Annotated in this window: 71 protein-coding genes and 1 riboswitch (1 of these 72 only partly in view); of the genes, 33 read left to right on the top strand and 38 right to left on the bottom strand. The window is 48.9% G+C overall.

The genetic code is table 11. From position 1 onward, the window contains the following. A protein-coding gene (locus HPS53_RS04245) for an SLC13 family permease (RefSeq protein ID WP_104370385.1) crosses the window boundary here: on the top strand, positions 1-1,273 show its 3' portion. Its footprint begins 560 nt before the window's first position; the window shows 1,273 of its 1,833 coding nt (coding positions 561-1,833); its start codon lies off the left edge, out of view; the stop codon is at positions 1,271-1,273. Between the two features lie 105 nt (positions 1,274-1,378). Here HPS53_RS04245 and HPS53_RS04240 read toward each other — a convergent pair whose 3' ends face one another. Then, positions 1,379-2,266 carry a radical SAM protein gene (locus tag HPS53_RS04240; protein ID WP_104370384.1) on the bottom strand — a complete coding sequence of 296 codons (888 nt, stop codon included), beginning with the start codon at positions 2,264-2,266 and terminating at the stop codon, positions 1,379-1,381. A gap of 842 nt (positions 2,267-3,108) precedes the next feature. Here HPS53_RS04240 and HPS53_RS04235 point away from each other — a divergent pair. Together HPS53_RS04235 and HPS53_RS04230 are read left to right on the top strand one after the other, a co-directional pair. Continuing rightward, positions 3,109-3,486, top strand: a complete 378-nt coding sequence (locus HPS53_RS04235; RefSeq protein ID WP_104370383.1) for a helix-turn-helix domain-containing protein — start codon at positions 3,109-3,111, stop codon at positions 3,484-3,486. Between the two features lie 99 nt (positions 3,487-3,585). Further along, positions 3,586-4,821, top strand: a complete 1,236-nt coding sequence (locus HPS53_RS04230; RefSeq protein WP_172204594.1) for an aminoacetone oxidase family FAD-binding enzyme — start codon at positions 3,586-3,588, stop codon at positions 4,819-4,821. Positions 4,822-4,990: 169 nt separating this feature from the next. Here HPS53_RS04230 and HPS53_RS04225 read toward each other — a convergent pair whose 3' ends face one another. The 6 genes from HPS53_RS04225 to hflX all read right to left on the bottom strand — a co-directional run bounded on the left by HPS53_RS04225 (position 4,991) and on the right by hflX (position 14,600). Continuing rightward, positions 4,991-5,575, bottom strand: a complete 585-nt coding sequence (locus HPS53_RS04225) for an HD domain-containing protein (protein ID WP_172204592.1) — start codon at positions 5,573-5,575, stop codon at positions 4,991-4,993. Positions 5,576-5,690: 115 nt separating this feature from the next. Continuing rightward, on the bottom strand, positions 5,691-6,485 hold the full coding sequence (gene nagB, locus HPS53_RS04220) for a glucosamine-6-phosphate deaminase (RefSeq protein ID WP_172204590.1): 795 nt from the start codon (positions 6,483-6,485) through the stop codon (positions 5,691-5,693). A gap of 222 nt (positions 6,486-6,707) precedes the next feature. Then, positions 6,708-8,351, bottom strand: a complete 1,644-nt coding sequence (locus tag HPS53_RS04215) for a fumarate hydratase (protein ID WP_104370379.1) — start codon at positions 8,349-8,351, stop codon at positions 6,708-6,710. Positions 8,352-8,487: 136 nt separating this feature from the next. After that, positions 8,488-11,394, bottom strand: a complete 2,907-nt coding sequence (locus tag HPS53_RS04210) for a pitrilysin family protein (protein ID WP_172204588.1) — start codon at positions 11,392-11,394, stop codon at positions 8,488-8,490. A 142-nt stretch (positions 11,395-11,536) separates the two neighbouring features. After that, complete coding sequence (locus HPS53_RS04205; RefSeq protein WP_172204586.1) at positions 11,537-13,360, bottom strand: DUF4954 family protein; 1,824 nt, start codon at positions 13,358-13,360, stop codon at positions 11,537-11,539. Further along, positions 13,353-14,600, bottom strand: coding sequence for a GTPase HflX (hflX, locus tag HPS53_RS04200; protein ID WP_104370376.1), 1,248 nt, complete (start codon positions 14,598-14,600; stop codon positions 13,353-13,355). Before hflX ends, HPS53_RS04205 begins: the two co-directional genes overlap by 8 nt. A 1,294-nt stretch (positions 14,601-15,894) precedes the next feature. Between hflX and HPS53_RS04195 the strand changes: the two genes are divergently transcribed. The 3 genes from HPS53_RS04195 to HPS53_RS04185 all read left to right on the top strand — a co-directional run bounded on the left by HPS53_RS04195 (position 15,895) and on the right by HPS53_RS04185 (position 23,863). Continuing rightward, positions 15,895-18,000, top strand: coding sequence for a rhamnogalacturonan lyase (locus tag HPS53_RS04195; protein WP_172204584.1), 2,106 nt, complete (start codon positions 15,895-15,897; stop codon positions 17,998-18,000). Positions 18,001-18,134: 134 nt separating this feature from the next. Beyond that, the gene (locus HPS53_RS04190; protein WP_172204582.1) at positions 18,135-22,724 is read left to right on the top strand and encodes a cellulosome protein; all 4,590 of its coding nucleotides are present in this window, start codon (positions 18,135-18,137) and stop codon (positions 22,722-22,724) included. A 248-nt stretch (positions 22,725-22,972) separates the two neighbouring features. Further along, positions 22,973-23,863 (top strand): sialate O-acetylesterase, encoded by an 891-nt coding sequence (locus HPS53_RS04185; RefSeq protein WP_172204580.1) that lies wholly within the window; start codon positions 22,973-22,975, stop codon positions 23,861-23,863. Here HPS53_RS04185 and HPS53_RS04180 read toward each other — a convergent pair. Further along, a complete protein-coding gene (locus HPS53_RS04180) occupies positions 23,844-28,121 on the bottom strand; it encodes a hybrid sensor histidine kinase/response regulator transcription factor (protein ID WP_216651883.1) in 4,278 nt (1,425 codons plus the stop codon). The two genes, HPS53_RS04185 and HPS53_RS04180, sit on opposite strands and share 20 nt — an antisense overlap. A 149-nt stretch (positions 28,122-28,270) precedes the next feature. Here HPS53_RS04180 and HPS53_RS04175 point away from each other — a divergent pair, with 149 nt between their 5' ends. Continuing rightward, positions 28,271-29,740 carry a glycoside hydrolase family 28 protein gene (locus HPS53_RS04175; RefSeq protein ID WP_172204576.1) on the top strand — a complete coding sequence of 490 codons (1,470 nt, stop codon included), beginning with the start codon at positions 28,271-28,273 and terminating at the stop codon, positions 29,738-29,740. A 529-nt stretch (positions 29,741-30,269) separates the two neighbouring features. Here HPS53_RS04175 and axeA1 read toward each other — a convergent pair. After that, a complete protein-coding gene (gene axeA1, locus HPS53_RS04170; RefSeq protein ID WP_104370370.1) occupies positions 30,270-31,688 on the bottom strand; it encodes an acetylxylan esterase AxeA1 in 1,419 nt (472 codons plus the stop codon). A gap of 351 nt (positions 31,689-32,039) precedes the next feature. Between axeA1 and HPS53_RS04165 the strand changes: the two genes are divergently transcribed. Next, positions 32,040-33,593 (top strand): right-handed parallel beta-helix repeat-containing protein, encoded by a 1,554-nt coding sequence (locus HPS53_RS04165; RefSeq protein WP_172204575.1) that lies wholly within the window; start codon positions 32,040-32,042, stop codon positions 33,591-33,593. A 58-nt stretch (positions 33,594-33,651) separates the two neighbouring features. On the opposite strand, the gene HPS53_RS12695 is transcribed toward HPS53_RS04165, so the two are convergent. The 3 genes from HPS53_RS12695 to HPS53_RS04155 all read right to left on the bottom strand — a co-directional run bounded on the left by HPS53_RS12695 (position 33,652) and on the right by HPS53_RS04155 (position 37,109). After that, a complete protein-coding gene (locus tag HPS53_RS12695; RefSeq protein WP_256372907.1) occupies positions 33,652-33,777 on the bottom strand; it encodes a hypothetical protein in 126 nt (41 codons plus the stop codon). After that, positions 33,774-36,287, bottom strand: a complete 2,514-nt coding sequence (locus HPS53_RS04160; RefSeq protein WP_172204573.1) for a glycosyl hydrolase 115 family protein — start codon at positions 36,285-36,287, stop codon at positions 33,774-33,776. Before HPS53_RS04160 ends, HPS53_RS12695 begins: the two co-directional genes overlap by 4 nt. Before the next feature lie 132 nt (positions 36,288-36,419). Continuing rightward, a complete protein-coding gene (locus HPS53_RS04155) occupies positions 36,420-37,109 on the bottom strand; it encodes a SprT-like domain-containing protein (RefSeq protein WP_216651882.1) in 690 nt (229 codons plus the stop codon). 630 nt (positions 37,110-37,739) lie between these two features. Between HPS53_RS04155 and HPS53_RS04150 the strand changes: the two genes are divergently transcribed. Further along, the gene (locus HPS53_RS04150) at positions 37,740-38,285 is read left to right on the top strand and encodes a methylated-DNA--[protein]-cysteine S-methyltransferase (RefSeq protein ID WP_371410534.1); all 546 of its coding nucleotides are present in this window, start codon (positions 37,740-37,742) and stop codon (positions 38,283-38,285) included. A 1-nt stretch (position 38,286) separates the two neighbouring features. On the opposite strand, the gene HPS53_RS04145 is transcribed toward HPS53_RS04150, so the two are convergent. Next, positions 38,287-38,775, bottom strand: a complete 489-nt coding sequence (locus HPS53_RS04145) for a DUF2269 family protein (RefSeq protein WP_172204569.1) — start codon at positions 38,773-38,775, stop codon at positions 38,287-38,289. Positions 38,776-39,062: 287 nt separating this feature from the next. On the opposite strand from HPS53_RS04145, the gene HPS53_RS04140 reads away from it, so the two are divergent. Together HPS53_RS04140 and HPS53_RS04135 are read left to right on the top strand one after the other, a co-directional pair. Further along, complete coding sequence (locus tag HPS53_RS04140; protein WP_172204567.1) at positions 39,063-40,817, top strand: 1-deoxy-D-xylulose-5-phosphate synthase; 1,755 nt, start codon at positions 39,063-39,065, stop codon at positions 40,815-40,817. Positions 40,818-40,850: 33 nt separating this feature from the next. Continuing rightward, complete coding sequence (locus HPS53_RS04135) at positions 40,851-41,654, top strand: RNA methyltransferase (protein ID WP_172204565.1); 804 nt, start codon at positions 40,851-40,853, stop codon at positions 41,652-41,654. An 85-nt stretch (positions 41,655-41,739) separates the two neighbouring features. Here the strand turns inward: HPS53_RS04135 and HPS53_RS04130 are convergent, their stop codons facing one another. Beyond that, positions 41,740-42,114: a RidA family protein gene (locus HPS53_RS04130; protein WP_172204563.1), complete on the bottom strand. Its 375-nt coding sequence runs from the start codon at positions 42,112-42,114 to the stop codon at positions 41,740-41,742. Between the two features lie 370 nt (positions 42,115-42,484). Then, a complete protein-coding gene (locus HPS53_RS04125) occupies positions 42,485-43,270 on the bottom strand; it encodes an inositol monophosphatase family protein (RefSeq protein WP_172204561.1) in 786 nt (261 codons plus the stop codon). A gap of 351 nt (positions 43,271-43,621) precedes the next feature. Here HPS53_RS04125 and HPS53_RS04120 point away from each other — a divergent pair, with 351 nt between their 5' ends. Beyond that, the gene (locus HPS53_RS04120) at positions 43,622-44,581 is read left to right on the top strand and encodes a hypothetical protein (RefSeq protein ID WP_172204559.1); all 960 of its coding nucleotides are present in this window, start codon (positions 43,622-43,624) and stop codon (positions 44,579-44,581) included. Positions 44,582-45,005: 424 nt separating this feature from the next. On the opposite strand, the gene HPS53_RS04115 is transcribed toward HPS53_RS04120, so the two are convergent. The 3 genes from HPS53_RS04115 to mutA form a co-directional block, all read right to left on the bottom strand. Then, positions 45,006-48,275 (bottom strand): glycosyl hydrolase, encoded by a 3,270-nt coding sequence (locus tag HPS53_RS04115; RefSeq protein ID WP_216651881.1) that lies wholly within the window; start codon positions 48,273-48,275, stop codon positions 45,006-45,008. Positions 48,276-48,449: 174 nt separating this feature from the next. Further along, complete coding sequence (gene scpA / locus HPS53_RS04110; RefSeq protein ID WP_104370359.1) at positions 48,450-50,597, bottom strand: methylmalonyl-CoA mutase; 2,148 nt, start codon at positions 50,595-50,597, stop codon at positions 48,450-48,452. A gap of 162 nt (positions 50,598-50,759) precedes the next feature. Continuing rightward, a complete protein-coding gene (mutA, locus tag HPS53_RS04105; protein WP_172204555.1) occupies positions 50,760-52,613 on the bottom strand; it encodes a methylmalonyl-CoA mutase small subunit in 1,854 nt (617 codons plus the stop codon). Between the two features lie 701 nt (positions 52,614-53,314). Here mutA and HPS53_RS04100 point away from each other — a divergent pair. The 5 genes from HPS53_RS04100 (at position 53,315) to HPS53_RS04080 (ending at position 58,535) form a co-directional block, all read left to right on the top strand. Further along, positions 53,315-55,003 (top strand): putative transporter, encoded by a 1,689-nt coding sequence (locus tag HPS53_RS04100; RefSeq protein WP_104370357.1) that lies wholly within the window; start codon positions 53,315-53,317, stop codon positions 55,001-55,003. Positions 55,004-55,106: 103 nt separating this feature from the next. Beyond that, the gene (locus tag HPS53_RS04095; RefSeq protein WP_104370356.1) at positions 55,107-56,081 is read left to right on the top strand and encodes an OadG family protein; all 975 of its coding nucleotides are present in this window, start codon (positions 55,107-55,109) and stop codon (positions 56,079-56,081) included. Between the two features lie 26 nt (positions 56,082-56,107). Next, positions 56,108-56,572 (top strand): biotin/lipoyl-containing protein, encoded by a 465-nt coding sequence (locus HPS53_RS04090; RefSeq protein ID WP_104370355.1) that lies wholly within the window; start codon positions 56,108-56,110, stop codon positions 56,570-56,572. Between the two features lie 7 nt (positions 56,573-56,579). Then, entirely contained in the window at positions 56,580-57,737 is a 1,158-nt protein-coding gene (locus tag HPS53_RS04085; protein WP_104370354.1) for a sodium ion-translocating decarboxylase subunit beta, read from the top strand. 201 nt (positions 57,738-57,938) lie between these two features. Next, positions 57,939-58,535 (top strand): response regulator transcription factor, encoded by a 597-nt coding sequence (locus HPS53_RS04080; protein ID WP_104370353.1) that lies wholly within the window; start codon positions 57,939-57,941, stop codon positions 58,533-58,535. Positions 58,536-59,343: 808 nt separating this feature from the next. Here the strand turns inward: HPS53_RS04080 and nrdG are convergent. The 9 genes from nrdG to HPS53_RS04035 form a co-directional block, all read right to left on the bottom strand. Continuing rightward, a complete protein-coding gene (gene nrdG, locus HPS53_RS04075; RefSeq protein ID WP_104370352.1) occupies positions 59,344-59,808 on the bottom strand; it encodes an anaerobic ribonucleoside-triphosphate reductase activating protein in 465 nt (154 codons plus the stop codon). Between the two features lie 107 nt (positions 59,809-59,915). Then, positions 59,916-62,012 carry an anaerobic ribonucleoside-triphosphate reductase gene (gene nrdD / locus HPS53_RS04070; RefSeq protein WP_172204553.1) on the bottom strand — a complete coding sequence of 699 codons (2,097 nt, stop codon included), beginning with the start codon at positions 62,010-62,012 and terminating at the stop codon, positions 59,916-59,918. Between the two features lie 195 nt (positions 62,013-62,207). Next, the gene (locus HPS53_RS04065; RefSeq protein ID WP_172204551.1) at positions 62,208-63,167 is read right to left on the bottom strand and encodes a LuxR C-terminal-related transcriptional regulator; all 960 of its coding nucleotides are present in this window, start codon (positions 63,165-63,167) and stop codon (positions 62,208-62,210) included. Between the two features lie 259 nt (positions 63,168-63,426). Next, positions 63,427-64,095 (bottom strand): B3/4 domain-containing protein, encoded by a 669-nt coding sequence (locus HPS53_RS04060; RefSeq protein ID WP_172204549.1) that lies wholly within the window; start codon positions 64,093-64,095, stop codon positions 63,427-63,429. A 100-nt stretch (positions 64,096-64,195) separates the two neighbouring features. Then, positions 64,196-66,217, bottom strand: coding sequence for an NAD-dependent DNA ligase LigA (ligA, locus tag HPS53_RS04055; protein ID WP_172204667.1), 2,022 nt, complete (start codon positions 66,215-66,217; stop codon positions 64,196-64,198). A 1,014-nt stretch (positions 66,218-67,231) separates the two neighbouring features. After that, positions 67,232-68,767: a ribonuclease Y gene (gene rny / locus HPS53_RS04050; protein ID WP_104370350.1), complete on the bottom strand. Its 1,536-nt coding sequence runs from the start codon at positions 68,765-68,767 to the stop codon at positions 67,232-67,234. 29 nt (positions 68,768-68,796) lie between these two features. Continuing rightward, positions 68,797-69,108 carry a cell division protein ZapA gene (locus tag HPS53_RS04045; protein WP_104370349.1) on the bottom strand — a complete coding sequence of 104 codons (312 nt, stop codon included), beginning with the start codon at positions 69,106-69,108 and terminating at the stop codon, positions 68,797-68,799. A gap of 8 nt (positions 69,109-69,116) precedes the next feature. After that, positions 69,117-69,413 carry a hypothetical protein gene (locus HPS53_RS04040; protein ID WP_104370348.1) on the bottom strand — a complete coding sequence of 99 codons (297 nt, stop codon included), beginning with the start codon at positions 69,411-69,413 and terminating at the stop codon, positions 69,117-69,119. Between the two features lie 110 nt (positions 69,414-69,523). Continuing rightward, positions 69,524-70,156 (bottom strand): hypothetical protein, encoded by a 633-nt coding sequence (locus tag HPS53_RS04035; protein ID WP_104370347.1) that lies wholly within the window; start codon positions 70,154-70,156, stop codon positions 69,524-69,526. 201 nt (positions 70,157-70,357) lie between these two features. On the opposite strand from HPS53_RS04035, the gene rfbA reads away from it, so the two are divergent. The 3 genes from rfbA to HPS53_RS04020 are packed head-to-tail and all read left to right on the top strand — an operon-like array spanning position 70,358 to position 74,226. Further along, on the top strand, positions 70,358-71,224 hold the full coding sequence (gene rfbA, locus HPS53_RS04030) for a glucose-1-phosphate thymidylyltransferase RfbA (RefSeq protein WP_104370401.1): 867 nt from the start codon (positions 70,358-70,360) through the stop codon (positions 71,222-71,224). 15 nt (positions 71,225-71,239) lie between these two features. After that, positions 71,240-73,786, top strand: a complete 2,547-nt coding sequence (locus tag HPS53_RS04025; RefSeq protein WP_104370346.1) for a tyrosine-protein kinase family protein — start codon at positions 71,240-71,242, stop codon at positions 73,784-73,786. Next, positions 73,783-74,226, top strand: coding sequence for a BT0820 family HAD-type phosphatase (locus tag HPS53_RS04020; protein ID WP_104370345.1), 444 nt, complete (start codon positions 73,783-73,785; stop codon positions 74,224-74,226). The genes HPS53_RS04025 and HPS53_RS04020 overlap by 4 nt, the downstream gene beginning before the upstream one ends. A gap of 241 nt (positions 74,227-74,467) precedes the next feature. Here the strand turns inward: HPS53_RS04020 and HPS53_RS04015 are convergent, their stop codons facing one another. Continuing rightward, a complete protein-coding gene (locus HPS53_RS04015; protein WP_104370344.1) occupies positions 74,468-76,402 on the bottom strand; it encodes a sugar phosphate nucleotidyltransferase in 1,935 nt (644 codons plus the stop codon). Between the two features lie 259 nt (positions 76,403-76,661). Here HPS53_RS04015 and HPS53_RS04010 point away from each other — a divergent pair, with 259 nt between their 5' ends. The 4 genes from HPS53_RS04010 (at position 76,662) to HPS53_RS03995 (ending at position 83,071) form a co-directional block, all read left to right on the top strand. Continuing rightward, positions 76,662-77,261, top strand: a complete 600-nt coding sequence (locus HPS53_RS04010) for an RNA polymerase sigma factor (RefSeq protein WP_104370343.1) — start codon at positions 76,662-76,664, stop codon at positions 77,259-77,261. A gap of 690 nt (positions 77,262-77,951) precedes the next feature. Then, a complete protein-coding gene (locus tag HPS53_RS04005) occupies positions 77,952-80,414 on the top strand; it encodes a TonB-dependent receptor (protein WP_104370341.1) in 2,463 nt (820 codons plus the stop codon). Between the two features lie 29 nt (positions 80,415-80,443). Continuing rightward, entirely contained in the window at positions 80,444-81,835 is a 1,392-nt protein-coding gene (locus HPS53_RS04000; protein ID WP_172204547.1) for a DUF4374 domain-containing protein, read from the top strand. A gap of 72 nt (positions 81,836-81,907) precedes the next feature. After that, a complete protein-coding gene (locus HPS53_RS03995) occupies positions 81,908-83,071 on the top strand; it encodes a PepSY domain-containing protein (protein WP_172204545.1) in 1,164 nt (387 codons plus the stop codon). A gap of 535 nt (positions 83,072-83,606) precedes the next feature. Here HPS53_RS03995 and rpe read toward each other — a convergent pair. The 9 genes from rpe to HPS53_RS03955 form a co-directional block, all read right to left on the bottom strand. Beyond that, positions 83,607-84,254 (bottom strand): ribulose-phosphate 3-epimerase, encoded by a 648-nt coding sequence (rpe, locus tag HPS53_RS03990; protein ID WP_104370338.1) that lies wholly within the window; start codon positions 84,252-84,254, stop codon positions 83,607-83,609. Between the two features lie 10 nt (positions 84,255-84,264). Beyond that, positions 84,265-84,393: a hypothetical protein gene (locus HPS53_RS12690; protein WP_255401984.1), complete on the bottom strand. Its 129-nt coding sequence runs from the start codon at positions 84,391-84,393 to the stop codon at positions 84,265-84,267. A 100-nt stretch (positions 84,394-84,493) separates the two neighbouring features. Further along, positions 84,494-85,471 (bottom strand): methionyl-tRNA formyltransferase, encoded by a 978-nt coding sequence (gene fmt / locus HPS53_RS03985; RefSeq protein WP_104370337.1) that lies wholly within the window; start codon positions 85,469-85,471, stop codon positions 84,494-84,496. A 42-nt stretch (positions 85,472-85,513) separates the two neighbouring features. Beyond that, the gene (locus tag HPS53_RS03980) at positions 85,514-87,322 is read right to left on the bottom strand and encodes a chloride channel protein (RefSeq protein ID WP_172204543.1); all 1,809 of its coding nucleotides are present in this window, start codon (positions 87,320-87,322) and stop codon (positions 85,514-85,516) included. A 197-nt stretch (positions 87,323-87,519) separates the two neighbouring features. Beyond that, the gene (locus tag HPS53_RS03975; protein WP_172204541.1) at positions 87,520-88,089 is read right to left on the bottom strand and encodes an L-threonylcarbamoyladenylate synthase; all 570 of its coding nucleotides are present in this window, start codon (positions 88,087-88,089) and stop codon (positions 87,520-87,522) included. 96 nt (positions 88,090-88,185) lie between these two features. Continuing rightward, the gene (locus HPS53_RS03970) at positions 88,186-89,754 is read right to left on the bottom strand and encodes a peptide chain release factor 3 (RefSeq protein WP_104370334.1); all 1,569 of its coding nucleotides are present in this window, start codon (positions 89,752-89,754) and stop codon (positions 88,186-88,188) included. Then, positions 89,751-90,614, bottom strand: a complete 864-nt coding sequence (rfbD, locus tag HPS53_RS03965; RefSeq protein ID WP_172204539.1) for a dTDP-4-dehydrorhamnose reductase — start codon at positions 90,612-90,614, stop codon at positions 89,751-89,753. The genes HPS53_RS03970 and rfbD overlap by 4 nt, the downstream gene beginning before the upstream one ends. A gap of 54 nt (positions 90,615-90,668) precedes the next feature. Next, positions 90,669-91,229, bottom strand: a complete 561-nt coding sequence (locus HPS53_RS03960; RefSeq protein ID WP_104370332.1) for a DUF4924 family protein — start codon at positions 91,227-91,229, stop codon at positions 90,669-90,671. A gap of 7 nt (positions 91,230-91,236) precedes the next feature. Beyond that, entirely contained in the window at positions 91,237-91,902 is a 666-nt protein-coding gene (locus HPS53_RS03955) for a LysE family translocator (RefSeq protein ID WP_172204537.1), read from the bottom strand. Between the two features lie 137 nt (positions 91,903-92,039). On the opposite strand from HPS53_RS03955, the gene HPS53_RS03950 reads away from it, so the two are divergent. Continuing rightward, a complete protein-coding gene (locus tag HPS53_RS03950; protein ID WP_172204535.1) occupies positions 92,040-93,023 on the top strand; it encodes an ROK family protein in 984 nt (327 codons plus the stop codon). A 203-nt stretch (positions 93,024-93,226) separates the two neighbouring features. Further along, positions 93,227-93,416: riboswitch (cobalamin riboswitch) on the top strand. Between the two features lie 249 nt (positions 93,417-93,665). Here HPS53_RS03950 and HPS53_RS03945 read toward each other — a convergent pair. Continuing rightward, the gene (locus HPS53_RS03945; protein WP_104370330.1) at positions 93,666-94,076 is read right to left on the bottom strand and encodes an energy transducer TonB; all 411 of its coding nucleotides are present in this window, start codon (positions 94,074-94,076) and stop codon (positions 93,666-93,668) included. A gap of 1,101 nt (positions 94,077-95,177) precedes the next feature. Between HPS53_RS03945 and HPS53_RS03940 the strand changes: the two genes are divergently transcribed. The 8 genes from HPS53_RS03940 to HPS53_RS03905 all read left to right on the top strand — a co-directional run bounded on the left by HPS53_RS03940 (position 95,178) and on the right by HPS53_RS03905 (position 114,752). Further along, positions 95,178-95,684: a DUF6359 domain-containing protein gene (locus HPS53_RS03940; RefSeq protein ID WP_172204533.1), complete on the top strand. Its 507-nt coding sequence runs from the start codon at positions 95,178-95,180 to the stop codon at positions 95,682-95,684. Between the two features lie 114 nt (positions 95,685-95,798). Then, positions 95,799-96,917, top strand: coding sequence for a pectate lyase (gene pelA / locus HPS53_RS03935; RefSeq protein WP_172204531.1), 1,119 nt, complete (start codon positions 95,799-95,801; stop codon positions 96,915-96,917). A 174-nt stretch (positions 96,918-97,091) separates the two neighbouring features. After that, the gene (locus HPS53_RS12755; RefSeq protein WP_172204529.1) at positions 97,092-101,849 is read left to right on the top strand and encodes a glycoside hydrolase family 88 protein; all 4,758 of its coding nucleotides are present in this window, start codon (positions 97,092-97,094) and stop codon (positions 101,847-101,849) included. Positions 101,850-101,998: 149 nt separating this feature from the next. Further along, positions 101,999-103,786: a pectate lyase gene (locus HPS53_RS03925; RefSeq protein WP_172204527.1), complete on the top strand. Its 1,788-nt coding sequence runs from the start codon at positions 101,999-102,001 to the stop codon at positions 103,784-103,786. A gap of 540 nt (positions 103,787-104,326) precedes the next feature. After that, the gene (locus HPS53_RS03920) at positions 104,327-107,488 is read left to right on the top strand and encodes a pectinesterase family protein (RefSeq protein WP_253942812.1); all 3,162 of its coding nucleotides are present in this window, start codon (positions 104,327-104,329) and stop codon (positions 107,486-107,488) included. A gap of 366 nt (positions 107,489-107,854) precedes the next feature. Then, positions 107,855-111,118, top strand: coding sequence for a TonB-dependent receptor (locus HPS53_RS03915; protein WP_172204525.1), 3,264 nt, complete (start codon positions 107,855-107,857; stop codon positions 111,116-111,118). 16 nt (positions 111,119-111,134) lie between these two features. Then, a complete protein-coding gene (locus HPS53_RS03910; protein ID WP_172204523.1) occupies positions 111,135-113,081 on the top strand; it encodes a RagB/SusD family nutrient uptake outer membrane protein in 1,947 nt (648 codons plus the stop codon). Between the two features lie 27 nt (positions 113,082-113,108). Further along, positions 113,109-114,752, top strand: a complete 1,644-nt coding sequence (locus tag HPS53_RS03905; protein WP_104370325.1) for a DUF5123 domain-containing protein — start codon at positions 113,109-113,111, stop codon at positions 114,750-114,752. Positions 114,753-115,343 lie beyond the last annotated feature (591 nt).

The following is a 115,343-nucleotide window of genomic DNA, read 5'->3' as shown; positions in this document are numbered from 1 at the left end:
GGTAATGCTGCCGCTCAGCAAACTGTTCCTATACAAAAAGAAAGGAGAGGCAGACAAGGCCGCAAACAACCACAAATCGCTTGAAGAACTCGTTAAGGAATACAGGCTGGAAAGCACTCTTCGCAGATACAAGATTAAATCCTCATCGGCCGTAAAGGGTAAAACGGTAGCCGAACTGAACCTCAGAAGAGTGTACGGACTGTCCATTCTTGAAATACGCAGCGAGAGCACGGACCGAAGCGGACTCATACGCAACGTGAGGCAGAGCCTTGCCGGCCCTGACAGCATACTCAACGAGGGAGATATCATATACCTCACGGGCGACACGGCTGTTATGGACAGGTTCGCGAAAGACAACAACCTGAAACGCCTCGACCGCAACAACATGGACTTCTACGACATCGGAATAGCCGAGATTGTGCTCATGCCGATGGCCAAACTGATTGGCAGCCGGTTGAAAAACTCTGGATTCCGCGAGAGATACGACATCAACGTGCTGGGAATAAAACGTGGAGACAGTTATATACAGTCGGAGCTTCCTGATGAAAAACTGCAATCGGGCGATGTGCTGCTTGTGCAAGGCAAGTGGAGCAACATATCGAAGCTCGATGACCAGGAGACAGACTGGGTGGTGCTCGGTCAGCCCGAGGAGCAGGCTTCGAAAGTAACACTGAACTACAAAGCGCCGCTCGCCGCTATAATAATGCTCGCGATGGTGGCCACGATGGTATTCGACTTCATCCCGATAGCTCCCGTGACGGCAGTGATGGCAGCCGGCCTGCTGATGGTTCTCACCGAATGTTTCCGCAATGTGGAGGCTGCTTACAAGACGATAAACTGGGAGAGCATCGTGCTCATCGCCGCTATGATGCCCATGTCGGTGGCACTCGAAAAGACAGGCACGTCGGCTCTCATCTCGCACTCGCTCGTGTCTTCCCTCGGCTCCATGAGCCCCACTGTTCTTCTGGCCGGGATTTACTTCACCACATCGCTGCTAACGATGTTCATAAGCAACACGGCCACCGCCGTACTCATGTCGCCCATAGCCATGACGGCGGCACAGGAAATAGGCATCAGCCCCTATCCCATGCTATTCGCCGTGACCCTCGGAGCAAGCATGTGTTTCGCCTCACCGTTCTCGACACCGCCTAACGCACTCGTGATGCACGCCGGCGAATACACGTTTACCGACTACGTAAAAGTGGGTCTGCCCCTGCAGCTCGTCATCGGAATAGCAATGACGTTCCTGCTGCCATTGCTTTTCCCGTTCTGAAACATTCCGTAACGGCATTACCCGACGGTAATACTCATTTGAGCCGGCTTCCATGAAGCCGGTCTTATTATGCCGTAGCACACAGGCCACACAGCCATACAAGCATCATAGCGACACTATCCCCTCCCTATACCTACGCATATCATCCTCGTCCCATTTCCCGATGGCCTCGTCTATCTCTCCCAGTAATCTTGCCTTATCGGCAGGAAGAAACCCGACGACCGGCAGAATGTTCGACACTGTGTTGCCGAGAACGGTGGCACTAACGGTGAGACGCTCTATCAGCGTGCGCAACTCTATGAGACGCTCACGCTCAGACGCTTCATGAAAAAGTCCGGCACGCAATTCGGCATAAAGCTCCGACTGCTCAAAAACTGTGAGCGACACAATGTTTATGATATACGGATGCAGACGGTTGAACACCTCGGCAGTGCGCATGGCACCTGCTACACAGCCGCCCATGCCCGCCAGCCCCGTCATGTAGACGAGGTTATACTTGATACCAGCCTCTTCGAGCTTGAGGCATTGCTCCACGATGTCGGACGACGTATAGCCTTTGTTCATCCTCGCCAAAACACTGTCATCACCCGTCTCCGTGCCGATACTGACATTGTCTATCCGCAGATGGCGCAGGTTTCTCAGTTCATCCACCGTCTTCGGACGTATATCGGTGATGCGGGCGAACATACCCACAGATTCGCACCACGGCAACCTGCGACGTATCAGTTCGGCAATTCTGAACAGTCGGCCATAGCTAAGCGCAAAAGGATTGGCACCGGTGAGAAACACCCGCCGCGCCTCGGGCTGATAGCGGCATATAACATCTAAGTCGGCCTCAATCTCGCTCATCGGAGACATACGGAAATCCGTGCCGTGATAAAGGCTGCAAAACTTACACTTACGCCACGTGCAGCCCGACGTGACCTGCAATAACTGACTGTTTGCCTCGTATGGCGGCCGCCATATCTGACCGTCGAAATGTAATAGTTCCATATTCTTGATAATAAAAAAACGATGGCAAAGTTAGCTGCTTTACCTCATTGCCACAAGAACGCACCAAGGCGTAAGCCGCTTACCGGGAAGTAAGCAATGCTGAGCGCCACACGATTATGAATGATGATACGGCCGATTATTAATTATTTTTATGATTGTCGGTATCGTGACACATGTACAAACGGATCGCGTCAAACTGCTATCGCTTACTCAAACACACGCCGCCAACGTAATATACTGTAATGATTATATCATAAAAAAACGTTCCTCTTTTTAATCGAAACAGCTTGCCGAAAGCGATACGAAACCATGATTGAATACGATACACGGCAAAAAATACCGCAATGAAAACAGGATTTTTCCGCAACGAGTATCCCGTTGGAACGCATTCGGCAACTAATTGCAATGCGTTTAGCGGCTAAACGGAAAGCAACGGGATACTAAACGCAATGCAATCAGTATACTAAACGCGACCTCACACTCGTCCGAGAGTGAATATTTATAATCCCATCAAGACATACCGCCTGTATCACACTGACACACAAATAGTTGTATAAAACACAAAATACGGTGACATTTTCGCCCACAGGATTTTCAATTTGAAAATAACCGGAATATAAACGGCCGTTTGTAATATAATTTCTTAATCACAAAACCGCATTCCACCGAAATATAATACTCATCCGATTATTTTTGCGGCAGACAATGTCCGTAACCAAAAAATCTTGCTATTTTTGCAATGTAAGGACATGTATTGTCGCGACATGACGAGCCGGGTAAACAATTGACGAAAAACGGTTTCAGTCACGGTTCGCATCATATAAATCGAAAAAAGGCAAAATATGAACAAACGAAACAAGCTCGACTACGGATTCTGTCCGGCATCACCGGTGCTCGAATGGTTTTCCGACAAGTGGAATTTTGCGGTTCTGATAAAAATAAGCCAAGGCGCTCCGATACGCTTCGGCGAACTATTCAGGCAGATACCGGATATTTCCGAAAAAATGCTCTCCTCCACACTACATACCCTCGAAACCGACGGCCTGATCGACAGGCACGTATTTCCGGAAGTTCCGCCACGTGTGGAATACTCGCTCACCGAGCTGGGGAAGGGATTTATCCCGCACATGGAAAACCTGATGGCATGGGGGCATGACAATATCGGAAAAATATTGAGAAACAGGGAAAAGAACACGCAACATCAGAAAAACAATCCGTAATATAAAAAACCTACACGATACCATAATATTACTGCCATGACCTTGCCAAATAGACCGAAGCGTTGTATCTTTGCACACATATAAAAGAAAACATAAAGAATGCGCATAGCAATAATAGGAGCTGGAGCGGCGGGATGCTTCGCCGCAATAAACATAAAACGGAAAATGGCGGACGCCGAGATAACGGTGTACGAAAGCGGACGTAAACCGCTGGCGAAAGTGGCCGTAACAGGCGGCGGACGGTGCAACCTGACAAACTCGTTCGAACATGTGAAGAGCATGCCGGCCGTATATCCGAGAGGACACAGGCTGATGGAGAGGCTCTTCCATACATTCGACTACAAAGACGCTTACCGGTGGTTTGAAGATGAGGGAGTGAAGCTCGTCACACAAGACGATTGCTGCGTTTTCCCGCAGTCGCAGGACGCCATGGAGATTGTCGGTACGCTTACACGGCTCATGAGAAGCCACGGTATAGAACTGAAAACAGGTTGCCGGGTAAGACGTATAGAACGGACTGAAAACCTTGACGCAAACAAGATACGGATATATGCAGGAAACGACGATACAATCCATGAGGCGGATACGGTTGTGGTGACGACCGGCGGCAGTCCGAAGGCCTGCGGACTTGACATGCTGGCTCCGATACGCCTGAAAACAGAGAGTCCGGTACCGTCATTGTTCAGTTTCTGCCTGCCGGGAGACGATATAACCGCAATGACAGGCACGGTGGTGGAAGACGTTTCCGTGGCAATCACCGGCACAAAGCACAGAGCCGGCGGCCCGCTGCTGATAACGCACTGGGGCATGAGCGGACCGGCGATACTCCGATTGTCATCGTACGCCGCACGGACACTGAACGCCACTGGATATAAAGCACGACTGACAATAAACTGGATGGGCGACATGAGCGAAGCCGAAGTGCACGAAGAGTTGTATGCCATGGCAGCCCAAAACTCTCAGAAACACCTCTCAAACGCATACCCCACCCGATTAAACGCCCGACTATGGACACATCTGCTGCTCCGCAGCGGCATAAAACCCGACCAACGGTGGGGCGAACTGGCACGCAAGAGCTATAATAAGCTGACGGACACCTTGATAAACAGCATATACGACATGGACGGAAAAAACAAGTTCAAGGAAGAGTTTGTCACATGCGGTGGCGTGGCTCTGAGCAATATCAACCTAAAAACACTTGAATGCAAGACATGCCCCGGACTATATTTTGCAGGAGAGGTGCTCGATATAGATGCCGTTACCGGCGGTTTCAACCTTCAAGCGGCATGGACAACGGGGTATGCGGTGGCCGAGGCTATAACAAACAAACATTGATTTTCGGTATCTTACAATAAAACACGGAAGCACCATGATTGAGAGCCTTCGACATTGATGGCGCCGCATCGCGCTGCTTTCGTGTTTAATGAAAAGTTTTGAAGCATTGAGCAAAAGATTCTGCCGTATTCAACAAATCAAACTGGTATTCGGCAAAAAAAAGGAAGCGCTACCTCTCCAAGATATGGGAAGCCAACAGATCGGCCGACTGCAATATGGCAGTGAGCGGATGTTCGTTGGCCTCGGAGATATTACACTTGTCCTCATAGCTCTGGAAAGGCAGGTTCCACGCTCCCATATGCCACCGGATGGCGAGAATTTCGTCATTTGAAAGATCGAGACCGAGACGAAGCAACATTATCACCGACTTCTCTCCATGGCCTGCCGGGAAGCGGGAGTAATCGGCCTCATAGGTGTCATACTGCTCCCAACGGTTCTGCGTATCCTTGCGCCACTTCTGGGCTTTCTTGTATATATTCGACTTGCACACATCATGAAGCAAGGATGCGATAACCACACTGTCCTCCTTCAGCGAGTCGGCAACCTCGGGACGCATTGCCACCGTCTGCTCACGGAGCATCATCGCCATGCGGTATACGTTGAGAGAGTGTTCGGCCAGTCCGCCATCGCGACAGAGATGCCTGTTGATCGATGCCGGCGCCTCAAAGAAACCACCTTTGTCAAGATAGTCGATGACTGTATCCATCCCCCTGCGCCCGGTCGCTTTCAATAGCGATATGAACTGCTGCTTCATATATTCAAATGCTCTTCGTTATATCTTCCAATTTCCATTTTTTGCTGTCCGGCCCATCATGCCATGCCAAACAGCGCCGTGTCCTGCCTCTTTACCTTTCCGCAACTCAGCCCTTTCACAATATATTGTTGCGCTCTTTCTCCTTGAAATAACGATAGGTGGCAACTTTCAACTCGTCACATGACGCATCGTCGCACACAATTATACCATGGCGGTGCATCTGCAAGGCACTTACTGTCCACATGTGGGTCACCGGCCCTTCAATGGCAGCCTGCAACGCGTGTGTCTTCGCATGACCGTTGCACAGTATCATAACCTCACGGGCATCCATCACCGTGCCCACCCCGACTGTAAGGGCATACTGCGGCACGTTTGCCGGGTCGCCGCCGAAGAAACGGCTGTTGGCGATGCGTGTATCGCTGGTAAGTGTTTTCATGCGCGTGCGGCTCGAAAGAGAAGACCCCGGCTCGTTAAACGCTATATGGCCATCGGGACCTATTCCGCCTACAAAGAGGTCTATGCCTCCGTATTTCAAAATGGTATCCTCATACATGCGGCACTCTTCTTCAAGATCCTCGGCGTTGCCGTTGAGTATATGAATGTTTTCTTCCGGACAGTCGACATGATCAAAAAAATTCTTCCGCATAAAAGAATGGTAGCTTTCCGGATGCGACTCGGGCAGGGCCACATACTCATCCATATTGAATGTGATTACGTTGCGGAACGATACTATTCCGTCCTGATAGGCACGGACAAGTGCCTGGTACATGCCAAGCGGTGAGGAGCCTGTGGGCAGGCCGAGCACGAAAGGCTTGTCCTCCGTCGGATTGGCGGCGTTTATAAGTCCTATGACATGGTTTGCCGCCCATTGCGACAGCAGTTGGTAGTTTGGTTCTATGATAACTCTCATGGCCTTGTTTGTTTTTTCAGATTATGTTACGCATTATAAAATAAGCAATAGGTACAGGATGACAAGCAAAAAGGGAGACTGAAAAAGTCTTGAAACAATATCATAGGCACATGAAAACATGCGACCGGAATTGTTATCCGACTTTTTCAGACTCCCTCCGCTGCTTATATAATATCCACGAAAAACTGTATTCCGAAGATTATATCACCCAATTTCATATCATCAGCACTTCGGAGCCCAGGGCTTCAATTGCTTGAAGAAATCGTTACCCTTGTCGTCTACGAGTATGAATGCGGGGAAATCCTCTACATCTATCTTCCATACAGCCTCCATGCCAAGCTCGGGATACTCCACGCACTCTATGCTCTTAATGGAGTTCATAGACAGAACGGCCGCCGGACCACCGATGCTTCCAAGATAGAAACCACCGTGCTTATGACATGCGTCGGTCACTTCCTGGGTGCGGTTGCCCTTTGCTATCATCACCATCGAACCGCCATTGGCCTGAAACTCATCCACATAAGGATCCATACGGTTGGCCGTTGTCGGACCCATCGAACCGCAAGGCATTCCATCCGGGGTCTTTGCCGGACCGGCATAGAGCACGGGATGGTCCTTAAAGTACTGCGGTAAACCTTCGCCTGCATCAAGACGGGCTTTAAGTTTGGCATGAGCGATGTCGCGGGCAACGATAATAGTACCGTTGAGGCTCACACGGGTAGATACCGGATATCGGCTGAGCAACTCGCAAATCTCACTCATAGGCTTGTTCAAATCAACCTTCACGGCATTGCCTTCCCCTGCATTGCGCAACTCCTCGGGAATCAGCTCGCCCGGATTATCGTCAAGTTTCTCTATCCATATACCGTCTTTATTTATCTTTGCCTTGATGTTCCGGTCGGCGGAGCAGCTTACTCCGAGGCCTATAGGACAGCTTGCTCCGTGGCGCGGCAGACGGATCACACGTATGTCATGGGCGAAATACTTACCTCCGAACTGCGCTCCGAGACCGATTTTATGAGCCTCTTCGAGCAATTGGTTTTCCAATTCGACATCACGGAACGCACGTCCGGTCTCATCGCCCGTAGTAGGCAGATTGTCGTAGTAGTGCGTCGAGGCAAGTTTTACTGTGAGAAGGTTTTTCTCTGCCGATGTGCCGCCTATGACAAAAGCGATGTGGTAAGGAGGACATGCGGCCGTGCCGAGCGTCTTCATCTTCTCGACGAGGAACGGAACAAGAGTGCCCGGATTTTGTATTCGTGCCTTGGTTTCCTGATAAAAATATGTCTTATTGGCCGAACCGCCGCCTTTCACCACACAAAGGAACTTGTACTCGTCACCCTCCGTGGCCTCAATATCTATCTGGGCCGGCAGGTTGCAGCGTGTGTTAACCTCGTCATACATATTCAACGGAGCATTCTGCGAATAGCGCAGATTCTCTTCAGTGTATGTCTTGTAAACGCCTTTCGACAGTGCCTCCTCATCACAGAAGCCCGTCCATACATGCTGTCCTTTCTCGCCGTGTATAATGGCAGTACCGGTATCCTGGCAGAAAGGCAACTTACCCTTGCATGCCACCTCGGCATTGCGCAGGAATGTGAGTGCCACATATTTGTCGTTATCACTCGCCTCGGGATCTGTCAGAATCTTGGCTACCTGCTCATTATGCGAGCGGCGCAGCAAGAAATTGACGTCACGAAACGCAGCATTGGACATCATCGTCAACGCCTCGGGAGCTATTTTAAGAATTGTCTTGCCCTCAAACTCGCCAAGCGATATGCCTTCTTTCGATAACAGATAATACTCCGTGGTGTCTTTACCGGTCTGAAACATCGGAGCGTACTTAAATTCAGGTGTTGTTGCCATATTTAATTATATTGTTTAAGAATGCGGAGACGGTAAGACTTGGTGCCAAGCACATGTCAGTCCGCATTTGTTAATATTCTATTTCCTTAATCCTATTGTTTTTGAAACAATGCGCCAATATCAGATAGAGAGTCTGTCAATATCCGAAAATTTCGTCTGTGGTCACGCGACGGATAGGCGCTATCTTCTCCAAAGACTTGATATCAAGCTCTTTCTCATCGCCGAGTATCATGTAAAGATACGGCTTTGACGCCATGCGCTCACGCTCAAACTCAACCACGTCGCTGAGTTTCACCGACGGAAGGGCATTGTATATCTTTTCATTTATATCATAGTCGATACCTAAGTTTTTCGCTTTTATATAAGCGTTGAGTATTCCGAACTTGGTGGTCCGTGCGGCGGCAAGACGCTTTGTCAGAGCCTGCTTTGCCAATTCAAACGCCTTTTCAGACTGAGGGATAGTATCAATGATGCCATTAAATGCGTTGATGCAATCAAGCAACTTGTCGTTTTGTGATATAATATGCGTCACCGTGAACTCCGGATGCCCCTTACGAGACGGGGTGAAATAATTTGCCCATGCGTTGTAAGCAAGCGCACGGCTCTCACGCAGTTCCTGAAAAACAACCGAATTCATGCCTCCACCGTAATATTCGTTGAACAACGACACCAGAACCTCCTTATCGGGAGACCACATCCGACCTTCATTATGACACTGGCGCATGTATATGTTCTTTGCCTCATACGGCGCGATGAGTATCTCGTTCCTGGGCGTCTGTTGCTCGGTATACTCTTTTCCTGTGGGCACAGGCATGAGTTTCTTCGCCGTTTTGTGATGTTTGTCCACTGCCGATATAACTTCTTCCATCTCAGCCGGACCACAATAATATACTTCGTGCTCATAGTTCCGAATAGCCTTGACCATATCTATAAGCTCCCGGGGATTTCTTTCAAGCAGCGCTTTGTTGCCCGGCACGTTGCGAAGCGCGTTATACGGACCGTAAAGGCCATACATATAAAGAGCAGAGAAATTTGCCTTCTGATCGAGTTTCTTGTCCTTTCGTGTCTTTATCTCCACATCGACATACTTACGGTAAGCAGCCGTGTCAACCTTGGCATTTGCCAGAAAGTCTTCGGTGAGGGCGAGAGCCTCGGCCATATTGTCGGCAAGTCCCGACACTATGATATTCATAGAGCCTGCGCCTACGCTCACATTATACTTACAAGCAAGACTGTAAAACTTCTTTTTAAGCTGTTCTGCCGTCATCTTAGACGTGCCGAGATAATCAAGATAATCGGCCGCAAAAGGCAACCACATATCGCTTTCCTCTCCAAAACCATAGCGGAAACAGAGCGTGAAAGTACCGTTTGTCGTATTCTTGACATACATCACCGGCATGCCCTTCTTCGTTTTTCCATACGACAAGTCAGTCTTGAAATCAAGGAAACGCGGTTGTATCGGTTCAGGGATGCTGTTGAGCATGTCTCCTACAAACTTACTCTGCATATCCCTGTTCGCCGGAATGGCCGTAATCTGCGGCTTATCAATCTTTCGCAATGTGCCGTCCTCACCTGTACGCTTGTACACTGCCACGTAATTATCACCGAAATGGCGGTTGGCGAAGTCTATTATATCTTTCTTTGTAAACTTAGACATGCGGTCAAACTTGGTCACCACACGTTCCCATTCAATGTTATTTATGAATGCGTCGACATACATGTCAGCCCTTTTGCCATTGTCTTCGATATTACGATAGTAGTTCAATTTGAGATTGTTTATCACCGACCGTATCAAATCGTCATCAAAATCGCCTTTCCTCAACTTGCCAATCTCATCGAGCATCACGGTCTTTACTTCATCAAGTGTCTGCCCCTCTTTAGGCCGTCCGTAAAGAACAAGCATCGAATACTCATTCAGAAACGAGTGGAAAGCGCCAGCCTCGGCACACAACATATTCTGGTTTATGTCAAGGTCGAACATTCCGGCTGTACCGTTTTGAAGAAGATAAGACAACACTTCTACCGTATCCGCTTGGGCGGAAGCGGCTTTGTCGAGTTGCCATGCAAGCATTAAAAGCTCTGCTTCCTTGCCTATTACGGTCGTATCCACCGGCACTGTCAGTTTCTTTACCGGCTCATATTCAGGAAACGAGAGATTGGGATCTGCCTTCCAACCGCCGAAATAACGATCTATTACCTCTACCGTACGCTCCGGATCAAGATCACCCGAAAGACAGATGGCCACATTGTTCGGAACATAATACTTCTTGAAATAGTTCTTTATGTTTACAATCGAAGGATTTTTAAGATGTTCCTGCGTTCCTATCGTAGTCTGGGTGCCGTAAGGATGATTGGGAAACAACTTGGCAAACATAGCCTTCCACACCTTCGACATGTCATTGGCTATACCTATATTATACTCCTCATATACCGCCTCAAGCTCAGTGTGGAAACCTCTTACAACCATGTTTTGAAACCTGTCGCTCTGTACTTTCGCCCAGTTCTCAACCTCGTTAGACGGTATATCCTCTGTATAACAAGTCACGTCGTTGCCCGTATAGGCATTGGTGCCCTGCGCTCCGATTGCCGACATCAGTTTGTCATACTCATTGGGGATATTGTATTGTGCCGCGACCTGTGACAAACTGTCGATCGCACGATAGCAGCGGCGACGGTCTTCGGGATCGGTAAGAGTGCGATATACCTCATAACGGTTTTGAATGGAGTCGAGCAGAGGCGCCTCTTTGGCTGCGTCCGATGTACCGAAACTTGTCGTTCCCTTGAACATTATATGCTCGAGATAATGCGCCAAGCCTGTCGTTTCCGCCGGATCGTTGCGGCTTCCGGTACGCACGGCGATATACGTCTGTATGCGCGGCTTCTCCTTGTTGACCGAAAGATATACTTTCAGTCCGTTATCGAGAGTATATATGCGGGTGTTCATCATGTCACCTCTCACGCTCTCATACTTGTAATCCTTTGCCTGAGCCGCCATCGACACTATAGCCATAAGACAGGCGGCCGCCATTGATTTCATGTTCATCTTAATATGTCATTTTATTGATTGTCAACACAATGCCAACTTAGAGTTGCAAAGTTAGTGTTTTTTGTCCATACCACAAAAAAACTTGACACGTAATATATTCTTTATCACCTCGACAACATGCCAAACGACACGCATCCGCCTAATTAATCTTAGACAGAAAGTCGTTCAGCACGTCTTCGTCCACATCTCCAAGGGCAGCTTCCTTCTCCGCATCGCGGGCTATAGCGGCAAGCCATGCGTCGCGGGCGGCCCCCCCGTCGGCGGCAATACGCTCCATATCATCGGCCGACAAAATATCAATACCGTAATAATCGAGCAACATCCCGTAAGTCATGTTCCACCTATAATCGGCATACCGCTCGTGCATCGCCTTGAAGCGGCTTTCGATTTTCTCTACGCTATCCGTCTCTCCTGTCTTTATATCGTCTGCCAGCCTATCCGTTTCCGACTTTGGCACCAACAGTCCGGCAAGGTCCGTCCATTCCCCCGTGCCCGTCATACCGCGCGGAAGATCACCCGGACAGTTCCTCACGACATCTGCGAAATACATTTTCAATGCCATGTCATACCATAAAATACCTTTCACCAACGAGCCGTGCCGTATCGTGCAACCGCCGTATCGGTACTCGGCCATGACATCCCCCTGCTCGGAACGCAGTTTTTCGAGCAGTTTCTTTCCAGCCATCACCTTGCGTATGGTATATGGACTGAGCCAGTCGAAATTCACTATGCTTTTTCTGTCGGCATGCGGCCGCATGTCACGCTTCGGCCATTTGGACGTGTCACGGTACGTGCCAACAGTGGCGAGATTGCATCCCGGCACAATGAATGTCTTGTCGCCTGACGCTATGATATATGAGAAAGGCAGGTCTGAAGTGTCAGGATGATTGGAGATCTTACCCATGCACATGGTAAACGCCCCGATGGCAGCCGGCATAAGTATATGAGCCCCGCTCGCCGTCTTCGAGCCACGCTCCAACGTTCCATAATGTATTGGACCTATCTTATAGGCATGATTGCTGTAATTCGTTCCCGAACCGGCATTATAGAACGACAGTCGGCCGCCGATAAGAAGCGTAGATTTGTGATGGCTCACGGTGAAAGGCCCGCAGAACGCCGCGCAGGCCTCACCGTTATCCATATATGAGTTTGCAAAGAACACACTGTTTTCCGCCGAAAAACCTTTTCCTATATGACAGGCCTCACCCACGAAACAGTTGTCTGTTTTCGCACCATTGAGCACCGAAGCTCCGGCTGCCACTATCGTGTTCTCGCATATCACGTCATTTCCTATATATACTCCCGAGTCTCCACTGCCGGTCAGGGTGCAGTCAACAAGACGCGAAGCGCAGTTTATCTCGCAGTCATCGCTTGCGCACACGTTGACAATCTCACGCGAGTTCACTATCTTTACCCTGTATCCCACGGTGCTTTGCTCCGGCCGGCATCTTTCCGCTTGTCGCTTTATGATGTCCCTCAACGCAGCCCACAGTTGTTTGTCGCCGGCCGCTTCCACCATGAAAGCAGCCATCTGGCTCGTCAACCCGTCATACAGTATGACGTTTCCGTCACCTGCCTCGTTCATCACCGATATTGTGTTGCCGCACCCATAGGTAGCACCCTCCACGGTAGTCATCACTCCGACATTGGATATATAGCACTCCTCTCCTATCACATAGCCGCTGATGTGGTTGCCTATATTCTCTATAAGGCAGTTATCGCCTATGGTAACGTTGCGCAACGTGGCATTACTTATACCCGAATGACGCATGAAACCCTCTTCAACCTCTATATGCTTGTCGAACACTCCCAGGTTGATCTCCCCGTAAAAAGCCACTCTCCTGACATAATCGGGAGTGAAATCATCGGCCACAAACACCGTGTTCCAGTCTTCGGCAGTACACCCGTTACTTTCGAGAACCGTTATCTCATCGAGAGTAAGGCTTCTGTAATTGTCATTCATAGTCTTGATACAGGAAATCATTGTACGGATACTTCTGTACGTGCAACTCGCGCACACGCTTGTAAAGCACATCACGCAACTCGTCTATATTCTGTTTCTCGCGAGCCGATATGAAAAGGCAACTGTCGTCCATCTTAGCCATCCACGTCTTGCGCAGCTCATCAAGCGTTACGTTCTCTTTCGTCGGTGGCGTGAGGTCGTCAGGTTCTTTCTCAACCCATGTATAGGCATCGATCTTGTTGAACACTATCATCGACGGTTTGTCGGCACACCCGAGTTCACCCAGTGTCTTTTCCACCACGCTTATTTGTTCCTCGAAGTCGGGATGCGATATGTCCACCACGTGAACGAGCAGGTCGGCCTCGCGCACCTCGTCGAGCGTCGACTTGAACGAGTCCACCAAGTCTGTCGGCAACTTACGGATAAATCCAACGGTGTCGGCCAAAAGGAAAGGCAGATTGTCTATCACCATCTTGCGCACCGTGGTGTCGAGAGTGGCGAACAACTTGTTCTCCGCAAACACCTCGCTCTTCGCCAGCAGGTTCATTATCGTCGACTTGCCGACGTTGGTATATCCCACGAGCGCCACACGGATCATGCGCCCCCGGTTTTTCCGCTGAGTGGTCTTCTGCCTGTCAATCTCCGTGAGACGTTGCTTCAGCAGCGTTATGCGTTGCAAGATTATGCGGCGGTCCATTTCGAGCTGTGTCTCTCCCGGACCGCGAAGCCCCACACTACCCTTTCCGCCACCGCCGCCGGAGCCGCCACCCTGTCTTTCGAGGTGTGTCCAAAGCCGTTGCAGTCGCGGCAGCATGTATCGGTGCTGTGCCAGTTCGACCTGTGTCTTGGCTTCAGCGGTCTGTGCCCGCATGGCAAATATATCGAGAATTAGCGATGTACGGTCGAGTATTTTCACTTTCAGTTCTTTCTCGATGTTGCGCATCTGCTTGGCGGTCAACTCATCATCGAATATAACCATACCAACCTCTCGCTCAGCTTCCTCCTCGTCTTCTATGTATTTCTTTATCTCTTCCAGTTTTCCCGAGCCCACGTATGTCACCGAACTCGGGCCGGCCACCTTCTGCGTGAACCGCTTTACAGTGACGGCGCCTGCCGTATCGGCGAGAAATTCAAGCTCGTCGAGATACTCTTTTGTCTTGGTTTCGTCCTGGTCTTTGGTCACAAGGCCAACAAGTACGGCTGTCTCAGCCTTTGCTTCCGATATAACAAATTCTTTCATTAATCTTCCTTTCTGTTTTTAATACAATCCGGACACATTGTCTTTTCCGTCCGGCATCACTTTCGTCTATCATCACATACACGTCTTATAGTACGGCTATCATACGGAAATGGACATTGTTCACATCATGAATCGCACCCGTCGAACAATCTATCCCTTGGGGGGTATCCGCTTCATGGCTTCATCGCCGTACTGTCAGGTTTCAGTTAAATCACATAAGCCTATAATCTTTATTTTATACAATAATGTCCATTGTCTCACCGCTTTGAATATCCCAACACGGCAAGCCTGCCAGATATACATCGGGCCTGCCATCGAAAAAACGCTCCATCACGACAAGAAGGAGACACTTGCCGAAACGTCGCCTTTACCTTTTGCAAAGATAACGCAAGTTGAGTGAAGCACAAAATTATTTATCGGCTTTTAAAGCATAAATTAACGAGAAACGGCAATCACAACGGCAAAAAACAGATGATAAAGACTAAAAGAACGGAAACGAAATCGCTTACGGCATGATGAAAAACCACCCATCCGACCGGGCACATGTAAAATAGTTTCACAATCGAACCTGTGATTTTTTATACAGTTCAAAAGTTAAAAACGACAAGTATTTACTTTGTTTTTTGACAAAACACTATTTACCGACAGTAAATTTCCGGAAATTTCAACCAAAACGGAAGTTATTTTGCATTCAGATACCGGTTGGCATGCAACGGGATACCCGTTGCGATGCGTTTAGACACCCGTTGCATTGCGTTCAGATACCCGTTGCACGGCAACGGGTATCTGAACGCAGAGCGAATAACAGCCGGAAACAACAAAAAAAGGCTTCCGGCACAAAGTACCGGAAGCCTGACAAACAGGCGGCAAGGCAAACGATATGTGCCGACGGCCTGCAAAACCATGAGCAATCACGGTCTATGGGGACAAAAAGAGAATTGTGCCATCTTTCTGTTTTATCAAAAAACACGGTATGCCCGAATGTATCTCCATGCAAACCGATAACGCGTCAGCACTGCCACAAGAACCTGTTTTGTAATTTTTTATCATAAGATTATCTTTTAACACCATTTCTGTCGCTACAAATTTACAATAAAACATCATCAGATAAAAGCAATATCACGATACACTTCACTATACATCACATGAAATAAAGATATACGCCAACTCCATATCTCCGACGCATTACGGCATACGTCGGAGATTTGACCGCAAGACGTTAAACCTTTCGCCACGCCGGACATCACAATAAAATATAAAAGAATAAATACTGACCATACATTAAACAAATCGAATGAAACGAATTCTTATTTTCACGCTTCTCGCCTTAGGTGGTCTTTATGCGTGGAGCCAACCGCGGTATGACATGAAGAATATCGTGAGGGAACAACTCAACAGAGGTGTTGTGGCAATAAAACAGGACAACGGTAACGTGATAGTAAGCTGGCGCATACTTACAAGCGACGGCAAAGGAGAGCCATTCGACATCTACCGTAACGGGGTTAAACTGAACGACCTGCCCATGACGGACGGCGGAACTTTCTTCACAGACAAAAAACCGTTGTCGGGCGATGTGACATACGAGGTGAGAGGCGGTGGAAAAGACGGTTCATATATATTGAAGGCCGACGCTCCGGCAGGCTACCTGCCCATAGCGCTGCAAAAGCCGGCAGACGGCATCACACCGGACGGACGCACATACACCTACTCGGCAAATGACGCGAGTGTTGGCGATGTGGACGGAGACGGACAGTATGAGATAATACTGAAATGGGATCCGTCCAACTCGCACGACAACGCGCATGACGGATTTACCGGCAACACGATCTTTGACTGCTACCGCCTGAACGGCGAACGCCTGTGGCGAATAGACATGGGCAAAAACATACGCAGCGGAGCACACTATACGCAGTTTATAGTATACGATCTCGACGGCGACGGACGGGCGGAAGTGATGATGAAGACTGCCGACGGCACTATAGACGGAAAAGGAAAAGTGATAGGCAATGCCGACGCCGATTGGCGTCACGGCGTCAATGAAGCTATGGCCCACTTCGACAAGAACCGTGAAAGAGCGGTGAAAGAGGTACGGGAAAGAGAGAGGATGCGCCGCGAATGGGAGGAGATGCGCAAACAGGATAAACGCCACGACACGGGCACTAAAGATAAGAAAGGAAAGAAGAACAGCAACCGCCAATGGCAGCGCACTCCGTGGCCGGGAGTTGGTTTCAGGTCGGGAAAGATACTCGAAGGTCCCGAGTATCTCACGGTGTTCAACGGACTGACCGGAGAAGCGATGGCCACAGTCGACTATATCCCGGAACGTGGCGACATGAGCGGTTGGGGCGATGAGAAAGCCAACCGCTCGGACAGATACCTCGCCGCCGTGGGCTATTTCGACGGACACAAGGCAAGCGCCGTTTTCTGCCGCGGATATTACACACGCACCGTAGTCGCGGCATGGGACTGGGACGGCAAGACACTGACAAACAGGTGGACATTCGACACCAACGACGAGCGTTGGCGTTCGTATGCAGGCCAGGGCAACCACAACATCCGTGTGGCTGACGTGGACGGAGACGGACGCGACGAGATAACATACGGCTCGATGGCCATAGACCATGACGGGACGGGACTGTACAACACGGGCATGGGACACGGCGACGCAATGCACCTTACGGTCTTCGACCCGACAAGCGACAAGCTGCAACTGTGGGACTGCCATGAGAACAGGCGAGACGGAAGCGAACTTCGAGACGCCGCTACTGGCAAGATCATATTTCAAATAAAAAGCGGATTCGACGTGGGGCGGTGCATGGCTGCCGACATCGACCCGACAAACCCGGGACTGGAAATGTGGAGTTCGGACAGCCACGGTATCAGAAACATAAAGGGCGAACAAGTGTTGCCGGCCAAGGCAAAAAAACAGATGAAAGCGAAACAGGCCGACAGCGACGCGGCAGCGTCCGCCAATGACAACACAGCCCTATACTACCGCGGCGCACGGGTATCGACAAACTTCGGAATATGGTGGGACGGAGACCTGTTGCGCGAATTGCTCGACCACGAGACCGTGACGAAATACGACTGGCAGACCGGACGCACGTATCCGCTTATAAAGTTCGAGGGTTGCAGGTTCAACAACGGCACGAAGTCAAACCCGTGCCTGAGCGGCGACATTATCGGTGACTGGCGGGAAGAGGTCATAACCCGCACGGAAGACAGCAACGAACTGCGCATATATGTATCTACCGTTCCCACAGGACACCGCATCAACTGCCTGATGGAAGACATGCCCTACCGCCTGAGCATGGCAACGCAAAACGTGGGATACAACCAACCGCCACACACGGGCTTCTACCTGGGCCCAGACAAATCGGCTGTAGAATTTCTGAAATAAAAGCATTAAAATGCGTTCATAACGAACAAAATCACCGATATATGTACGATTGTCATATATCGGTGATTTTGTTTATTCCTATATTTGCCACCGTAAACAATAATTGATAACCCAAAACAAACTTAACCGATCGTATGAGAAAAACTATCATTGCCTTGATCATGGCAACAGTATTGCCATGTGCCACGCAAGCACAACGCATACAGCAGAAACTCGGACGCGCAGTAGTGGCTGTGACCGACAAGGGGCAGAATGTGCTCGTATCATGGCGAAAGCTGGCGCAAGAGCCGGAAAACATAACTTACAACATCTACAAAAGAAGCGGAGGAACGGGAGAATACACAAAAGTGAACGCTGAGCCTGTGAAGAAAACAAACTTCAAGACCACACGCAGCGCAATCCCATACGGTAGCGAACTGGCCGTGACTACGGTGAGCGGCGGTGTGGAGAGCGCCAAGAGCGCACCATTCATGTTCAAGGAACAGGCATATAAAGATGTATTTCTGGACATAGATTTCGAGACAACCATACTGAATCCTGACGACTATAAGGTAAAATACGCATGGCCGATGGATCTCGACGGTGACGGAGAGTTTGACGCTGTGTTGGTAGACCGCCTGTTCACCGGCGACATACTCACAGGAAGCCATAAGATACAAGCCTATACATTCGACGGCAGGTGCCTATGGACGATAGACATGGGACCGAACGTCGACATCTGCGCAGGACAGAACGACATGGTTGTGGCTTACGACATCAACTGCGACGGCAAGTGCGAGGTGATAATAAAAAGCTCGGACGGAACCCGTTTCTGGGACAGCCAAGCGAATACATGGGGAAAATACGCCAATGGCAGCGAAACGGCCGACACGGACGGTGACGGAATAACCGACTATCGGAAGCAGGGCAAGCGCAATCCGCCGTTCTACGTATCCGTGGTAGACGGGCGAACGGGAGCGGAAATCGCCTGCAACGAACTGAAATATGAGGAAGTAAAAGACGGTGCCGACAGCTACGGACGAGACAACAGAACCGACTATATGGACGACAACCACGGCACTGAGTATGCTTTCCTGTGCGGACATTTCGCCATCTGCTACTTCGACGGTGTACATCCGTCGCTCGTGATGGAATGCCTCAACAGGACAAAGAGCGACAAGAAACACCATAACTACGTATTCGCATGGGGATATGACTGGACTGGCGGCAAGCCGTCTGACTGGCACCACTACTATACATGGAGCCGAAACGACAAGACCCCGTGGCCGGCAGAGTTCCACCAACTGCGCGTGGCCGATACCGACGGTGACGGAATAGACGAGATGCTGCAGGGCGGTTTCGGAGTAAATCCGAGAAAAGGGATGGTGTTCAGTGCCGGAATAGGACATGGAGACCGCTTCGACGTGAGCGACATAGATCCCGACAGGCCAGGCATGGAGGTATTCGCCATACAGCAGTCGGAACTGATGGGACAGGTGCTCTACGACGCCGCGACTGGCGAACACATCAAGGAATGGTACCTGCCGAGCGTATTCGACGTGGGACGCGGGCGCTGCATGGACGTTGACGGCGGGCACAAAGGCTATGAAATATTCTCGCTGCTGCCCAATCTGTACGACTGCAAAGGCAACGTGATAAAAGAAGGTACGACCACATACCCCATGGAAGGCTCATGGTGGGACGGCGATCTGCAACGCGAACTGATAGGAACCCCTGGCGGAAGCGGCTACGGATCTAACGTAATGATAACGAAATACAACGGAACAAGACTCATAGAGTTCTCGAAAGAAAGTTCATGGGCGGTACATTCGGGCTGGGCAAACCGTCCGGCGTTTATGGGAGACATCATCGGCGACTGGCGCGAGGAAATAATACTGATGAAACAGAACGAAGAAACAAGTACAGGTATAATAGGATACTCTACCGACATAGAGTCAGATTACAGTTTCTACACTCTGCAAGAAGACCCGCACTACCGTCTTGACTGCACTACGAGAGGATACTACCAGATGCCGTGCACAGGCTTCTATCTCGGCGGAGACATGCCATATCCGCCACTGCCGCCGACAATGGTGACCGACCTGAGATGGGCATCTGGAAACGCCTGGGGCACGACTGCGTCAAGCGGAACTTTCAAATCTTTCGACATGACCGCCACGAAAGGATATGCCGACGGCAACAGCATAATATTCGACATCAGCGGAGACAACTCGTCGGCAATATCCATAAACGGCAATCTGAAACCCAAATCAGTGTATCTGATAAATCCAAAGGGCCATGACTATACGTTCAACGGCAACGGAACACTGTCCGGCGACATGAACCTATACAAATCACTGCTTGGAACAGTCACGTTCGACAACAACCTTGAATACACAGGTACGACAGTGATAAGCGAGGGTACACTATTCGTGAACGGAAAAATAACCGGCAACGTATCTCTCAGAGCAAAAGGAACACTGGGCGGAAACGCCATCATAGACGGTGATGTAAGTTTTGAAAAAGCACTCAACTACGAGGGATGCCGGCTCATGCCATCAGGTAAAGACGGCACAATGACATTCAACAGGAGTCTCACACTTCCGGGAGATGTATATATAGAGGTACAGGCGGGAGAAGGAAAAGCAGGCCGGCTGATAATAAACGGAGATCTTACACTTGACGGACAGAACACATTTACAGTCAATCATGACGGCATTGCCGAGGGCGAATATATCTTGGCCGAATGCACCGGCAGACTGACGGCAGACGCAACGAAAATCAAAACCCGCGGACTCGTGGGACAAAACTATGACATACGTGTTGAAGACAACCGCATAACACTCACCATCAACGGCACACGCACTCCGGCGGAAAATGTCACATGGACCGGAAACGAAAACAATATATGGGACTACAAGAGCGAGAATTTCAGTGTCGGAGGCTCAGCCACACCGTTTGTCAAGGACGACAAAGTGGTATTCGACGACCAATCTGGCAACAGAAACATCACTATAAATGAAATGATGGTGACCGACGGCGTGACATTCGACATAAACAACGGCACTTATTCGCTAAGCGGCAACGGAGGAATCAGCGGTAACGGAGGCGTGACAAAGAACGGAAAAGGCGAGGTACGCATGGATTTGAAAAACAGCAACTACACCGGACAAACCGTTGTGAACGACGGAACACTGACTATAACCAATATCTTTGACGGGGGACAAAAGAGCGCTCTCGGAGCTGCCACGGCAGAAGAAGGAAACATCAGACTGAATGGCGGAACACTGAAAATGGATGCCGATAACATGGCAACCGACCGAATAATCACCGTAACGGATACGGCGACCATAAACGTAGCCAACAGCAAAGGCTCACTTTCGCTCAAAGGAACAGTAAAAGGCAGCGGCTATCTCGTAAAAGACGGTCCAGGGCAACTAAACTTCACATATCCAGGCGAAAACAGTTTCGCAGGAATGATATTGAAGCAGGGTATCATAGCACAGGGAGCATGGAACTCAACATTCGGAAAGACCGGTTCGCCAATGAGACTTGAAGGCGGAGAAGTGCAACTGATAAACATGAACAATTCAAGCACAAGGCCTGTATTCAACTATTCCGCGACTGTCGTAGAGGGGAAGAGCTGCACCATAAAAGGCACGACAAGAGGCGCCATCAACGGAAATTTCAAGGGCAAAGGCCGTCTCACGATAGTGTCAACAGGTGTACGCAATGACATAGGAGCTAATTTCTCCGCATTCGAAGGCACACTGACAGCACAGGGGGAGAACTTCCGTCTGATGGATAATGTGACAGACATGAGCAAAACAAGCGTTATAATGGATGCCGGTTGTAAAATCGGCCACTATGCCTCTAATGGCTCGGCGGCAAAGGCCATAACGACCAAAATTGGCTCACTGGCATCTGAAAGCGCAGACTGTACGATAGGAAACGGTTCCGACTCTTATGAAATAGGTTTCAAAGAAGAGGATGTCACCTACCACGGTACACTTAAAGCCAAGTCAATAGCAAAGAAAGGAAACGGAACATGGACGCTTACCGCCAACGGAAGCACGTCTAACGTTGATGTATACGCTGGCACACTGCAATTATACAACAGCCCGTATTCCGTCAATCCGGAAGGATTTACATCGGGAACCGTGACGGTAAGAGACGGCGGAACGATCACAGGTACCGGATCGGCAAAGAATATTACCGTAAACAAAGGCGGCACTGTTACAGCCGGATACAACAACGGGTATGGCACTTTGAAAGCCGCCGGTAATGTAACGATGAACGCAGGAAGCACAATTGCGGTCAAAGCAGGTCTCAGTAGCTCCGGAAGCGCGGTCAACGACGCTTTCAAACTGATGGGAACCACAACCCACAACGGTGATACAATCATTGTGATATTATCTCCTCAAAGAACACTTACGGCCGGTGAAGAACTAAAAATATTTACCGGCAATGGCGTTCAAACAGGTTCTTACATTCTGAAAACCGTATCGGAAAACCAAGTCATCGAATGGGATGACTCGCAACTGCTGACCGACGGTATCCTGAAAGTGGCTTCGGCAATCACAGACATAAAGGGCATCACCGGTTCTTTCGGCAATGAGACGGAAGTGGATGTATACTCAACGGACGGTGTGCTGCTGAGAAGTAAAGTCAAACAGTCTGCCGCTCTTGACGGACTCTGCCGCGGGGTGTATGTCATCAACGGACATAAGATAATGAAAAAATAATGTTGTAATAATAGTATCAAAGCAAAGCCGATGAATGTCGGGCTATCCGATGCCTGATATTTATCGGCTTTAAATAAATGTAACGGAAAGCATTCACAAACGGAAATAGCTTATACACAATGTCAAACAAGTCATAGTTACATGTAAAACGAGTCGCATAATTTCATAATGACATATATAAAGCAATTCGCAAACACCGGCAAAAACAATCGAATAACAAACATTCGAATAACAAATGAAAACATATTATGAACAAACTGAAACTATTCGCCATCGCTATTATCTTTTGTGACATAGGAGCATCAGCCCAAAAACAGGCAAGCGTGTTTATCACTGCCGGCCAATCAAACGCCGACGGACGGGTATACAACACCGAGGTACCGGACTATCTGAAAGCAGGATACGGATATTTGCATTTCAAAAACGTGACAAACGCAAGCAACGGGATATTTGAGAAAAGAACATTCGACAATCCGAAAGCACGCTGGGCATTCTGCGATGTTACAAACTACCATATCGAAAAAGCTCTCAAAAAAGATTTCTATGCTATAAAATGCACGTATGGAGGTACTTCGATAGATACTTCAGCCACTGTGGCGAGCAAGCCTGTGTGGTGTGCCGACAAGGAATGGATAAACCGAACAGGTGCCTATCGCGGTGATATAAACACAGGAAAATCACTTACCAAATCACTTACCGACGGTTTTGCCGACTGTGCCGACATTACGTTGACCGAACTAAAAGACGGATTCGACGTTAAAGCCATCATGTGGCATCAAGGCGAAAGCGACAGAAAACAAGCCGCAAACTACTACAAGAACTTCAAGGACATGATAAACTACATGCGCAACGCCATATACATGAAGACAGGAAAAGAAAAGGACAAGACACTGCCTTTCATCTTCGGAACCGTTCCGCACAAGAGCAGACAATACAGCCGTGAGGTAGAAGAGGCTCAGAAGAGAGTGGCATCAGAACTCCCCAACGTTTATTGTATAGACCTGAGTGATGCCGGACTGCAAGCCGACGGACTGCATTTCGATGCCGCCTGGACCGAATACGTAGGCAAAATGATGTACAATAAACTTGTCGAGCTGAAACTCGTGAAAGGCAAAAAAGTCAAGATAGAGAAGCCGTAGTCTTCCCATACTTGCTCGGCACCACCCCATAGCGGGCCTTAAAGCACTTGTTGAAGTACGAAGCATCCTGTATTCCCACCTTGTAACTGACCTCAGACACCGTCATACGCCCCTCTGCAAGCAATTCGGCCGCAATACGCATGCGTTCGTTTTGCAGATATTTATTCGGAGACACTCCGGTGAGCTCCTTTATCTTGGTAAACATTTTGGTACGTCCCATGCCAAGTATTGCCGCCAGCTTATCTACGGTAAATTCCGGATTGCCGATGTGCTGAACCACAATGTGATCTATACGTTCCTTCAATGTCTTGTCGGCATGAGACATGAGCAACGGTGAATTTTCCTGTACTTCGGAATACTTGCCGCTCTTAACGGCAGGATCCACACCTTGACGCACTGCGGCCGGCTTTTTACGGGCATTGTTTATCAACTGCATGGCACGCCCCACGAGCAGTTTGAAATTGCAAGGCTTCACCATATAGTCATCTGCCCCGGCCACATAACTGCGCAAGCGGTGATTCTCGTCGTCGATAGCGGTAAGCATTATCACCGGTATGCGTGACGTGACATCATCGCCTTTCAACTTTTTCACAATGTCATAGCCGGTAGTATCCGGCAACATCACATCACAAACAATAAGCGCCGGAGATGTTGCGGAAATACCGTCGAGCGCAGCCTGCCCCGTCATATAACCCACAGCATTGAAATATACGCCTATCTCGGCACAAATCTGGGCCATCATGTCCGGGTCGTCCTCTACCACAGCCACCGTAATATCATTTATGGCATCAGGTCTCAACTCGCGTATTATCTCATTATCGGCCGATGTATTCTCCTCATTCTCCGTCTTCTTCACGGCAGATGATTTTTTATAGTCTTCTTTCGAGTACGCGCTTGCCACAGAGGGCAGCATGAACGTAAATACCGAACCTGTCCCATTATCCACAGGCCGATATTCGAGTGTACCTTTATGCAGCTCCGCCATCCGGTGAGATGTATACAAACCGATTCCCATTCCACCGCTCGAAGCATACCCGCGCATGAATGGTTGAAACAACTGTGCCATCTGCTCGCAGCTCATTCCCGGTCCGTCATCCTCTACCGAGAATGACAGCCACTCATCATTTTTACGCAAAGAGACTCTCACCTGCCCACGCTCAGGAGTATATTTGATAGCGTTGCTTATGATATTATACACTATTGTCTCCACCATCTGATGATCGAACGGCACACCATATTCCCTGGCAAACGGAGTGAATGTGAAACTTATGTCTTTCTGCTTTGCCATAGGCCAAAAGTCATTGTATATATCCTTTACAAAAGCAATGATGTCTCCTTCTTCCACGTTGAGCCTCATGTTTCCGGTATTAACCTTCCTGAACTCCATCAGCATGTTCACAAGACGCAACAGCCGTTTAACTCCACGACGAGCTGTCTGCACGGCGGCTTTCGAAGTACCGGCCTCGCCCGCCTGCAGTTTATCCACAGCTCCTTGGATAATGGCAAGAGGAGTACGGAACTCATGTGTTATATTAGTGAAAAATCCGATACGGAACTCGGTCATTTCTTTCTCGATCCTCATTTGCTGATTCAGTCGCAGACGCTCACGGGCATTATGGTAAAGATATATCCCGAAAGCCGCGGCAATAACAATATAGACCATCCAAGCCCAGACCGTGCCATACCAAGGCCGGCGAATGACTATCGTCAGGGTGCTCTCCCCACTCCATTTGTTGTTACTCAGCGAGCGGATGTGAAATATATATGTGCCGGGGGCGAGGTTGCCATACTCCACATGATTGACGCTTGTCGCCTGGCGCCACGTCTCGTCAAGACCTTCAAGATAATACTGATATAACGATGAGTTGATTTCCGCATACTCGAAATTAGAGAATGAAAGCGAGATCGTGTTCTCATTGTGACCCAATGTTATCTTGTCCGAGCGATGTACAGACACAGCCATATCCTCATTGTCACCGAGCGGTATGCCGTTCACTCTCATATCCGTTATCACCGCCTGTGCCGCGGCATTACCGTCACTATCGTAATTACGGCGCGGAGTAACAACGGTAAGTCCCTGACGTGTGCCGAATAGCAGCCTGCCGTCATCAAGCCTCAGCGCACAGCCCTCTGAATAGATATTCCGCTCGAGTCTGCTGTCAAACCGATAGGTTTTAACTTTCATGTCATCACCGTATATTCTCGACATTCCACTCTCCGTCGCGACCCACACACTGCCATAGTCATCGCGAATTATTGAGTTTATAGTGTTATCGGCCAGCCCCTCTTTGGTTGTCACCGTGCGGCACTCCATCATCCTCATGTCTTTCGAGAATCGGCATTTTACAAGTCCGCCGCCTTTTCCTCCCGCCCACAGACAACCGTCTATATACCTGATACAACGCATCTCGTCTATCGGGAAATCGCTGTTCATGGTATTGAAACACTTGAAATCGGCGTTCTTTATGTTCTTTTTCTTGGTATCAACGGCATACAATCCGTTGCTCGTGGCTATCCACAACCAACCGTCCGGCGAAAGTTCAAGCTGATGTTGCCGTCCCTCGTTGATGTTACGGTACAGTAATCTGTCGAACAACAGACGCCCGTCAGCTGTCAACGCTTTGGTGACAATCAGTCCTTCCTCATAAGAAGCAAGCCATACACGCCCCATGCTGTCCTGCTTTATGTCGTAAAAATCGTTCGACGGCACATGGTACGTCTTCTCATATTTACTGTAATAATCCCCGTCCACATAAAGACCGTCGCCTCTTGTAGCCATCCATTTCCTCCCGTCTCTATCCACAAGATAAGCGAATACACATGCTTTTGTCTCTCCCTGAGGCTCTATGGATCGGACTTTCGAGTCCAACCGATACAGCTTATTGTCCTTTGTGCTTACCAATATGCTTCCATCCTCGTCACGTGCGGTCATACGCACATAATTGGACCAGTCGCCCACACGCCCCGGAACTGGCATCAGAAACGACGCCATGGCATTGTGAGACACCGATATGCACGACACTCCGGCCTGATCTTGAGTAACCCACAGATTTCCTCTGCGGTCTATCATTATGTTCATCAGATAGTTATTATCTATCACCGGATGAGGGTCATCGGCCGAGAAACGCCTCAACGCACCACTCTCATGATGATAAACAAAAAGGCCATTACCATAAGAAGCGATGTAAAAAAGACCGTCATCTCCACGCCTTACCTTGTATTTGCGCTTCCGTTCAGCCGTAAACCTCACATCGGGAAGAAGCGACAGTTCTTTCATACTGCCGTCGGGAGCGAATATCCACAGCCGTCCCGTACTGTTTGACTCAAAGAAATATCCGTCTACGGAGTCGAGCAGCAATCCGTTCGGCACTTGATATTCCTCCGGTTTATCTACCTCAAACGTGTTAAGATCAATACTATAAGTACCTATTCCGAATATCATCCACTTGTCGCCCCACACGAAATTACTCCTAACTGTCTTCACCGTGCCGAGCACTTTGGGTATAACCATACGGCGAAGGAGTCTACCCTTGGGTGAAAACATCTCCACGGTATTGTTCTCCGACAGACATAATATATTGCCCCGCCACGTATTGCCGATGATGTATTCCCTTCCGCCTACAACTGTATGCCATCTACCACCGGTCCCGTACTTCATAAGTCCGCGGGCTGTCAAAGCCCATATACCACGCTTTCCGTCTTCGAGCATTCTCGGCACGTTATCGCTCGGCAACGCACCTGATTTACTTGTATAGTCCGCGCATGTAAATGTTCCATTATCACATGTAACCTTGCGTATTCCCGAACGTGTGTCATACATCCACATATCGTTGCCCGAACGCAGGAAACGACGGTACGGCCGTGTCTCGTCACCACGCCCTGTGTAGTCGACAAAGCGTCCCGAATGCAAATCATAGCATGCAAAGGCAAATGTAGAGGAATGAATCCACAACATATTGTTCGGCTCGTCCATATACAGATTGCCCGTAGTGGCATCCATCTTCCTCTTTCTGTCGCTACTAAGCGAATAATAATTCACAAACGAATATCCGTCATATCGGCACAGGCCGTATGCGGCTCCCATCCAGACAAACCCGTCTTTATCTTGCAACAAGTCGTAAACAGTGTTACCCGACAATCCGTCCACAGACGATATGCGTCTGCCCGAAAGTGCCATGCCGTCTATATTATCGTCTATTTCCGCCGCAGGCATCACCACAGGCAGAAACGACAATACCATAATCAGTATCGTTTTCAAGTACATTTGTTATTAGTCTTATTTTGCAAAAATACCTTATTTATATGAGTGAAACAAAATAATAGCGTACTATTTTACCGGTTTACGAACAATTCTACCATTTAAATGTACGTAATTATTATTTAATTTGCAGTCAAAACATCATAGCAATGAGAAATATTCTTTTACTTATCGTTCTTTGGACCGGTATCCACGCAAATGCCGCAGGCGAATATGACGTAAGAGACTTCGGTGCGGCAGGCGACGGAAAGACGCTCGACCACGAGGCAATAAACCGGGCGATAGACTCGTGCGAGGCCCGTGGCGGAGGCCGTGTGGTATTGCCGGCCGGCACATATTTGTGCGGAAGCATACGGTTGAAAAACAACGTGGAACTGCACATCATGTCGGGAGCGACCATTCTGGCAGCACCACCATCAATGAAAGCATACGACGAGGCCGAACATTTCGGCGGACCGGAGTACCAGGACGGCGGACACACATATTTTCACAACAGTCTTATATATGCGGTAGGCAAGCAGAACATATCTATTACCGGCCGGGGAATGATAGACGGCAAAGGACTAACAAGAAAAGATACCGAGCGGGCGGGTAACGTGCAGGGCGGAAGCATAGGCACGGGCGACAAGGCAATAGCACTGAAAAACTGTCGCAACACGCTCATCAGAGACGTGACAATATACCGTGGCGGACACTTCGGAATAATAATGACCGGCTGCGATGTCGGCACTGTGGATAACGTGACGATAGACACAAACCGTGATGGTTTCGACATCGACTGCTGCAAATATCTCACGGTTAGCAACTGCAAAATAAACACACCGAGCGACGACGCACTGGTACTTAAAAGCTCATACGCCCTGAAACGACCCGTGCTCTGCGAACACATCACTATCAGCAACTGTGTAATAACAGGATACAAGGTGGGCACACTGCTCGACGGCACATATTTGCCCGAAAAAGTAAACTGGGTGTGCGGCCGACTGAAATTAGGCACGGAGTCGAACGGAGGCTACCGCAACATAGCCGTGACCAACTGCACATTCATGTACAGCAGCGGCCTGGCTTTCGAAGAGGTTGACCAGGGCTTGATGGAAAACATCGTAGTGAGCAACATATCGATGAGCCATGTGCACCACTACCCCATATACATAACCACAGGATGCCGAAATCGAGGCCCGAAAGAGCGGACAGACGTATCGAGCGCAGCCGACATAATGATAAGCAATGTCATGGCAGACGATGTAGACTCGCTGGCCGGCATAATCATCACCGGAATGCCGGGGCATCCCGTGCGCAACATAGCGCTGAGCGACATAAGCATACGATACAGAGGAGGTGGCGCCAAAGAACTTGCATACAAAAACTACCGTGAGCAAGGCACAAACTATCCCGAGCCGAAATTTGCGAAGGAAACACCTGCCTACGGACTATTTGCCCGCCATGTAGACGGTCTCGACATCAGTAACGTAACTTTCCATACGGCAAAGCCCGACTACCGTCCGGCAATTATGCTTGACAACGTGAACAGTGCCACTATCAGCAACCTGAAAGCTCCGGTGGAGAAAGGCGTTAAGAAGATTGTGACTGTACGCAGCAAGAACGTGACTGTGAAATAAACCAAACACAACTTCTTTGGTACGCCCTATAAACTCTTATACCACAACAAAACATACAGACGCTTTACGGCAATATTCATATAAAGGTAAAATCATAGTACAAAAACAATAATAAATACTAACTTCTAAACTATTCTGCCGTCCAAAGCCAGTTTTTTAGGTTTTTGGGCGGCTTTATTTATATATCTCATTTGGCAATTGTATATGCGACCTTAATTAAACGGGAAATAGGTACAAAACGCTTTTATCCCTAAAACAAAATCCATACTCAGACTAAAATCACGCCAAAAGATACTCCTTACGACATGCTTAACAGCATTTCATTCCACAATGGGATTATTATACAAGACAGCGGAAAACAAAAATCGGCGCAACGGGATTTTCGTTGCACCGATTTCACAGCGTAATAGTTTTATGATAACCCAGTTTCAATCATCATGATAAATCCGTTTCAATTAAGAACAAAATACTATACATGACCGCAAGTTTGCTTCTTTAATGAGGCATTTACGGTTTTCAATCTTTTCGTTCACTTATGCTCTTTACGTATGCTCTCCGCTATGACTTCTGCCATACGCTTCGCTCCCTTTTCCGTAGGATGAACGCCATCACGTTGCATCATGTCGGAAGCGGGGTCGACGACCGGATTTAGGTCGATAATACGCAAGTTGTTTTTCTTTGCCACTTTGTTGATAACAGGAATGATATCCGTCGTGATTATGGAATCACGTATCTCGTTATCGTCTTTTTTCCTTTTTGTTCCATCCACCCGCACAGGAGTACAAAGATATATCACCGGCTTTGTGGGCAGAGCCTTCAACTCGTCTATCATCTGTTGCATGTCGCCACGAAACTCCTTGGCGTGCCTGTCCCAGTTTTTAGGTTTACTATCGTTCGTGCCAAGTTTTATCACCACAATATCAGGACTGAAAGCCTTGGCTTCGGTCCATGCCTTCTCTTTCATATAGGGTCGGTCACCGTTGTTAAGCATAGTGCGGCCGCTCACCCCGAAATTTTTCACGAAATAATCTTTGCCCAAAAAGCGTTGAAGCTGTGCCGGATAGCCTTGTACATCAGACATGTCGATACCATGACCGTCTGTAATGCTGTTTCCTATACAGGCCACACGCTTGGCATCTGTCTTCGGTGCGACAAGCGTTTTGAGCCACATGCCCAGTTCGTCGAGCATCTGGTTGTGGTAAGTAAAAGTGGAACGGAAGCCGAAACCATGACCTCCTGAGGGATAGATGTGCAATGATGCCGGCACACCGGCACGGCGCAGAGCTGTGTAGTAAGGCAGTCCGTTTGTCAACGGAGGTACGGCCCTGTCGTCACCGGCCATGATAAGTATCGCCGGCGGAGTGACATGACGGCGCACCTGCTTGTCATTAGAAAACTGGCGCACCAGTTTCTCATCACCGCGCCTGTCGCCGAGAAAGCCCACCACCGAGCCTTTATGCGTCTGTTTCTCATCCATCGAAATCACCGGATAGAACAATATCTGAAAATCCGGACGGCTCTCTATCGGGGCATGAGTGGCCGTGGTAGAAGCAAGATGCCCTCCGGCAGAAAATCCCATTATGCCTACATCATTGCGGTTGATACCCCACACTGCCGCGCTGTCTCGCATCATGCGCACCGCATCCTGTGCGTCGCTCATAGGAATTGTGCGGTCACCTTTAGGCATACGGTATGTCAGCACACCGTAAGCAATACCCTGCCCGTTAAAATATCCTACCCAGTCGGTACCCTCATTCTGCATCGACAGATGAGAATATCCGCCCCCCGGACAGCCCACAATAGCACGCCCCGTAGGGTTCTCGGGCAGGAATACCCGCATGTTTGCCTTGCCGTCGGGAGTGATATTGACGGTAAACGTTCTCGCAGTCTGCGCTTGCAACGACATGCTCAATGCCGCAAAAGCGAAAAGAATAAATGATTTCTTCATTATTTTCGATAATTAATAGGTATATACAAAGGTAGTAATAATTATTGAAAGGGAAAAGCGTTTTCAATGTATATTTAAGTTCATGAAAGACAATATATGCCATTGCCGAGACGCAGTATGAATAAACGGTCTCACAATCGGATGCAATATATTTTCATATCATCCGGCATTTTAAAGACCACGAATTGCCACTCATAGCCATTGCACGTTCCGTTATTAAGAAAAACATTCGGAAAAACTTCCAACTTCATATTCTTTTATGCGCTCATATCGGATAGTTTTCCTTATCTTTGTAGTTCATTACGAAAAACAAACCGATAGGGAACAAACTGCAAAAAACATCAAAAGACAATGAACGGAAAAAGATTTTTAGGCATTATCTGCACCTTATGCTCCGTATTGAAGGCCGTAGCGACAGACTATTACATATCGCCCGAAGGCAACGACAATGCAAACGGGCTGACTGCCGAAAACGCAATGGCGACAATCGGAGCTGCCGGAAAGAAAGTAAAAGCCGGCGATGTGGTCTACATCATGCCAGGAACATATATCGTACGGGAGAGCGACATATCGAAAGAAGAAAGTTCCGGACCCTACAAGATTATCTTCGACATGAACCAAAAGGGTACGGCAGACAAGCCCATCCGCTTCATCGGACTTACAGATGCCGACGGCAAACGCCCAGTTTTTGACCTGTCGGCCGTAAAACCGGCCGGCTACCGTGTCACGGCCTTCCTCGTAAGCGGTCAGTATCTGGTGTTCAGGAACTTTGAAGTGACAGGCATACAAGTGACAATCACAGGTCATACCCAGTCCGAAAACTTCCGGATCACCAACGGGTCGCACAACACTTTTGACAACATTGCCTGCCATGACGGCATGGGCATAGGTTTCTATCTGACAAGAAACTCGTCGTACAACCTGTTCGTCAACTGTGACGGATACAACAACTACGACCCTATATCCGATATAAGCAGCAAGACCGGAATGGGAAGCGGCGGCAATAACGACGCCTTCGGATGCCACGTGAACAAGAACAATCCGGGAAACATATTCATAGGATGCAGGGCCTGGAACAACTCGGACGATGGTTACGACCTGATAAATTGCCACTCGGCCACCGTTTTCGCATATAGTTTCGCATACAAGAACGGATACGATGCCGAAAACGTGAGCCGTGGCGACGGAAACGGATTTAAGGCGGGCGGCTACGGGATGTCAGGCGACAAGACACTGCCGGAAGACGGCGCTCCGATGCATGTCGTACATCACTGCATAGCCGTAAGCAACAAGTCGAACGGCATATATTCTAACCATCATATAGGCGGCATTGACTTCCACGACAACACATCGTACAAAAACAACCGTTACAATTATTCATTCGTAAACCGCAGGGGAACGGCGGCGGAAGACGCCGTTGACGTGGACGGATACGGGCATATCATAGAGCGAAACCTATCCGTTGGCACAAAACATGTAACCTCACTAAACGGAGCCGACGGGCAGAACACGATAGAAGACAACTCGTTTACATGGGCAAACAACCTATGGATGAACAATAATATGACGGATACGGCATTTGAAAGCACAAACATCACTGACCTGAAAGCACCGCGCGAGCCAGACGGGACTCTGTCGGAAAAGACATTAATGTTTCTGAGGCCGAAAGAGTTTTCTGTCTACGGATGTGATATGGACGGATATAAGGAAGCTGTGGAAAAAGCAAAAAGGACATCGGGAGCCGAGATTAATACCATAACCGGAATAGAGAACATCGCAAACAGTAATACTGTCAGGACACGCCAAGGACAGAAATACTACCTAAACGGACTGAAAACCAACCGGAACACCGGGCACAGGGTTTTCAAAAACGGATATAACGGGCATGTCATCATCATCCGGTAAGGACTCTTGCCGATATCGGTATTTGGCATATAAATAAATCAGCGGAAACCATAAGTTTTCAAATTATGATAAACGGAGACACAGAGCCTATGTGATCCAAAGGATTTGTGATGTCGTAAGGCATCATGGGCAATGCCACGGCAAAGGCAGCCAACGCCGACAGGCCTGTTTTCATTATCTTCATAAAGCCGGCCTCACAGGTAAAACATAGAACGGACGATTCGGTTTACTGTCTATCATCCACTGGTCTATCACCACATGGTTATCAAGAGCTTTGACAGTCAGAGTATGGCGGCCTTTGGTTAGTTTCACTTTTGTGGTGTTGAGAGCCTGTCCACGCATCACGTTCTTCTTCCATTTTTCAGACCTGAACGGTTCTTTGAGTGATATTACTACCGGTGTCCCTCCGTCGATGCTCACACTGTACCGCAGGTCTCCACGGTCATTTGGCTGCGTGGAGATAAGAGCTGTATATAAAGTGGCCTCGCTTTCGAACGGCCATTCAAACTCATACGTGAGCGAAGCCTCCTTCGGCAACTGCACGGCGTTCATGCTATGGCCGAGCATCTGCGTTGGAACGACACCCGATGACGCCGACCGATAGTCGCAAGCGTTGCGTACCACTACGCCATCCATATCGGAATAAGGCATCGAAACGTAAGAGGTGTAGTCGGGAGCGACGGCCGCTTCCGGCATAAACGGCAATAACGGAGGGAAGAACACGTACAAATCGCGCGGCGCACTGTTCATGCTTCCTTTCCACTTGCCGCCGGACATAGTGGCATTGTAATGCTCTGTCAGTCTCTGTATCTCTTGATAAGCGCCCATGCTTCTCGCCGCATGCACAGACGCCTTGGTCTCACGGTCGAGCATCGTGCGGTCTGTCTGCCCCAGATAAGGTGCGCGGGCACGCTGGGCCTCAATCATTTTCACTGCCATTGCCGATGCCGACAGTACCGGATACTTGACAGCGGCAAAATAAGCGTCGAGCAGTTCGGGACGTATTGTCTTCTCCACTTCATTGACCGTGCGGCATACAGCGGCATAATCGGCCAGGTAACGTTCCTGCTCGTCGCCGAAAGCCGTCGCGCCAAACTCTGTATCGGTCACCTGCGAGCGGCCGCGCGGATATGTCTTCTTGTCCAGTTCGACCTGCGTCCACCCCATGTGCTCGGGCTTTCGTATGCCGCACAGGCGGTAGAACTCTGTCATTGCCGGCAACAAAGCGGTGGCGGCATCGGCTCCGAACTGCTCGGCAAGCCAGTTTTTCAGATGTTCTTGCAGTGTAGACGGAGACACGCAATCAATGTCCCATGCCATGTCGAGAAAGAGGGAAAGGTCGTATGCCGCCACCTTCGGGTCATGGACGTTCACTATCCACAATTTGCGCGCATTGTGATCATACGCCTGCCGCATCTCGCAGTACACCAGTCCGGGCTGCGTGGTGGTGAGCCATAAATAATCGTGCGGACGCCCCCAATAGCTCAGATGATAGTAAACACCGGCTCCTCCTTTGCGCTTCTGTTGCTCCTCATCGCTCAGACGTGTAAGATATCCGTAGTTGTCGTCACACCACATAAGCGTCACATCGTCGGGAACGCGTAGTCCGTTCTCCATTATTTGGAGCACCTCTTTATACGGGACAAACACCTGAGGTATGCTCTCCACATCCTTATCGATATGTTTTCCGAGCATTTCGCGCTGGTCGTCTATCACCTGTTGAAGTGCCTCGGTCTTCTCTTTCATCGTCTTGACACCCTCCATGGAACCATCGTGTATGCCTCGCATACCGATGGTATACAGTTTCTCAGACCCTTTCACCTCGCGAAGACGCTCTATCCAATAATCCTGCACGGCCTTGCGGTTGGTGATATAGTTGTAGCGGCCGCGCTCGGCTGTGTTCCACTCAGCCACATTGTTACGCAACAGCGGTTCGCAGTGCGATGTGCCGACGGCAATATCGAAACTGTCGGCCATCTCCCTGTTACCGGGAATGGTGAAAAATCCCGGCGTACCGGTATGCATTGCCGGCCAAACGGCGTTGGCACGAAGGCGGAGCAACAGTTGGAACACACGCTTGTTGGTCTTCGGCCCTATATTCCATAAACGCCCGCCCGGTTCGTAATTATACGTGCTCCACGGCCTGAGGGTCCAGTCCTCATCATTGAGGAACACGCCGCGGTATTCCACCGAAGGACTTTGAAGCGTATTGAAGCCGTCGGCTATGACAAGCCTGGATTTCTTTTCCGGCACCACATCGCCCCACCATATCCACGGCGACACTCCCGCCTTGCGTGAAAGTTCGAGCAACCCGTATGCCGTGCCTCGGCCGTTGTTTCCAACCACATAGACCTTACCGCCTGAAACGGAAAGCGAAAAACCGTCTTTACGACCCGCAAGCTCGTCAACGGGCACACCGGCAGACATAAGTGCCTTCTTCACCGATACCGTGGCCTTGTCAAGCTGTACGATGCTTATCGTAGCCTTGTCTGCCCGCACAGCCTCCGGCAGGCAACCGACAACCTGCCTTATATCGTCACGAAACATAGATATGGCCTGTTCCACCACCGGAGACACCTTGCCTGACACTGAATAGCGGACACCACTGTCACTATCGCCCCACACAAAATCGGCGGCAAACGACGCAGCGGCATTCAAAAACAGGATAGCCGCAACATATAATTTTTTCTTCATTAAAATCAATAGATTGTTTGTTATTTAAGCAACGGTTATTTATTATAAGTAGTTATACACCGCAAAATTAAGGATTTAAGGCATCACGCTCTTGTATTTTAGTACAATAATCGGTAAAATCGTACAGATATTTCATCTCATTTTCCACATTATCTCTTCTCCCCTACACTCTATCTTCTTCGCGTCAGCCAGATGACCGGCTATATCGGCAGCATCAAGATAGTGCACACGCAAGGCCGACGAGCGAGGGAAACGACTGAAAAAAACATCGTCGCTCATGTACAGGTCTACCGACCGGACCTCTCTCACACCCGACACCCTTTTACAATACTTCAATATGCCGCGAGAGATATGAGGCAAGACCTTTATACCCGTCCTGCCGTCATGAAACGAAAGCACGGCGACGACATGCCAACAAATACGCCCCGAGGCGGCTCCATCTTGCCGGACGGCTGTCGAACGGTGGGAAATCGAGATGTTCCGGCCGTATTTCTTGTTTATGTCGCCCATCATTTGCCTGAACAACCGACCGTGAACCGATGTGTCTTCAAGCCTGTTTATACATATATGATAATGTATCATCTCATGAATGATGATGTCTTCGAGTTCTCTTTCGGTAAGGTCGAAACAAGTACTTATGCGAAGCACAAAATCATAGCAAACGATTTTACCGAACATGGTCCTGCGCTTCTTGAACGTGCAGGCACCGAGAAAAGTCCTTGCCCTGCTCAAGCGGATAGGAAGCCTTGGCAGCCGACCATCAAAGATAAGCCTGTTGAACTCATCGAACTTACTCTCTATATACGGTATTGTCGCTATCATGTGGATTTTGCTATTGAACCATGCCGGTAAGTATACCATACTTTCGGCAACCACAAAATTACATCTTTATTTCTTTTCGCCAAACCGTTTTCCAGTATTATTTGACCTGACGGGTATTATTTGTTACACTATAAATCAATAATGACACTGCAACGCCATGATTTAACATTATGATAAATATATTTACAAAACACATTTCATATCTCGACTGTTTGAAATTTTAAAATCACAAGGCCGCAAATATCGTCGCATTTCAAAATTTACGCAACATCCTGTATACCAACACAATACAAAAGGCCGTCATTATTCCAGCCGCGGTCAGTGATCCGGCGTGTGCATTTAGTATACTGATTGCGCTGCGTTTAGCGTCCCGTTGCTCTCCAATCAGCGGCTAAACGCATCGCAATTACCTTCCAACCGCATTACAACGGGATGCCCGTTGCAAAAAAAGAGGTGCAAAACTCTCCGTTCACCACTTCCGGAACATAATAATATAGCGTGCTGTATATCGTATAGCCGTTCTGGTTCATGATTTTAGAAAGTGTTAAATTCGTGACTTTTTCACTACAAATAGTTATCTTTGCATACGTTATCCGCAATTTAGCGGATATGCCAAAACCGGAAAATATGATAACAGAGAAAAAGAACATAACGGTCAAGCAACATAATACGCCGTGCGGCAGATTGATACTTGGAGACTTCGATGGACTGTTGTGTCTCTGCGACTGGCTGACGGGAAAACATCGCGAACGCACCGACATACAACTGAAAAAGACACTGAAAGCCGATTTTAAGGAAGGTACCACGCCCGTCATAGAGGAAGCTGCGAGGCAGATTGACGAATATTTCGCAGGAAAACGCACCGTGTTCGACATTCCGATGCTTCACATTGGCACCGATTTTCGGAAAAGAGTATGGGCAGAACTACTGAACATTCCATACGGCACCACCATCTCCTACGGACAACTGGCACAGCGCATAGACATGCCGGCGGCCGTGAGAGCGGTGGCAAACGCCAACGGCGCAAATCCTATTTCCATTATCGTGCCATGCCACCGTGTCATCGGCAGCGACGGGACGTTAACCGGATACGGCGGAGGACTGACGATAAAACAGGCTCTTCTTGCGCTTGAAAAAGGGAAAACGGCGGCAACACTGCCTTTCGACGATATTTAATCTATCGCTTCTTATTCTTCCACGGCTTGAAAACGGAGATGAAAACAGCAATCAGCAGCAAGCATATCTGTATTAAGCCCCACAATGATGATACGGCGGCATTATCGTAATACTGCTGCGGATTGTCAACATATCCCGACAGTTCATGTACATTTCCTTTTACAGCCGGCCCAATGACGAACGTCCCAATCAGTATCATGACAAGCGCAAGCATCCACTTTGCGGCTATCCACTTATGCTTGAAGAACCCCCATTTCGTCCAAAGACCATATATCAGGCCCGTGAGTAAACAACCGAACACGCCGACATAAATCAATAAGTTGTCTGTCACGAGAATGGCAAGGGCAAGCATATACATCTGGTCGGCGCCATCGGGAGCGATAAACCACTTCATCACATTCATGCAAAAAGCGCACCCGATCCATACAACAGCGCACAAAACATGCAGCGTTTTCAGCCATTTAAGGCCTGTGGCATTGATTGTTTTCATATCCGTAGATTGTTTTTTATTTAATACTTACTGTATGTACATTCCATGATAGCGGTATGACTCCCGCCTTACAAATATAAGAAAAATTATCGATTCGCACACTTTTACACCCAGTTTCTTCCAATCACGATAAATTTTATGCGATAAACGGACATCAGAAGTGGCACCATAAAGCCGAAAACGTAATATTGTTGTCTCTTTCCGTAAACGATATACACATCTAACGGAGGTTTATTATTACCTTTGCAACCGATAAAAAGACAATAACAGCATTCAATTTGACAAATATGTATTTAGAGAAAATCAACTCTCCGAAAGACATTAAATCGTTTTCGTTGGAACAACTGGAAATACTGGCCGACGAAATACGCAGCGGAATACTTAACAGAGTGAGCAACCGAGGCGGACACGTGGGTCCCAATCTCGGGATAACCGAGGCCACAATTGCGCTCAACTATGTGTTCGACGCACCGGAAGACAAGTTTGTTTTCGATGTATCGCACCAGATATATCCGCACAAGATGCTCACCGGACGCGCGTTCGGATATACCGACAAAGCACGGTTCGGTGAGGTCTCGGGATACAGCAGCCCGCTCGAATCGTCGGTATACGACTGTTTCGAGATCGGGCACACGTCAACTTCGGTGTCGCTCGCGACTGGTCTGCAGAAAGCACGGGACATACAAGGCGGCAAAGAGAACATCATCGCCATAATCGGCGATGGCAGCCTGAGCGGAGGAGAGGCGTTCGAGGGTCTTGACACGGCATCCGAACTGAACACCAACATCATCATCGTGGTGAACGACAACGAGATGAGCATAGCCGAGAACCACGGCGGTCTTTACTCCAATCTACGTCTGCTGCGAGAGACAAAAGGACTGGCAGAGCTTAATTTCTTCAAGACTTTCGGCTTTGAATACATGTATGTTGAAGAGGGAAACGATATCGGACATCTCATAGCGGCGTTCAAAAGCGTGAAAGACACACCACACCCGACAGTGGTACACATACATACCGAAAAAGGACACGGATACTTGCCGGCAACGGAGAATAAGGAGGCGTGGCACTGGCACATGCCGTTCGACATATCGACAGGAGAACTGAAAAACACAGGCGGCGGCGAGTACATGCCCGCCCTGCTGGGCGAATGGCTGCGGGAGGAAATCAAACGCGACCCGAAACTCGTGTGCATAGCGGCTGGCGTACCGGCATCCATAGGATTCGGGCCTAAAGAGCGCGAAGCGGCCGGACGGCAGTTCATAGACGTTGGAATTGCCGAAGAGCAGGCGGTGGCAATGGCTTCTGGAATGGCGAAAGGCGGAGTACGCCCCGTTTTCAGCACACACGCCACATTCATACAGCGTACTTACGACCAGCTGGCACAGGACCTGTGCGTAAACGGCAACCCTGCCGTAATCAATGTGATAGGCGCGTCTATCTTCGGCATGAGCGATTTTACACACATCTGTTTCTTCGACATACCGATGCTGAGCCACATTCCTAACCTGGTATACCTCGCACCAACCACATACGAGGAACTTATAGCGATGGAGAGCTGGGCCATCAGGCAGGAGAAATACTCCGTGGCGATACGTGTCCCGGAATGCGACGTGGCACACAGCGACGAGGATTACGACACTGATTACAGCGAACTGGACCGCTTCAAGATGACAAGACGCGGCAAAGACGTGGCTATAATAGCTGTAGGAGACTTCTACCAAAAAGGAGAGAACGTGGTAAACATGCTGGAAGAATACGGCATAGACGCCACGTTGATAAATCCACGCTATCTGACGGGAGTCGATTCGGAGATGCTCGACAGCCTGAAAGCCGACCACAGGCTTGTAGTCACGATAGAAGACGGATGCACAGACGGCGGATTTGGCGAGCGGATAGCCGGATTCTACGGCGCGACAGACATGAAGACGCTTCACTTCGGAGTTAAAAAGGCTCTCTACGACCGCTATGACGTGAACGAATTGATGAGAGACAACCACCTGACCGATGAGCAGATCGTGGCCGACATCAAAGAGATAATCTGACAACGGCCGGACAAAAAGCACATAACGGTACCAATGGAAATAATCGAAATAAAATCACCGGAACATCCGGGAGTTGAGGTTTTCAGCACACTAACCGAAGCACAACTGCGCAACCGCATCGAGCCGGACAAGGGTATATTCATCGCCGAGAGCCCTAAAGTGATAAAAGTGGCACTCGACGCCGGTTACGAACCGCTCGCCTTGCTATGCGAACGCAGGCATATCACAGGCGATGCGGCAGAGATAATAAAACGGTGCGGAGACATCCCGGTATATACCGGCGACCGGGAAATCCTGGCTGGTCTCACGGGGTACACCCTCACCCGAGGCGTACTGTGCGCCATGCGGCGGCCGAAAGACCGCAAGGTGGAGGACATCTGCCGCACGGCGAGGCGCATAGTGGTGATAGACGGCGTAGTGGACACAACCAACATCGGAGCTATATTCCGCTCGGCGGCCGCATTGGGAATAGATGCCGTGCTGCTCACTCCAGACTCGTGCGACCCGCTCAACCGCCGTGCCGTGCGTGTTTCTATGGGCAGCGTATTTCTCGTTCCGTGGACATGGCTCGACGGTGGAATAGCATCGCTCGGCAGTCTTGGCTTCAGCACAGCCGCCATGGCACTGACCGACGACTCTATTCCGATAGACTCGCCAACACTGGCATCTGTCCAGAGGCTTGCCATAGTCATGGGAACTGAAGGCGACGGACTGCCGGAAGAGACAATCTCGCAAGCTGACTACGTGGTACGCATACCGATGTCTCACGGTGTCGACTCACTGAACGTAGCCGCCGCGGCGGCAGTGGCTTTCTGGGAGCTTAGAGCAAAAGGGTAATTCCCGGGGAGTTTAGAGGTTAAAAAAAAGTTCAGGAGGCTGTCAGAGGATTTTAAGCTCCTCCAAAAATCATCCTTAGCTCCTATTATTTAATGGCGATACACTCCACCTCCACGAGTACACCTTTTGGCAAGGCTTTCACCGCCACGGCAGAACGGGCGGGGAACGGCTCGCTGAAAAACGTGGAATAAACCTCGTTCATAGCGGCAAAATCATTCATGTCGGCCATGAATACTGTTGTCTTCACTACATTTGCAAGTGTCAGTCCGGCGGCTTCCATCACACCGGCAGCGTTTGTGAGCGCCTGTCGGGTCTGCTCTTTAATTCCGCCTTCAACAACTTCTCCGGTGGCCGGGTCGAGAGGTATCTGCCCGGAAGCGAATACCATGCCGTTGGCCTCTATCGCCTGACTGTAAGGGCCTATCGCCGCAGGCGCTTTTTCTGTGTGCAATACTTTCATTGTTCTTTCGTTTTGATTGTTCGTTTATTACTGTTCCGAATGCAAATATAATAAGAATATCATAAAAAGGCTTCGAATGAAGCCTTTTTTATTTTCTATATGTAAGCGATGAAACATCCTATGAAATACAGCCGGATACCGGTTGAAATGCAATCAGGCGCAAAATGCAAGCCAACGGAATACTAATAAAAATGCTATCGGATTGCCGTCGAGCTTCATTATACATACCATTTACGACCATACTTCCAGATAGAAACAGGACGTTTTATTTCATCAGGGGGAACAAGGGCATGCCACACCTTCGCCATTGGACTGCGACACATATCTGACGCTCGGTTTACAGCGATGAAGAAAAGTATGATACAATACGTTAACCAATATTACGCTTCACTATATCGGTCAGAGTGGCGTGGTTGGAAAGACTGTTACCTGCCACAACACCGCTTGGGCACGTAAAAGTAAGCGGTTCACCATACAGATTTGTGATAACGCCACCGGCCTCGGTGACTATCAGCGAGGCTGCGGCAAAATCCCACGGACTAAGCAGATACTCGAAATATAGCTCGCAACGGCCCATGGCTAAATAGCACAACTCCGGCGCACATGCACCGAAACGACGTATATCATTGCATTTGGAAAATGTCTCACGGATGATATCCGAACACAAACCGGCATATTCTTTATGGTATACGGGCAGGGCTGTACACATCACAGAGTCGGCAAACGGCCTTCCGGAAACAGAGATGCGATGTCCGTTGAGATAAGCCCCTCTACCCCGCTCTGCCGAGAAAAGCTCGCCTGTCATAGGAAGACAGACAACTCCAAGCTCTATGTCGGCATCATGTTTGAGTGCCACACAAACGGCACACTGGGCTATTCCGCGGCTATAATTGGCCGTACCGTCTATCGGGTCGATAATCCATGTATACTCATGCGACGTGTCCCACATGTCTTCCTCCTCGCATAGGAAGCCGCTGCCGGGAAGCAACGCGGCCAGTCTGGCACACAGAAAATTTTGTACTGCGACATCGGACGATGTCACAATGTTTGAGTATCCTTCCTTGCACGAGACCTCAAAAGTATCTGTCCGCATCAATCCGGCTGCCTCTCTGACCACATCAATAAGGATATCCAATGACGGTATGTTTCTTTCCATATCATTTATATGTTGCTGATAAAATATGACAGCTGCACTGCCACCGTTTAAGGAAATAACGTTCTGCCGCGCAAAATATTATCACGTCTGCCTCTTTTCTTGTCCAATATCATGCCAACAGGCCCACAATGCCATGCAATGAAGCCACGGATTGAAATATTTTGCTTAACTTTGCTACTGGAAAAGATAAAACCATTTGCTATCTTTTATGGAATTTCCACTTGAAAGTATTTTTTTAACTCAGATATCGTATACAGCATGCAACCAAATAAAAAGTATTTCTTTTTAATTACACTCATATTGCTATCCCGACTAAACTCATTCGGGGAGATATTTAATACATCCAAATGTTTGGACTTATTATGCGCTCCTCAATATATCGATCAAATCAAGGAAGACGCTCGTTTTGAAAAACTATGTTCCGATTCTGTTTTTGCCTCCAATGTCGCATACGTTAATTCAAATTGCAACGCATCGAAACTCTGCAATCTATATACTGAACTTAATGGAGATAAAAATGATGTTTCACAATGTCTGTCCGTTATTCAGCACTTAGACAGTCTTGCCCACAATATTGAATGGGCTAACAGTATTTTATCCGTTCAGCCCCAACTATCCTATGTCTTACAACAATTAGTCGACAACGGATATTCGGAGTATTGGGATAACACTATCTATCCAAGACTGAAATCACATATTGACAATTATGATTTGAACCAGGACTTGCTAAATGCCGCAAACAATAGCCTGAATGATTTTTTTCTTCCAGATTCCCTACCTGACATCCAATCCAAAATATTCATTTTAGATATAAAAAATGCTTTCAACCTTTCAGATGAATCATTTTGCTGCACTCCTTTGATTCTTGACCATGAAATAGAAAAGCAGTTGAGATTAAGTTTTATGAATATCTATATTCATGAAAATTTGCATAACCTTTACCTTTCACCCGAACTAATGACAAAATTACGCGAGCTTGACAACGATGCTTTTTATAGAGATAAAGAAGATATTGCCCAAAGACATAGTGAGGGCAGAAACGAAGCTTTTATTGTTGCGGCGGAAGTATATATTTCCAATAAATTAGGACTACGCGACAATCAAAGTGTATACGATGAATTTTCACAATACGTTGATGGCAGCCTTGTATTAGCACCTATCATTTATGTCTATCTATCAGACAGGAACCACAATGAATCTTATAATGATTTCCTTTTACGGTTATTTGATAAAGGAATTTTGAAAACAGGGATTATTGAAGCAAATTATAATAATGCCATGAACACAATCCTATCTCAAAGCAACAAATAAGCGTATTTTCGCTCTGCATAACCACACAAATCTCATCTGTTTTTTCTGTGATTTTGAATATTGAATCCATATCACTAGTGTCCCGTTAAAATTGTGAATCGGCCGCATAACAAGCTATATATCTGAGTAATACAAACAATTTTAAGGTAAACCGATTTGATTTCGAAACTTAACCCAACTAGCATAAGATGTTATATAAGTGCCTGAATATCAAGAACGGTATTCCGAGAATTTGAGCTCAGATGATACTTCGCGATTTTAACGGGACAGCAGTGAATCCATATAGTTCAAAAAGAACAGTAGGTTCTATCGTCAGGCATTCCGGACAGTTTCAACCATGGCATAAATAAAAACGGTTTGCACTTGAAATAAAAAACTATCTCCGTGCAAACCGTCATTACGCATGAAACTCAGACAAGCATATTTACCTGCCGCCATATTTCCTAATCACCACTTTCCCAACAATACCGCTCGGTTGAAGCCAGTCTGTCCGTTTCAGAAACTCAGGAAAAGAGAACGTCACCCGCTCGCTCTCGGGCAGCGACGCATCACCTATGACACGATTGACTATCGAATTGGCGCACACTATTTTTATATCATTCGTTCCCGGGCGCAACAATCCGGTTATATCCGTCTGCCACGGAGAGCACCACACCGTACCGGCATCCGTTCCATTCACAACCACACGAGCCACGGCATTCACCGATGGCAGGCATAGCACTGTACGTGAAAAAACGACCGCACGGGATGCAGGTCCGGTAGCCTGAGGCTCCACAAGAAAAGTACTGTCCATGTCAACTTCCGTCGAATATACAGCCTCGCCAGAGTAATAACGTATACTGTTGTCGGCACTCTCTGTCCAGTCGGTAAGTTCGTGGAACACGACCGGCTTTTCCGGCCCGCCGAGTTTGGGGTCGAACGTCACTGTCCAAGGCTTTGTCAGAACCTTTGTCATCGGCTGCTCATTATGAGCCGCCACGGTGTTAACCGTCTGTAGTGCATCGCCTGACGAAGCGACGATAAAGACTGTCTCTTCCGGTTGCAACTCCAACAGGACACGGTTTGATGCCTGCGATTTTCTATCGGCAACAAGCCACGTGCGAGTAAGGTCGACAGGATGCCACAGTTCGATGTTACGATGCGCCGTGCCGAGCGACACACTGTCACGGAACACGCCCGTGCCACGATTATATACGAAGTAAATATCGGCCTCCGGCGTGTTTCGCTGAGAGAAATAGACTTTCTCCGTCGGCGTGTTGGCACTACGTAAAGAAATCTGAGGAGAGATTTTTTCTGCGGCAAGAGCATTCCTTATGTCGGCTTCCTGCGATGCCGCCATCGTAGAAAGGGGGTACACGTTAGGCAGTGAGAAAAGGCGGTTCAGCACGCGCTCATAATCATCATCACATGCACCGAACATCTTTGCAACACGCACGAGGCTCTCCCTGTTCGCGCATACTGGCACTCCTTGCACAGCCATATCGGCTATCTTGGAAAGTGCCGCAGGCGAGACAAAAGTCTCATTCTCTATTATAATCATCCGGTATGCCGTGCCACTCTGCGTGAGCACCTTTCTATCATCGGCGCGCATGGCGGTTAAAAGGGCGTCGGTGGTGAACACGTCCCAGTCATATCCCTCGGGCATGGCAGGCAACTTATGAGACAAGAGTTTTACGGGAGCATCGTCGCCGACATACAGACATAATGTGACTGCGGCATCGCCCTGCCTCAACATATCGGCACACCGTGCCTGATAGTCCCAGAACGGGCGGCTCATCGGCCACAGTGTATTGTTGCGGTTGAGGCAGTACTGACGGCCATTGGCTGTAGAGCCTGGAAAACGGTCGAGCCAGGGCTGATATGCCGATGCGCAAACGACAAACTCGTTGTTACCCATGGAATAAGCAAAATCTGCCAAAGATTTGAGCTGTGCGAAACTATGGCGATAGGTGGCGTCGGTGAATGCCTCGGCCGATGCGATACGACGGCCATACAGATGCGCGGCCGACGAAGCTTCCTTGATGTCGTATCCGCCTGTCGTCTGGTATGCCCAGAACTCTCCCTGCGGCTTGACGACACGCCCTTTCGACTGTATGTTATCTCCGGCAATGGTCAGCGCGGCTCCGATGGCCTGTGCGGTAAATGTCACTCCCGCAGAGGCGCAGAGGCTGTCTATCACAGAATAGAAATTATCCGAAATCAAATCTGCAATCGTGCGGCGGAAATCATACAGCACCTTATCACTCTCGAAACGCGAACCGACAAGGCGTCCGCTGACGACAGGAAGCCAAGGGATGATTTCATACCCCCTGCGACGACGGAACTCGGCGGCAAATCCGGCCGTCCAGTTCTGCGCTCCCGCCTCATGGCTGTCCATGACAAGACCGTCGGGCTTCACTCCGGCAAGACCCAACGTATCGCATACGCGCTTGAAAAAACTCTCCCATTGCAAGCGGGCGGCAGCGGCAGACATGCGGTCGCACTCCAATCCCGACATTCCCTTCCGGCCATGCTTTGTCTTCGCTCCCGTAGGTACATGACCGAAACGCATTATCCGCCAGCGACCGGACGGCACTTGCCAACGCAACGTGCCGTCGGCAGATGCATACGATGATATGTCTCTTATCTTTTTGAAAGAGATCCCTTTATCGCCTGAGATTTTTGGCACTTGCCGGTAATCGGCAAACTCGGGTCTGAAAGCGGCTTTTACCTCCCAATTATCTACCGTTGGAGACGATGAAAGACAGGCGTTTCCGAACATAAGCGACGACGGTGCGGTACCCGGAACATTCCAATCATGCAGGCTTATCCTGAAAAAACGGCCTCTCGCAGCGGGAAACGCCACTGTTATTTGGTCGAACTTATACCCCATCGAACGGTAAAGGGGTGGTATTGCACAAACCTTTTCATAATGTATTCCGTCGTCGGAAACTTCCAAATCGCCTATCGGCGGCAACTCCACATATCCCGCTCCGGTGAAAGACGAACCGGGAATACACGGCGTGGGAATGGCACATGTGGCTGCCTTCCCGCGGCCTTTGGTACGGTAAGAGAATGTACGGGCTGTGAAGACACGGCCGAAATCGAGAGTTATCACAGTCCCGTTCTCCGTTATCTTCTGCAACCCTCCTGTCTTGTCAAATAGCGAAATGGCATCTACCCCGGATTTATTTACACGTATTTCAGGCTTCAACAGGCGGGTGTCGGCAATCTCATCATCGGGAAAAGCAAGCACGGCTATACCCTCATAATGCGGCATCGCTACTGCCGGCAACACGATATCACGCTTCCCGTCAGATGTAATCAGCGTGTCGTCATACGTAATCCGACGCATGGCGTTCTCAGGGGTAATCCACGGACCGCCCGCCACATATCCGTTGCTGATGTTCAATTCGAAACCAAGCCCGAGACGACGGGCTTCCGAAGCCGCGAATTTAAGGTCGTCCCACCATTCGGGCGAGAACACGGCCGATGCCAAATCGCCCTTGCCATGCACCTGATCGTAGTATACCACACCGCCGACGCCTTTGTCACTGAACGCTTCGAGGTCGGCCGTTATTCCCTCACGGGTGGTTGCCGTCTCGCCATGGAACCACCAAACTTTCGTGCGTGCCTCATCGCCCGGCCGCACAAACCTGCTCCACAGTGAGTCAACGGAAAAGGCATCGGCATGCAACGGCATAATAAATGCCATACAAAAGAGAATCTGGCTTACAACAACAGTTTTATTCTTCATTATACTCTTATATATCAATAAGTGGCAAAACGGATCCTGCCACACACATCACAGAAACAGAAAAGGCGGAAAAGAAACGAACATGTTTCGTATCGTTTCATTCCCGCCTTACGGTTGTATAACACTAAATGATTATTCTTTGTCGAGCAATATCTTCATCATCTCTACCGCGGCCTTGGCAACCGAAGTGCCCGGGCCGAAGATTGCCGCTACTCCCGCCTTGTACAGGAAATCATAATCCTGAGCAGGTATTACACCGCCCGCAATCACCATGATATCCTCTCGGCCGGCTTTCTTCAACTCTTCAATGAGCTGCGGCACAAGCGTCTTATGGCCGGCGGCAAGTGACGACACGCCTACAACGTGCACGTCGTTCTCTACAGCCTCACGGGCTGCCTCCGCCGGGGTCTGGAACAGCGGACCCATGTCTACGTCAAAGCCGCAGTCGGCATAGCCTGTAGCCACCACTTTCGCACCGCGGTCGTGTCCGTCCTGACCCATCTTAGCCACGAAGATACGAGGACGGCGACCCTCTTGCTTGGCAAACTCCTCCGTGAGCCGGCATGCCAGCTCAAAGTCACTGTCGTTTTTACTTTCCGATGAATACACTCCTGATATTGTTCTGATTACTGCTTTATAACGACCCACGATCTCCTCGCAGGCATCACTTATCTCCCCGAGAGTACAACGCAACTTGGCACACTCGATGGCATGCGCCAACAGGTTGCCGTTTCCAGTACGGACACACTCGGTAAGGTCGGCAAGAGCCTTGCGGCATGCCTCCTCGTCGCGTGAAGAACGTACCTTTGCAAGGCTCTCTTCCTGCTGCTTGCGCACCGCCGTGTTGTCGACTTCAAGAATGTCGATGGGATCCTCATGCTCAAGACGGTACTTGTTTGTACCCACAATGGTCTGCACTCCGCTATCGATACGGGCCTGGGTGCGGGCTGCCGCCTCCTCGATACGCATCTTCGGCACTCCTGTCTCGATGGCTTTGGCCATACCTCCGAGTTTCTCTATCTCCTGAATATGCTCCCATGCCTTGTGGACAAGCTCGTTCGTGAGGCTCTCCACATAGTAAGAACCGGCCCACGGGTCTATCTGCTTGCACACCTTGGTCTCATTCTGGATATAAATCTGAGTGTTGCGGGCTATACGTGCCGAGAAGTCTGTAGGCAGGGCGATGGCCTCATCGAGCGCGTTCGTATGCAGAGACTGCGTATGTCCGAGCACGGCGGCCATGGCCTCTATACACGTACGGCCTACGTTGTTGAACGGGTCCTGCTCCGTAAGCGACCAACCCGAAGTCTGGGAGTGTGTGCGCAATGCGAGCGATTTCGGGTTCTTGGCTCCGAAACTCTTGACAATCTTTGCCCACAGCAGACGTCCGGCACGCATCTTGGCAATCTCCATGAAGTGATTTACACCGATGGCCCAGAAGAAAGAGAGACGCGGCGCAAACGCGTCGATATCGATACCTGCGTTCACTCCTGCACGGATATAGTCCATACCGTCCGCAAGAGTATATGCCAACTCGATATCCGCGGTGGCTCCCGCCTCCTGCATGTGGTATCCGGAGATTGATATTGAGTTGAACTTCGGCATGTTCTGTGACGTGTACTCGAATATATCGGCGATGATTTTCATTGAGAACGCAGGCGGATATATATATGTGTTGCGCACCATGAACTCTTTGAGTATGTCGTTCTGTATTGTTCCGGCCATCTCTTCGAGCTTTGCCCCCTGCTCCAATCCTGCCACGATATAGAACGCGAGGATGGGAAGCACCGCTCCGTTCATGGTCATCGACACTGACATCTTGTTGAGCGGAATACCGTCGAAAAGCACTTTCATGTTCTCCTCGTTGCAGATAGACACACCGGCCTTACCCACATCGCCCACCACACGTTCGTTATCCGGGTCGTAACCACGGTGTGTCGGCAGGTCGAACGCCACGGAAAGCCCTTTCTGTCCCGACGCAAGGTTGCGGCGATAGAAAGCGTTGCTCTCCTCTGCTGTCGAGAATCCGGCATACTGACGGATCGTCCACGGACGGAAAGGATACATCATTGAATACGGACCGCGCAAGAAAGGCGGTATTCCGGCCGTGTAGTCAAGGTGCTCCATGCCTTCCAAATCCTCTTTTGTATAAACAGGCTTAACCTCGATATGCTCCGGTGTTTTCCAGTTGGAGGCGATACCGTTGGCTTTCTGCCAATCGGCGCCGTCGGTCGCCTTTATTCCGGCGTAAATATCTATATCTTTAAAATTCTTTCTCATGATCTTTTATTTTTTAAACGCAAATACGACAATCGCAACTCAAATATGGGTCTGCCGACATGGCAACATCCGCCAATCCGGTGACAGGTACGTAGCTTCGGATAATAAATCCTTGCGTCATGAGTGGCTGTCCATCTCCGTTTTTTCTGCGTTTAATTAAAATTAAATTCCCAGTTTACCGTTATATTCTTTCAGCGTTTCGAGCACATTGCACTTAACATGAACAAAATTCTCTATGCCGGCAGCTTTCAGTTCGTCCATGCAGGCGGGAGCACCGGCCACAATGAACATGGCACGATTGGCGAGATAGTTGAATGCGGGAACGGAATATGTCGCGTATTCATCATCGCTCGAACAGAGAACGACTATGTCGGCACCTGCCTTCAACGCAGCGTCTACACCCTCCTCGACCGTATCGAAACCGAGATTGTCTATTATCTTATAGCCCGCACAAGCCAGGAAATTGGATGAGAACTGCGCGCGAGCCTGGCGCCAAGCCAGATTTCCGATGGTGAGCATGAATGCGACAGGAGTCTTTCCGCTCTTCTCGGTGGCGAGACGAAGCTGCTCGAAATCGGCTGCCATACGTGTCGAGTTTATCGACTTGAACGGAGCCTCCTCCTTATGGCCGCAGCAGCAAGAGCATGCCAGCGGCTCCTTGCCTTCGGCCGTCTCGGTGAAGTTGGGGAACTGGTTTGTGCCGAGAATGAACTCCTTGCGCTTTGCCGCGTCGGCATGGCGCTTGTCATTTGTGGCATTGATGTCGTCCTGTACCGTACCGGCTTTCACAGCGGCGAGGAATCCTCCCTCTTCCTCTATTTTGAGGAACTGTCTCCATGCCACATCGGCCAGTGAGTGCGTCAGCTCCTCTATGTAGTAAGAACCCGCCGACGGGTCTACGACCTTGTCGAAGTGGCTCTCTTCTTTCAAAAGCAACTGCTGGTTACGGGCTATACGCTCTGAGAACTCGGTCGGTTTCTCGTATACGGCGTTGAACGGAGTAACCACGATGGAGTGAACACCTCCCAAAGCGGCGCTCATCGCCTCCGTCTGTGTACGCAACAGGTTGACATAGCTGTCGAACATTGTCTTGTTATAGGATGTTGTGGCGGCATTGACAATCATCTTGCAAGAGCAGTCGCACTTAGGCTCATACTGCTTCACGATTTCGGCCCACAGCAGACGTGCCGCACGGAACTTGGCAATCTCCATGAAATAGTTTTCCGATATACCCATGTAGAATTTGATGCTCCTTGCCGCCAAATCCACGTCTACTCCCGCCTCTACGAGCTGATGCAGGTATTCATTACCCCAGGCCAGTGCATATCCCAACTCCTGCACGATGTATGCTCCAGAGTTGTTCAGAGCCTCCGAGTGCACCATGATACAACGCATGTGGGGATAATCTTTCAACTTCTCCACGAGTCTGGGAGCCGTGGCAAGCAGAGGTGTGGTGTCCTTGCCTCCGACCACCATCTTCTCGATCGGGTCGAAGCCTATGCCACCGACGATCTTCTCCTTGTCGTAGCCTTTTTTCTCGAAATATGCAGTGAGAATGTCGGCCAGTTCGAGCACATGACGCTGACAAGTGCGGAAGCTGACTTCCACGATGTCGCAACGGATTCCGTCGAGAAGGGTCTCTACAAACTCCGCGTTTACCTTGTCGCCGTGAAACCTGAAACCGAGCGAGTCGACACCTTTATCAAGGATGTCGAGAGCCTTGGCATTGGCTTCTGCCGCATTGTCGGCGATGATGTTCTGGCGCACATACCATGAATTGTCGTTTTTCTTGTTGCCGCGTACAAACGGGAACTCACCAGGCAGAGCATCGGGAGTCTTCAACTTCAATACATCTTCCCTGCGATAGAACGGTTGTACGTTAAAACCTTCGTTTGTTCTCCATACCAGTTTCTTATTGAAGTCGGCACCTTTCAAATCCACCTGGATTTTATCCAACCACTCTTGGGTGGTGGGAGCCGCAAACTCGGTAAAGAGTTTCTCTCTATTGTTTGACATAGTTCGTATTAATATATGTTTATTATATAAGTTACACAATATTTATTTAAAACGTGATACGACATGCAAAGATATATTAAAAATCCGACAACGTGACAAAATACAACAGTTTTTTTATTATTTACAAGGTGGATATAATGATAAAAATTTACAAACAGCCGCTTATATCCGGCTTATTTTGAAAAATACTTTTTCCCTCCGCCAAATACCCGAATTTTGAATTGTTTTTCTCAATACATTGAGTATCAATACATTAAATACAAACACAAGAATAAAAGCGACAAAACATAATATTCCAAGGATGATGTTTTTTGCAACGAGCGTCTAATCGCATCGCATTTAGACGCTCGTTGCGATCCAACGGGATACTAAACGCAAGCCGAAAGCATGCTCAATGGCTTCCAACGAGCGTCCCGTCGCAGACCGAAAGGCTCAAAAACGACTGCCGACGACCATTCATATGCCGTATCATAGCGTGACATATATCGTGTCGCCGTTCTATTTCGACATAAAAAGCATACAAAAAAACCGGAACTTTTTCTTTACAACGGCTAAACAACACGAAATTATCAATTTGACCTTTTATAACATTCTATCCGTAACGTTAACATGTATTTCGAAAAAATACTGCACAAAAATTATCTTTTGAGCAATATTTTAGCTAATTTTGCAGGCATAATAAAGATTATAAATATTAATCAATGGACTGGCTTATAAAATTATTCACCGCCACTGATTCGGTAGCGCACATAGCGATGCTCTACGCTCTTGTAATCGCAGTCGGCGTTCTTTTGGGTAAAATTAAGTTCGGAGGCATCGCCCTCGGAGTCACCTTTGTGCTTTTCGCCGGCATTATTGCCGGTCATTTCGGCCTTACAGCCCCCGCAAATATCCTTACGTTTGTTCAGGATTTCGGTCTGATATTGTTTGTGTTCATGATCGGCCTGCAAGTAGGTCCCGGCTTTTTCGAAAGTTTCCGAAAAGGCGGAATCACACTCAACATGCTCGCCATGAGCACCGTATTGCTCAACGTGGCGGTAATGTTCGCATGCTACTTTTTCTTTTTTGACACGAGCAACCCGATGAACCTGCCAATGATGGTGGGCACACTATACGGAGCGGTCACCAACACACCCGGTCTCGGAGCGGCCAACGAGGCGCTCGGCAGCGTATTCGAAGACGGCACGGCACCGCAAATAGCCGCCGGATATGCTTGCGCATACCCGTTGGGCGTGCTCGGAATAATAGGCGCCACGATAGCCATAAGATATATTTGCAGAATAAAACTTGAAAACGAGGAGAGACGGCTGAGAAACGACAATGCCGAGAATGCGCACGTAAAACCGCACATGATGCACCTCACGGTGACAAACTCATACCTCGCCGGCCGGACCCTGAAACAGATACACGACTTCCTCAACCGTGATTTCGTATGCTCACGCATATTGCACAACGGGCACGTAAGCATTCCCAACCGCGACACGGTATTTCATCTTGGCGACCAAGTCTTCATAGTATGCGCCAAGGCCGATGCCGAAGCCATAGTGGCTTTCATTGGCCCGGAAACCAATGTGGAATGGGAGAAACAAGACCGGCCGCTCGTATCGAAACGAATACTCGTCACAAGACCATCCATCAACGGCAAGACTCTCGGACAAATGCACTTCTCATCAGCCCACGGCGTGAACGTCACACGTGTCACCCGTCAGGGGATGGAGCTCTTTGCCAGTCCCGACCTTGCCCTTCAAGTGGGAGACCGTGTAATGGTGGTAGGCCCGGAAGACGCCGTCGACCACTCGGCCGAAGTGCTCGGCAACTCCATCAAACGACTTGAAGCGCCGAATATAGCCACGATTTTCCTCGGGATAATGACCGGTATAGTCTTCGGCAGCCTGCCGCTGGCAATCCCGGGAATGCCGGTACCCATGAAACTCGGTATCGCCGGAGGCCCGCTAATCATCGCCATACTCATCGGCCGATACGGATATAAGATGCACCTCGTGACATACACCACGACAAGCGCAAACATGATGCTGCGCGAAATCGGCCTCGTTCTGTTTCTCGCAAGCGTCGGAATAAAGGCGGGTGCCGGATTTTGGGACACGGTAGTAGCCGGCGACGGACTGAAATACGTCGGCACGGGCGTACTTATCACGGTCATCCCCATCCTCATTATCGGCACGATTGCGAGAAAGCGGTATAAATTCAACTATTTCACAATCATGGGTATGATAGCCGGAACATACACAGACCCGCCGGCACTGGCATACGCCAACCAGTCATGCTCGAAAGACGCTCCGGCAGTGGGATACTCCACGGTATATCCGCTGAGCATGTTCCTACGCATACTTGTCGCCCAACTCATCATCCTGCTGTGCTGCGGGGCATGACTTCGCCGTGCATATACATGGCGGCAAAATCAAAGACGGCATGAATACACACCTGGAAAGAAAATCTTACCAATAACTTATATAATAACAATTTAAAACAAACATGAATAAATTCGGATTACTGTTAGGTTTGTTGCTGACTGCCGGTCCGTCTGTGATGCTCGGACAAATAGAGAAGAGCATCAGACTGAACGAGGTCGTGACCGACAACACAGCCGGTTTGCAGGACGAATACGGACATTGCAGTCCATGGATAGAGATTGCCAACGTGTCGCACACTACGTATAACATACGCGGCATGTATCTCACCACAGACCGCTCCGTGCTCGACAAGAACATGAGCGTGCCTGAAAGGGTAAAGCGCATGTGCATAATCCCCAACGGGGAACCGCGCACAAACATCGGCGGGCAACAGCACCTGCTGTTCTTCTGCAACAGCAACCCGGCGCAAGGCTCATTCTACTTGCCGCTGCAAATAGAACCGGGAAAGCCAGTATGGATCGCCCTCTACAACGGAAACGCCACCGAACTGCTCGACTCGGTGACCGTGCCGGCCCTTGCCGAGAACAAGTCGTACGCACGACAGGATAAAGGCGTGAGGATGTGGCAGGTCAAACCTGAAGACGCGGTCACTCCGGGCATATCCAACTATATCAAGGTCAGTGAGTCGAAAATAGCCAAACTGAAAAGGGAGGATCCGCACGGATTCGGCATTTCGGTGCTCGCCATGAGCATTGTTTTTTCTTGTCTGGCATTGCTATTTATTGTATTCACTCTTTTCGGACTCTTCATGCGCCACAGGAACACGGCCAAGAAAGTGGCCAATATGCAACCGCTGAAAGTCGGGGTGAAAACGGTGGAGAAGACGACCGAGATAGGACACAAGACAAGCGTAATCCTTCAAGACGGCCTCAAGACAAAGGGTATAGACAAGGAGATATACATCGCCGTGATATCAATGGCTCTGCATGAGTATCAGAACAACATACATGATATGGAAAGCGGTGTGATCACCATCAAGCCCAAACACACAGACTGGAATGTCGAGTACATACAAATGACACAATTTCACGAATAAAAAACAAACATAACAGCATTATCATCATGAACCAGAATAAATATCAATATAAGGTACAAGGCGTAGACTACGACGTTGAGATAGAAGAATTGGTGGGAAACGTTGCCACCGTCAAAGTTAACGGGGTATCATTTGAGGTGGAACTGAAACACCCCATAAATCCGGCCCACGCCATTTCACACGCAAAGGTGGAAGCGCCCAAACCGGCTCCAGCCCAGTCCAAGACAACGACAACGGCTTCCGTAAGACCCACACAACCCGCGGCACAAGCCGGTGAAGGAACCCCCACGACGGCGCCACTGCCAGGAACGATTGTGTCCGTATGCGTAAAAGTGGGAGACAAGGTCAATGCGGGAGACACTGTGGTAATCCTCGAAGCGATGAAGATGCAGAACAACATCGAAAGCGAGAACTCAGGTACCGTGACTTCAATATCCGTTAATCAGGGCGACTCGGTCATGGAAGGTGCCGTGCTGCTCACAATAGCATGATGACGACATGGGATTTACTGATTTTTTGATTGAGAACTTCAACGAGTTCCTTACCTACACAGGCTTCGTAAACGCCACTGCGGGTAATCTGATCATGATCGCTGTGGGTGCGGCACTCATCTATCTTGCCATCAAGAAAGACTTTGAGCCGCTGCTTCTCATACCCATCGGATTGGGAATAATACTCGGAAACATACCTTTCCGCACCGACGCCGGTCTCGAAATAGGCCTGTATGAAGACAATTCGGTGCTCAACATCTTCTACCAAGGTGTCCGCATGGGCTGGTATCCGCCTCTGGTATTCCTCGGGATAGGTGCCATGACAGACTTCTCGGCACTCATTGCCAACCCGAAACTGGTGCTTATAGGTGCGGCCGCACAGTTCGGTATATTCGGAGCATACATGGTTGCGCTCGCGCTCGGCTTCGAACCAAACCAAGCCGCGGGCATCGCAATCATCGGAGGTGCGGACGGACCTACGGCCATCTTCCTGTCGTCAAAACTTAGCCCGAACCTAATGGGAGCCATTGCGGTGTGCGCATATTCATACATGGCACTCGTTCCGCTGATCCAACCGCCGCTCATGCGCCTGCTCACGACAAAGAAAGAGCGCGTGATACGCATGAAACCGGCTCGACAGGTGAGCCAGACAGAGCGTATCCTCTTCCCTATCATCGGACTCCTGCTCACCACATTCATCGTACCTTCGGGTCTGCCGTTGCTCGGCATGCTCTTCTTCGGCAATCTGCTGAAAGAATCCGGCAAGACGACACGCCTCGCAAAAACTGCCGGTTCGGCTCTGAACGACATCGTGGTGATGCTGCTCGGTCTGACAGTGGGATGCTCGACACAGGCCAGCGAGTTCCTTACCGTGAACACATTGTTCATCTTCCTCATCGGAGCATGCGCATTCATGGTTGCGACGGCAAGCGGAGTGCTGTTCGTCAAGTTCATGAACTTGTTCCTGCCGCAAGATAAAAAACTCAACCCGCTTATCGGAAACGCCGGTGTCTCGGCCGTACCTATGAGCGCACGAATAAGCAACAACCTCGGACTTGAATATGACCGGCACAACTTCCTGCTCATGCACGCCATGGGTCCGAATGTAGCCGGTGTAATCGGTTCGGCTGTGGCGGCAGGTACCCTGCTCGGTTTCTTATCATAATCCACCCGGTTTTACGTCAAAAAAATAACGCCGGAATATTCATGACTTATGATAATGTCACATTCATTTATATACAAACGGCCATTTCTCTGACATTGGATGACAGAATGTTAGTATTGAATGGAAGCTCATTTTAACGATCGATAATGATTCGTCTAATGCAGGATGAGAATTGTTTAACAAACAGCACATATACATTCCATGAACGGTAACAGACCGAAAATAGCTATAATTGACCCTAATACCCTTGCGGTATTAGGGTTAAAAAATATATTACAGGATGTGATACCCATTGCGGCTATCGACAATTACGGCTCGTTCACAGAACTTCAAGCCAATAACGCGGACAAGTATTTCCACTATTTCGTGTCAATGGATATTCTGTTGCGCAACCGCAGTTTCTTTGCCGAGCGACGAAACAAGACAATAGTGCTAACAATCGGCACGGATCCCGAGTCGCAGCCGAGCGGATTTCACAGCATTTGCGTAAACGTTCCGGAACAACAACTGATAAAATCCATACTGGCACTCGAACAGCGAGCACATGCCAACGGCCGCAACCTTCCTCCACTACCCCAACCCGCACAAACAAAAATACTATCCGACCGTGAAATAGAAGTCATGGCTCTCATCACGCAAGGGTTTATCAACAAAGAGATAGCCGACCGGCTGAACATCAGTATCACCACCGTCATGACCCATCGTAAGAATATAATGGAAAAGCTGAATATCAAAAGTGTTTCTGCCCTGACTGTTTTTGCAGTCACTCACGGTTATGTCGACATAAGCAAAATATGATATTTCACGCCGAAAAGCCTCAAAAACAGCCAAAAACGAATACGAAAATATCAAGCATAAAAACCGGTTGCCTAACAAAAGAAATACAAATGCAACCAAAAACAGCACCGGTTGATCTATAAGAAAACTAACCTTACGGCAAACAACGGGAACGCCAGGATATCAAAAGAACCGATTACGGTCTAAAGCGGAAGTCTATAAAATTATAAAACAACCTATATCACACCGTCGGAAGCGGAATTTATCCACTTATAAAAACACTTGCCGACGCAGAAACTCTGTCAATCTCTATAACTTATTGATACTTACTTTCTTGTGGTGATGCTCGGGAGATTTTAGCAACAGAATAGCAACAAATGTCTGACAACTCCTGAAAAGTCGGATCTTGAGGCTTATTTTCCACGCAAAAAATAAGAGATTACGATAAGAAAAAATCCAATCATAATCTCGTATGTGCTTCTACCGCAAACACATCGAGCAAACATAATGCCCATTTATCACATGGCTAACAACCAATCCAATATCCGGCTCCTTCATAAACATGACTTATCAATGACCATTTCAGATATTACGTTATCCATAACGGACAAACAGCGCCATGATAGTTATGATCCGGAAGGATTAATTAAGACGCCCGTTCCATAACAGACAAAAAAACATGTTAACGACAAATGAATATTCATCCCGCGGCATATATATGTCATTCATTGCAAACATACTCCTAAACAGACCATAAATCAATGACATGCCAACAACAAACGCAAAGCGGTAAGCTCTCTATGCCATACTTTTATGAATATGAACCGCCCTATTTCCAGAACCGTGAGGTTATATCCGTGAAGTCATCGCCTGACGCACGTTTGTAAAGCCTCTGGTTCGTGGTGCGCTCTTTCAGGCACCCGAGATGCTTGATATATGGTCCGAGCTTTATATAATCAAAGTCAGTCTTGCGCACTGCGGACGGTACACGACTGCGACCGCTATACCACGCCACCTTCAACCCCGGATGCTCACGGTGCAGATAGCGGGCAAGTGTGTTCACATACGTCGGTTCTGCGTCTCCACCCATAAAACAGACACAGGTTATATCGCTTCCATATTCCTTTATAAACCCCTCCAAAACCATTGGCGTCAGCGGCTCACCGATATTCTGCCACAGGTATTGGCTGTGACAACCCGGACACCGGCACGGACAGTTAGACAGATTTATAGAGAGTGTGACCTCGTCGGGGATCTCCTGAAATACCACTCCCGTATTCACAAAGTTAAGCATACGCTCATCTGATTGACAATTGAATATTGATTATCCTTTATTAACCCAGACCGCAGACGGCATAAAATCAATCACTCCGCCCGCCAACCACACACAGCAGACCTTCATTATAAATCGGCATGCGCATAGTGTCTGCGGCTTGCCTCCCTCTGACGGGCCTCCGAGAAATTGCTCACACGCTTCAGATAACCGATGATACGCGTCATGTAGTCTATATTCTTCGAGTGGCACTTAGGACACTCGTGCAAATAGCGCTTATCTATCGTACCGCAATCATTGCATATTGTATTCGGTATATTGAAAGTGAAATAATTGCATCCCTCTCTCGCCGCCACGTTGAGCAACTGACGATACTGTGCTTTCGAGAGGTGTTCTTCAAGATTCATGTGCAGTGCCGAACCACCTGTGAGGTGCTGAATGTAAGGAGCTCCATGCAACTTGAACTTGTCAATGATATTCAATGAGTCGTCTTCCACTATATAGAAATAACTGTTGTAGCAGTCGCGCGGCACGAAATAGCCGTCTTCCCTATCCCACTTGGAATGCTTCACACCAACATTCTCCGCAGGAATCATCTCGCAGTTGAACAGCACATCCTTCGTGCGATACTCCTTGTTCTTCCGCTCTACCAGTCCGAGCACTGTCTGCACAAAATTCAGATAATCGGGATTATCGGTGATAGCAAGCCCCATAAACTCGGCTGCCTCAACGAGTCCATTCACTCCTATTGTCAGATACTGCCGGCCAATATTGATATATCCCGCATCGAACAGAGGAAGCATGCCATGCTGCCACAACTCTTTCAGGTTTTCATTATAAGCGAGTTGCACTTTGTGGCAAAGATCTATCACATCTGTGAGATACTCCTTATAGTCCATGTTGTTGTTCACGGCATACTGTATGCAGCGGTTCAGGTTTATCGTCAGCACACTCTTGGAACCAGTCGACACACCGCCCGCACCGAGAGTATAGCTAAATCCGTTGTCCTGTATCTCGTTGCGCAACCTACAACAACTCGAAAGAGAATCGGCATTGTCACTCATATAAGTAAAGAACGAGTGACCTTCTGAATACATCTCGGAAGTGAAATCGGCCATGTCGGCGTCTATCATTTCACCGTCTTTGCTCAGCAGGGCCATTGTTTCCACCGGGAAAGTGAGCACTGCCTTTGTGCGTTCCCTGTTAAACCATTTCATGAAACGCTTTTGAAGCCAGCAAAGTCCGTTCCAGTCGGGCTGACTGCCGTCGGGAAAATAAAACTCTCCGAAAAGGCTTTCGAAATACGGTTTGTCGTAGTATGCTATATTCCAGAATACCGCCTGATAATTACGGGCTCCTGTAGGCTGGTTTATCGAGTACACAATCTGCTCGAAACAGTCGGTTATCACTTTGTCGATCGTACGCCGCTTTGCCGACAGGTCTACCACATCACCCGCTTTCTTATAGTAATCACGGCCATATTCCAAACCGATAAAATAATTGAGATACATAAGAAATTCCGGTGTGGCACATGCCCCGCTGAGCATGCTTGACACCATGAACACCATGTTGACAAAACCACCGCAGAACGATTTAAGATTTGTCGGAGCCGTCGAATTGCCACCGATAGACATTGTCCCACCGATAAGCCACGGGTACATCGTTATAGATGCGCAATAGTTTGCCAGGCTCGTCTCATCATTCTTATATATAAAATGATGCGTGAGCAGGTCGATGTATTTGTCTGACAGGTCCTTACCATACATTTTCTTTATACGGTCTGTCATCAGACGACGGTTAAGCCGGATAAAACTCGATTTGGGCAACTCTCCTATGAGTGTCGCTATGTTCTTATGCTCCACGTTAGCATTTGCGTCATATTTAGAGCCGGTGGCGGCATTGGCAGCCTCACAATAGTCGGCGAGAAATTTCAGTTTGTCCATCGTCTCCCGGTCCTCAGTGTGCCGCTGCCGATAAAGCATGAACGATTTGGCAACCCTATAGTAGCCTTCTTTCATCAACGACTCCTCCACTTGGTTCTGTATCTCCTCTACCGTGATACCCTCATGAATATCGAGATGGCTCAATATACTTGATATATGCCCCAGGTCGGCAGGCTCTTTTACAGACTCGAACGCCTTGATGATGGCATTCATTATTTTATCGAGTGAGAAACGATCTGTCGAACCGTCTCTTTTCGTAATGGTAAAGCTCTTTATTTCCATCGCAAGTTACTCTTTTTGGAAAACTTTTTTGAATTTAATTTTCAAAAAGTTTTCCGTTTTTGAAAATTTATTGTTAGATTTCTCTCTTTCCGGTTGAACACTTTGGATTACCAAAGCCGGATGCAAAGATACAATAAAATCCGATACCACGTACCGGATTTGCCATAATTTATATGTATAATCACAAACTTTTCTTCACAGCTTAACTGCCGAAATATCCACCAGCCCGTTCACTATCGCATATATCGTCAGGCCTGCCGGACTGTGTATCTGCAACTTACGGGCTATGTTCCGGCGGTGTGTAATAACCGTGTTCACACTGATGCACAGATGATCGGCAATCTCCTTGTTCGCCATCCCCTGTACGAGAGCCACGATTACGTCACGCTCACGCTCCGAGAGCATGTCACCGTTCTCCTGCCCTCCCTTGAATACCATCGACGATATGTTTTTCGTCACGTCGCTGCGACGCGACAACCGTTCAAGCCGCCTGATAGCAGGCACAAACACCTTGTCTTCCACCTGGGCGTGCAGGCTCAGCCACTCCTCATTGTTATATATGTCGTGCAGGGTTGCCATAAGCTGGTTATTCCTACGCACATCCGACGGCATATATTTGATAATCAGTATTTTCAGCTCTTTAAGTTTCTCAGATGCTTCCTCGTGTGTCTTTGAGAACGTCTCTATCGTGTAGTCGCCCGCGGCACGCCCTTCCAGAAGCGCATTCACGTATGGGAACAGTGTCTGCTCCTCATACATCATGTGCCTGCGTATCTCTCTGGAATACTCGTCGTAAAGTTTCATTATCAATATGCCGAGACTGTCGCTCTCGTCTATCGACTCGGCCAGCTCGCGCCGGATGAACGGCAGTTGGAAGTCGAGATAGTACACATGGCTCGCTTCGAGATAGTGCAGCAACGTGGGCACGGACAGCTGTTCATCGTTGTCGAAATCGGAATAGCCGTTGATCACGAGGTTCACCACAGCGAGAAACGTGTATGTGTCGACGCCATTGTCCTCGCAAATCTCCTTCACCGTCTTGTCTCCGAAACCGAGATTGATGCCGAAACTGCCGAGCGACTGCAACAGGTCGTAGTTGTCTTTGATGAGCGATATCATCTTGTCGCCCGCCTCATATATCTTCTGATGTTTCATTGTTTTTAGCCATTTACCTTTATTCCATGCAAAAATAAACAAATTAAAGCATTCCGACAATAATCATTTGTAAGTATTTAAGCCATCCGAATTATTCACGTCATGGCATTTTTTAGGTAATCATTAATACGCAAAAACACTGCCGGAGGGCATTATACACCGCTATTATTTCAATAACTACTTTCACAAATACATCAGAACAAAAGGAAAACAATGGCGGATTTAAGACATACTATGTATGGGAAGCGGCGCAAAGGTATCACGGCCTGTACGCCGTGATACCTATATCTCTGCCCGAGGCGTATCCGGCCAGCAGACCGCCGACATACCGGGCGTTAGCCATTACCTGCCCTTCATCACCGTCATAACCGTTTATCAGCACGAGCACATGGCGTGTTTCCATCGTCATCTTGGTACGCTCGTTGTCGCTTGTAGGCGTACCCACACCACCGGCGGCATCCCTGTATACAGGCAGACCGGCTATATTGAGCATCCCACGGCCTATCCCCTCATAAGGCTCGCCTTCACGGCCGATGCCGAGCGTGAGAGTGTCACCCTCAAACCGGCCGGCGTCGAAACCGCCGATACTGTATCCGTAAGCAATGCTCGCAAGGTTGACAAGGTCTACGAGCGTATCTATCCTGTACAAAGGCTTACCCTGTATGATGCGCCTCATGAGCGCCTCGGCCGCCGGACGGTAGCGGCTCGGATCCTTTCCGCACGCCTTGTACACACGTCTCGTGGCCCCGATGCCCGATATTTGCTTTATCGTCTCCGTGGTATGTTCAGCCCTAAACCGCTCGGCAAGAGTGTCTATCTCGCTCCACAGAGCGGCGTTATGCTCCGTATTGACCACCCGTGCCTCCACCGCCGCACCCACAAAACCAGGACACACGGTCTCTATCTCGCTTGAAACAATTATCCTCATCTCGTCAAATAGCATTAAAACGTTCTTTCATCACAACCGACCCGCAAGCAAACAGCAATGGAGACGCCAACCATCACCAAGCGGAATACCTGCCTATCGGCTACTCACCCAACATAGTAAGGAACTCATCCTCGTCCACTATGCGTACCCCGAGTTTTTCAGCCTTTTGCAACTTGGCCGGCCCCATGTTGTCGCCGGCGAGTATGAAAGAGGTTTTTGAACTTATCGAACCAACGCTCTTACCACCGTTCCGCTCTATCATCTCTTTATACTCGTCGCGTCCGTGATGCCTGAACACACCGCTGATGACCACCGACTGCCCCGCCAGCTTGTCGCTGCCGCCCGCCATCTGCTCTTCCGAGAGTCGCATACAGACCCCATGCCCACGCAGACGTGATATTATTTCGAGATTTTTCCCGTCGCGGAAATATGTCATCACGCTGCGGGCTATCACCTCACCGATGCCTTCCACCTGAGTAAGTTCATCCATACCGGCCGCCGCCAATGCTTCCATTGTCTTGAAATGGCGTGCCAGCAACTTGGCGGACGTCTCACCGACAAAGCGTATGCCGAGGGCAAACACCACCCGCTCAAACGGCACTCCGACCGAGGCCGCTATACCCTGGACAATCTTTTGCGCCGATTTGGCGCGGCTACCGTCACCGTTTATCTGCTGAATGTCGATATCGTATAAATCGGCTATATCATGTATCAGTCCCCTACGGAAATAATCGTCTATCGTCTCCGGACCGAGGCTCTCGATGTCCATTGCCTTACGGGATATGAAATGCTCTATACGCCCCTTTATCTGCGGAGGACATCCGGTATCGTTCGGGCAGTAATATGCCGCCTCTCCATCATAGCGCACAAGCTCGGCATCGCATTCGGGACATCGTTTTACAAACTCCACGGCCTTTGTTCCGGCCTCACGGCTGTCTGTGTCCACACCGACAATCTTAGGTATTATCTCCCCTCCCTTTTCCACATACACGTAGTCACCATCGTGCAGATCGAGACTGCGTATGAAATCGGCGTTGTTCAGCGTGGCGCGCCTGACAGTGGTACCGGCAAGCCGCACCGGTTCCATATTGGCAACTGGAGTCACCGCACCCGTGCGTCCCACCTGAAAAGTAACATCGACAAGCCGTGTACGCTCCCTCTCGGCCTTGAATTTATATGCTATGGCCCACCTCGGGCTTTTTGCCGTATACCCAAGAGCACGCTGCTGGCGATGCGAATTGACTTTCAGTACAATGCCGTCTGTAGCCACAGGCAGATTTTTACGCTCCTCGTCCCAGTACCTTATGAACTCGTATATCTCGTCGAGGTTCTTCACCTTGCGCATGCCGTCGCTTATCTTGAAACCCCACGAGCGGGCAGCTTCCAGGTTCTCATAATGCCCGTCGGCCGGAAGTCCATCGCCGAGCATGTAATAAAGATAGGCATCGAGATGCCGGCCTGCCACAAGAGCCGAGTTCTGACTCTTCAAAGTGCCGCTCGCCGCATTGCGCGGATTGGCAAACAGCGGCTCTCCGGCCGCCTCACGCTCTTTGTTAAGCCGCTCGAACACGCTCCAAGGCATGAGGATCTCGCCACGTATTTCAAACTCTCCCGGAGGAATGACCTGTCCGGAAGAGTGTGGCGCGGTAAACAACTCCAACGGTATTGTCCTTATCGTCTTAACATTGGCCGTCACATCATCGCCACGCACACCGTCTCCTCTGGTGACGGCACGCACAAGTTTTCCGTCGATGTATGTGAGACTTATCGACAGACCGTCGTATTTCATCTCGCAGCAAATATCAAACTCCTCACCGCCAAGCCCTTTCTTCACCGAGTTGTAGAAGTCGGCCACTTCCTGTTCGCTGTACGTATTGGACAGTGACAGCATCGGATAGCGGTGCTCCACCTGCACAAACTCACGGTTTATATCGCTGCCGACACGTTGCGTCGGCGAATTTTCATCGGCCATGTCCGGATGGCGGCCTTCAAGGTCTTGAAGCTCACGCATCATCATGTCAAACTCAATGTCGCCGATTGTCGGCGCGTTCAAAACATAGTATCTGTAATTATGCTCGTGCAACTCCCTGCGCAGTTGCAATATTCTGTCTTTCTCGCTCATCGCTGTCATCATTTTAATATGCTTAAGATTATCCGAAATCGTACGATGCCACTTTTACCATACACGTCGGTCTTACGCATACCCCCGTGTCGAGGCACATCATTATATAGTGCAAACTTACAAAAAATATACCGAAAGACGAAACAGACAATTGTTTTATTTGGCCATGACAGGATAAAACATAAATAAAGCAGGTATGAAATCCAAATGACATGCGGCATAAAAAGTGTAGGGCATATCGCGCTGTATATCGTGATAAAGCTTGCATCAACGCTTGTTTTTGATTACTTTTGCATACGACAAAAACATAATGAAACGACACGACCATGATAAATATTTACAAATACATGTATATCCCAACCACACAACCACAACCGTCTGTGAATATTTATTCGCTTTCTGGAACTGTAATATTTGACAAACGGAAGAAATAACCGCTCCCGCATACTCATATATTCCGCTTCAAACGGAACGCACGGCAATCCCACAGCCCGAACGGCAACGGATAAAGAAGTGCGAACAACGGCTAAAACAGACTGCGACGAGGTGCCCGATGCTCTGCATCGGGCACCTCGTCGCATTATAACGGGATACCCGTTGCATTGCATTTAGACGCTAAACGCGATCCAACGGGATACCGAATGCAATGCAACGGGTATCCGAATGAAAAAAAGACCTGTTTCCGGACGATATATACCGAACAGAGCACCTTGACACAACAAATAATTTATCAATTTTCAAAGGAAAGCCCAAATCCACCACCCGGCATTGCATATATATGCACGAAACAGGCCATAGGAAAGCGTTAAAGAACCGACGCCCTTCAGATGACGTTTTATTTACATCCTCACCGGAGACGACATCTTCATGGCATTGCATGCCGCCACCGTCTTACAGTAAATCAGCATCATAGGATACCAATCCGTACATCCGGCAAAAACGGTATAAAAAACAAATATGGGGCAAGACTTCGTTATGTCTTGCCCCATACTCATAATTCCGGAGTATGCGTCCTTATTTCGCGTATGCCACGCTGCGAGTCTCCCGGATGACGGTTATTTTCACCTGTCCGGGATATGTCATCTCGTTCTGTATCTTGTTGGCAATCTCGCTCGAAAGAGCCTCTGTCTGCACATCGTCCATCTTGTCGGCACCAACGATGACACGAAGCTCGCGTCCTGCCTGTATGGCATAGGTCTTGGTGACACCGGGATAGCTCATCGCAATGGCTTCGAGGTCGTTAAGGCGCTTGATATATGCCTCCACTATCTCACGGCGCGCGCCAGGACGGGCACCGCTGATTGCGTCGCACACCTGAACAATGGGAGCAAGCAGAGTGTTCATCTCGCACTCGTCGTGGTGTGCGGCAATCGCATTGCAGATATCGGGTTTCTCCCTGTATTTCTCAGCCAGCTTGGCACCATAGAGTGCGTGCGGCAGTTCGCTCTCCTCATCAGGCACCTTACCTATATCGTGAAGCAATCCGGCACGCTTGGCCTTCTTCGGATTGAGACCGAGCTCAGAAGCCATTACGGCACAGAGGTTGGCCGTCTCACGGGCATGTTGCAGAAGGTTCTGACCGTAAGAACTGCGGTACTTCATCTTACCGACGATACGTGTAAGCTCGGGGTGAAGCCCGTGTATACCAAGATCGATCGCAGTACGCTTACCGGTCTCTATCACCTCGTTCTCTATCTGCTTTCTCACTTTCTGCACAACCTCCTCTATGCGGGCGGGGTGTATGCGGCCGTCGGCAACAAGCTGATGCAACGCAAGGCGGCAAATCTCACGACGAATAGGGTCGAAAGCGCTGATAACAATCGCCTCGGGGGTGTCGTCGACCACGATTTCCACACCTGTAGCCGCTTCAAGCGCACGGATGTTACGGCCTTCACGACCGATGATACGACCCTTCACCTCGTCATTGTCGATGTGGAACACGCTCACGCTGTTCTCTATCGCCGTCTCGGTGGCCACACGCTGTATTGTCTGTATGACGATCTTGCGTGCCTGTGCGTTGGCGTTGAGTTTCGCCTCGTCCATAATCTCGTTGATATAGCTCTGCGCATCGGTCTTGGCCTCGTCTTTCATGGCCTCTACCAGACGGTATTTCGCCTCTTCCGCGCTAAGCCCTGACAACTCTTCGAGCTTGGCACGCTCTTGAAGCTGCATCTTTTCAAGCTCCTCGTTCTTTATCTGCAACAGTTTCTTCTCGTTGTCGATACGTACCTGCTGGTTGTCGAGATCGTTCTTCCGGCGGCCAAGCTCTTCCTGGCGCTGGTTGAGCGATATTTCACGCTGCTTCAACTTGTTCTCACTTTGCTGGATATGCTGATTGCGCACCTGCACTTCTTTTTCAAGCTCGCTCTTCTTGTTGAGGAACTTCTCCTTCACTTCGAGTAGCTTTTTCTCTTTCATCACCTCGGCGTCTTTCTCGGCCAAGGCTATCATCTCGTTATATTTCCCTTTTATTATATATCGGAAAACAAGATATCCGCAAAGCCCCCCTATGATGAGAGTGGCCGCGGCGATAATTATTGTTAGAACCATAAATTAATAATATGTTGTTGTTAATATTCTCATTTCTTTTTCTCTCCGAGCGCATCCTCTATCTCGGCAGTCAGTGTATTGAGAATATCGTTATATGGAGCGACATCGTTCTTCGCACGTTCTTTCTGGTGCTGAAGCGCGATGTCGATAAGCGTCATCAACGCTATGGTATGGTCACTCTTGCGTCCCTTAAATATCTGTGAGTAGACATTGTACCGGTCCGTGATATGCTTGGCGGCCGCACGGTAATATTCCTCTTCCGCACGGTCTATGACCACCTCTATCTCTTCATCATATACATGTAGGCGTATATGCAACTTATCTCTGTTCTGTTCTGCCATCTTCCTCACTACTTTTGTTCCGTAAGGACCGCGATGCACTTGTTTACATCTCTGATGAGCTTGGCCAGCCTGTTCTTGGCCGTCTCCAAGTCTCCATCCGTGATCTCCATCATCTTCGCCATCTTCAAAGAGTCATAGTCGCTGCTCCTGTTTTCCAAGTCTGCGCGAAGACGTCTTATGTCTTTCTCGTTCTGATCGACCATTGCATAAAGCTCTTCGTTTTCCTTTTTCAATTCCTGAAAGCGAAGTATCATCTGCCTGACACGGGTCTGAAAGGTTGTCAACGTCTGTTCGTTCGGAGCCATTGCTTTTCTCTTTATCTTACAAAGATATTATTTTTCTTCCAATTTTAAGTGCCGCTTGTATATCGTTTAATGTTTTTTAATTCTTTACATTATTGCCGATAACCCGAAATTCATTTCTTTATGTCCTCGTCTTTCGGCTTCGGCTCTTTCTTGGCAAGTGTCACCACCTTGTAAACAAAATCGGTGACCCACTTCTGACTGAATCCCAACCTGCGGTCATACTCGCGTATCGACACCACTGCCTTGAGCACACCGGGATCTTTATAGTCGTTCTTTGTGAAAATGTCATTCACGGTCTTCTCCGTCATCATATAAAGAGCCTTGTTGAAGAAACCTGGTATGCGCAACTTGAACTTCATCAAATTGCCCATGAGCATCATCAAATCCTGTGTAAAACCCTGAAACTGAAACATGTAAGCCTGTATATCCTGCATCTTACGGCAGTTACGGCGAAGGCTCTGGTCTATCTCCTTAAAGAAACTGTCGTCCATCGAGTAGATGTCTTTCAGCATCTTGCGGCAACGCGACTTCTCACCCACACCGAGCTTGTTATTTACCGTAGGCACATGAAGCGTTGTCTTGAAAACCCTCAAGTCGGGAAGCATCGCAAGATTGGTAATGCCAAGATCGGCCGCCATGGCAGCCTGAAAATAAACACGTATCAGGGTCATGAAATCTTCCATACCGCCTGTCTTATGTGTCTCTTCTTCCTTCCGTCCGAATAATTTAGATATTATATTCATAAAATTTATTTTCAATAAAAGCGGGAATATACGAAATCGAAGTCCAAACGATACGCAATAAGCCGCTGATCATACGTCTTTCAGCATGCAAAGTTAATTATTTTTCCTCATATTATAATTAAATTCCATGTAAAATATATGGTAATGCAGGAAAAAAGACTTACCTTTGCCGAAAATTTCAAACTATTACTCAGCTATAACGTGAAAGGAATTGTTTTGGCAGGTGGTAGCGGCACACGGCTCTACCCTATAACCAAGGGGGTCAGTAAACAACTGATACCTATTTTCGACAAGCCGATGATATACTATCCTATATCAGTACTGATGCTTGCCGGAATAAAAGACATATTGATTATCAGCACACCGGCAGACCTGCCCGGGTTCATACGGTTGCTGGGTGATGGAAGTTACTATGGCGTAAAATTCGAATATGCCGAGCAACCGTCGCCTGACGGACTTGCACAGGCATTCATCATCGGCGACAAGTTTATAGGCGATGACTCGGTATGCCTCGTATTGGGCGATAACATATTCTACGGAAGCGGCTTTTCGGGACTGCTCGAACAAAGCGTGAGAAACGCCGAAAAAGATAATCTCGCCACTGTATTCGGCTATTATGTAAACGACCCGGAACGATACGGGGTGGCGGAATTTGACGAAAAAGGCAACTGCTTGAGCATCGAGGAGAAACCGGAAAATCCGAAATCAAACTATGCCGTGGTAGGGTTATATTTCTATCCGAACAGCGTTGTAGAAATTGCGAGGCACATAAAGCCGAGCAAACGGGGAGAGCTTGAAATAACCACGGTGAACCAGGAGTATCTGGCACAAAAGAAGCTGAAAGTGCAGACTCTCCAACGGGGATTTGCATGGCTCGACACCGGAACACACGACAGTCTCAGCGAAGCCAGCACGTTCATTGAGGTAATCGAGAAACGGCAAGGCCTCAAGGTGGCGTGCCTCGAAGAGATCGCTTTCAGAAAAGGATGGATTACGAGGGAAAAGCTCCATGAACTGGCTCAGCCCATGATAAAAAACGACTACGGACAATATCTCATGAATATTTAAGAACCAAACACTATGATGGAAGAAAAGAATAAATTGGAAACGACAGAAACAATAGATGCCCTTGCGCAGAACGAGCAAGAGAGTTCGTTTGATTTCAGAACCATTTTCACCATTTTCATATTAAACTGGCAGTGGTTCGCCTTGTCTATATTTATATGTCTGTGCGGTGCTCTGATATACCTCAGATACAAGAGTCCCGTTTATCAGCTATCGGCAAAAATTCTAATCAAGGACGAAAACAAACAGAAAGGCGGTAGCAGCAACCAGATGCTTGCCAACATGCAGGAACTGGGTTTCATATCCAACAGTGCGGGTATAGACAATGAGGTCGAGATACTGAAAAGTCATATCCTTTCACGTGAAGCCATCAAGGATTTGAAACTGTATGTAGAGTATAAACTTGAAGGAAGGGTCAAAAACCGTCTCATATACAAGAACCAGCCTATCATCGTAGACATCGATCCCGCCAGTCTTGAACAAATGGACGAGACGCTTCAACCCGTCAAATTGAAGATAATAAAAAAAGGAGACACGTATAAAGTCACCGGTATGGCATACACAAAGGAAGGTACTGAAAGACCGTTCAAGACCTCATTCAGTTCTTTCCCTGCCACATTAAAGACGTATGCGGGCGTGCTCACGTTCAGAAAGAACCCGATAAAACCAGTGTTTGAAACTCAGGAGGACTATCAGAAATTCATAAACAAAGACCTCTACGTCACCATTTATCCGTTATCATACGTCGCAGCCTCATACGTTAAGGCCATGTCGGTAGAGCCTACATCAAAAACCACGTCCATCGCTCTAATGACATTGAAAGACAAAAACGTGGAAAGAGCGGAGGATTTCCTCAACCAGTTGGCTATATGCTACAACAGACAGGCCAATGCCGACAAGAACGAGATTGCGGTGAAGACGGAGGAGTTCATCAACGAGCGTCTTGAAAAGATCAATGCCGAGCTTGACGTGACGGAAAGTTCGTTGGAGAGCTACAAGAAGCGTAACAACCTTACGCAGATAAAACTTGACGCAACAGAGAACCTCGCACAGTCGAGCCAGTACTCAATAAAGCTCTCAGAAGCCAAGGCACAGATACAACTGCTCGATTATCTGCGCGAATACATAGACAATCAGGACAACAAATACCAGATAATCCCTTCCAATGTAGGGTTGGAAGACAACGCTTCCACAACTCTTATCAACAAGTACAACCAGAGTGTGATAGACCGTAACAGACTGTTACGCTCCGCATCAGAGATAGCTCCGCAGGTGCTCACGCTTACAGAGACACTCGACCAGCTTCAAAGCAGTATCAGGACAGCCCTGTCACAGGCTCGTCACAGTGCCGATATAAAGCGCATGAACATTGAGAACCAATACTCACAGTATCAAAGCAAGATATCAAGCACCCCCGAACAGGAACGTGTGCTTACTCAAATCGGTCGCCAGCAGGAAGTAAAATCAGGTCTTTATCTGATGCTTTTGCAGAAGCGTGAAGAGAACTCAATATCGTTGGCTGCCACTGCCGACAAGGGTAAACTCATCGATGAGCCTATATTTGAGGGCAAAGTAAGCCCTAAAGGCAGCATAATCATGCTTGTGGCATTAGTGGCGGGCTTCGGTATGCCGCTGCTCATCATATACTTACTGCAATTGCTCCGGTATAAGATCGAGGGCCATGCAGATGTAGCAAGACTCACCAACCTGCCTATAATAGCGGACGTGGCTGTGGCAAACGGAAGTGAAGACAGCCCAGGCGGTATTGTGGTGCACGAGAACCAGAACGATCAGATAGACGAGATATTCCGAGCCATGCGTACCAATATCCAGTTCATGCTGAAAGGAGACCAGCGTGTCATCATGTTCACATCGTCCACATCGGGTGAAGGTAAGACATTCAATGCAGCCAACCTTTCGGTTTCTTTCGCATTGCTTGGCAAGAAAGTCATCCTTATCGGTCTCGACATCCGCAAGCCCGCGCTTGGCAAACTGTTCAGAATGTCTGACCGCAACATGGGTGTTACCACGCTGTTGTCAAAAGACGAAGTCACAATGGAAAGCATAAAGAGCCAAATACGCCCGTCGGGAGTAAACAAGAACCTCGACCTCATGTTTGCCGGCCCTGTACCTCCAAACCCGACCGAGCTTCTTGCACGAGAAAATCTCAGCCAGATCATCGAGATGCTGAAAGCCGAGTACGACTATATCATACTCGATACGGCACCTGTCGGACTCGTTACCGACACTCTGCAAATCGGCAAGCTCACAGACGTCACCGTCATTGTGTGCCGTGCAGACTATACCCCGAAAGCGGCATTCGGCCTTTTCAACGGTCTTGCGGCCGAGAAAAAACTGCCTAACATGTGCATAGTACTTAACGGTGTAGACCTGTCAAAGAAGAAATACGGCTACTACTACGGCTATGGCAAGTATGGCAAATACGGACGCTACGGCGGTTACAGCTCATACGGAAGCTATGGTAACTATGGCTCATACGGAAGTTATGGCAATTATGCGAACAGCCACTACGGAAACGCAAACGATAATTCAGTAAAGAAATGACAATAGCAGTAGATTTCGACGGAACAATAGTCGAGCATAAATACCCGAAAATCGGTGAGGAGATTCCTTTTGCAATCGATACCCTCAAAATGCTTATCAAAGATCATCACAAGCTCATCCTATGGAGCGTGCGTGAGGGAGATTTGCTCGAAGAGGCGGTAGAATGGTGCAGAAGCAGGGGCGTTGAGTTTTACGCCGTGAACCGGGACTATCCGGAAGAGACATCCAGCAACAACCAGCACTTCAGCCGCAAGCTGAAAGTGGATATGTTCATAGACGACCGCAATGTGGGCGGATTGCCAGATTGGGGCACGATATACCGAATGATCAGCCACCGCAGAACATGGAATGACCTCATGATGGAAGCTGAAGGGAACAACACCGGCAACCCGTATGGTCCGCAAAACAAACAGATGAAAAAGAAATGGTGGCAATTCTGAACACCACATGATACGTAATGAAAAACCGGCTGCATGACTTCACGCAGCCGGTTTTTCATTGAATATACACAAGGATTGGCATGCCTTCACACTTGACGCACCGCTCATAACAATTAATAGCCATCGAATAACACCTAAAACACAATATCATTGCCAGGCACAAAGCCCATTACATGTCTCCACATGCAGCAACACACTCACCATATATAATGTGACACACAATATACCGGTTAATAACTCATTAACTACGAGCAAACTCCAAGACGGTATTTCTGAAAGCGGAAGGATTACCAATATCAAACATACGGCCGTCAACTCTCACTCCCAATATGCCCTTCTGCCGCCTCACTGCATCGAGAGCTGCCGTCAGCTCAATCTCCCGGCCGTCTCCGTCAGCATCGGCCGCCATAATATCCGCCGCCAGACGGTCAAACACATCTGGAGTGAGAATGTATTGCCCGAAAACCGACCAGTATTCTTTCCCTCCATCGGCACCTTCCACGTACATACAATCTTCCGCAAACGCGGCATCCGGTTTCTCGGTCATCATCGACACATTGAGAATACGCCTCTGAACATCATCCCACCGACCGCTCAATATCCCGTATTTGTCCACATCAGTCAAACAGATCCGATGAATGGCAACCACAGGCTTGGCATACTTCTCATACTCTTCTATCAGTTGCAGAGCGCATGTCTTGTTACCATCGCTCCTATACAACGTATCACCAAGCAACAGCAGTACCGGCTCATTGCCCGCGAATTCCGTTGCCTGAAAGACAGCATGCCCGAAACCACGCTTCTCATTCTGGTAAACATAATGCAGGTGCTTGCCTATATCAAGGATATGATTGGCATAGCCACGGTTTTGAGGAGACAACTTTCTCAAATACTCTTCAGGCAACGGTGTCTCAAAAAAATCTATATACTGGCGCCGTTCTTCCTCCGAGCCGAGTATTATACAAACCTCCTCTATGCCGCTGGCCATCAACTCTTCGAGCAATATAAGTATGACAGGACGCACCATGCCATCCGGACACGGCACAGGGAAGAAGTCTTTTTTCATGGCACATGTGGCCGGATAGAGCCGGGTGCCGAACCCTGCGACGGGAATAATAGCTTTCCTGACTGTATGCACCGGCTGCAACGTGAACGAATAAGCACGCAATCCGCAATCATTAAGGTACTCTTCAAGCCGATGCTGGCACTCAGAGTCGCGAGCGAGAAACTGCACCGAGCCGTCACCGTGCGACCCAACGCCTTTTCCTCCATATACGAGCGGCTTTATATTCTCATCATTCAGATAGCGGTGCAGTATCGGGGAATTGAGCGCAGGAGACATCGGAGTGACAAACCTGTCGAAAAGATCCTCCGTCTCGGTCATCAGTTTGCCGAGCCGCTCGGCATCGCCCGACGCAATATACCCCACCGCACGTTCGACAATATCCCTGTTTTTGCTTCCGAAAAAATCATGCAGCCGCCGGCTGTCATCGTCCATGGCAAAAGGATACGACTTGTTGAGATCTGCCAGTATCTGCACTGTATCCTTACACGAGCACAAGTCTGCTATCACCCAGTGCAACGGCCGTTTGACTGTCATAGCCCTTACCTCCACCTCGTCGCCGTCGAAAAGCATCAGGCTCGGCTTCACACCGAAAGCGCACGCCTGGTCGAGACGGCCGCAACGAGACGCGGTGCGAAGCTCGCCGAGATAGGCGATGTTCATCTCGCCGAGCGTATTAAGATTGAGGTGATACAGTTTGTTGAATGCCCTTGCCACAAGCACACAGATAGCAGCGCTGCTCGACAATCCGCTCTTCATCGGAAGCGTCATCGAAGTAATGTTTATACGCACGCCACCCACCTTATACCATTCGAGCATATATGACGCCACACCCGCACAATAGCAGAAGAACGAGCCCGACTTGGCTACCTTTTTCAGTTCAGCGTCGTTCATACGGCATGAGAAATTGCTCCAAAGCCCCTCTATCTCCGGGGCGCAACTCGTCACCTCAAAGACCGGCGACCGCTCAATCTCGGCATATATCCCCTGCTCTATTCCCGTCACGACAGCAGCTCCGGGCAATATATCTGCATTCATGGTACGGTAATGCCCCGCCCAATCGGTATGCTCGCCAAAGAGGCAAAGCCTTCCCGGCACAAAAAGCTTTATCATTTCAGATTATGTTATTTCTTTTTTCACAGTCTTTCCGCACTGCTCAATGCACTGCGACGCATCATCCGAAAGCCGGATGTGTCTTACCATGCAAAGATAACGAAAATATCTTTGAAAAAACAATTTAGTACCCGATTATTTGGTCATACAGATTATTTTATATACTTTTGCATCATAAACAACAGATGTTAATAACGAACCGACAAACCATTTGCCTATCGACAAAAACTTTACTTAATAATAAAAACAAAGATTAAGTATGACGAAATTTGACAGTATGACCGACGAAGAGTTGGCCTTACGATATGTTGGAGGAGACAACAAGGCATTTGACGAGTTATTGGCACGCAATCAATCAAAGTTGTTCACATATATAATGTTCGTGGTCAGGGACCAGGAACTGGCTAATGATTTGTTTCAAGACACATTCGTAAAAGTCATCACCAAGCTACAAGAGGGTAAATACACAGACTCGGGAAAGTTCTCTTATTGGGTAACAAGAATTGCCCATAACGTCATTATGGACTGGTACAGGATGCAGAAAAACGAACATATCGTGGAACCAACTGAAGACAACGACCTGTCCAACCTCAACGAGAACTCTGTGATAGATACCGGAATAGAGTCAGAAATAGTCAACAGCCAGATTATGACAGACGTAAAACGAATGATGGACAAACTGCCCACCGCACAACGTGAGGTGGTATACATGAGATTTTATCAGGATTTGTCGTTCAAAGAGATTGCCGAAGTGACGGGAGTCAGCATCAACACCGCTCTCGGCCGCATGCGATATGCAATTCTAAACCTCAGGCGCATGGCTCACGAACACGATATTCTGCTTAAAATGGAAGCTTGAAAAGCATAAAAAAATAGAACCATTCCTACATAGGATAGTTCTTTTAAAAAGCGGAAAAGTATTTTCCGTTTGCAATCATAAGACAAATTCATGTCATTAAAGCATTAAACGCCTTGCAACGGGTATTCGGTTGCAAGGCGTTTTGTATTAATCATTTAAAATAACGATCACATATTGTACCGCAACGGACTGGCAAATACAAAACAATTTATTGAGGCAGGCCGGAAGTCTGGGCTGGTTTCATTTTCTTTTTTTTGTGATTTGCGCAGTCTGCATTTCTGTCGGGAACTCACTATAACATACTCTTGTAACCCCTAAAAAGTGAGTTATGCGAAGTACATTCAAAGTAATTGCTCTATATGAAAAAAACAGCGAAAAACAGGGATGCAACCCGCATTTGAAGTGCTGTCTTACGGTAGACGGCGAGATTAAACAGCTCAATAGCAAGATGGATGTTTCGCGGCTGCATAAAAGCCCACTATCTCTGTATCTGTATAGAGCCGGAAACCATTATGAAACTCTTTTAACAGCACAATGCCAAGTCAGCCAAGAAAGTATGATACATCAGTCTAAGGGTACATTCCAGCGTCATGTAACCGTCCGCAAGAAGTATCAGCCATCAAAATACCTATTTTTTGCGATTGCATATTTTTTTCAGCAAGCTTATCTTTGCACTCGAAAACTAATTATATGTCAATAATAAAAAATATACACAGATTTAGAAAAATAGAGGCTTTTGTTGCCATACTGACTGTCTGCTTTCTGCCGATTTCCGCTCAGTCGCATAGTCCGCACCATGGCCATCATGATTCGCCCGTCTTCGCATGGCTCTCGGGGAGAGTAATGGAAAAAGACAGTACGGCAGCTTCTTTCGCTACCGTATATCTGAAAGATACAAATTACGGATGCTCCACAGACGACAAGGGGAGGTTTCGCTTCAAGGTTCCTGTAGGAACGCACGAGTTGGTCGTTTCACTTCTCGGCTACGAACCCGTCAAGAAAAATATAACAGTAAGTCAGGATTCGGAAAATCTTATGGTCATTCTACGACCGGCAACGACCGGGTTGGAAGAGGTTGTCGTTCATTCCAGCGGTGTAAGTCGGGTTCAACAATCACCGTTCAATGCAGTGGCAATAAATACCAAGACCTTGCAGAATACGACCAAAAGTCTAAGTGACGCACTTTCGCGACTACCCGGCATAAAACTCCGCGAATCGGGTGGTGTGGGTTCCGACATGCAGCTTATGCTTGATGGCTTCAGCGGCAAACACGTCAAAGTTTTCATCGATGGTGTGCCACATGAAGGAGCCGGACAGGCGTTTGACCTGAACAATATCCCTGTGGGCTTTGCCGAGCGTATAGAGGTATACAAAGGAGTCGTGCCTGTGGGCTTCGGTACCGACGCCATTGGCGGTGTAGTAAATATAGTCACAAATAAACGACGTAGCAGTTGGCATGCAGATGCCTCCTACTCCTACGGATCGTTTAATACCCATCGCTCGAGCATTCGCCTCGGACAAACGACCAAAGATGGGTTCTTGTATACAATCGAAGCATTCCAGAATTATTCGGACAACAATTATTACATCGACAACTGGGTGCGTGAGTTCGAGGTACAACCCGATGGTACGATCCACAAATTTCCCGTAGATAAAAATGACGTTAAACATGTCCGTCGTTTCAATAATGCGTTTCACAATGAGGTGGTGTCTGGTAAACTCGGTCTTATCGGGAAAAAATGGGCTGACCGGCTCGTGTTTGGCTTCTCTTGGTCAAATTTCTACAAGGAGATCCAGACGGGTGTCTATCAGGAGATTGTTTTCGGAGAGAAACACCGTAAAGGGCATTCGCTCTCCCCCTCACTCGAGTATGTCAAGCACAATATCTTCACTCCGGGGCTCAACCTGCTCGTCTCAGCAAATTATAACCACAATATTACACACAATATCGATACGACAGCCCGCTATTATAACTGGTACGGCCACTATTACGAAAAAGGCAGTCGCGGTGAGCAATCCTATCAGAACAGCGAATCGAAAAATACGAACTGGAATGCCACGCTGACGCTCAACTACCGCATCGGCGATATCCATACATTGACGTTCAATCATGTATATAGCGATTTTCGACGCACGAGCCGCTCTCACTTGGGAAAGTCATCGGTAGTGACAGATTTTTCCATTCCTAAAATTACGCGCAAGAACATCAGCGGACTTTCTTATCGGTTAATTCCGTCCAAGCGGTGGAATGCCTTAGCATTTGTCAAGTATTACCAACAATACAACCGTGGTCCCGTGTCACGCAGTACCGACGGTGTGGGTGATTACGTCTCGCTTGGCAAAAGTTTGTCTACATGGGGTTATGGGGCAGCAGGAACTTATTACGTACTAAAAGAGTTGCAAGCGAAACTCTCGTACGAGCGGGCTTTCCGTTTGCCCACCACCGACGAACTCTTCGGTGACGAGGATCTCGAAGCAGGCCGCACAGACCTGAAGTCTGAAAAGAGCGACAATATCAACCTGAATTTCAGCTACCACGGCCGTTTCGGCTACCACAGCCTATATGCAGATGTCAGCCTCATCTACCGCAACACAAAAGACTACATCAAGCGCGGCCTGGGAAAGCACGGCTCAACGCAATATGGCATCTACGAGAACCACGGACATGTCCGCACCAAAGGCTACAACGTGTCATTGCGCTACTCGTTTGCCCGCAGGTTCGACCTCGGTGGTACGTGGAATAGCATAGACACACGCGACTATGAGCGGAACTGGACAGGATCGTCTCAGCAGGAAAACATGCACTACAAGGTGCGGCTGCCGAACATTCCATACCGCTTTGCCAACTTCGACACCAATTTTTATTGGCGTAACCTCTTCGCCAGAGGACATACACTCACAGTAGGTTATGAAGGTTTCTGGCAGCACTCCTTTCCACTTAACTGGGAGAACATTGGCGACAAAGACTCCAAAGCCTACGTGCCTGAGCAACTTTCGCACAATCTCCAGCTGTCGTACAGCACCCAAAACGGACGTTATAATATTTCATTGGAGTGCCGTAACCTGACCGACGCACGACTCTACGATAATTTTAGCCTTCAGAAAGCAGGACGTTCGTTCTACGTCAAGGCACGTGTTCATTTCGGCGACTGATTTATAAATTACAAATAAAAAAAACAATTATGAAAAAGAATCTTCACACATTGGGGCTTCTCGCCCTATTATGCATCGGCACAACCGGCCTGCTGACCTCGTGCAGCGACAGCAATGACACACCCGAGACAACACCGGGTACCGATGCCGGAACCTCATACGTAATCGCGGCTATGGACGACGGCACGAGCTATCTTATTACCGCTCCGTCACTTGATGAAGGCACTGTTACCGTGCGTGGCATGGGCACTGAGGTGCTCGGTGGCTCCTACTGGGTATTCAAGAACCATAAATATGTATTCTCACTGGTTTATAACAAAGGTGGAGCCGGTACCGGCGCATCCTACTACCTCAACGCAACAGGTAAACCCACCGAGAAATACAGTTACGAATTCAACCGCATCACCTCCTACGGCACGTGGGGCGACAAGGTCGTGACCGTATCGACCGGCAACTCTAAAACAACGGATGCCCAAGGCAATATAGCACAAGCGCTTCTATTCAACTACCTTGATGAAAATACGGGTGGACAAACCGAAGGGTCGATTGATGCGGAGAACTTTCTCGGCAATGGCGAGAAGGTGACATTCGCAGGTCTGGAAGAGGCCAACGGCAAACTCTACACCTCGGTCGTACCGATGGGCATGAGCCTCTACGGCATAGCAAAGTGGCCGGATAAGGTAACTGACCATGAACTGATCGCCAAAGCCGACGGCGGTTCTGCCAGTGGCTCCTATACGGCTGGCGTGATTCCCTCTACGCAATATCCAGATCGTGCCTACATCGCCATCTACAGCGGAACATCATTCGCAGAGAAACCTGTAATCGCCTCGACCGACCGAATCGGTTTCGCATGCGGTCGCATGCGTTCACAGTACTACCAAACGATTTGGGCTGCCGACAATGGAGATCTCTACGTCTTCTCGCCAGGCTATGGTCGCACATTTACTTCGTCGGCTGATTTGAAAAAGGTAACAGGAACCAAACCATCGGGCGTAGTGCGTATACGTAAGGGAGAGACGGACTTCGACCCCGACTACTATGTGAATTTCGAAGAAATCGGCACGAAGCATCCTATCTTCCGTTGTTGGCACATTTCGGATTGCCACTTCCTGCTCCAGCTCTATTCCGAAGGCGTGGATGGAATGAAGAAAGGCAAGGATGCCATCGTCAATGAACTGGCCGTCTTCGACGCCGAAAAGAAAACGGTGGTTCCCGTTACGGGCTTGCCGTCCAATCTGGCGGGCTTCGGAGGAGAACCATACGGTGAGAACGGTGCCATGTACATAGCAGTGACCGTGACCGGTGGCGACAAACCGGCGTTCTATAAAATAGATACAGTGACAGGACGTGCCCACAAAGGTCTGGTGATAGATGCGGAATCCGTTGCCACCGCAGGAAAACTGACCATCCAAAAGTAAAAAATACAACGGACAAAATAACAGCCCGCTATCTGCCAAGCTGTTACTTTGTCCGTCCCAAATACTCTATTTATGAAACAGTTCATTTCAAAAATACACCTGTGGCTCTCCATCCCGTTCGGACTTATCGTCACCGTCATCTGTCTGTCCGGTGCTGCGCTCGTCTTCGAAGATGAAGCAACCCGTGCGCTTCACCCAAAACTCTACCATGTGGCTCACGCCAATGTACAGCCACTTGCACCATCGCAACTCGTGGCACGCGTCGACGAGCAGATGCCTGATTCGCTCCATCTGTCCTCACTGCGACTCTCCGGCCAGCACGACGAAACCTGTATGGTCACCTTTCACGAAACGGGCCGCAGACGGTTGAGCGTTGATCCCTATACGGGTCACGTGAACGGCTGGCTCGGAAGTTCCACCATGCGCAAGCTCCACCGCTGGCTGCTTGATCCACCTGCAGCTAAAGGAGAGAAATCTGTCGGAAAAATCATTGTCGGAGTCTCAACGCTATGTCTGGTAGTGATTTTGGTTAGCGGTTTTATTCTTTGGTTTCCCCGTAACCGCAAATCGTTACGCAACAGGTTGAAAATAACATTTTTCAACGGACGCCGCCGTTTCTACTACGACTGCCACATCGCATTGGGATTCTACACTACCCTATTATTGCTGGTAATGGCGCTGACAGGTCTTACCTGGTCATTCGGCTGGTACCGCACAGCTGCTTACGCACTTTTTGGCGGTGCACAGCAAAGCATTGCCGCATCAGAAAACACCTTGAAAAAGACCTATTTTATTGATCGCAATGGCCGCAAAACAACAGGTAAGGGAACCGCTGATCCGAAACTCGGAAAGTTGCGAAACGAGAAAGAAGAGTTTAAGTTCGATTATTCCGTGTGGGACAAGGCGCTCACGCAACTCACCGCACATTATCCTGTTTACAAAACAATCTTACTGACACAAACCGAAGCGCAGGTCGTACGACAATCCAATATACGACGTACCGACCGCATTGCGTTCGACCCGCACAGTGCTCGTCTCGGTGACATTATGCGTTATGAGGACACGCCCCGACATCAACGTCTCCAAGCTTGGTTCTACGCGTTCCATACCGGTTCCTGGGGTGGTATTTGGACGAAACTGCTCTATTTCCTTGCCGCGCTCATCGGTGCCACATTGCCACTGACTGGTTATTATCTGTGGTGGAAGCGGTATTCAGACCGGAAGAGAACGAAATAGCTTTTACGTCGGTACAAGATAATCGAGAAGTGGGAACGGGAAATGGTTACGCATCCCCTTCTCGATTAAATATCCCAACATACCCTAAATATAGCAATGAGTACACAAACACTGTAATTGACGACTCCCAAAAGAATATTTTTCTCCGAAAAACATTTAGGAAAATCAACGGGATGAATGATATTCTTTTTCTGCAATCCGATTTTATAAAATTATTACGATCGCTCGTATTTTCGGAAAAAGATATTATATTGTCTATCAAATAGTTATTTGACAACATAGCAATGCAAAAGGCTGAATTTCGCATGTTTAAGAAATATCAACCTCCATTACTAAAATAATTCGCTAAAAGTTCATTACCCAATCGGTTAAGTCTAACCGATTAAAATCTGAAACAAGAACCAGCCAAACCTCATAAAACTCATAATCCAGACAAATACAATAACAACTCAAAACCCGCATTTATATATCCGACATCTCATGGTCTGTATCAGGCAAACGATTTTTGGGCGCCATGTAAAATCATTCGCTGAAATCAAAGACTGCGAAGATCGTGTATTGTCTGCTCCGGAGTATTGCTCTTAAACACATAACTGCCGCTCACAAGCACATCAGTGCCGGCTTCCACAAGTAACGGCGCCGTGACGGCATCCACACCTCCGTCAACCTCTATCAACGCTTTCGAACCGCTCTGTTTAATCATATCCCGCAGACGCCTGACCTTTTCTATTGTGTTCCCGATGAAAACCTGTCCGCCAAATCCCGGGTTTACACTCATCAGCAATACCATATCCACATCGCCGACAATGTCTTCAAGCATACTCACAGGGGTTGACGGATTGAGGGTCACACCTGCTTTCATGCCGGCCTCATGTATCTCATGTACCGTACGGTGCAGATGTGTACAAGCCTCGAGATGCACATTCATCATCATGGCACCTAGTCTGGCTGTCTCACCGATATATCGCTCAGGATGAACAATCATGAAATGCACGTCAAGCGGTTTTCTGCACACCTTGGCCACGGCCTCAATGACCGGAAAACCGAACGATATATTGGGTACGAAAACACCATCCATGACATCAATGTGAAGCCAATCGGCATCACTGCGGTTTATCATGTCTATATCACCGGCGAGATTAAGGAAATCGGCGGCGAGAAGCGACGGAGATACTATTGCCATTACTTTGCGGTTAATTCAGACAGCAGGCAGCCTGCGTGCCGTCGGTCAGTTTTATCACTCTGTAAGTATACGCTATCTGTTTTATCAGTTCAAGCGTTCTTTCACTCGGATGTAATGCTTCTTGCGTAAAATATTTCATAGGCACTCTTTGGTTTGTTACACTTTCTATCTATCAAACGACAGTTGCCTTGTTTTATTATACTCGCCAAAGCATTTTTTGCCTCATGCCACACAAGTTTCTACTCCATACGGTGACGGCCGGCATCATTCATGCCATTGATAAACTCCGTGGCTGTCATACGGCGACGGCCGGAAAGTTGAAGTTCACACATCCGCAAGAGGCTATCTCCGGTACATACATACATCTGCCTGTTTTCCACTACTATTGAGCCAGGTGCGGCCGATGCCCCGAAACTTGTTTTTTCCGTGGCGTAAATCTTAATCATCTTCTCGCATCCGTCGGGCGACACGATATTACACCACGCTCCTGGCACAGGGCTTAGACCACGGACGAAGTCATAAACTTCTTTTCCCGTCTTTCCCCAGTCTATCCTGCATGTATCCTTGAAAATCTTGGGAGCATGACGAAGTTCTCTCGCCGTGACAAGAAGCTCTTCCTGCGGTACAGACTCAGGATGACCGTCTGTCTCCACAATCCTCTCAAGCGTCTTGATACATATCTCAGCGCCGAGCCTCATAAGCCCGTCATATACGTCCTCCACATTATAGTCGTCGGCGATTTCGAAAGGCATCTGCATTATTATCCTGCCGGTATCTATGTCCTTATCGAGGAAGAAAGTCGTGACACCAGTCCGCTTCTCCCCATTGATGACGGCCCAGTTGATCGGAGCAGCTCCTCTATACTGCGGAAGGAGTGCCGCATGAACATTGAACGTGCCATACTCCGGCATGTCCCAAACCACCTCGGGAAGCATGCGGAAAGCCACCACAACCTGCAAATTCGCGTCATAAGAACGCAACGCCTCGACAAACTCCGGATCTTTCATCTTTACCGGTTGCAACACCGGAAGGCCATGCTCCAGCGCATATCTCTTCACGGCAGACGGCTGCATCACACTTCCGTGACGGCCTACCGGCTTGTCGGGCTGGGTCACCACTGCCACCACGTTATAACCGTTCTCGACAAGCGCCTTTAGCGTCTCTACGGCAAATTCAGGCGTGCCCATGAATATAATCCTTAAATCCTGCTTTCTCAAAATAATTTCTGTTTATTCGGTGAATACTGCTTATAAAAACGGTCATTCCTGACTCATGTCTGCCACCATCTTCCTATATGCGGCATAAAGTCGCTGGCGTGACACGTAACCTTTCAGCCGGTCGTCGCTGTCGAGCACGGGCAGCCCGTCTGCCTGTGTGCGGTCGAACACCTTCATCACCTCGGTCATCGGCATTCCGTCGCTCAGTGTGACAGTAGGTGGCAACATCAACTGATGTGCGCGGAAATGATGATAAAGTTCGGTGCGGAACACCACGTGCCTCAATTTTCCTATGTTTATCTCGCCAAGCAGATTGCCGGCCGGGTCAAGTACCGGCAGTATGTCGCGGCGGCTCAGACTGATCTTATGCACAATCTCTCCCAATTCCATATCGGGCGACACTGCAGTGTAATCATTATCCACTATGCTGTCGAGAGTCATCAAAGTGAGCACCGCATTGTCCGTATGGTGAGTGATGAGCTTGCCCTGCCGAGCCAGTCGCATGCCATAGATGCTGTGCGGTTCGAATATGCTTATCGTGAGATATGAGCACACGCTCACGATCATCAGCGGCAGGAAAAGACTGTACCCGCCCGTAATCTCGGCTATAAGGAATATGCCGGTGAGCGGAGCGTGCATCACCCCTGACATAACTCCGGCCATGCCCAAAAGTGCGAAATTCTTCTCAGGCGTATAAATTCCGATATTATATATGTTCCACAGGCGGGCAAACAAAAAACCGCCGAAACACCCAATGAAAAGGCTGGGCGCGAAAGTTCCGCCGCATCCGCCTCCGCCGTTGGTGGCAGAGGTGGCAACTACCTTTGTAAGCATTACGAGGGTTATATAAAGTATCAGGAGATTACTCTGCCCGGAAAACAGCGAGTTCCGCAAGACACCGTCCCAATCTTCAGCCGTCTGTCCGTTGAGCAGAAGATTGATATCACGATACCCCTCACCATAGAGCGACGGAAAAAGGAATATCAACAGGCTCAACGTAGCTCCGCCGATAAGCAAGCGCACGTAAGGACGGCTCTTGAAACGGGCGAAAACATTCTCGCACATATTCATGGTACGTATAAAGTAAAGGCTTATCAGGCCGCATGTCACACCAAGCAGGATACAGGCCGGCACACGGCCGATGACCCAGTCACTGTCTATATGAAACGAGAAAAGGGCCGTAGAGCCGCGAAATATATACGTAAAGCACGTGGCTGTGACACAGGAGATGAGCACAGGAAGCAGTGAGGCCATTGTAAGGTCTATCATCAGTACTTCGAGTGTAAAGACAAGACCGGCTATCGGTGCCTTGAATATTCCGGCAATGGCTCCGGCCGCACCGCAACCGACGAGCAGCAAGAGTGTCTTGTTGTCCATCTTGAACAGTTGCCCCAGATTGGAACCGATTGCCGAACCGGTAAGAACGATAGGAGCCTCGGCTCCCACCGAGCCTCCGAAGCCGATGGTTATGGCCGAAGCTATCACCGACGACCAGCAGTTATGTCCGCGAAGACGGCTCCGCTTGCTGCTTATCGCATAAAGAATACGTGTTATTCCGTGGCTGATATTGTCTTTGACCACATATCTCACGAAGAGAGATGTGATGAAGATTCCCACCACCGGATATACAAGATAAAGCCAGTTAGCCGTCTGACGGTTGAAAGACCCTGTCAGCAAAGCCACTATATGGTTTATTATCTCATGAAGAATATATGCCGCCACGGCCGAGAAAAAGCCTACGAGAAAAGCGAGAAAAAGCACAAACGTACGATGACTGACATGTTCTTCCCGCCATGCCAGCAATCGTCCGAACAGTGTCGGAGCTTGCGCTTCAGTGTTATAGATGTTCATCGTGTATCAATTATCCGATAATCGATCCGGATAATCCGGCGGTTATTTCCGGACAAATAGTATTATCACCCTCAAGCGGGCGTAGTCCTTATTATAAGAGAAAGGTTTCACGTCAAAAAAAGCGTGCCCGGCTCCCTACAGCAATCACCTGTCGCGTTGAGATGAGACGCGGTTCACCGTGTAAAATACATTCCGCCCTATTTGCGTATGATCTGTATCTCTCCGCCCTGTCCGAGCTTAATGATGGCCGACGGCTTGTGCGGCTTGTGCTCCTGGCGTCTCGTCCAGCACACGTAGTCCACCGAGTCTATTATCTCTTGCGATATGTCACGGTAGTTCTGTGCCGCCGGCTCTCCCGATATATTGGCCGAAGTGGATACGACAGGTTTCTGAAAGCGATAGCACAACTCTTTCGAGAAAGCCTCGCCGGTTATCCGCAACGCCACACTTCCATCCTCAGCAATCAGGTTCGGAGCAAGGTTTACGGCACCATCGAGAATTACAGTCGTCGGTTTGTCTACACAATCGAGCAGGTCCCAAGCCACGTTCGGCACATTACGTACATATCGTTGCAGCCTTGCGTCGCTGTCCACAAGACATATCATGGCCTTGGAATCGCTACGCTTCTTTATCTCGTACACTCGTGACACCGCTTCGGCATTGGTCGCGTCACATCCTATTCCCCACACGGTATCGGTCGGATAGAGTATCACGCCACCCTTACGCATCACCTCCACGGCCTGTTTTATATCGTCTTCTATTTTCATTTACAATCATTACTTATTGTTTCCGTCAACTTATAATAATCGCTCCCGCGCTCATTCCATAATCATCCGATTATACGGCGGCAGACGGTTGCCACATTAAAATTCGCTGGTAAAATGGAACCTAATGCCTTTAAAGTCTTCCTGAGCCATACTGAGAACATATCCGCTGTCGGCAAGGAAAACATCCCGGCCGTCTTTATCCTTGGCCATATACTGATACTTGCGCTTCTTGAAGTTTTCAAGCTCGGCTGCGTCATCACTCTCTATCCAGCATGCTTTATACAGATGAACCGGCTCCCAACGGCACTTGGCGTTATATTCGTTCTCAAGGCGATATTGAATTACCTCGAATTGGAGCTGTCCCACCGTTCCTATTATCTTCCGACCGTTAAACTGGTTGACAAACAACTGCGCCACACCTTCATCCATCAACTGGTCTATTCCCTTTTGAAGCTGCTTCGACTTCATTGGATCGGCATTCTCAATATATTTGAACATCTCGGGCGAGAAACTCGGCAAGCCGCGGAAATGTAGCATTTCGCCATCCGTGAGTGTATCACCGATTTTGAATATACCGTTATCGGGAAGTCCGACAATATCTCCCGGATACGCCTCTTCAATAGTGCTCTTACGCTGAGCCATGAACTGTGTTGGCGAAGAGAAGCGCACCGTCTTACCCATTCTCACATGAAGATAAGGCTGGTTGCGTACAAACTTACCGCTGCATATCTTGCAAAAGGCAATGCACGAACGGTGATTGGGATCTATATTTGCCGTTATTTTAAATATAAATCCTGTGAATTTGGACTCTTCCGGCTCCACAATTCGCTCCTCAGCCTTTGTAGGTCTTGGACTCGGGGCTATCTCGACAAAGCAGTTAAGCAATTCCTGCACACCGAAATTGTTCAACGCCGATCCGAAGAATACCGGAGCAACGGCAGCCGAACGATAGTCGTCCACATTGAATTCGGGATACACTCCGTCCACAAGTTCGAGGTCCTCACGCAGTTTTTCCGCATCACTCTCCCCTACCATACCATCGAGTTCGGCACTGTCCACATCTACCTCCACTTTCTCCGTCACACGCTGCTTATCCGGTGTGAACAAATCGAGCTTATTCTCATATATATTATATACACCCTTGAACTTAACTCCCTGGTTTATCGGCCAACTGAGCGGACGTACTTTTATTCCGAGCTCCTGCTCAAGCTCATCAAGAAGATCAAACGGATCGCGTCCCTCGCGGTCCATCTTGTTAATGAATATGATTACGGGTGTGTTGCGCATGCGGCACACCGACATAAGTTTTCGCGTCTGTGCCTCCACGCCTTTTGCCCCGTCAACCACTATTATGGCTGAGTCAACAGCCGTGAGGGTGCGGTATGTATCTTCGGCAAAGTCCTGGTGACCGGGCGTGTCGAGAATATTAACCTTGTATCCCTCATAGTCAAACTCCATGACCGAGGTCGAAACAGATATTCCGCGCTGCTTCTCAATGTCCATCCAGTCAGACGTTGCCGTCTTGCGTATCTTGTTGCTCTTCACCGCTCCCGCCACCTGTATCTGTCCTCCGAAAAGCAGGAACTTCTCGGTCAGCGTCGTCTTGCCGGCATCCGGGTGAGAGATAATCGCAAAGGTGCGTCTTCTTTGTATTTCGCTGTTCATCTTTCCTGTTCGCTTAAATCCTTTATACATCTTTCGAGCGACTCCTCCCAATATGGGATTTCCACTCCGAACGTCTCCTTAATCTTTGTCTTATCGAGCACGCTGTATGCCGGACGGTTCGCCTTTGCCGGATACTCATCGGTATGCAATGGTATTACATGACATGTGCCTATTCCGGCTATACGGTGTATTGCCTTGGTAAAATCATACCAACTGATTACCCCCTCGTTCGAGAAATGATATACTCCAGGCACCACTCCCTTGTTTATCGCCGTCATGATTACGGCGGCAAGGTCGGCGGCATTGGTCGGAGTGCCTATCTGGTCGGACACAACACCGAGAGTGTCACGCTCCCGTCCAAGTCTCATCATAGTCTTCACGAAGTTGTTTCCGAAGCGGCTGTACAGCCATGCCGTGCGTATTATCATCGAATCCAGACATGCTTTGAGCACATTCGTCTCGCCTTCAAGCTTGGTATTGCCGTAAACGCTGTCAGGCGACGTTGGGTCAGTCTCACGATAAGGCGTGTGTCCCGTTCCGTCGAACACGTAGTCGGTAGACACCTGTATCATCCATCCGCCGCGGGCAGCTATCGCCTCGGCCAGATATGCTGGAGCCGTGGCGTTCAACAATCCGCAAAGCTCTACATTATCCTCAGCCTTGTCTACCGCGGTATACGCCGCACAGTTCACCACTCCGTCAATCTCATTCCGACGGATAAAATCGTTTACGGCCTCACGGTTGGTTATGTCCAGTTCGGCCACATCCGTATTGAAATAAACATGCTGAGCGTTTTCTTTTTCCAGCAACTGTATTTCATTGCCCAGTTGCCCGTTACAACCGGTAATCAATATATTCATGATATAATTCTTAAATTCTATGATTTCAATAAATAAAAAAACGGTAACGTAGCGCTACAAGCCCTCGTCTTCCTCCACAAAGAGCGGTGTCTCCCTGTCTTTATGATAATAGTCGACGAGCATTCCCACAAGCGTGGTTATCTCTTTCACGGCATGCGCCGTGTTCGGCGTTATCTCTTTTTTTCGAAGACGGAGCATCATCACGCCATAGAGTGAGTTGAAACATGTCTCAATCTCATTCTCGTCCTTTGCAGCTCCGCGGTTGCGCAGTTCGACTATAAACGGCAGGACCTTGTAATACTCGGCGTTATAAAAAGGGAACTTGCCGCTTTGCAGCAACATGGAGTGAAGTTCTTCAAGCTGGATCATCACCACCTTGTTTATTTGCAGATGCCCTGTTTCCCGGCATCCCTCCTGATTCATCATCCTTATCAGATTTCCGTACCAATCGGCCATTTCCTCTTTTTGCTCTTCAGTACAGTCAAACCTGTCTATATATTCCCTGCGAATTCTCGACAACGAGCATCCGAACGCCCTTATCGTGTCTTCTATCTGCCACATGTACAGCAGATATTCGGCAATGTTTTTCTTTCTTAATTCCTGTGATATATACATAGCAAAATCAGAAAAAACGATATAAATTGGTCACCGTCCCGAACAGCATCACGACCGAGCATACCATGACGATAAAACCTATCACCTGATTTATCAGCCTGATACCGTTCTCATCGAACTTACCACGGATTTTGTCAACAAACCATGTAAGGCCGAACCACCACAACAAAGCTCCCGCCACGATACTCATCAGCCCCACAGCCATCTCAAACGGATGATCTGGCAGCACGAAAGCAAACTGGGCGTAGCACGCGAGGAAAAGGAATATTATCAGCGGATTGGAGAACGCTACTAGAAAAGCCGTTATCCCGTTGTGCACCAACGTACCTTTGTTGTGTCCCGAACGGTGCATGTTCTTCGTGGGGTCGGTGCGGTATGTATACACCCCGAACGCCAGCAACAGCATGCTTCCCACTATCTGCAAGTAGAACTTATTCTGCTGGTCGCTGATAAAATCCATCACGAGGCTCATTCCATATACCGTGACAACGGCATACAGGATATCGCTCACCACGGCACCTATACCGGTCACGAAACCATACCAGCGGCCTTTGTTCAGCGTGCGTTGCACGCATAGCACACCCACAGGCCCCATCGGGGCCGAGGCTATGACACCGATGAGCATTCCCTTGAATATGAAATCCAATATGTTAATATGTATCGGAAATGGCATAATGTCTGCAAAATTGCTAAAATTATACGAATTACACAAGTTTTTACCGCTAATTCTTTTGCCCGTGTTCTTTTTTTTCTAACTTTGTGTAAAGAACGACAACCATGTATTTTATTTAATAACATAATTATATCATCATGAATGAACTATCAATACCCAAACCTTACGTGATCGGTTTGGATCTCGGCGGCACAAATTCCGTATTCGGGATAGTGGACAGCCGCGGAGAAATAAAAGCCACGACAGCAATCAAGACACAAGGATTTGCCACGGCGGAAGAATATGTTGACGCCGCCATAGAAGCGCTGCAAGTAATCATAGAGCAGGTTGGCGGCATCGAGAAAATCAAGGCTATGGGCATAGGCGCGCCGAACGCCAATTTCTATAAAGGCACCATCGAACATGCGGCAAACATAAACTGGGGCAAGGGTATAATACCGCTCGCCAAGATGTTCGGCGACAAGCTGGGAGTGCCTGTTGCCATGACAAACGATGCCAATGCCGCCGCCATAGGCGAAATGACTTACGGTGTGGCGCGAGGCATGAAAAACTTTATCATGATCACGCTCGGCACGGGAGTCGGATCGGGCATCGTAGTCAACGGGCAGCTCGTATACGGACACGACGGCTTTGCCGGAGAACTGGGACATATCATCATGCGGCGCGATGACGGACGCCCCTGCGGATGCGGACGCACCGGATGTCTCGAGACTTACTGCTCGGCAACGGGAGTGGCACGCACCGCAAGGGAGCTGCTGGCCACAACCGGAAAACAATCATTGCTGAGAGACATGGACCCGGACAAAATCACGTCGCTCGACGTGAGCATAGCGGCAAGCAAGGGCGACGAGCTGGCAAACGACATCTTCCGATTCACGGGCAAGATGCTCGGTGAGGCTTGTGCCGACTTCACCGTTTTTTCAAGTCCGGAGGCATTCATCTTTTTCGGCGGTCTCGTGAAGGCCGGCTCTCTTATCATGAACCCTATACGTGAGGCATACGAGGAAAGTGTGATGCCGGTATTCCGAGGCAAGGTGCAGTTCCTCATAAGCGGACTCGACGGTGCCTCAGCCGCTGTGCTCGGAGCAAGCGCGATAGGTTGGGATATAAGTGCCACTTAAAGTCGGATCGAGACATTTCAGCGACCGCGATCAAATATTTTTTTCGGGAGTCAAATGAACCAAGAGACCCATCACCGTATGTGCCATACTATTCGCCTGACTCCCGGAAAGATTTTTCTTAGCTCCCTTAAAAACTTATTTAAATAATGTTAATCACCATCATTTTTAATCGTAAGGTTGTCTTTACTTTGAAAGAGAATAGCTACATTTGCAAACGTTAAGGCTCGCATAACAGCGATTAAAAGGGAATGGAGTGAGAGTCTCCAACTGTCCCGCAGCAGTAAGTTTCATTATGGATTTCATGCAATAGTCCACTGTTTTCAAGAAAGGAAATGGGAAGGAACATGAGATTGGAACAAAGTCTGAAGACCTGCCTCGACCTGATAAGAAACAAAAGCCGTTGTTCCTCGGAGTAAGGACATGTGCGGCATTCATTGTCTATGATTGTATAAACCCGGACACAGGCATTCTGTCCGGTATTTCGGCGGCTCTTGTTTCATGGCGCATGTGATAAAAACAACATCATACGCACCTCTAATTATTGTCCGCACACTATGAATTATTATTATATAAGTTGTTTTGCGGGTGTGGTCGGACCGGGAGGCCGGGCCACACCCTTTTGTTTTTTCCATGCCCGTACTGTCATCGCGGAAGCCTGAAGCTTATCGGCAACGTGTATTTAACTCTCACCGGCACTCCTTTATGCTTTCCGGGATTCCACTTCGCCATATTTTTCACCACACGCACGGCTTCTTTATCAAGCGAAGGGCATACACTCTTTAACACTGCCACATCATCGACCGAACCGTCTTTTTCCACAAAAAAAGTGACAATCACCCGCCCCTCAATCTTATTTTTCACCGCATCCGACGGATAGCGGATCTGGGTGGAGAGATATTTAAACAGCAACCCCGAACCACCGGGATAAGAAGGTTTTTCGTCTGGAACACAATGAATCTTGCCACTTACAGTGTCAGGGAGTACGGCTTTTTGGGCATTTGCGCCTATGCCTACAAGCAAAATAGCAAACAGCACTAACAATTTCTGCTTCATAACCTTAATTATTTATTTTGTCTTAAATATTTATATTATCTTAAATATTAAGTATTTACCATCGAACGGCACAAAGATACATAAAATAAAAATGCTTGCCACCCCCCCCATGTTAAAAACGGTTAAACATATAAAATAATGTTGTTTGTAAACTTTATTCCCAACGACAATCAACAAAATAAATATGAATATTTATGCAAAAGCATACAGCAAAGCCACTTACAGCCTTTGTTTTTTGATAAATTTCTCTTTCTCGAATATCCTTCCATAGGCATTGCCGCAACCGGTATGCCGTCATCCTGCATTTAGGCGCTCGTTGCAATGCGTTTAGACGCTAAACGCATTGCAACGAGCGCCTAAATGCAAGGCAAAAAGTATCCCGTTGAAGCACAAAAAACAACCATATAAACAAAAGGCGAGCCGCCCACCGGATACAGTGGGCGGCTCGCCGCAAAGCCATACTAAAGCCATTCAACAAGAACGACGCTGCCCGCCGACAGCATCTGCTACGCAGTAAATACACACTCCTTGGACAACCGACTTGCATTTATCAAATATTCAAGCCATCCAAAGTGCATAAACATGCATTTACGGCGATCTTCCGCATAGTGTTTTGTATGTATTTTTCCTGTCACTCATCGTTATTCCTATTGTTTTTATTGACTTCACCCATGCAAATTTATACAAAAAAGCACGAGAAAACAAGCATTATCACGATACACATCGGTATACAATACCCTGAAATTGAGACGTGAACACACGGCAACGGCTCAAAAAAGAGGTTGGCGCAGGACGCATCCAACCTCAGGATAAACGATAAGGCCATCGGCAATGGCAGATGAAATCTTATCTTCCGCAAATATAGACAATTACATTATAAAAAGCAAATAATTTAGGTTAAATTTATCCTACTACATGGAAAATATGCGCCAACGCATAAAAAACACACGATTTGATTTGTCTGTATTGCTCCGTTTGAGTATATTTGCGGAGTATACCCGGCAACCGATAATCAAAATCTGCCAGACAACCGCACACGACACGCTACACGCCTGGCTACCAAGAAAACTCACCAATAACCAAAAAGCAGAAAACAAAACCATGAAAACAATCAAACCATTGCTTCTGGCATTAACGGCACTTATCGCCGCATGCGAGAAAATAAGCATACCAGATGACGGCCGACAGCCCCAAACGGAAAAAACAGACGACTACGACTGGAAAGAGACTTTCGACATTGACAGCACAGAACAAAGATGCCTCACAGTGTCCGAAGCCATAGAGACCGATATAGGAACAGTAATCACGGTCAGAGGATACATCGTAGGCTCCACACGCAGAAACATGAGAAACGCCAAATTCCTGCCGCCGTTCGACGGTAAAAGTGCCATAATACTGTCGGATTTAAAACTAACAGAATGCGAAGGATTTTACATGGACGAGCTTCTGCCCGTGTGCATCAACGACTTCACACAGCACCAAGACAGGCTTAACCTCGTGGACAACCCGCAACTTTTCGAGCGGCAGATCACAATAACCGGCATGAAAGCCATATACCTCGGACAGCCAGGCATCAAACCGCTGATATGGCATGACCTTACGGAATAGCCACCGGCACACCCACGCACCATCGCAGCAGACACGCATTTACGACATAACATTCTGTTTTGTCGACTGTTTTCCGTATCTTTGCACCCTAAACAACTACAAACTGCCACTTATATGAAACAAAACAAATTACTGCTGGCAATGGCATGCGGCCTGATTGCCATCGCCCCGGCAATGGCACAACAAAAGAGCTACAAGAAGATAATGAACGAGACAAGCCGGGACTTCTTCACTACCGAAGAGGCCCGCCGTGCCGGCGACATGCTGCTCGAATACCAGAGGGTGACAGGCGGGTGGCCGAAAAACATGGACATGACACGTCACCATACAGACAGCGAGCTTGCACAGGTAAGGAAAGACAAGGCACGGCGAGACGACTCGACGACAGACAATGGCGCGACAAACACCCAGATGCGTTATCTGGCACACCTGTACAGCGCCACCGGCGACACAAAATACCGAGACTCATTCCGCAAAGCCGTGGAATATCTGCTCAGCGGGCAATACGACAACGGCGGATGGCCACAGTTCTGGCCAGAGAAAAGCGGCTATCGGGTTCACATCACGTACAACGATAACGCCATGGCAAACACGCTCAACCTGTTCGACGAAATCATGGCGGGCAGATATCCATTCTCCGGCGACATCACGGACAGCGCCCTGCGCGAAAAGCTCGCAGTGTCATACCGGAAAGGAATAGACTGCATTCTCGCCACTCAGATCGTGATAGACGGAGAGCCTACGGTGTGGTGCCAGCAACACGACCGCAAGACGCTGCGACCGGCGAAAGCACGCGCTTACGAACTACCGTCGTTCTGCTCGAGCGAAAGCGCCGTGCTCGTGGACATACTGATGCGCCAGCCTAACCCCGACGAACGCATCAAACGCGCAGTACACGGAGCGATGAAATGGTTTGACGAGCACAAACTGACCGGAGTGCGCCTTGTGCGGACAGGCAAGAAAGGAAAACCGGGACACGACACGCGCCTGGCCAGCGACCCGAACGCACACCCAATATGGGCACGGTTCTATGACCTGGAAGAGGGCCGGCCATACGTATGCGACAGAGACGGGGTACCGAAACGTAGACTTGAAGAGATAGGGCATGAGCGGCGCAACGGTTACAGTTGGTACAACAACCGCCCCGCAGCCCTGTATGCCCGATACGCCAAATGGGCGGCACGTCACGACCCCGAGCGCAAAGTGGCGGTAAGCCTTGACAAAAAGCTGTAAAATATATCGTTTTTTTTGTCTTTTACATTGATAATTAGTATCTTTGCAGGAAGATATGCGACATTTTAATGACAATCGGCCGGCAACCATGCAAGTCGCCGGAGAAGTCCGCTTGTTTCCGATATACATTACGGACAAATTAAAAACTAATAACTATAAACAATTTTCAACGACATGAAATTATTAAGACTAATGTTTCTGTGTCTTTTGTTTCCGGCCATGGCCCATGCCGACGACTGGACAACACTGTACAAACAGATAGAGCAGAGCATCAAGCAACCGGAGTTTGCAAATCGTGATTTCAACATCACCAAGTATGGAGCAGGAACCAAGGCTACGGCGGCCGTAAACCAGAAAGCGATCAACAAGGCCATAGCAGCCTGCTCGAAAGCCGGCGGCGGTCGCGTCATAGTACCTGCCGGAACATTCAATACGGGAGCCATCACGCTGCTCAGCGGCGTAAATCTCGTTGTGGAGAAAAACGCGACACTGCTCTTCGTCTTCCAACCCGAGCTTTATCCTGTGGTAAGAACACGATGGGAAGGACTCGACTGCTGGAACCTCTCGCCGTGCATCTATGCTTACAAGCAGAAGAACATCGCCATCACCGGCGAGGGAACGATAGACGGCGGAGGAACCAATGAAACATGGTGGAAATGGTGCGGAGCGCCACGATACGGATGGAAAGAAGGCGTGATCAGCCAACGCAACGGCAGCCGCGCACGACTGCTGAAAATGGCAGAGGACGGAGTAGACAAAGACGAGCGCCGCTTCGGCCCGCAAGACGGCCTGCGCCCGCAGCTGATAAACACCAACCAATGCGAGAACATACTCATTGAGAATGTCACCCTGCTGCGCTCACCGTTCTGGGTCATCCACCCGCTGCTGTCAAAGAACATAACAGTGAGAGGCGTGCACATCAACAACGACGGCCCCAACGGCGACGGTTGTGACCCGGAGTCATGCGACGGCGTGCTGATAGAAAACTGCTTCTTCAACACGGGCGATGACTGCATCGCCGTAAAGAGCGGACGCAACAACGACGGACGCCTGTGGAACAAGCCGAGCGAGAACATCATCATCCGCAACTGCGAGATGCAGAACGGACACGGAGGCGTGGTGATCGGAAGTGAGATATCTGGCGGTTGCCGCAACCTGTTCGCTGAGAACAACGTCATGGACAGCCCCAATCTCGACCGCGTGATACGCATAAAGACAAACACATGCCGCGGAGGAATCATCGAGAACATATATGCACGCAACATTAAAGTAGGCCAGTGCGGCGAGTCTGTACTGAAAATCAATCTCGACTACGAGCACAACGAGATATGCTGCCGAGGCTTCCTGCCCACAGTGCGCAACATCAACCTCGACAACGTGACCTGCGAGAAGAGCAAATACGGCGTGCAGATAATAGCACTCGACACTTGCACGAACGTTTATGACATCAACGTGAAAAACTGTAAGTTCAACGGTGTGGCCGAAGGCAACAGCATAAAGGGACAGACACGCAACATAAACTTCGACAACCTGTACATCAACGGCGGCCTGAGCCTCATCAACAAGCCGTTTGCCAATTACAGCCAGTGGATGACCGCGTCGGAGATGAAACGCTATCCGAAGTCTTACCTGCTCGATTTCTCGAACCGTCCGAAATGGAGCTATGTGATGGGTATCGAACTGGAATCGATGCTCGACACATACCTCAAATACGGAGGAGAGGACATAAAGAAATATTGCCAGATGTATACCGACACGATGATAAACGCGAAAGGCGACATCAGAGGATACAGACTGGAAGACTACAATCTCGACCAGATACGCACAGGGCACTTCGTGGCACGCATGTATGAACTGTATCCCGAGAAAAAGAACCTCACAGCTCTGCAAACGCTCATGAAACAGCTCAAGAACCAGCCGCGCACGGAGGACGGAGTGTTCTGGCACAAGGCGATATACTCATATCAGGTGTGGCTCGACGGTATTTTCATGGGATTGCCCTACTACACCATGACGGCCAAAATGCTGCTCAAGGACAAGAAAGCACAGGCCATATACGATGACGCGGTAGACCAGATCAAGAAGACATACGAACGCACACTCGACACCAAAACAGGACTGAACCGCCACGCATGGGACGAGACACGCGAAATGTTCTGGGCAGACAAGACCACCGGTTTGTCTCAACACTGCTGGGGTCGCGCCCAGGGATGGTACACAATGGCACTCATCGAGCTGCTTGACGCGCTACCGGAGAACTACAAGCGCAGAGACGAGGTGATCGAACTGCTGAAAAAAGATCTTGACGCCGTAATAAAATGGCAAGACAAAAAGAGCGGTGTGTGGTACCAGGTGATGGACAGCCCCAAACGCAAAGGCAACTATCTGGAATCAACATGCTCGGCCATGTTCACATACTCACTGCTCAAAGCATACCGCAAGGGATATGTGGGAGCGAAATACCGCGATGCCGGCATAAAGGCATACAAAGGCATTATCAATAATTTCATAAAGATAAATCCTGACAGCACAATCTCACTGACCAACTGCTGCTCGGTGGCCGGACTCGGCCCGGGTATGAGCGAGAAGGTAAAGGCGGCGACAGACAAGTATGGCATGAAGCTGAAAGAGAACAAACGCCGTGACGGATCGTATGACTACTACCTGAGCGAGAAGGTGCGCGACAACGACGCCAAGGGCGTAGGCCCGTTCATCTGGGCATCGCTCGAAATGGAAGCGCTAGGATACAATACAAGCAACACCACAACGGGCATCAACCGCCAGGCCGTGGTGACACGTAACAACCCGGTGGTGACAAAGGCAGACGCACTGGCCTCGCTCACCGTGGGCAACGGACACTTTGCCACTACGGTGGATGTCACCGGACTGCAAAGCTACCCTTTTGACTATGAGGCAGGCGTGCCTCTCAACGCCATGTCTGACTGGGGATGGCATTCATTCAAAAACACCGACGCACTGACTCCGGCCGAAACGGAGAAAGCGTATGACTTCGGACACGGACGCAAAGAGGTGTATGCGGTGGAATACAAGCAGGAAGGACGCAACAAAAAAGCCACTGAATATTTCAGAGTAAACCCGCACCGCCTGAACCTCGGAACAATAGGTCTTGAACTGACCGACGAGAACGGCAAAGCGATACCGCTGAGCGGACTGAAAAACATACGTCAGGAACAAGCTTTGTGGGACGGTACGATAGAATCGAAGTTCACGGTGAACGGAACACCTGTCGAAGTCACAACCGCCTGCATGGCGAACAAGGACTGCCTGTTTTCAAGAATAAAGACCGGACTGCTGTCAAAAGGCCGTGCGGCAGTGGCGTTCAAATTCTCTTACCCCTCAGGCAAGCATGCGGACGATGCCAACGACTGGACAAAACCGGAGCGCCACAAGTCTGTGATAATAGCATCGACAGACCGTTCCGCAACAATCGAGCGGACACTCGACGACACGAAGTATTATGTACTGTTGGAATGGGAAGGCAACGCCGTACTGAAAGAGACATCGCCGCACCATTTCACACTCACATCGGCAGACGACGTGCTGTCGTTCAGTGCCGAGTATCGTGAGAAAAACGACGCAAAGAAAGCTGATGTATCATACTCCTATGACCAAGCCCTGAAAGCCGTGATGAAACACTGGCCGAGATTTTGGAATGCAGGAGCCATCGTCGATTTCTCTGATTGCACCGACCCGAGAGCAGCGGAACTGGAGCGCCGGGTGGTACTGTCACAGTATCTGACCGCCATCAACTGCGCAAACAACACTCCGCCGCAGGAAACCGGACTGACATACAACTCGTGGTTCGGCCGTCCTCACCTTGAAATGACATGGTGGCACGCTGTGGATTTCGCTCTGTGGAACAGACCGGAAGTTATGGAAACGATGCTGAAATGGTACAACAAAACAGCCCTGCCTATCGCTAAGAAAATTGCCGCGCGCCAAGGATTCAAGGGCGCACGCTGGATGAAGATGACAGACCCGCAAGCGGGTGAGGCACCGTCGAATGTAGGTTCGTTCCTGACATGGCAGCAACCACATTATATATATATGGCGGAAGAGATGTACAGAGCTAACCCCACCGACGAAACTATAAAGAAATACGCAGAGGGCGTGGAGCAAACAGCACTGTTCATGGCCGATTTCGCAAAGGCCTGCGCACCGAAAAGCGGCAAAATAAAACTCTTCGGACAGACAGCCATGCAGGAATCGATGTCGAAAGACTTCTCTTTCAACCATCCGTTTGAACAGGTTTACTGGCACTACGGACTGAGCGTGGCACAGAAATGGCGCGAGCGTCAAGGGCTGGAACGCGACAGCGAATGGGACGAAATAATCAGCCGCATGGCTCCTTTGGCCGAGAAAGACGGCATATATATGTCAGGCGAGCCTTCACAGGCATTCGACCCGAAAGCCCAATCAACGGGATTTGACCCGTTTACAAGTGCGGCCCAGAGCGGAAAGAAACAGATATCGGAGGAAGACTTCGCATTAAAATCACGCTCTGACCACCCCGCCGTACTTGGCGCATGCGGAATGCTGCCTGCCACGGACCAGTATAATAAAGAGACGATGAAGCGCACTCTTGACTGGGTCATGGCCAACTGGAACTGGGACACAACCTGGGGATGGGACTACGGCATGATTGCGATGTGTGCCGCACGTCTCGGAGAAGGTGACACTGCCGTAAAGGCACTGCTCATCGACAAAGGGAAGAACACTTATCTCGTAAGCGGGCACAACTTCCAAGAGCCAAAGCGTCTGCGCCTCTATCTGCCGGGCAACGGCAGTCTGCTGGACGCTGTAGCCATGATGTGCGCCGGTTGGGACGGTTGCGGCGATGTGCTCAACCCCGGTTTCCCGAAAGACGGACGATGGAACGTGCGCTGGGAAGGTCTGCAGAGAATGCAATAACATTAATATACCCGCAATGACCGGAAAGCGACAAGCATAAACAGACATGGACACGAAGAACATTTTCCATTATTAAGAAATGGACAACCGGTATTCTTCGTGTCTCTGTTTTTTTCATGTTCGAACATAACCAATATTACAAAAGCATAATGAAAAAACTATTACTCACAGCAGCCGTAACAGCACTGACAGGTGCGGCAACGGCACAAACACCGGCATTCCCCGGAGCGGAAGGCCACGGACGGTATGTAACAGGAGGTCGAGGCGGAAAGGTCATACACGTGACCAACCTCAACGACAGCGGTACCGGCTCGTTCAGGGAAGCCGTGAAAGGCAGCGGCAAAAAGATTGTGGTATTCGATGTGGCCGGTGTCATAGCGCTAAATTCCGACCTGTCAATAGGCGCCAACACGACAATAGAAGGACAAACGGCTCCATATCCCGGTATCACACTACGCTACCGCACGCTCAGATGCGCAAACAACATTATAGTAAGGTTTATCAGAAGTCGGCGCGGACAGGAAAGAGACGTTAACGACGGAGCCGATGCCATCTGGGACAGACAGAAGACCGGAATCATCCTCGACCACTGCTCGTTCAGTTGGAGCATTGACGAAGTGGCTTCTTTCTATGACAACAACAACTTCACCATGCAGTGGTGCACCATTGCGGAGAGCCTGAACAATCCCGGACACAGCAAGGGCGCACACGGATACGGCGGCATCTGGGGCGGCAAGCTCGCCAGTTTCCACCATAACCTCATCGCAAGCGTGAGCAACCGAGGCCCGCGCTTCAACGGCGCACGCTACGGATGGGAGGGATATACCAGCAACTACGACTACGACACGTATAAATGGGAAAATCCGGCACAAGCCGAGAACGTGGACTTCCGCAATTGCGTGATGTTCAACTGCCCCGGAGCCTGCTACGGAGGACCCGGCGGCGGACAGATTAACATCGTCAACAACTACTACAAAGCCGGCAACAGCGGTGTAGGCAATCAAGAGCGCATCACTCTGGTTACGGTTTCCACGTCGGGAAACTCAGACAGCAAGCATCCCGAATATTACGGAATGACAAGCCGCTACTACATCTCGGGCAATACCACGGAGACATCGTCAGGCTCTAAGAAGAAAAACCGCGACTGGGCCGGAGTGAGCTACGACAAGGGGGTACATACGGTGGGCGGAGTAACATACTCTGAAGATCCTAACAACATGTACGGCGACAAAGTTCCGCACATTACCATAAGTGGAAAACAATGCGTCAATGTAAAGATGAACGAGCCGGCACCCACTGGCAATGTAACAACGCACACGGCCGAGAACGCATTCAACAAGGTATTGGAATATGCCGGTTCATCACTGCACAGAGACGATGTTGACGCACGATACATGAGTGAGGCAAAGAACGGAAAGTCGCAATATAAAGGTTCGGTGACAAATAAATGGGGACTCATTGACCTCGTGTCTGACGTCAAAGGATACACGGAAGCCAACTTTCCGACGGCAGAGCGCCCTGAGGGTTTCGACACCGACGGTGACGGAATACCCGACGCATGGGAAATCGCCAACGGGCTGAACCCGAACGACCCTACTGACGGAAACAAGACCACTATCGACAGCAAAGGATACTACACCAATATAGAAGTATACTGCAACAGCCTTGTCCAAGACATAATGATTGGCGGAAACTCCGAAGCCCAAGAAGCGGTAAATGAGTATTTCCCGAGATATGTCAAGGAAGACGGCACGGTTGTGGAAGCAATAGAAGGAGGGGTGTCGGCAATCCAAAACATCAATGCGAACAAAGTTGTGGATACAGAGTATTACAACATGCAGGGAATGAGAATATCTCCCGATGCGAAAGGCTTGGTAATAAAAGTATCCGTGTTAAGCAGCGGAAAGAGAATAAGCCGTAAAACTATTAACAAATAATACTCACCGGACGACAAACGAAAACACAAATAAAAACGGTAAATATTCTTTTGCCGTAGACAGCGACAATGCCGGGATGTCAAATACATTCCGGCATTGTCATTTCCAGGATTGAATTAAGATATCCATTACCATCGCATACCGCCGGCACAACGACATCACAGACATGTAATACCAAACAATAATTCAGTCGCCTAAGCCTTAAATACTTTATATATCACCGGAACTTATTCATACATGCCTTTAAAACGGATTATAGCATCCATAGGAACAGGTCATGTGTACCGGAAACGGATTATGGTATCCATAGGAACGGATTACACATATACCACAAAAATAAATTATGTATATTATCTCCCCATACCCCTATCTGCACCCAGTCAAAATACAACTGTAAAATAAAAGAAACACATATCATTATCAAGTGAAATAGAAAATAACAAAGATAAAATTATAAATTTACACATTTTTTAATTACTTTTGCCTCCAAATAATAAAATACCAACGTATTTACCTTATTAAAAACCTAATAATAATTAAATGAATAAACTATTTAAATTCGTGGGAATCATGTGCCTTGCACTTTTATTCCCTATTGCAGCAAACGCACAAGGTGATATAATCGCCGAGTGGAACTTTGAGAAAAACATTCCCGAAGGCATTTGTGACGCTACTAACTACGAAGGCAAAGTTGCCGACATTCCTTCCAACATCGACGGAATATCCATGCACGTTGACGCAACCAACGGCAAATTGAACTGTGTCGGCAGAAACAATGCCCAATTCAACAACGGAACAATCTTGCGTGTCCCGGTGAAAACAGCAAAAGACACGGTAACAGTAAAAGGTTATCCTGGATACATCAACTACACCATCGGCGGTGTGGCAGCAACGGAAGATATAACATCTCACAGAGCCACCTCTGCGGAAGCCGCGCAAGGATATGTGGAAATAATATCCACCGGCGGCAGTTATATCTACGGTGTGAAAGTAATCCACGTGTCACTGATACAGGAAAAGATGCTTTACTCCACCAATTTCTCCGACTGGCAATCAGTAAAAGCATCAAAAAAGGAAACCACGGTAAACTTAAAGACAAAGTACAGCAAAGAGGATTTCGGAATATCTGTTTACAACACAGATGTCAATCCCAACGGACAGAATGACAAATTCAATAACGGCCAGCCGCTCGGTTGGCTCATGGCGGCAAAAGCGGCTGATCCGTACATACGCACGTCGACATTCGCGTCGGTAAGCAGAGTACGTTATGTGCATGCTGCCACCGGCGGAAAGCGCGGGTGGAAACTTCTCGCCAAAGGTGACGGCGATGCCGATTGGGTCGTCGTTTCAGAATCCGTGGCCGAACCGGCCGCATGGTGCGAAGTGAATGCCAATGTGAACCGCACAAACGTGCAACTGAAATGGGAGAACCTCAACGCCAGCCAGAACGCTTATATGTTTGAACTGGACATCTTCGGCATGGTCGATTTGTCCAAAAGCCCTACTCTCGGCTCATTCAAAGTGAACGGTAACACATATCAGGCAGCGGACATATTCATGGAGCAGGCAGACGGAACAAACACCGCAACAATCGAGATTTCCAAAGCCGAGGCAATGATATCCGCCTCAAACCCCATAACAGAAATAGTCGCTGACAACGGAAATATCGAAAGCACGGAATACGCTCTTGCGGCAGACGGAAAGTCGTGTGTCGCCACAATCAGTATAAAGGCCGGCGAAGATGTGGCAATATACAAGGCGAATATCATCTTCAAGCCTGATTTCACTCTTACATATATTAACATCGACGGTAAGACAATCGGCACACAGACGATAGAAAAAGACGCCAAAATCACGGAATTCGCCTATGACGCAAAGGCAATCGAACCGTCAATGCAGGAAAACGACGTGTTCCGCGGATGGTTTGTAAGTGACAAAGGCGGTCGCAAATATACCACGGACGAGGTTATCACGGCAAACACAAAACTATATGCCGTAGTGACACAAAATGAAATAGTGAACAACGAGAATAGCCGCCTGTACTATAATCTCGGCGATCCGTTCTTCTATCCTGAAGACCACGAGGCATTCAACCTCATAGGTACAGGCAAATTCCATGACAACCAGCACGGATGGACGATAGACAAAGGCGATAAACTCGAACTGACCGTAGGCGGACACGCATACATCATAGTCGGCCTCTGCAGATATGGAAGCGAAAGCAACATTACCATCAGCGACAATACAGGCAAGGCACTGTGGTCGACAAAAGTTCCGGCAGGTAGCGACGGTGAGACGGCGGCATTCGAATACGACGGTGAGGCCGGCACACTCACGCTAACAGCCGACAACGGAATGTACATGCACAACCTTACCATCATCAATGACAAGAACCAAAGCATCACAAAGAACGAACAGGGATATTTCGTCGTAAAAGCCAGCGACGCGGATAATTTCCTTGCCACACTTGAAATAGCAAACGCGTCCGCAACCAACGACACACGTACATACGTATTCGTTCCAAATGGAACCTACGACCTCGGAGAGAAATGCCTGACCGCTATCAGCGGAAAGAATATCTCGCTCATCGGACAAGATATGGACAATACCATCATCGTAAACACGGCTCCGGTGGAGGGAATAGGCGTGTCCGCGACAATTCTCGTGACAGGCGAAAACACCTATCTGCAAGACATCACGCTTAAAAACGCTCTCGATTACTTTAACAGCAGCACTGCCGGACGTGCCGTTGCCCTGCAGGACAAGGGTAAACGCACAATCTGCAAGAACGTAAAACTGCTTTCATACCAGGATACGTATTACAGCAACGCCGTAAGCCAGTTCTATTGGGAAACAAGTGAGATACACGGCGTGGTAGACTATATCTGCGGTGGAGGTGACGTTTACTTCAACAAGTGTCTTCTCGTTAACGAGAGCCGCAGCAAAACACCGAAGAGCGGCGATGTCACGATAACGGCACCATATACAGACGCTGCCAACAAATTCGGATATGTGTTTGAGGGTTGTACCATAGAAAACCTCGCTGCCAAGTTCAACTTCGGACGTTCATGGGGAGGCGTTTCACGTCTTGCATTCCTCAACACCACACTCAACCAGCCAAGCGAGATTGCCAAGAGCCGTTTCACGACAGGCGGAATGAACGTTGCGGCAGACAAGTTTGTAGAGTATAACTCAACGGATAAGAACGGAAATGTTGTTTCTCCGGCAAGCAATGTACTCACATTCACCAAAGACAACAACAAGAAAACATACGAAACGATACTCACTGCCGCACAGGCTGCCGAGTATGCCATCGACAAAGTGTTCACAGACTGGACCCCGGCCGCTCTTGCCGGGCAAGTAACCATGAACCCCGTGACCATGGCCGCAACTACACTGACATGGGAAGCTGTTGACGGCGCAAAGGCATACGCCATATTTGCCGACGGTAAATTCGTCGCCATTGTCGACGGAACGGAGACTTCTTACAATCTGACAGAAAGCGCGACAATGGTTGAAGTACGCGCTGCCAATGAAATGGGAGGTTTCGGTAAAGCCGCAATTGCCGGCGACGGTAACGGCATCAACGAGATAAACGGCAATGCCAATGGTAAAGACGTGATATACAACATGCAGGGTATCCGCATTGACAAAGCCACAAAAGGCCTGTATATCATCAACGGAAAGAAAGTAATCAAATAAATATCAAACACGCCTTTTGCTCCGGTCATATTTCGAGAGCAAAGGGCGTGTTTGCTTTTTATCACATAAAATCTGTAATATCTATACCTATTCCCGTATTTATTGTAAAGCCCTTATAAAAAGAATTGATTAATTTTACGCGCAAAATAATATTCCAGTAATTTGAAAGCGGCCGTGAATAACAGCATACATGATTTGCGAAACAAAAGAAACCGTAAGGCAAAATCAAGACTAACGTAAAAATATAAGTATACCTATCGATAAAAAGAAACCGCCAACCACCCACAAAAGAAAGACCTGTTAAACCAAAACCAAATATAATTTAATCGTAAATATCAAACAATGTATAATTTAAAACACTAATTTATGTCTGAACAACTGAAGAAAATTCGAACGACGCTGATCCTCGCCATGTTGCTGTTGGCAGGGGCCATATCGGCGCAGACAGTAAAAATCACCGTAAAAGACACCAACGGTGAGGCTGTCATCGGAGCCAGCGTACTTGAAAAAGGCACGCGCAACGGCGGTATTACCGATTTCAACGGTATCTGCAACATCAAAGTCTCCGGCAAAAATCCCGTTGTCATATCATACATCGGAATGAAGACAAAGACCGTAGACGTGAAGGGAAAAAGCTCTGTAAACGTCACTCTTGAAGACGATGCCACAACACTGAACGATGTGGTTGTCATCGGCTACGGTACCGTGAGAAAGAAAGACCTTACCGGCGCTGTATCATCTGTAAGCGCCAAGCAAATCGAGAACATACCCGTAAGCAATATCAGCGAGGCCATGACAGGTAAGATGGCCGGTGTGAACATCACAACAACCGAAGGCTCACCAGATGCAGACGTAAAGATACGTGTGCGTGGGGGGGGGTCGCTCTCGCAAGACAACTCACCGCTTTATATCGTTGACGGCTTCCCCGTATCAAGCATCGGAGATATTGCCCCGAGCGAGATACAGAGCATCGACATCTTGAAAGACGCTTCTTCAACAGCCATTTATGGTGCGCGTGGAGCGAACGGTGTAATCATCGTGACAACAAAAAGCGGCAAAGAAGGAAAAACCCAGGTCAGCTTCAACGGTTCTTTGGGCTGGAAAAAGATTACAAAGACAGTCCATACGCTCAATCCTTACGACTTCGCCATGTACCAGTGGGAAAACAACAACGGAAGCACTGCATACGGAAATTTCGAGGACTTGGAGATTTGGAAATCTGTTGAAGGCACCGACTATCAGGATATACTTTTCGGACGCACCGGTTTACAGAAACAATATAACGTAAGTGTGAACGGCGGTTCGAAAGACTTGAAGTTCAACATCGGTTTTTCCCACATTGACGAGGAGAGCATAATGCTTGGCTCCGGCTTCGCAAAAAACAATGTCAACGCCAAACTCAACGCCAAACTCAACAAGTGGATGACACTCGACTTCAACGCACGACTGGCTTTCACCAAGCTGGACGGACTGAGCGGAGGTGCCGATACCAATGAGACAAACGCGGCAAACAGCCTTGTTGCCAATTCCGTGAACTACGAACCCATCAGCCAGTTGAAAGCAAGTGATGACGATGACGAAGAGAACAGTACATCTACACGCCGTACTCCATTGCAACGTATCACATCCACATACAAATACCAGGAACGCCTGCAACAGAATTACAACGCCGGCTTGAACTGGAAACCATTCAAACACTTCACGTTCCGCAGCGAATTCGGATACAGCTGGAGACACAACAACACCGACCAGGCATGGGCCGCCGACGCCGTGACGAACAATAAGTTCAGCGGCCAGGGCGCGCAAGACGGAAGACCCCAGCTTATGTTCACACGCCTGGAGCAGAAAGAATGGCGCAACGCCAACACCGTGACATACGATCACAACAAACTTTTCAACGGCCATGTACATCTTAACGTGCTGTTGGGCCATGAAGTGAGCAGCGTGGAGAAAACAAGCACCACCAATTACTCTGTCAACTTCCCCGCTTCAATGACCATAAACGAAATCCTCGCCAACCCGTCAAACGGTACATCGTTGAAGAATGAGCGTGTAATCTCGGCCGATGAGAATCTCCTTTCATATTTCGGCCGTATCAACTTCACACTCGACGAGAAGTATCTTGCCACGTTCACACTCCGTGCCGACGGTTCAAGCAAATTCGGGAAAGACAACCGTTGGGGAGTATTCCCATCCCTGGCTTTGGCCTGGCGCGTATCTGACGAGAAGTTCCTGGAGAGTTCCTCATCATGGTTGTCAAACCTTAAACTCCGCCTCAGCTTCGGTACGGCAGGTAACAACCGCATCAACTCAGGCCTGCTCACACCGCTTTACTCATCGCCGAGCGGCAGCGGAACCAAATACCCGTACTTCGACGAGACTCTCGGAGACATGCTCGAGCACGGTTCCAACCTCTACAACCCCGACCTGAAATGGGAAACCACCATCACACGAAACATCGGTATCGACTACGGTTTCCTCAAAGGACGAATCAACGGTACCATCGATTTGTACTGGAACACTACCAAAGACCTGCTAATGCGCTCGGTAATACCTTCGAATACCGGTTACGAATACCAGTACCAGAACTTCGGCAAGACTTCAAACAAGGGCGTTGAGTTCACTATGAACGCCGTTCTTGTGGACAAAAAGAAGTTCGGCCTCAACTTCAACTTCAACATTGCATACAACAAGAACAAGATTGACGAGCTCGCGATGGACAACCCCTGGCAGAGTTCAAACTGGGGTGGAAGCACCATCGCCAAATACGAAGACTTCCGCCTTGAAGAGGGCGGACGCCTCGGAGAGGTCTGGGGCTACAAGACAAACGGCTTCTTCACTGTTTACGACCCTGTGAGCAACCCGAACGGACAGCTCGTCCTCAACGGAAACTCATGGGCACTGCGCGACGGTATCAAAGACAACAGCGCCTCTATAACCGGCGGAACCCTCAAACCCGGCGGTCTGAGACTTGAAGTCGACGAGAACGGTAATCCGATAAAGCAGCGCCTCGGAAACACAATCCCCACCACAACCGGCGGTTTCGGATTTGACGGTCGCTTCCATAACTTCGACTTCAACGTGTTCTTCAACTACTCACTCGGCAACAAGGTTATCAATGCCACGAAACTCGCGAACGCCGGTTTCTACAACACCCGCAGATACCAGAACATCGTCGACGATTTCAGCATGGGCAACCGCTATACCAACATCGACCCGGCCAACGGCGTAAACCTTGGCAACCCAACCAACGCCACACTGGCGATATATGGCGGTGCCGAAGGATTGATAGCCCGACTGAACGAGATAAACGCCGGAGCCACTATCTACAACCCGTCTACCGCAAGCCGGATGGAACTCACGGACTATGCTGTCGAAGACGCATCATTCCTCCGTCTGCAAAACGTTACGGTTGGCTACACACTTCCCAAGAAGTGGGTTAAATCTATTTTCCTCACAAATGTACGCATCTATTTCACCGGTTACAACCTCCTCTGCATCACCGATTACAGCGGATACGACCCCGAAGTGGACACCAGCAGCAAGCGTAACCCGATGACTCCAGGTATCGACTATGCCGCCTATCCCAAGAGCCGTTCATTTGTTGGCGGTATAAACATCACATTTTAAATAAGAAGCAATAATTATGAAAAAGATATTTTCTATAATAGCATTGGCTGCCGGCATGGCGGGAATGTCTTCATGCTCCGACTTTCTCGATCAGAACTCCCCGTCTGAAATGACTGGTACGGCTGTATACAATAACACATACTACACAGGCCTCCGAGTGAACAAGCTCTACGGAGCGCTCGCGCAAGACCGCACTTACTCGCAGGACATCCCAATCAAATGGGGAACAAACAGTGACTGCGAGCTTGTAGACGGTCTCGGACAGAACGCCTACAACCAGACCCACTACCGCGGTGTTGGCAACTACAACGTGAACTCCGGTTTCAGTGCCCTCAACGGCTCATGGACCGCCTTGTACGGAATTATCGAAGACGCCAACCTCAATATCGAAGGCATCAGAAACAGCCCGCTCATGCGGAGCGAAGGCGAGAACAAACGAGCCATGAGACGCTATCTCGGCGAGAGCCTCACGCTGCGCGCCATGGTTTATTTCGACATGCTGCGCTATTGGGGAGACATACCATTGAACCTCACCCCGGCAAAGCATGACCTGAGCAACGCTTATAAACCGAAGACCGACCGTGACATCATCATGGACACGCTTATGCTCAACCTCGAAGAAGCCATTGAGTTGTTGCCGTGGGCGGGCGATGTCAGCGGCTACACGACAGAGCGCATGAACAAGGGATATGCCCACGCACTGCTCGCCCAGATAGCACTGACACGCGCCGGATACGCCATCCGCGAGAAGGCGAAAGACGGCTACGAGACCGCCGATTACACCGATGCCGTGTATCCCACGCAACGTCCCGGAGCAGCAGAGCGCAAGGCTCTGTATGAAAAAGCGCTGAAACATCTCACCGCCGTGATTACCGAAGGCCGCCACCAGCTCAACCCGTCGTTCGAAAACGAGTGGTATCTGCTCAACCAGCTGCAACTCGACCGGACCTATAAGGAGAATCTCTTTGAAATCCCTATGGGCGAGAACGCTACAGGAGAGCTCGGATATACCGTAGGCGTGCGCATGAACCAGCCCACCACCCTCTATGGCTACGGCAACTCATCGGGCGTGCTTAAAGTGACAGCTCCCCTGCTCTACTCTTACGACGAGAACGACACACGCCGCGACGTGACCGCTTCTTGCATGGAAATCCGCCAGAACAGCACAACCAACCTGACAGAAGAGCAGATGCTGAAAAACGCCCCCTTCGGTATGTATGTCGGCAAATGGGATCCGAGGAAAATGAGCCAGAAATGGCTTGAAAACAATAAGGCCGCGACAGGTAAGCACGCCACGGGCATCAACGTGGTGAAAATCCGCTATTCACAGGTGCTCCTTTACTATGCAGAGGTCATGAACGAACTGGCCGGCCCGGACGGAAGCTACACAGGAGATGCCGGTATCACCGCCCGCCAGGCTCTGGCGATGGTACACAACCGCGCCTTCAACAACGAGCATAAGGCCGACGCACAGCAATATATAGACAACATCCCGGCCAACAAGGACGCGCTCTTCAACGCCATCGTAGACGAGAACGCATGGGAATTTGCCGGCGAGGGTTACAGAAAGTTTGACCTCATCCGTTGGAATCTGCTCGTCGCCAAAATCCAGGAGTCCAAAGAAACGTACATGCGCCAACTCCAAGACGGCACATACCAGGAGACAGTATATTTCAACTACAAGGACGAGGCAAAGACACAGATAGACATGTCGAGCGTCACATGGCACGGACTGCCGGCCGACAAGACCCCAGCCGACTACGCCGGAAGTGCCGACTCATTCGGCAAGGCCGACCCGACATCAGGCAACGACACACAGGTAGACACCAACCTCCCGTCTATTTCGAGCGGACTCGTCGGTACAGACGTCACCGTCAAGAACCGTTACCTGATGCCTATCGGCGCTTCCACCATTTCCGCGTCAAACGGCATGTTGAGCAATTCTTACGGATATTCGAACTAAAAGGAAACATAACTTAAAGAATTTACGATGAAAAGAATAAACAATATATTAAGCATCGCTTTTGCCGGAGCATTGGGGCTCGGCATTACCGCCTGCACAGACGGAAACGACTGGGAGACTGACGGCTCGTTCAACCGACTGTTTGGAATAGACGGCAAGAACATCTCGGTGGAAGCCGAAGAGACACAGGCCACAGTCAGCTTCTCCACCATCCAAGGAGCCGAATACTATGTGATAGAGTTCAGCACCGACACTCTCTACGACGAGGTGGAGATGGGCGGCCCGAAAGCACTGGTCGTTGGAACGGACGGCAGCATCAAGAAGTCTCCCGTGACGGTGCAGGGACTTGCCGGCGACACCAAATACTACATGAGAATGAAAGCCATGGCTACCAACAAGCCCGACTCCAAATGGGTATATTACAGAGAAGGCAAGACCTTCAGGACAAAGGCCGAGCAAATATTCAACGAGATTCCGGCCGAAGACCGCAGCGAAGACCGCATACGCCTGAGCTGGATGCCGAATGCCGACGTGACATCCATCACCGTGAGACAAGACGAAGAGCTGTTAGACTCCATCATACTCACAGACACGGACAAGGCTGCCGGCGAATACACCGTGACAAACCTCGCACCGTCGAGCACATACGTGTTCACTATCTTCAACGGCGAGGCTAAGCGCGGACAGCTCACCGCCAGCACGACGGCCGCCATGCCTGCCGCCGACTTCAAGTACATGCTCGAAGAGGGAGTAGACGTCATAACCACCACCCTGCTCCAAGAGATAGCCCGGATGGCACAGGAAGCAGCCGGCAGCACCGCCAGCTACAGTGCCACAATAGGTATTCCGGCCAACACCACGATAGACATCCACGGCGTGTCCGATACCGACGGCAGCGCGACAAGCATCAAGATTCCCGACGGAATGTCAGTGACATTCTTCGGACTTGCCGGAGGCGACGCTCCCGTCATCAACCTGTCCAAGTCTATCGGCCTGGACGGCAGCCACGCGTTCGTCCGCTTCGAGAACGTGAAGGTTACCAACGGAGGATGCGACTATCTCATCAACCAGTCTGCCGGGTGCACCGTGGGCACGCTCGAATTCAAGGATTTCATGATGACCGACATGCCCCGCTCTCTCGTGCGCCTGCAAGGCGATACACCGAAGACCATAGAGAACCTCGTGATAGACAACTCCATCATACACAACGAGGGAGACGGATATGCGCTGATGTACTTCAACAACGCCGCATATACGGTAAGAAACATCGCCATCAAGAACTCTACGCTCAGCACGATGAAGCACAACGTGATACAATGTCCCAACGCAACGGTCGAGAAGATAGACATTGCAGACTGTACATTCTACGACATCATCGGCAGCGGAAGGTATTTCATCGACGCACAAGGCTCAAGCGTGACGACAAATGTCACCAACACGATATTCGCGAAGACAAACAACGAGAAAGCGAAAGGCATCCGCACCGACGGAACTACCAATTTCTCTAACTCTTACATGACTTCCGACTTCGTGCTGGCAGGCAACAAGTTCACCACGGACATGACGTTCGAGGGCACGGCCGACGACCTGTTTACCGACCCCGCCAACGGCGACTTTACCCTCAAAGCATTCATCAGCGCAGGCGACCCGCGCTGGTATGCGGCCGAGTAAGCATAATTACAAACAATGACAATGAGGAGGGAACCGCCATGCAAGCCGGCTCCCTCCTCTTTTTTATCCGAATGAAAAGTGCCTTGCCACTCTGTACCATGTTGGTTTCGTAATAAAAAAGTCACAAATTCAACACTTTCTTTTTTCGAGAAATAGAAAAACAACACGATACAGACGGCCATACACATCGCGATAGAATGTTCACGGATGTGCCATCATTTTTTATTTTTTTTGCAACGGGCATCCCGTTAGGTTGCATTTAGCGTCTCGTTGGAAGACAACGGGATACTCGTTGTCTTCCAACGAGACGCTAAATGCAACCTAACGAGGGCCTTATTGCAAGAAACAGAAAAGCATATATCTCCAGTATCGTGCGCCAATAAGCATATAACATTGATACACAATATGTTACATAAAACGCATTAAAACTTGCGTATTTGCGACCGGCATATTTATATTTTAAAACGAGCGAGTTTTAAACAGCATTTTGTAAAAATTATTCCGAGCACCTGCTACGACTCTGACAATCATTGTATTAAAAATATTCAAATAATGGCCGCACGGCAACCGCCCTTCCAATATTTTTTATTA

Source organism: Prevotella sp. PTAC, from assembly GCF_013166535.1.
In the GTDB taxonomy this organism is placed as follows: domain Bacteria; phylum Bacteroidota; class Bacteroidia; order Bacteroidales; family Bacteroidaceae; genus Prevotella.
The sequence above is the reverse complement of the archived record's forward strand: the minus strand, read 5'-3'. Positions and strand labels throughout refer to the sequence as shown.

Coding starts and splice junctions, on each gene's coding strand:
- HPS53_RS04225 (WP_172204592.1), bottom strand. CDS start 5,575: ATGAAGCAGCAGTTCATATCGCTATTGAAAGCGACCGGGCGCAGGGGG.
- HPS53_RS04015 (WP_104370344.1), bottom strand. CDS start 76,402: ATGATAAAGCTTTTTGTGCCGGGAAGGCTTTGCCTCTTTGGCGAGCAT.
- HPS53_RS03995 (WP_172204545.1), top strand. CDS start 81,908: ATGAAACAGTTCATTTCAAAAATACACCTGTGGCTCTCCATCCCGTTC.
- hflX (WP_104370376.1), bottom strand. CDS start 14,600: ATGAAAGAATTTGTTATATCGGAAGCAAAGGCTGAGACAGCCGTACTT.
- HPS53_RS04145 (WP_172204569.1), bottom strand. CDS start 38,775: ATGAAAACAATCAATGCCACAGGCCTTAAATGGCTGAAAACGCTGCAT.
- rny (WP_104370350.1), bottom strand. CDS start 68,767: ATGGTTCTAACAATAATTATCGCCGCGGCCACTCTCATCATAGGGGGG.
- HPS53_RS04185 (WP_172204580.1), top strand. CDS start 22,973: ATGAACAAACTGAAACTATTCGCCATCGCTATTATCTTTTGTGACATA.
- HPS53_RS04100 (WP_104370357.1), top strand. CDS start 53,315: ATGGACTGGCTTATAAAATTATTCACCGCCACTGATTCGGTAGCGCAC.
- HPS53_RS03945 (WP_104370330.1), bottom strand. CDS start 94,076: ATGAAGCAGAAATTGTTAGTGCTGTTTGCTATTTTGCTTGTAGGCATA.
- HPS53_RS04230 (WP_172204594.1), top strand. CDS start 3,586: ATGCGCATAGCAATAATAGGAGCTGGAGCGGCGGGATGCTTCGCCGCA.
- HPS53_RS04060 (WP_172204549.1), bottom strand. CDS start 64,095: ATGAGGATAATTGTTTCAAGCGAGATAGAGACCGTGTGTCCTGGTTTT.
- rfbD (WP_172204539.1), bottom strand. CDS start 90,614: ATGAATATATTGATTACCGGTTGTAACGGGCAACTGGGCAATGAAATA.
- HPS53_RS04065 (WP_172204551.1), bottom strand. CDS start 63,167: ATGAAACATCAGAAGATATATGAGGCGGGCGACAAGATGATATCGCTC.
- HPS53_RS04235 (WP_104370383.1), top strand. CDS start 3,109: ATGAACAAACGAAACAAGCTCGACTACGGATTCTGTCCGGCATCACCG.
- HPS53_RS04085 (WP_104370354.1), top strand. CDS start 56,580: ATGGGATTTACTGATTTTTTGATTGAGAACTTCAACGAGTTCCTTACC.
- rpe (WP_104370338.1), bottom strand. CDS start 84,254: ATGGCAATAGTATCTCCGTCGCTTCTCGCCGCCGATTTCCTTAATCTC.
- HPS53_RS04010 (WP_104370343.1), top strand. CDS start 76,662: ATGACGAAATTTGACAGTATGACCGACGAAGAGTTGGCCTTACGATAT.
- HPS53_RS03950 (WP_172204535.1), top strand. CDS start 92,040: ATGAATGAACTATCAATACCCAAACCTTACGTGATCGGTTTGGATCTC.
- HPS53_RS04095 (WP_104370356.1), top strand. CDS start 55,107: ATGAATAAATTCGGATTACTGTTAGGTTTGTTGCTGACTGCCGGTCCG.
- HPS53_RS04140 (WP_172204567.1), top strand. CDS start 39,063: ATGTATTTAGAGAAAATCAACTCTCCGAAAGACATTAAATCGTTTTCG.
- HPS53_RS04175 (WP_172204576.1), top strand. CDS start 28,271: ATGAGAAATATTCTTTTACTTATCGTTCTTTGGACCGGTATCCACGCA.
- HPS53_RS04020 (WP_104370345.1), top strand. CDS start 73,783: ATGACAATAGCAGTAGATTTCGACGGAACAATAGTCGAGCATAAATAC.
- HPS53_RS04135 (WP_172204565.1), top strand. CDS start 40,851: ATGGAAATAATCGAAATAAAATCACCGGAACATCCGGGAGTTGAGGTT.
- HPS53_RS03940 (WP_172204533.1), top strand. CDS start 95,178: ATGAAAACAATCAAACCATTGCTTCTGGCATTAACGGCACTTATCGCC.
- HPS53_RS12690 (WP_255401984.1), bottom strand. CDS start 84,393: ATGAAATATTTTACGCAAGAAGCATTACATCCGAGTGAAAGAACGCTT.
- HPS53_RS04025 (WP_104370346.1), top strand. CDS start 71,240: ATGGAAGAAAAGAATAAATTGGAAACGACAGAAACAATAGATGCCCTT.
- HPS53_RS04240 (WP_104370384.1), bottom strand. CDS start 2,266: ATGGAACTATTACATTTCGACGGTCAGATATGGCGGCCGCCATACGAG.
- HPS53_RS03975 (WP_172204541.1), bottom strand. CDS start 88,089: ATGAAAATAGAAGACGATATAAAACAGGCCGTGGAGGTGATGCGTAAG.
- HPS53_RS03920 (WP_253942812.1), top strand. CDS start 104,327: ATGAATAAACTATTTAAATTCGTGGGAATCATGTGCCTTGCACTTTTA.
- HPS53_RS04080 (WP_104370353.1), top strand. CDS start 57,939: ATGAACGGTAACAGACCGAAAATAGCTATAATTGACCCTAATACCCTT.
- HPS53_RS04215 (WP_104370379.1), bottom strand. CDS start 8,351: ATGGCAACAACACCTGAATTTAAGTACGCTCCGATGTTTCAGACCGGT.
- HPS53_RS03925 (WP_172204527.1), top strand. CDS start 101,999: ATGAAAAAACTATTACTCACAGCAGCCGTAACAGCACTGACAGGTGCG.
- ligA (WP_172204667.1), bottom strand. CDS start 66,217: ATGAGCGAGAAAGACAGAATATTGCAACTGCGCAGGGAGTTGCACGAG.
- pelA (WP_172204531.1), top strand. CDS start 95,799: ATGAAACAAAACAAATTACTGCTGGCAATGGCATGCGGCCTGATTGCC.
- HPS53_RS03970 (WP_104370334.1), bottom strand. CDS start 89,754: ATGAACAGCGAAATACAAAGAAGACGCACCTTTGCGATTATCTCTCAC.
- HPS53_RS04210 (WP_172204588.1), bottom strand. CDS start 11,394: ATGAACATGAAATCAATGGCGGCCGCCTGTCTTATGGCTATAGTGTCG.
- HPS53_RS04040 (WP_104370348.1), bottom strand. CDS start 69,413: ATGGCTCCGAACGAACAGACGTTGACAACCTTTCAGACCCGTGTCAGG.
- HPS53_RS03905 (WP_104370325.1), top strand. CDS start 113,109: ATGAAAAGAATAAACAATATATTAAGCATCGCTTTTGCCGGAGCATTG.
- HPS53_RS03955 (WP_172204537.1), bottom strand. CDS start 91,902: ATGCCATTTCCGATACATATTAACATATTGGATTTCATATTCAAGGGA.
- HPS53_RS03910 (WP_172204523.1), top strand. CDS start 111,135: ATGAAAAAGATATTTTCTATAATAGCATTGGCTGCCGGCATGGCGGGA.
- HPS53_RS04000 (WP_172204547.1), top strand. CDS start 80,444: ATGAAAAAGAATCTTCACACATTGGGGCTTCTCGCCCTATTATGCATC.
- HPS53_RS04125 (WP_172204561.1), bottom strand. CDS start 43,270: ATGGAAAGAAACATACCGTCATTGGATATCCTTATTGATGTGGTCAGA.
- HPS53_RS04160 (WP_172204573.1), bottom strand. CDS start 36,287: ATGAAGAAAAAATTATATGTTGCGGCTATCCTGTTTTTGAATGCCGCT.
- HPS53_RS03980 (WP_172204543.1), bottom strand. CDS start 87,322: ATGAACATCTATAACACTGAAGCGCAAGCTCCGACACTGTTCGGACGA.
- HPS53_RS04035 (WP_104370347.1), bottom strand. CDS start 70,156: ATGAATATAATATCTAAATTATTCGGACGGAAGGAAGAAGAGACACAT.
- nagB (WP_172204590.1), bottom strand. CDS start 6,485: ATGAGAGTTATCATAGAACCAAACTACCAACTGCTGTCGCAATGGGCG.
- HPS53_RS04115 (WP_216651881.1), bottom strand. CDS start 48,275: ATGGCATTTATTATGCCGTTGCATGCCGATGCCTTTTCCGTTGACTCA.
- HPS53_RS04045 (WP_104370349.1), bottom strand. CDS start 69,108: ATGGCAGAACAGAACAGAGATAAGTTGCATATACGCCTACATGTATAT.
- HPS53_RS03960 (WP_104370332.1), bottom strand. CDS start 91,229: ATGTATATATCACAGGAATTAAGAAAGAAAAACATTGCCGAATATCTG.
- HPS53_RS04165 (WP_172204575.1), top strand. CDS start 32,040: ATGAACGGAAAAAGATTTTTAGGCATTATCTGCACCTTATGCTCCGTA.
- HPS53_RS04130 (WP_172204563.1), bottom strand. CDS start 42,114: ATGAAAGTATTGCACACAGAAAAAGCGCCTGCGGCGATAGGCCCTTAC.
- nrdG (WP_104370352.1), bottom strand. CDS start 59,808: ATGCTTAACTTTGTGAATACGGGAGTGGTATTTCAGGAGATCCCCGAC.
- HPS53_RS04205 (WP_172204586.1), bottom strand. CDS start 13,360: ATGAATGACAATTACAGAAGCCTTACTCTCGATGAGATAACGGTTCTC.
- HPS53_RS04195 (WP_172204584.1), top strand. CDS start 15,895: ATGAAACGAATTCTTATTTTCACGCTTCTCGCCTTAGGTGGTCTTTAT.
- nrdD (WP_172204553.1), bottom strand. CDS start 62,012: ATGGAAATAAAGAGCTTTACCATTACGAAAAGAGACGGTTCGACAGAT.
- HPS53_RS04005 (WP_104370341.1), top strand. CDS start 77,952: ATGTCAATAATAAAAAATATACACAGATTTAGAAAAATAGAGGCTTTT.
- HPS53_RS12695 (WP_256372907.1), bottom strand. CDS start 33,777: ATGAAGATAATGAAAACAGGCCTGTCGGCGTTGGCTGCCTTTGCCGTG.
- HPS53_RS12755 (WP_172204529.1), top strand. CDS start 97,092: ATGAAATTATTAAGACTAATGTTTCTGTGTCTTTTGTTTCCGGCCATG.
- HPS53_RS04155 (WP_216651882.1), bottom strand. CDS start 37,109: ATGATAGCGACAATACCGTATATAGAGAGTAAGTTCGATGAGTTCAAC.
- mutA (WP_172204555.1), bottom strand. CDS start 52,613: ATGTCAAACAATAGAGAGAAACTCTTTACCGAGTTTGCGGCTCCCACC.
- HPS53_RS04090 (WP_104370355.1), top strand. CDS start 56,108: ATGAACCAGAATAAATATCAATATAAGGTACAAGGCGTAGACTACGAC.
- HPS53_RS03915 (WP_172204525.1), top strand. CDS start 107,855: ATGTCTGAACAACTGAAGAAAATTCGAACGACGCTGATCCTCGCCATG.
- scpA (WP_104370359.1), bottom strand. CDS start 50,597: ATGAGAAAGAATTTTAAAGATATAGATATTTACGCCGGAATAAAGGCG.
- HPS53_RS04190 (WP_172204582.1), top strand. CDS start 18,135: ATGAGAAAAACTATCATTGCCTTGATCATGGCAACAGTATTGCCATGT.
- axeA1 (WP_104370370.1), bottom strand. CDS start 31,688: ATGAAGAAATCATTTATTCTTTTCGCTTTTGCGGCATTGAGCATGTCG.